The following is a 113347-nucleotide window of genomic DNA, read 5'->3' on the forward strand; positions in this document are numbered from 1 at the left end:
TCAAATCATCCCTACCTCTATTGCTCTTTGTGATTTTTGTTCTAGTTTGTGGGGTGGGGGGGGGGGGGGGGGGGCCCCACCCCCCCACCCCCCCCCCCCCCCCCCCACGTCGAGGGTCGATTTCGCGTGTGTTTTCAGGGGGTGGGTGCAACACCAAGCGGACCGCCTCGCGCCGACCGAGCAGCGCACGCCCGGCCTCCGGCAGCCCGATGTCGGCCGCGCGCAACGCCTTCAGCCGGATCGCCACCTCCAGCTGACCCGCCGAGTAGCGCCGGTAGTTCGACCACGCTCGACCGCGGCCGGCTTCAGCAGCCCCTGCTCGTCGTACAGCCGCAACGCCTTCGCGCTCAAGCCGGTCAACTGCGCGAAATCCCCGATACCGAGCATGCGTCCAGTCTGGACCTTGCCCCGGGGACAGAGTCCGACCTCGTCAGTTCGGCCAGGCGAGGGCCTCGTCGGTGCGGCGCCGCGCGCCCCGCGACCGGTCGAAGCCGGGCTTGCCCCACTGGCTCGACCCGGCGAGGAAGATCCGCCGGGTGCACAGCAGATCCCGCAGCGTCACCAGCACGCACATCTCGTAGACGGCGCGTTCGATGCGCCCTTCCTTGTCCACCACGGCGTCCCGCCACTCCTCCGGAACCGTGTCGCCCAGCGGGATGTCGCCGGGTGAGTCGTAGAAGCGGCCGTCGCCCCAGGACGCGGTGTAGTCGCCGACCAGCTCGCCGAGCGCCGCCATGACCGGCCAGCAGCCGACGTCCCGGCAGCGGAACTCCAGGCCCGCCAGCACCAGCCGGAGAACCTGTTGGTAGTGCGCGGAATACGCGCCCCGCAACACCGTGCGCTTGCGCCGGCCGCGCACGGCGTCGCGGGCCTCGCTGTCGCGCGTCAGCTGTCTGAGCATCTTCTCGCTGGCGATCGGGTACAGAACCGTTCGCACGGGTTCGTCGGGACGATCCAGGGCGGCCTGGGCGATCTCGACCAGGAGCAGCTCCCGCGCCTGCGTCTGCGACATGGCTTCGGCGGCGACGTCGAGCCGCTGCTCCACCCGCTCCCGGAGTTGTTGCAGCAGGCCGACCAGCACCCGCCCGAGCAGATCGGTGATCTCATTGCGGCGCACCGAACACAGCGCACCCAGCAACGTCACCCGCACCGCTCGCGGCTGCGACCGCAGCTCGTCGTGGTGCGCGCGGGCCGCCCGCACGCACCACGCCTCCACCAGTTCCGCCGGGACGTCGTCGAAGAGCTCGGCCGGAAGCCGGAGCGCCTGCACCACGGCCTGCTTGTCGACCTCCTTCAGGAGCGCGCCCAGCCAGACCTGGCCCGCGGTGTTCTCCTCCAGGTCGACCAGCAGCTCGGACGGCAACCCCAGCGCCTGCAACGACATCAGGCTGTCGATCTCCTGCAGGAGTTCCCGCAGGTCGATCCGGCCCACCTCGGACCGCAGCTCGGCCAGCGACCACTCGGGACACTCCGGGGGATCCGCCAGCAGCACCTCCAGCTGGTCCGCCGAGTCGCCCATCCGGACCGCGACGCGGTGGCAGAGCAGCCTTTCGAAGTCCTGCAGGACCCGGCTCGCCACTTCCCGGGCCTGGTCGGGCCCGGGAGGCTCGACCTCCGTCGCGCGGCAGTGCGCGATCAACGCGGTGGCGAGCTCGTCCCGGCCCCGCCCCGGCCGGACGGTCTCGTCCGTCAGCCACGCCAACCACTGCCACTCGTCGCCCAGGCCCACCGGGCATCTGAGCGCATCCACGATCTGCCCCGTCAGGAGCTCAACTGTGTCCCTCGTGAAACCCGAGGTCGAATGCACTTTCACCCACAACCCCGCCCCATGCCCCCAGCACGGATATTGCCCCTTGCGCGCAAAGGTAGCGCCAGCGCCGACGCCACGATCGAGCGATCTCGACACGCCGGGCGGGCGCGGGGTGGGAAGTGGTGCTACTCGGCCGCGGTCTCGTCGGCGGCTTCGTCGTAGCGGGCGATCTCGATCAGGTTGCCATCCGGGTCGCGCAGGTAGAGCGAGGTGATCGGGCCCTCCGCGCCGATCCGGCTGACCGGGCCCTCCTCGATGCGCACCTCGTTCGCGCGCAGGTGCTCCTGCACCTCGGCGAGCGGGTTGGACGTGACGAAGCACAGGTTGGCCGAGCCGGGCACCGGGTGCGTCGCGGTCGGCTCCACCAGTTCGCTCGCGGCGTGCAGCTTGATCGTCTGCCTGCCGAAGCTCACGGCGCGCCGCTCGCCGGGGAACTCCACCGGCGTCATGCCGAGGATCTGCTCGTAGAACTCCACTGCCCGATCGACATCGGCGACGGTGAGGACCAGGTGGTCCACTCTGTCGATGCTGATCATGCTCCTCCTCGGGGTTGGCGCGGATGGCCGCGCCCGACCGACGCCCGGTCCGCACGTGTCCGGCAACGCGCGTACGGCAGGCTATCCGCACCGATTCGTCGGGGGGTCGGGCGGGGCCACCGACGGTGACATCCGCCATTCAAAGGGGTTGCGCCGCACCGACTCCGGCGAGTGATCACTTCGTGACAGCGCCGAAACTCGAACTCAACGAGTGACGACCGTCACCCGGGGCATGCCTCAGTGCGCGGCGGCGTCCCAGGAGCGGCCAACGCCGACCGAGACCTCCAGCGGCACGTCCAGCTCGTAGGCCGAGCCCATCTGCTCGCGCACCAGCTTCTCCACCTCGTCCCGCTCGCCGTCGGCGACCTCGATGATCAGTTCGTCGTGCACCTGCAGCAGCATCCGCGACCGCATACCGCTGTCCCGCAACGCGCGGTGCACGCCCAGCATCGCGACCTTGATGATGTCGGCCGCGCTGCCCTGGATCGGCGCGTTGAGCGCCATCCGCTCGGCCATCTCCCGCCGCTGCCGGTTGTCGCTGGTCAGGTCCGGCAGGTAGCGGCGGCGACCCAGGATCGTCGACGTGTAACCGTCCTTGCGCGCCTGGTCGACGACCTCCCGCAGGTAGTCGCGGACCCGGCCGAACCGGGCGAAGTAGGCGTCCATCTGCGCCTTGGCGTCCTCGGCGGAGATCCGCAGCTGCTGCGCCAGCCCGTACGCCGACAGGCCGTAGGCCAGGCCGTAGGACATCGCCTTGACCCGGCGGCGCAGCTCCTGGTCGACCTCGTCGATCGGCACCCCGAACGCCTTGGACGCGACGTAGTTGTGCAGGTCCTCGCCGGTGCGGAACGCCTCGATGAGCCCCTCGTCGCCGGAGAGGTGCGCCATGATGCGCATCTCGATCTGGCTGTAGTCGGCGGTCATCAGCTCCGCGTACCCGCCGCCGACGACGAAGACCTCCCGGATCCGGCGGCCCTCCTCGGTGCGGATCGGGATGTTCTGCAGGTTCGGGTCCGTCGAGGACAGCCGGCCGGTGGCGGCGATGGTCTGGTTCAGCGTCGTGTGGATCCGCCCGTCGTCCGAAATGGACTTCACCAGGCCGTCCACAGTGGTCTTCAACCGGGTGGCGTCGCGGTGCTCCAGCAGGTGCTGCAGGAACGGGTGCTCGGTCTTCTCGTACAGCGACTGCAGCGCCTCGGCGTCGGTGGTGTAGCCGGTCTTGGTGCGCTTGGTCTTCGGCATGTTCAGCTCGTCGAAGAGCACCACCTGCAGCTGCTTCGGCGAGCCGAGGTTGATCTCCTTGCCGATCACGCCATAAGCGTCCTGCGCCGCCTGCTTGACGCGCGCGGCGAAGCGCGCGCCCAGCTCGGCGAGCTGCTCGGCGTCGACCGCGATGCCGGCACCCTCCAGCTCGCTGAGCACCACCAGCAGCGGCAGCTCAAGGTCGGTGAGCAGCGCGCGGCTGTCGATGCGGTCCAGCTCCGCGTCCAGCGCGTCGGCCAGCTCCGCCACCGCGCGCGCCTTCACCAGCTCGGTCGAGGCGGCCTTCTCCTTGGTCTCCGCCTCGTCCTCCAGCAGCGACAACTGCCCGTCGTCGTCGCCCTGCTCCGCGCGCAGCTCGCGCTGCAGGTAGCGGACCACCAGGTCCGGCAGCTCGAAGGACCGCTGCCCGGGCCGCACCAGGTACGCGGCCAGCGCGGTGTCGCTGGTCAGGCCCGCCACCGTCCAGCCGCGGTCGCGGATGGCGTGCAGCGGCCCCTTGACGTCGTGCGCCGCCTTCGTCGTCGCCGGGTCGGCCAGCCAGGCCGCCAGCGCCTGCTCGTCCTCCTGGGTCAGGGCGGCGACGTCGACGAACACGCCCGCGCCGTCGGCGGTGGCCAGCGCGACGCCGGTCAGGTCGCCGTGACCGCGGGCCCACTGGCCGGTGCACGCCAGCCCGACACGGTTGCCGTTGCGGGCGTGCTTGTCCAGCCATCCGGCCAGCTGACCGGGCTGCACGACGCCGCCGGAGATCTCGAAGCCCTCCTCGACCTCGGGCTCGGCGCTGGACAGCGTCGCGAACAGCCGGTCGCGCAGCACCCGGAACTCCAGGTCGTCGAACAGCCGGTGCACCGCGTCGCGGTCCCAGGCCCGCACCGCCAGGTCCGGCGGCGCCAGCTCCAGCTCGACGTCGCGGACCAGTTCGGTCAGCTGCCGGTTGAGCAGCACCGACGACAGGTGCTCGCGCAGCGAGTCGCCGACCTTGCCCTTCACCTCGTCGACCCGGTCCACCAGGTCGGCCAGCGAGCCGAACTGCTGGATCCACTTGGTGACGGTCTTCTCCCCCACGCCCGGGATCTTCGGCAGGTTGTCCGACGGGTCGCCGCGCAGCGCCGCGAAGTCCGGGTACTGCTGCGGCGTCAGGCCGTACTTGTCCTCGACGGCCTGCGGCGTGAAGCGGGTGAGCTCCGAGACGCCCTTCGTCGGGTACAGCACCGTCACGTCGTCGGTGACCAGCTGCAGCGCGTCCCGGTCGCCGGTGCAGATGGCGACCTTGAAGTCCGCCGCGGTGGCCTGGGTGGTCAGCGTCGCGATGACGTCGTCGGCCTCGAAGTTCTCCTTGCTCAGCACCGGGATGTTCAGCGCGCCGAGGACGTCCTGGATCAGGCTGACCTGGCCGCGGAACTCGTCCGGGGTGGCGCTGCGGTTGGCCTTGTACTCGGTGAAGGCCTCGCTGCGGAAGGTCTTGCGGGAGACGTCGAAGGCGACCGCGAGGTGCGTGGGCTGCTCGTCGCGGAGCAGGTTGATCAGCATCGAGGTGAAGCCGTAGACCGCGTTGGTGTGCTGGCCCGTGCCGGTCTGGAAGTTCTCCTTGGGCAGGGCGTAGAAGGCGCGGTAGGCCATCGAGTGGCCGTCGATGAGCAGCAGGCGTCGGTCCTCGGAATGCGTCACGGCGGCGAGTCTAGGCTGAAGCTCCGACAGCTTGTACCGGAGGCGACAGGAGGACCCAGGCGTGGCCGCACTCAACGACGGCAATGCTGTGACCAGCGAGAACGACCGGTTGAACCGGGTGCTGACGGCCGCCGAGGAGCAGCTCACCGCGCTGATGGGCATAGAAATCGTCGAATGGGCCCCCGATCGGGTGGTCGGCACCATGCCGGTCGCCGGCAACCGCCAGCCCTACGGGCTGCTGCACGGCGGCGCGAACGCGGTGCTGGCGGAGACCGTGGGCTCCATCGCCGCCGCGCTGCACGCGGGCGACGACCGGATCGCGGTGGGCCTGGAGCTGACCTGCACGCACCACCGCGCCGTCACCGAGGGCGTGGTCACCGGCATCGCCACGCCGGTGCACCTGGGCCGCGCGACGGCGACCTACGACATCGTGATCACCGACGAGAAGGACCGGCGGACCTGCTCGGCGCGCTTGACCTGCGTCCTGCGCGACCAGCCCCCGGGGCAGTGATCCGCCACCCGCGGAAGCTGTCCAGCAACATCCTCAACGCGGACCCCGGCGGCACCGCCAGCGACGTGGTGATCTCGACGCCCGCCAGCGGACGGATCGCGACGTGCCGGGCCGGCGGCAGATCACCGGCGCGGTAGAACGCGGTCCACGATGCGGTGGGATTCCGGCTGCTGTAGCGAATCAGTCGCGGAGAGGAGCCGGAGTCGGCGCTGGAGGACATCCAGGACCGGTACGACGTGCACTTCACCACCAGCCCGGTGTGGGACGCCGCCGGTCACCGCTGAGCTCCCCGGCGTCGGCCGCCGAACCGCGGCCGGCGCCGGGCCACCGGACTAGGAGAGGTTCTCCAGCACCGCCTGGGCGACGGCCTTCATCGTGGTGCGGCGGTCCATCGCGGTCCGCTGCAGCCAGCGGAACGACTCCGGCTCGGAGAGATTGTGCTTGTTCATCAGCAGACCCTTGGCCCGCTCGATGGTCTTGCGCGCCTCGAGGCGCTCGGTCAGGTCGGCGACCTCGGCCTCCAGCGCCTGCACCTCGGTGAACCGGGACACCGCGAGCTCGATGGCCGGCACCAGGTCGCGCTTGGCGAACGGCTTGACCAGGTAGGCCATCGCGCCCGCGTCCCGCGCCCGCTCGACGAGGTCGCGCTGGCTGAACGCGGTCAGGATCACCACCGGCGCGATCCGCTCGCCGGCGATGTTGGAAGCGGCCTCGATGCCGTCCATCTTCGGCATCTTGACGTCCAGGATCACCAGGTCGGGGCGCAGCTCCTCGGCGAGCCGGACGGCCTCCTGCCCGTCGCCCGCCTCGCCGACGACCTGGTAACCCTCTTCGCGGAGCATCTCCACCAGGTCGAGCCTGATCAACGCCTCGTCCTCGGCCACGAGTACGCGACGTTCGACGGGCTTGGCCTCGCGTGTGTCCTCGGCAGCCGGCGTCGTCACCGGGATCCTCCAAAAATCGGGTCCGCCGATGCGGTCTGCATCGGGAAACCGCAGCTTACCGGCTGTGACTTCACGCCGAGGTAAACACGCGACGTGACCATTGCGACATCGCGACGATCAAGCCCGCGCGACCCGCCGCCGCACGAACAGGACGTAGATCAGCAGGATCGCGGCGAGGCTGATCAAACTCAGCGTGAGCTGCGATCGGACCTCCTCGATGGTGCCCATGGTGACCACCACGGCGACGATCACGACCAGCGTGGCCCAGGTCAAGTAGGGGAAAAGCCACATCTTCAGCTTCAGCCGCTCCGGCGCCTCCCGCTCCAGCCTGCGGCGCATCCGCAGCTGCGAGGCCGCGATCATCCCGTAGATGAACAGCGCGACGGCACCGGCGGAGTTGATGATGAAGTAGAAGATCGTGTCCGGCGAGACGTAACTCGCGGCAACGGCGACGTAACCGACCAGTGTGGACAGCAGGATCGCCTTCCACGGCACGCCGCGGCGGTTGATGTCGCGCACCCAGCTCGGCGCGAAACTCCGCCGCTGCAAGGCGAAAAGCATCCGGGAGGCGGTGTAGAGCCCGGAGTTGAGCACCGAGATCACCGCGGTGAACACGACCACGTTCACCACGACTTCCGCGGCGGGCAACCCGAACCTGGCGAAGGCCGCGGCGTACGGGCTGCTCTCGCTGGGGATCTCCTGCCACGGCGTGATCATGACCAGCAGGGTCACCGAACCGACGTAGAACAGCAGCACCCGCCACACGACCGCCTTGGTGGCCTTGGCGACGGCCTTCTCCGGCTCCTTCGACTCGGCCGAAACGATGGTGACGATCTCGGTGCCGAAGTAGGAGAAGACCACGATGACGACGCCGTGCAGCACGGCGAAACCGCCCTTGGCGACGAACCCGTCCAGCGCGATGTTGCCGACCGAGAACTCCGCGCCCGGCCACAGCCCGAGCACGAAGATCGTCCCGCACACCAGGAAGATCACGATGGTGATGACCTTGATGGAGGCCAACCAGAACTCGGTCTCGCCGAAGGACCGCACCGAGACCAGGTTGGTGGCGGTGAGCAGCAGCATCAGCACCAGCGAGATGACCCACTGCGGCACGACCGGCACCAGCGGGTTCAGCAGTTCGGCGCCGACGACGGCCTCGAAGGCGACCACGCCGACCCAGTAGTACCAGTACAGCCAGCCGATGGTGAACCCCGCCCAGTCGCCCAGCGAGGTCCGCGCGTACTCCATGAACGACCCGAGCGTGGGAGCGGCGGTCGCCATCTCGCCGAGCATCCGCATCACGAGCACGACGATCAGCCCGCCCAGCGCGTAGGACAGCACGGCCGCCGGCCCGACGGTGGAGATCACCGCCCCGCTGCCGATGAACAGGCTGGCGCCGATGATGCCGCCGAGCGCGATCATCTGGAGGTGGCGGTTCTTCAGGCTCCGCCGCAATCCGATGTCGTCGCCACTGCCCGTCGCGGACTCGATCCTGGTTTCATCGACCATCACGGCCCCCCGTGTTCGACCGGCCACCCGGAGTAGAGGCTGTGAACCTAACGCGCGAAGATCACCACCACCAGGGTCCCGAACCAGGACAAACCGCCCGGAGAAGTGGCGCACACCCCTGAATCGAGTGGTTGATCAAGGGTCACGTATGCTGACGACGAAAGCCCCCGTAGCCCAATCGGCAGAGGCAGCGGACTCAAAATCCGTCCAGTGTGCGTTCGAGTCGCACCGGGGGCACTCATCAGTGCAGGTCAGCGCTTTGATCGGGACTTCTTCGAAGATCGTCCCCCCACGTTTCGCCGGGCTAATGACCTGGTGCAACGCCTTCGCGCTGGCTCGGCTGGTCACTCTCCGCCCCATGTACACGTCGAGGGTCATCGACGGCTTGGCGTGCCGGAGGACATCGGCGATCTCGCGGGCGGACAGCCCCGACTCGTCGAGAAGGGTCGCCACGGTCTTGCGGAAGGTACGGAAGGTCACCCACGGGTAGCCCGCTCGCGTGCGGAACGGCCCCCAATGCCGGTTGTAGATATTCGAGGGCTCCCGGATGGTCCCGGTGCTCGACGGGTAGATCAGCCCCTCCGGGTCGAACTTGCCCACGGCTTCAAGCTTCGCCCGGCGTTCGTTGAGCATCTGCACGCCCCAGTCCGGCAGCGCGATCGGCCACAGCGAGTTCGGGGTCTTGCCCTCGTTGACGATCAGCCCCCGGCTGGTGCGGACGGCGTTCCCCGAGACGGCGATCTCCTTGCGCTTGGGATCGAAGTCCGGCCACCGCGCGGCCAGCACCTCGCCCGTCCGCTCCCCCGTCGCCAGGAACTGGCGGACCAGGTCCGGCAGATCTCCGTTGAGCGCGGCCTCGTCGGCATCGAGCTTGCCTAGGAGGTCCAGAACCTCCGCCTTCTTCAACGACCGGTTGCGCTCGATCTGGCGCTGGTTGGCCGGGGTCTTCACGCGCCCGATCTGGCGAGCTGGGTTCGTCGACATGGCCCCGAGCCGGATCGCGTAGGCGCACAAGGCAGACACCACGGTCTTCACAGTGCGCGCGTTCGCGGCGCTGGTCTGCTTGCGCACATCCGTCACGAGTCGATCGAGCTTCCTGGGCGCGGCCTCGACCTCCCGAGCGGTCAACTCTCCGATCGCGGGCATTACCCACTGGGTCAGGCGTTGCTTGTACCTGTCATATGTGGACCACGAGAGATTTCCTTCTGTGGCTTCATTTTCGAGGTACCTGATCCACTCTTCCTCGATCATCCGAATCCGGGTATTCGGCCCGAAGTCGCCGTCTGCTTCGGCTCCGATCCAGTCCCGGAGCGCTTCCAGCAGGCGGCGTTCAGCCTCGCCCTTGGTCGAACCGTAGCGCTCGGGCCAGAAGACCCGCCCGGAGTGATCGCGGTATCGGCACCGAGCCATCCAGTTCGGGCCGTCCTCACGGACCTTGATCTTGCCGTGAGTGCCCGGCGGAAGCGGCTGCCTAGGCAATGTCGGTCCCGTTCCCTCGCTTCTTCCCGCGGGTGGGCGGCTGCTCGCCTGCGGGGGCCTGCCCGCCCATCTCGCGGACGACGGCCTTCAAGAGAGGCGAGTCGGGTCGTGTAAACGGCATCGCCGGGAACGTCGACCTCAACGAGAGTCTTCGGCCGCTGGCCGAGATCACCGGGAACAACGAAGGAGACGACTTGACGCCAGAACAAGACACGATGCTGCGGCAGGTTCTGCACGAACTGCTGGGTCCACGCGGACCGCAGGGCCAAATCCAGGGCTGGGGCACCGAAAACGGGCCGAGGACCGTCGTGGCCATGCTCGTCGACATCGTCAACGCGCTCGATGAGATCCGCGGGGCCCGCGCCGAAGCGGCATCGGCCAACGCCCGCGCAGGCGACCTTCAGGCCAAGGTCGCCGAGATCATCCAGAAGATCGAGGCTGGCCAGCACGCCGACACGGCTGCGATCAAGGCCGCACTGGTGGAGGCGTTGAAGGAAAACCTGGTGCGCGTGGACGTAACCGTGAACGGCCCGCCGGACACCGCAGACACTACTTTGAGGGCCTAGAGCTTGCGACCGTGTTCTCTCTCGATACCGGCGGCGCTGATTGTTAGCCAATCCGGGTCTTCGTCAGATTCCTGCAATTCTAGGTATTCGAGATCCGATAAAAATTCACGCGCGCTGTCGCCGTAGGAAGGTCTAGATAGATAGCAATCGTCAAGCACTAGCATTGAGGTCTCCACGTTGGCGAAACTTGGAAACTCTTGGAACGTGCATTGAATAAAGAAGACTGATTCTTTTAGTTGTGCGAAATCAAAGGCGAGCGCCGCTTCTGCGACTGCCTTCATGAATATCAATCCGGCCCGTTTTGTTGAGCATGCTTCTGCGAATGTGCAATTTCCGCGGAATACAGTGTGATCAAAGGTGGCGGCTCCATTGAAGGTCGCACTTTTAAAGTTGCCATTCTTTATGGATGCATTCTGGAACATAGCAACGGATCCGAATTTGGATCGTTCAAAGGATGTCGAGCCCTCCACGTCGAAACTCGCATCAGAAAAACTTACCCATCTGCGAAAGGAGGTTCCGGTGAAGGCGGCCAGCTTGCCTACGAAGGTCGCCTCAGAAAAATTGGCATGGCGAACCTCGCAACCTGTAAATTCGAAATTCTTGAGGGTTGCTCCTGTGAGGTCAAGGCCAACGTCTCTCCAGAAGTGCGGATCCGTCGACCTTCCCTTTTTGTCCCTTTTGGGGCGAAGGTGGTTCGTGAGTATTCGCTGCGCTGTATGGCGAACCTGTTCTTCTTGTCGGCGGTCGTCTGTAGTCTCCTGATTGCGGTCGACTTGAGTTAGCGGTCGAGCCCATAAGGGTTCTCGCCGTTGACGCATGCTACCGGCGATTATGTGCGCCCTTCGGGGCAAACGTTCCGGTGGCGGAGTGAACGGCATCCGAAGATAAGCGCAAATGATGTCGACGATGGTCTGCCTATGACTTGGGTGATCTTGAGCAAGGCGTTCGAGACTGTGTAGGCCGGCGAGGCGGACCGCGGCATTCTCGTGGCCGAGTTGGTCAGCGGCTTTGGTTTGCAGTTCGGTAATGCGGCGTTCGGTGCCGTCGAGTTCGGCGAAGCGTTGGCGGCGGGCGGCGAGGAGTAGCGCGGCGGCTCCGCCGGTGCCAACGACGACGGTACTGGCGATGCGGATGGATTCGAGCCGTGTGCTGCCTTGAGGGTCGTTGCCGAAGAAATAGAGCATTCCCCAGACCGAACCGATCGCAATGACGACGAGAGTAATACCCCAACCCCAAATGGTCACCTCGGAGAGTACGCGATGGTTCGGCGCGCCACTTCGATTCCTTCGCCACATGATCGACAGTTTGCCAGCGCGCAAGGTGGGCTGGTGCCTGAACGTGCGACTTGGTAAGGAACTGTGAGGAGAACCCCGCATGCTCAGCTTAAATCTGGCGCGGTCGCTCGCCGAGCGCGCCCTGAACGCCGCCCTCGTGGTGTTCGTCGGCGCACTCTCCGGCAACGCGTTGAACCTCTTCCACCTCGACTGGCCGCAGGTCGGCTCGGCCGTGCTCGGTGCTGCCGTGCTCGAAGTCGCCCGCGGCCTGCTCGCGGCGACCGGGCTGGTCGGCGACAAGGGGTCGCCTGCGCTACTCAAGGAGTCGCAGCAGAAGTAGACCCGAGCGGCGTGTAAGCGACACCGCCCTCATCCTGGATGAACCGGGGTGGGGGCGGTTTGTTGTTGGGTTCAGTCGCGCCGGGCGCCGTCGGGCCAGATCACGGTGACGTCCACGCCTCGCTTACGTGCTGAGTCGACGACGTCTGCGGTGCCGCCGAAGCCCCGAGCCGGTTGGCCGTCCCACACCGCCAGCACTTGATCCGCCTCGCCGCACGAGGCGAGTGGCGCGGGAGTGGCTGGGAATGACTTCAGCGGCATCTACTCGGCCAAGGCGCTCGACCGGTCATTGTGGGTTCAGCGCGCCTGCACGCTCCTAGTCGCCGCAGGCGCGGCTTATGCCTACTACCGGCATGGCCGGGAGTTCTCACTGCGGTTCGGCGCGGACAGTGCGACTGCCGCAATCTGGGTCGGGCAGGTCAGCGGTTCCCGTCGGTGCGGGGTTTGCCGCGTCGCAGGTTGAGGATTGCGGCGATTGGGATTGCTGCCGCCAACCCGGTGAGCAGGACCGCGGCGAGCGCACCGAGGAGCGCCGGCTCGTCTCCGAAGGCGATACCGGCGGCGGCCAGCGCGGGCCCTGCGTTACGCACTGATGCGACGCCTCCCATAGTGGTGCGGCGCATCACCGGCCCGGTGGCCAGCAGCGTGCCGACGGCGAAGGCAGCGGCGGCGAGGATGAACCCGGCGAGGAGTGTCCGTGAACCGAGCAGCGTGACGACATCGCGCCAGTTGCCCAGCAGCATGCCCGCCAGCACGATCAGGAAAGTCACGTTCGAGACCTTGACGGTGGTGGGGTGCCAGGACCGCGCGACGGGTTCCGCGCATCGACGTAGCAGCAGGCCGATGGCGAACGGAACGAGCTGCAGGATCGCCACGGTCAGCACCAGCGCGCCGACGTCGAGTGATACCCCTGGGCCGACCTTCGCGACGGCGAGGATGCCGTTGGCGGTCGGGCCGAAGGTCAGACTGCCGACAGAGGCGAGCAGGACCTGCATGGCCGCGCCCGCGACCACGTCCCCGCTCTGCACCATGGCCAGCTTCGCGCCGAACGGCCCGCCGGGTGACGAGGCGACCAGGATCAACGCGATGAACGCCGCGGTGGGCAGGGCGAGCAGCGCACCGATGCCCCAGCCCAGCAGCGGGAGGACCACCAGGTTGCCGAGCAGCGCCAGCAGGAGCAGCGGAAGGTCCGTGAAGATGTCCCGCAGCGCCGAGATAGTGGTCCCCAGGCCGGCGGCGAACATCGTGGCAGCTATGAAGATCACCGTGATGGCGTTGAACAGCAGATGCAAGGTGTCCATGGGGCATTCCGCCTCCGGTGGTGCCCATGCCGAAGCGCGTCGCGGGGCTCAGTCCTGGAGATCGCCCAGCCAGCGCAAGGCACTCAGTCCAGGAAGGAAGCAGTACTCGCCCCCTCGTGTGACCACGAACCGCGGCAGACGCCGGCGCATGGGCCGACGGGGGATGATGAAATCGGGGTGGCCCTCGTGGGCTCCGGCTATCGGGTCCTTGGTGTGGCCTGAGCCGAAGAAAATACCGTCGTTCAACCACTCGGACTGGACGAACTCGAACTGCCGTCCGAGGCGGGCGCCGATGAAGGAGAACATGAGTCCACGCTCCACACCGTCGTCCTCCATCACGCTGTCGGCGAGCGGTGGACCGTAGACGGCGCCGCGCCTGATCATGCGGTGCAGTCGCACTTCCCCTGCCACCGCCGCGTCGCGGGGATTGGCGCGGCGGATGTGGCAGCCTCCCGGGGTGGTGAACCCCGCCGGGTCGTCGCGCGCGTAGAGGAAGGTGTTGCGGCGATGCGGGTCTGCGCCGAGGGCTGGGTCATCATGCTGCGGGCTGAGCGCCAGCGGCGCGCCGCTGCGCCAGCGCCCCATGATCTTGGCTGCCAGCAGTTCCTCGTCCTCGCGGCTGGTGGAGTTGTCCTTGAGGTAGCGCCGGAACGCGGCAACCCGTTGGTGGAGTTTGCGGAAGACCGCGTAACTGCCGTTGCGCCCCAACACCTCTGGCCGCGGGGTCTGCACGCCACCTAACTCGTCGGGGTAACCGAGGATGAACTCACCGGCTTTCAGCGGCCTTTCCAGCAGGTTCGACCCGGCGATACCACTGCCCTCGACAGCAGGGTGACTGACGCCGTCCCGGTAGCCGAAATGCTCGGTCTCGGTAGGCAGCGCATAGCAGTCCTGCCTCCAGATCGCGGTGATGCCGGGCAGGCGGTGGTACGCCGTGCGGGCCCGATCGATGGCCGCCTCCAGCTTCTCGGTATCCGGTGCCACAGCCGTGAAAATCACGTGGACGTCGGCTGTTCCCAGGGGCGCCTCCCAGTTCTCGGGCCTGCTCTCTCCCACGTCGCCAAGCGCTTTGGCCCGGGCAGCCATCCCCTGCCGGAACTCCCAGGCGAAGGTACCCAACGATTCGTGCGGTACACCGAGTGCCTTGAGGCCGTGGTAGGTGACCGCGACGCTCACCCAGGTCTCTCCTAGCGGACTGGGCGGGCCCGCGGCAGAGGTGGCCACGGCGCTCGCACGCCGCATCAGCTCCCGCCCGTGCGCCCGGTCATCGATGCGGAAAACGAGGTAGCTAGCCGCGTAAGGAGTTGGCCTGGGGCTGAGAACCCCGCGCTGAATGTCGTCGAGTTCCAGCGCGACCTGCGCGTGCCCGCTCATGGTCCGCTCCCTTGCAACGCTACTTCGAGACGACGTTCTTCCAGAAATTCCGCAGGCTTTCGTCGCCGCCGAACAACGAGCTGAAGATCGTGGAGTCCGCCAGCAGCACATCACCGGCCCGATCATCGGTCGGGGGCATCCACAGGAAACTGTTGAACTCCGTGTTGCCGGCCTCGGTGAACGGGTGCGGCCTGGAAGTGTCGATCGGCTGCCGCGCCAACACATGGATGACATCCGGATCGTCCGTCGTCACAGCGTAGTGCGGCAGGTGCTGGTGGAAGTTGAAGGTGGTCACACCTTCCAGCCACCCCCTGGTGTCCAGATCCCTGGCCGCAGAAAGCGGGGCGATCTTGTTCGGTTCCCGCACTGCAGGACGCAACCCATAGCGATTCTCCACCGGCACGCCCAGCCCTCGCATCAGACCCCGGACGTACCTGGCGAACCGCTGCTGGCGCGGAACCAGAGGATCTCCGTGATGGCGATACTCCATTTCCCGTACGGTCAGGTCATCCGAGGCTCCCACGTCGTGGTGAGGCCCCAGGACCAGGCAGGTTCCCTCCCGCTGGAGAAACTGCCGCAGCGCATCGATCTCTTCTGGCTCGGCATCCTGTCCCGTGATCATGTGGTCCAAGCCGAAGACGAACAAGGTGTCGGTGTCCGCCAGCACCCGATCATCCAGCAAAGTCCGGAAACCAGCCTGATCGATGCGTTGATACACCGGCACAGCATGCCCAGTGATCTCCTCCACGAACGACTGGAATGGCACCCAGGCCCAGAAGAACAACTCCAGAGAACCCGCGATGCCCTGCTGGAACTGCAGCGGGTCGGACCACCTCGGTTCCTCGTAAGCGGGCCAGGCAACCCGCCGGACCTCGGTCATCGTGGAGAACCGGTTGTCCAGCTCAGCCGGGTTCCGGCCGGCCTCGGCCGGATAGCTCCACGCCACGTAGATGCTCACCCGTCGCCGACCCCGGGTGTAGGGGCGGGACACATGGTTCTGGTTGTAAGTGCGGGCCGTGGACTCGCTCATAGCTTCTCCGATCCGCAGCGGGACAGCCAGTCCGAATCCATTTCTCACTGCAACTGATCGAGCATCTCCGACAAAGCGCCCTTGATCCGCAGAGCCTTCTTAATCTCATCAGCCGTGACGTACGGATACTCCCCGTACTCGATGAAACTCGGGCAGTGATGCTCCCGCACGAATCTGACGAACGCCTCCGGATTGGTACGCCAGTCCTCCGGGAATCCCTCGAGGTTCTCAAAAGCCGTGCTCACCCCGGCCTTGCTGAACAGCGCGATGGCATCTTCGGTGTACTTGTCGAAATCGGTGTCGAAGATCCCCTGGTACATGAAACGCGTGTCGTCGTCGAACAGCACCCAGCGCAAGTAGTGCAACTTCAACGGCGCGAGAAGATAAGGATCCCCCTCCAAAGCCTTGGCCAGGGTGTATCCGTACTCGCGGATCGCCTCGGCCCGGCCCGGCTTCACGTTCGCGATGATGGTGAACCCGTAACACGCAGGAGTCCTCGGAAAAACAGGACCGTACTTCCCCTGCTCCAAATGATCGGTCTCCCTGGGGATGACAACCGCCTGAGGCTTGATCTCCATGCCGTCCCTCCGCCACCCAAGAAGAAAGGAACTACGGTCACCATCCTCCCACGCAGTGCCGCTCTCGCCCCGTCAAGCGAGCAGACAAGATTGGATTTGAATTCATCTAGGCTCGTATACGTATTTCACATCCATCTCTCCAGGTCCCGTGAGTCACACGTGTCCCTCGGGTCAGCCCACAAGCCCTGCACCCAGTGCGAGAAAAGCGGCGACATCGGCCCGGATCATTCCCACCTGACCTACGACCAAATCCAGCCCGACGAAATCCCGGCACACCACGGCCACGTCTGGCGTTTCGACTACGCAGAAGCCCTGCACCGCAACGGGTTCTGCGACGGCAGCGCCCCTTCCGCAACTGGCTTACCCGCGCCGACCTGCTCGCCGCTCTCGAACACTTCGGCTGGACAGTCACCAACATCGGCTTCGACACCCCCACGGTCCGGCACTCGCCCTTACCGCCACCCGAACCGGCTGAGCCACAGCGGTTCTGGGGTAGTCGCACCTCGAAACTACTGCTGTTCTTGTGGTTCTGACCTGCCGAGGTAGCAATGACGACGCATCGGCACACCCCGGCCGACGCGAACTGGCTGGCCGAGAACGGCATCCGGCTCCCGACCGCGTCGCGGCGCCCGCCAGTGCGCTCCCGCCTGGACCGGACCGAACACCGACCATCTCGGCCAGAGCGAGCGATGCCACCGGCGGTCGTTCCGGTGGGGTGCTCTTCCCCATTTCCCGGTGATTGCCCCGTCAGGGGGTTGGCGTTGCGGGTTCGCATCCCTAACGTATGAGCAAAACATGAGTCCAGCTCACATTTAAGGAGCTAGATGATCATCGTTCGACCTCCGCGCCACAGACTCAGATCCCTCACGGTGGTGCCACTGCTTCTCGCCATGATGACCCTGGTACTCGGTCCGATGCCCAGCTCCGCGGCGGAGCCCGGCTGGTGGACCCCGACCGCGCGGCCCACGCCCGACGCTCAGATCAACGTCACGGACGAGCCCTTCAAGGGCACCGACGCCCAGGGGCGCGTAAGGGGCTTCGTCGACGCCCACGACCACATCATGGCCAACGAGGGCTTCGGCGGCCGGCTTATCTGCGGCAAGCCGTTCTCGGAACAGGGCGTCGCTGACGCGCTCAAGGACTGCCCCGAGCACTACCCCGACGGCTCGCTCGCCGTCTTCGACTTCATCACCAAGGGCGGCGACGGCAGGCACGACCCCAACGGTTGGCCCACATTCAAGGACTGGCCCGCCCACGACTCACTGACCCACCAGCAGAACTACTACACCGGAATCGAGCGGGCATGGCGCGGTGGCCAGCGGGTGCTGGTCAACGACCTGGTCACCAACGGCGTGATCTGCTCGGTCTACTTCTTCAAGGACCGCAGCTGCGACGAGATGACCGCCATCCGTCTTGAGGCGAAGAAGTCGTACGACATGCAGGCCTTCATCGACGAGATGTACGGCGGCCCGGGCAAGGGCTGGTTCCGGATCGTCACCGACAGCGCGCAGGCCCGCGAGGTCATCAAGCAGGGCAAGCTGGCCGTCGTCCTGGGGGTTGAGACCTCCGAGCCGTTCGGCTGCAAGCAGATCCTGGACAACGCGCAGTGCAGCGAGGAAGACATCGACCGAGGACTGGACGAGCTGCACGAACTGGGCGTGCGCAGCATGTTCCTGTGCCACAAGTTCGACAACGCCCTGTGCGGAGTGCGCTACGACTCCGGCGCCCTCGGTACGGCCATCAACGTCGGCCAGTTCCTGTCGACCGGCACCTTCTGGAAGACGGAGACCTGCCGCGGCCCGCAGCACGACAACCCCATCGGCAACGCGGCGGCACCGGAGGCGGAGAAGCAGCTCCCGAAGGGGGTGGCCGTCCCCTCCTACGCCTCGGACGCGCAGTGCAACACCCGCGGGCTGACCGACCTGGGTGCGTACGCGGTGCGCGGCATGATGGAACGCAACATGATGCTGGAGATCGACCACATGAGCGTCAAGGCCGCGGACCAGGCCTTCGACATCTTCGAATCCGAGTCGTACCCGGGCATCATCTCCTCGCACAGCTGGATGGACTCGGGCTGGACCGAGCGGCTCTACAAGCTCGGCGGGTTCATCGGCCAGTACATGAGCGGCTCCGAGGCGTTCAGCGCGGAGGCCAAGCGCACGGACGCGCTGCGCGAGAAGTACGGGGTCGGCTACGGCTACGGCACCGACATGAACGGTGTCGGCGGCTGGCCGGCCCCACGGGGCGGGGACGTCCCGAACCCCGTGAAGTACCCCTTCCGCAGCACGGACGGCGGCTCGGTGATCGACAAGCAGACCACCGGCGAGCGCACGTGGGACTTCAACACCGACGGCGCCGCGCACTACGGCATGGTCCCGGACTGGATCGAGGACATCCGGATCGTCGGCGGCCAGGGGGTCGTGGACGACCTCTTCTCGGGCGCCGAGTCCTACCTCCGCACCTGGGGGAACACCGAGAAGCACAAGTCCGGGGAGAACCTGGCCTCGGGCGCGGCCGCCTCGGCGTCCTCATCGGAGTGGTGGAACCCGGCCGTCAGCTTCGCGCCCAGCAAGGCCGTGGACGGCGACACGGGCACCCGCTGGGCCAGCGAGTGGAACAACGACCAGTGGCTGCGGATCGACCTCGGATCCGATAAGCCGGTCAAGCGCGTCACCCTCGACTGGCAGGCGGCGTACGCGAAGTCGTACCGCGTCGAGCTGTCGGAAGACGGTGCGAACTGGAAGACGGTGTGGTCCACGGCCGCCGGTGACGGCGGCCTGGACACGGCACGTTTCGCCGGAACTCAAGCGCGCTACGTACGAATCAAGGGGCTGGAGCGCGGCACCCAGTGGGGCTACTCACTTCGCGAGGTCGGCGTCTACGCCAACTGACGCACCTGTGAGGCGGCGCCCAGGGCCGGCCGGATCGACTCTCCTGATCCGGCCGGCCCCGGCTGGCTTTCCGGGCGGTCGCCGACCGAGCCACGCAGAGCGCAGGGAACCACGCACCGCGAAATTCGATAGCCCCCGTCAGGGCTTGGCGTTGCGGGCTCGCTTGCCTAACGCATGAACAGAACATGAGCACGACTCACATTTGGGGATTTGTGTGATCACTCACCACTCCGAAGCCCGCCTCTGGCTTCTGAGCACTCCCGGCACCTCCTACGCCTTCCGGCTGGACGCCGACGACGTCCCCCGGCACGTGCACTGGGGCCGGCCGCTGACCCTGGAGCAAGCCGTCGTGATCGCGGCCGACCTGCCCACCGAGGACCCCGGCAGCGATGACCCCGGCGGTGAGGAGTACGTGGTCGAGGGCGGCCTGCGCTTCGGGGCGCCGTCGCTGACCGTCCGGTTCGACGACGCCGTCCGAGGCTTCGAGTGGCGGTTCATCTCGCACGCGGTCGAGGGCGACCGGCTCACACTCTCCTTCACCGACCGCGTCCGCCCCCTCGGCATCGACTTGAACTACCGGATCCGGGACGGCCATGACCAGATCGAGCGCTGGACCGTCCTCACCGCGGGCGAGCCGGTGGACGTCCTGCGGTTCGACTCCGCCGCCTGGACGCTACCCGCCCGCGACGACTACCGGGTCAGCCATGTGGTGGGGGAATGGGGCCGGGAGTTCCAACTCCAGCGAGACCGGGTGCCCGTCGGGGAGACCGTGTTCACCAGCCGCCTCGGCATCACGGGACAGCACGCCGGACCCTGGCTGATGCTCGACGCGCAGGACGCCGCCGAGGAGCACGGCGAGGTCTGGAGCGCGGCCCTGGCCTGGAGCGGCAGCCGCCGGATCACCCTGCGCCGCACCCCCTACGGCCGCGCCTCCTGGACGGGCGGGTTCGGACACGAGGGGCTGGTCTGGAAGCTGCGCGCCGGCGAGCGTCTGGAGACCCCCGTCTTCACCGGGCTGTACGCCCCCGACGGCTTCGGCGGCACCAGCCGCCGCTGGCATGCCTACGTCGAACGTCAGGTGCTTCCCGCCCGTCCTGCCGAACGCCCTTTGATCTTCAACTCGTGGGAGGCGACCGAGTTCGACATCACCGAGAAGCAGCAGACCGAACTGGCCGAACTGGCCGCGGGTCTCGGCGTCGAGGTCTTCGTCGTGGACGACGCCTGGTTCGGCGCCCGCACCAGCGACATGGCCGGGCTCGGCGACTGGTGGCCCAACCCCGACCGCTTCCCGAACGGCCTGGGCCCGCTCGCCGACCACGTCCGCACGCTGGGCATGGGCTTCGGCCTGTGGGTCGAGCCCGAGGCGGTCAACCCCGACAGCGACCTCTTCCGCGCGCACCCTGACTGGATCCTCTGCCAGGACGGCCGTGCCCGCACGCAGCGCCGCAACCAGCACGTGCTGAACTTCGCCCGCCGCGACGTCCGGGAATGGGCGGTCGATTGGCTGGCCAGGACCGTCGCCGAGCTGGACGTGGTCTTCCTCAAATGGGACATGAACCGGCCCTTCAGCGAGGCAGGGCAGCCCGGGGCGGCCGACCCTGACCGGGTCTGGATCGAGCACACGCGCGGGGTCTACGAGGTGATGGACCGGCTGCGCGCCACCCGTCCCGGCCTGTACCTGGAGTCGTGCGCGAGCGGCGGCGGCCGGGCCGACCTGGGCGTGCTGGCCCGCGCCGACCAGATCTGGACGTCGGACAACACCGACGCCGCCGACCGGGTCGCCATCCAGCACGGCCACTGCCAACTGCTGCCCGCCCGGACCATGGGCGCCTGGGTCACCGACAGCCCGCACAGCTTCACCGCCCGCCCGACCTCGGTCCGGTACCGCTTCCACGTCTCGATGGCGGGGGCGATGGGCATCGGCGGCAACCTGCGGAACTGGAGCGAGGAGGACCTGGCCTCGGCCCGGATGCTGGTCGAGCAGTACAAGCGGATCCGACCCGTGGTGCACGGTGGCGTCCAGTACCGCCTGGGGCACGACGCCGTGCAGTACCTCACCGAGGACGAGGTCGTCGTCTTCCAGTTCCAGCCGTCCGCGCTGGCCCGCTCGGTCGCCCGCACCCGGCTGAAGGGCCTCGACCCCGACGCCCGCTACCGGGACGAGGCCACCGGCGCCGTCCACGAGGGCGCCGTCCTGCTCAGCCACGGTCTCCCGCCGCTGCTGTCCTTCGACTGGACGAGCGAGCTCGTCCACCTCAAGAGAGTGCCTCGATGAGCCTCGCCCCCAACGGCCCGAGGCCCTCGCCGAGCCTGTCCGCAAGGTCGGTCCTGGCTGGGTCGCCCTGTACGTCCTGGCCAACGTCGGGCTGTTCATCCCGCTGCAGGCGCCGACCACGTTCCTGATGCCCGAGCAGATCGCCCAGATCGACCCGGTCGGCAGTTACGCCTGGGTCAGCATGATGGGCGCAATCTCGGGAATCGTCCTCGCGCCGCTGGCCGGCGCCCTCAGCGATCGCACCACCAGCCGGTTCGGCCGCCGTCGGCCGTGGCTGATCGTCGGCTCGCTGGTCTGCATGGCGACACTGGTCCGCATCGGCATCCAGACGACGGTCGCCGGGGTCGCGATCGGCTCTCTCGTGCTGTCCGCCGCGTTCATGATCATCGGTGCCGGACTCTCCCCGGTGGTGCCCGACCAGGTCCCGGTCGGGCAGCGCGGTGTGGTGCTGGGCTGGGCCAATAGGCGTCGTAGCCGATGGGTCGGCCGCCCCTGCGGCCTCTCGTTCTTTCGGTTGCCAGTCACCGAAGTCGATCGTTCAGATAGCTCTTGAGGACTCGTTTGCACTCAGCGATCAGCTGGGCGTCGCCCTGCGGATCGGTGCGGAAGGCGAGTTTCAGCACGCTGTCCGCGCACTCCAGGGCCACCCGCACCGCGATCTCCAGTTCGGCGTTGTCCTGGGCCCCGGCCAGGGAGTCGGTCAGCGAGCGCAGCCTTCCGGCGACCGCGGTGTTGTTGTCCAGGGTCGGCTCCAGGACGTGGTCCTGCCCCGCCGCGCCGAAGTCGACCACGCCGAAACCGGTGATCGTCTGGCGCATGGTGACGAACTCGTCGACGGTCACATCCACGATGCCCGAGATGCCGTCGGGCTCCTCGCGCTCCAGCCGTTCCGCGACCCGCGCCAAGAAGGACTCCAGATTGCGGGCGGCGAGCGCGCCGATCAGCCCCTCCCTGTCGGGGAAGAACTGGTAAAGGGTGCCGATGGGCACCTCGGCCCGGCGGGCCACCTCCTTGGTGGTCAGCGCGGCATAGCCGACCTCGTCCAGGAGTTCGGCGCAGGCGTCCAGCAGCCGTTCGAAGCGTTCGGCGCTGCGCTTCTGGACTGGCAGCCGGCGCAGCGTCCCAGCATTGCGACCTTGATTCACGCTTCCATCATCCCACCGAACAGGATAACGTGAGTCCTGCTCATGTTTCAGGAGGTTGGACGTGACACTGGACCATCTCCCCGCGAACTTCGTCTGGGGCGCCTCGACGGCGTCGTACCAGATCGAGGGCGCCACCAAGGAGGACGGCCGCGGACCGTCGGTATGGGACACCTTCACCGCCCGGCCCGGCACAGTCCGCGACGGGCACACCGGTGACGTGGCCTGCGACCACTACCATCGGTACGAGGAGGACATCGCGCTGATGGCCGAGGCGGGCCTCACCGGCTACCGCTTCTCCATCGCCTGGCCCCGGGTCCAGCCGACCGGCACGGGCGAGGTCAACCTTCGGGGCCTGGACTTCTACGACCGGCTGGTCGACGGCCTGCTCTCACGCGGCATCGAACCTGTCCCGACCCTCTTCCACTGGGACCTCCCGCAGGGCCTCGAGGACGACGACGGCTGGTTGAACCGCGACACCGCGCACCGCTTCGCCGAGTACGCCGCCATCATGGCCGACAGGCTGGGCGACCGCGTCCAGAAGTGGATCACACTCAACGAGCCGTTCATCCACATGGTCTGGGGCTACGGTCTCGGCACTCATGCGCCGGGCCGCGCCCTGTTCCTGGACTGCCTGCCGGTCGCCCACCATCAGCTGCTCGGCCATGGCCTGGCGCTGAGGGAGCTGCGGGCGCGCGGCCTCCAGGTGATGATCGCCAACAACTGCACCCCGGTCTGGCCTGCCTCGGACGACCCCGCCGACCGCACCGCCGCGCAAGCCTATGACAACCTGCACAACCGCCTGTTCAACGACCCGATCCTCACGGGCGCCTATCCCGACCTGTCGGTCTTCGGCGCGGACGCGACCCTCGGCGGCTCCGTCCGGGACGGCGATCTCGAACTGATCTCGGCCCCCTTGAACGCGCTCGGCATCAACTACTACAACCCGACCCGGATCCAGGCGCCGACGTCCGAGGGGCTGCCGTTCGAAGAGGCCCCCATCGAGGGCTACCGCCGCACCGCCTTCGACTGGCCCGTCGTCCCCGACGGCCTGCGGGAACTGCTCGTCGGCCTCAAGGAGCGTTACCCGGCACTCCCGCCGGTTTACATCACGGAGAACGGCTGCTCGGTCGAGGACGTCGTCAACGCGGACGGCACCGTCCTCGACCTCGACCGCATCGACTACTTGGACACCCATCTCCAGGCCGTTGACGCCTCCGTGGCCCAGGGCGTGGACGTGCGCGGCTACTTCACCTGGACCCTGATCGACAACTTCGAATGGGCCGAGGGCTTCCACCAGCGCTTCGGTCTCGTCCACGTTGACCACGACACCCAGGTCCGCACCCCGAAGGCGTCCTTCGCGTGGTACCGCGACCTCATCCGCGCTCAGCGCGGTTGAGCCGCCCGCCGAGCTCGCGCGGATTCCGGATGCCGAACTCGCACCCGATCCGGATCAGCAGGACCATCACGTCCATCTGCCGCAAGGCGACGGTCAGGTGGGAGTTGTCAGCCGGGACCGGGCTGCCGCATACCCGACCACCAGGCGTCGACGAGCCGTCGACCCACGCGAGGGGACGTCCTGGGATGACCGAGACATGGCGCAATTGGGCAGGCGACGAAGAGGTCCGGCTCGCCCGGGTCCGCCGGCCGGGGAGCACGGCCGAGGTGGCCGAAGCCGTCCGGGACGGACAGCGGGTCAAGGCGGTGGGCGCCGGTCTCTGACAACGATGTCAACTCAGTGAAGGGAAGTCCGCATGCGCAACGGCAGATCCCCGGCCCCAGGTTCCCTCCGCCTGCGGCGCCGGCGACCAGCCCCCTTAGCGTGGACCTTCGTCATCACGACGGCGTTGGTGGCGGCGTTCGCCCCGCCGTCCGCCGCCACCGGCCGGGCGGACACCGAGCAGTCCAACGTGGACCTTGTCAACCCGTTCATCGGGACGTCGGGCCAGAGCGCCACCGAGTACGGCGGGATGATCCCGAGCACCGCCCCGCCGTTCGCCATGACCCGCTGGTCGCCGATGACCCGGCAGAACTACGTGAGCCGGACCCCGTACCACTACAACGACACGAAGATCAGCGGCTTCATCGGCACCCACCAGCCGGCCATCTGGATGGGCGATTCCGGCTACGTGGCGGGGATGCCCGGCGTGGGGCCGGTGAAGACGAGCGCCGACGACCGGGCACTGCCGTTCAGCCACGCCGACGAGCACGCCGCTCCGGACCGCTACTCGGTTCAGATGCAGGCCGGTTCGGGCCGGACGCTGAAGACGGAGATGACCGGGACGTCCCGCGTGGGCCTGCTGCGTACGACGTATCCGGAGGGCGCGGACACCAACTTCGTGCTGCAGGCGACCCGTTCGGGCGTCACCGGCAACGTGCACGTCGATCCCGCCACCCGGGAGATCACCGGCTACAACCCCGACCGGCAGGACAGCAACCTCGGCCCGTTCAAGGCATCGAACTTCAAGGGGTACTTCGTCGCCCGGTTCGACACCGGCTTCGACAGCTACGGCACGGCCACCGGCGGAACGCTGCACGAGGGCCAGGGCGACCGCACCGACGGCGACCTGTCCGCGTACGTGCGCTTCCCCTCCGGCACCCGGACCGTACAGGTGCGGATCGCGACATCGTTCATCTCCTTGCAACAGGCGCGCGCCAACCTGGCCGCCGAGGCCCCGGACGACCGGTCCTTCGAGCAGATCGCCGAAAGTACCCGCGCGCAGTGGAACCAGAAGCTGAACCGGGTCCATCTGCAAGGCGCGACCGCCGACCAGCAGGCGATCTTCTACACGTCGATGTACCACGCCCTGCAGTACCCGTCGGAGAACTCCGAAGACGGCCGCTATTACAGCGCGTACGACGACAAGGTCCACTCCGGCGTCAGTTACACCGGCTACTCGCTGTGGGATACCTTCCGCGCCGAGAACGCGTTCCTGACGCTCTTCGCCCCCGAGCGGATCGACGGCATGGTCACCTCGATGCTCCACGATTACCAGGAGGGCGGCTGGCTGCCCATGTGGAAGAACATCACCGAGACCAACATCATGGTCGGCACCAACGCCGACTCGGTGATCGCGGAGGACATCGCCAAGGGCTTCACCGGCTTCGACCGCGAGCTCGCGTACGAGGCGGTGTACAAGAACGCGATGACCCCGCCGGACAAGGACACCGAACTCGCCTACTACGACCGCCAGCAAGGGACCCCCGTGGAAGCCCGGGCCGGCCTGACCTACTACAAGCAGAACGGCTGGGTCGCCGCGGACCGCACCGCGGAGTCCGCGTCCCGCACGCTGGACTACGCGTACGAGGACTGGGCGGTCGCCCAGGTGGCCAAGGCCGTCGGCAAGACCGACGACGCGGGGATGTTCCTCAAGCGCAGCGCGAACTACAAGAAGCTGTACAACCCCGCGACCGGCTTCATGCAGGCCCGCAACCTCGACGGCTCCTGGGCGCTCGGCGGCTGGACCGAAGGCGACCGGTGGGTCTACACGCTGGACGTCCTGCACGACGTCCCGGGGCTGATGGACCTGATGGGCGGCAAGGAGAAGTTCGCGGCGTGGCTGGACGATTACTTCGCCGGCGGCCACAACAACCACACCAATGAGCCGGGCCACCACGCCGCCTACCTCTACGACGACGCCGGCCAGCCGTGGAAGACGCAGGAGACGGTGCGCCGTATCGCCACGGAGAACTACGCGAACCGCACCGACGGTCTCAGCGGCAACGAGGACTGCGGACAGATGTCCGCCTGGTACGTGCTGTCCTCGCTGGGCATCTACCCGGTCAACCCCGCATCGGCGACGTACGCCGTGGGCAGCCCGTTCTTCGACCAGGCTCGGGTAGAACTGCCGAACGCGTCCCGCCCGTTGACCATCAGCGCCCCGGGGGCGGCGACGAACCAGTACGTCAAGTCGCTGTCCCTGAACGGCCGGAGCATCAACCATCCGGTCCTGAGCCATGCCGACCTGCTACGGGGCGGCGAGCTGCGCTTCGCGATGAGTGACACGCCGCAGAGCTGGGGCGCCTCGTCGACGCCCCCGCAGGAAGCAGACACGCACTGACACAGCCCGCCGACTCCAGGGCCGCGTCGGCACGCGACCCTGGAGTCGCTCACTCCAGTCAAGTACGCACAACGCGGACAACCAGTCCCCTGCGGTGCTCAGTCCTGTCGGAACCTCCATGCGTCGAGCAGCAGCGTCGCGGCCACGTACAGCACGAGATCCGCCAGGGCGCACAATTGGTCGGCGAAGGGCTGCTGTCCGCCAAACCGGCCTCGAATAGCGGCCGCACCCAAGCACGCCAATCGCCCGCGATCTCGGCCAGCCTGGTCGGCAGCCCGAGATCGCGGGCGAAATCGGTGAGCAGACCCTTCCCTGACGAAGCAGACGCAGCGGCGGACGAAGCAACGCAGAACCCGTCAGAGCGTCGCCGTCAGATCGGCGGTCCGTCGAGTCATACGAACGACTCATCAAGGAACACGAAGAGAAGCTGGACGCCTACAAGCGCGATCCGGAAGCCTACGACAACAAAGGTATTCTCAAGAACGCCCCGAACGACGAGGTCCGCCAGCGCACCGGATGCGTTGGGCACAAACGCCTGTACCGTGCCATAACCTATTTGCGGGCCGCGACCAGGGGTTTCGCCCCCGTTGTCTTTTTCGTGGCTCTGATCTTGGAGCCCTGGTCGCCAGGCCTGGCATGACTTTGTCCCCCAGTCGAACCCGCGCGACGGATCTGGACCCCAGCCGGGCAGTTTTGATCATGGAGCGAGATCATGTGATCAGTGACATCGATGCACTCGCCGGCTGATACTCAGCACGCCCCCGACAGAACCCCTGCTCCGCCCGATGGTCTCCGCCCGGTCTGTGGATCCAACCGCGGGTGGCACGTCTGATTCCTTGAGGACCTCGGCCAGCTCGACGTCCGCCTGGCCGGTTGATGCCCCGGAATTGTCGGGAAGGTCCGCTACGGTCGCGGTCATGACGGAGCAGGTGTGGTGTGGCGTGGTCGAACTGCGGCAGTACACGCTGAAACCGGGGCAGCGGGACGTGCTGATCGAGCTGTTCGAGCGTGAGCTCGTCGAGCCGCAGGAAGCGCTCGGCATGCGGATCATCGGCACATTCAGCGACCTCGACGACCCGAACCGGTTCGTGTGGCTGCGCGGGTTCGCCGACATGGCGGCCCGCCACGCCAGCCTGACCGGCTTCTACCACGGGCCGGTCTGGGCCGAGCACCGGGAAGCCGCGAACGCCACCATGGTCGACTCCGACGATGTGCTGTTGCTGCGGCCATGCGGGCCGTTCACGCGACCGAAAACGCCTGGGGAGCTGGTCACCGTCACCGTGTCCGACCGCCACGTCACGGGCAGCCAGGTCGTTGCGACCTTGCGCAGCGAGCATGCGCCCAACACGTTCCCGGCGTTGCCGGTCCGCGAGAACGAGGACGTGGCCGTCACCGTCGCCGTGCAGGACCACAGTCCCGAGCCGAGCCCGGAGACTCTCCGCCTGGAGCCGACCGCGCGGTCCTGGCTGCGTTAGCGCACCTACCGGAAGAACGATCGGACCTCGTCGACGTACAGCTGGGCAGCTCCAGCGTCTGGTACGACTCCGGCCTCGGCGCACCCGTCGACATCGCCCGCCTCCAACAGCAGATCACCACCCTCGAACAACACGTTGTCGAGCTGCAAGGCCAGTTCGAGGAGCGCACCGGCGAGCTCGATGCGGCGCGAGCGGCCAACCGGGAACTCGCCAGGGCGCTCAACCAGCCACAGCGATGACCTCTGCCCCTGCCTTCGTCGCTGGGCCTGGTGCTGGACTTCGAGCACGACACCTCGCGGCGAAGGAGGTGGACATCGCGCCAAGCTCGGGAGACCAGAACACCGCCACGGCGGAGATCTCGCTGATCTGCAGATGCGACAGGTGTTCCAGGAAACGGCATGCCGCGCCAGTATCCTGAACTGCTTCTATGCCACGGATCTGGTTTCGGCGACAGCCTGCACCCCGAGAGAAGCACCGTCGCAGCGGTAGACCTGGCGGAAGTTCATGCGTCTCGAAGGGGGCGGATCGCAGGCGAGCCGCGGGCCGTGCCGTCGCGGTGACCACGACGCGCGGGAGGCGACCAGCCGAGCAGATCGAACACCTAAGGGTCTTCGACCTCGCACTCCCACTCGATCACGCCGCAGAGGGCTACAAGGCGATGGACGAGCATGGCCGGGATCATCAAGGAACAGCCCATCGGCCGCCTGGGGAGAGCGGACGAGGTCGCAGCAGCCGTCCTGTGGCTGTGCAGCCCCGGCGCCAGCTTCGTCACCGGAACAGCTCTCCCCGTCGATGGTGGCTTCACCGTCCACTGATACGGCGTCGGACAGGCATTCCCCGTCGTCGACGGCGGATACACCGTGAAGTGACCGTTCCCGGAGCGGCCCACAAGCACGATCACGAGCTGCGGGCGGAACGCTGCCTGGTCCAGCCAGTGGCTGCCACCACCTCGCGCGCAATGTCCACGACAGGCCGTCCGTCCGTCACCACCCTCGCGGTTCCTTCGGGGGCCCGCTGGTCCAGGAGCCGTGCCTTGCGCGCGCTGCCTTTCAGCTCCTGTTCCAGTTCCGAGCCGAGTTCCCGGCTGACCAACCGCTCGCGGGCGGTGGCGTCGGAAGCCGTGAGCAAGACCCGTGTGATCCGTACGTCCGCCCCCATGGCGCGCTCGAACATGCCGGTCGTCTCTGGCAACACACTCGCAGTGTTCGTGTAGATCAGACGGCGGTAGCCGCACCGGGTGAAGTTCTCCCACACTGCCGTCAGATTCCTTTCGGTGATCTCCGAACGGTGGGGGTCCCCCTCTGGCGCCGGGTGCACCTGCCCCATGAAGTCACCCTCGATGACTGCATGGGAGACCGCCGCGGCGCGCAGCAACGCCGAAACCTCCCACCCCACCGTCGTCTTGCCGACACCGGCCCGCCCCCCGATAAGCAGTACTTCCGAGTGATCCATGGAGGAAGCGTGCCAGTTGGCGACCACCTCGCGCGATCCGATATCGGTCCGTCGCCATGACCACATCCCCCACCAGCAAGATCGCGATCTACAGCTGGAGCACTAGGAGGATTGGTTCTCGGTGCGGATCATCCGCCGGAGAATGTTCGGGCGGCGGCGAGGTCGTCCTCCGTGCGTGTCGACACCTGCGCGGCGGCCGTACGGAAAGCCTTCCAGCAAAGGGGATCCACCACTCCTGAGCACTGCCGCGCCACAGCGTCCGAAGGTGCCCGGCCGGTAGGAGCGCTCGGCCCGCAACGAGTCCCCACCACCCATTGATCGCCGTTCAGCTTCGCACGACACTCACGCGATTCGTGCCGACGTTCTCGGCCGTCGACCAAGGAGTCGCGTCGGTGACGAGATCGTTGAGGTTCCGCAGCAGGCGCTCGGGGATATCGCGCGCTCCGTATGGCTGGTGCAGTTGCAGCCCGTCCCACAACGCGATGATCCAGGGTGCTTCGTGTTTGGGGGCGATATCAGGATCGAGCACGCCTTGTTCCTGCAAAGCAGTGATCTCGGATTCCGCTCGGTCGAGGAGCCTGGAGTACCGCGTGGTGAAGTACTCGTGAGCGGGATGAGCGGGGTTGGTGGCCTCGCACACGAGTACCGAATAGAGCGCGACCAGTTCGGGGCGGGTTTCGTTGTACCGGGCTCGCCGGTAGACGTTGTAGAGCACGTCGTAGCCGGTTGGGGAGTCGACCAGCACGCTGTCGGCGACCCGGGCTCGATAGTCGAGAACAGCCTCGAGCAGGGCCTGCTTGGAATCGAAGTAGTACAGCAGCGTGCCGTGCGACAGCCCGAGCTCCGTGGAAATCGCGCGCAGGCTTGTGGCGTGGAAGCCGTTGTGCGCGAACATTTTCGCCGCAGCGGCGAGGATGGTGGTTTCGCGATCCGGTATCTCGTCGGCCTCAGCGATGCCGGGCGGAGAGTCGACTTCTTTGACGGTCACGGCGATCCACGCGCCTGAGTTGTCGCGCCGCCGGTTGGCGTGCGTGTCGAGCCCGGCGGCGAGGGTGTCGGCCGGCGAGATCCGCTCCGGCAAGTACAGAGACAGCAGCTGCAATCCGTCCCAAGCCGCGAGTACGTCTTCCCCTCGGTCGGGGTACATCGCTTCGAGCCATCCGCCGGCGGCCCGCAGCCGCTGCTCGATGAACGGCCGTCCGGGGTGCGCCTGTTCGGTTGCCTCACCGAGGAGCATGGTGTCCAGTTCGGTGCGGCGCCGGTTGGCGATGCGCGCGTCCGCCAGCTGCAGGAGCGCCGCTCGCGCGTCGGGAGTTGCAGCCGGGTCCGGCAGGTCAAGGGGGTCCCGTGCGGCCATCCGTTGGAGGACGGCGAAGAGCAGGTCGCCCTTCGAGGCGTAGTGGCGCAGCAGGCCGGCGTGGGTGATTCCCGCGCGCTTGGCCAGTTCCCGCAAAGAGGTCCCGGCGTAGCCGATCTCCCCGAACAGCTCTTCCGCGGTGTCGAGTAGCTGCTCGCGGCGCTGGTCCCCACGGCGGACTCGTCCGTCCTCGGCTCTCCTCACGGGCCTCCCCCTGCTCGATCTCGACCGTATCAGCAGTCCCCACAAATTTTGTTACCGAGTGGTCAGAACAATGTTACCGTTCGGTCAGTTGGCATCGTCGAGAGGACCAGAGATGGCAAAACCTCCGCCGGGCACGGTCACGACCGGGACAGTCGCGGATACCGGTGCCGCGAAACCTCGTCTGAACGTCAAGCTGTCGGTATCGCTCGCGATCAGCAATCTCGGCATGAACCTCGTGTGGGGTGGCGTCCCAGCCGTCCTGGTCCCGCTTCAGCTGCAGGCCATCGATCCGGCCAACAAGGAGATGAACCTGGCCTGGGTGATCACGTGCGGAGCGGTCGTGTCGACGTTCGCCCAGCCGGTGTGGGGCATGCTCTCGGATCGCACCCGCAGTCGATTCGGCCGGCGTTCGGGTCACCTGATCGTCGGGTCGCTGTTGGGGGCTGGAGCGCTCCTGGCGATCGCGATGTCGAGCACGGTGCTGATGATCGCCGTCGCCTGGTGCGTTGTTCAGGCCACGGTCACCGGCGCGAACGGTGTGCTGCTGGCCGTCATCCCCGACCGCGTTCCGCAGGCGGTACGCGGCTTGACCGCGAGCGTGCTCGCTTTCGGGACCATGACCGGGACGCTGGGGGGCCAGATCCTGGCATCGAAGCTGGCCGGAAACGGCGACTTGCTCCCCTACGCCGTCGTCGCGGCCGTTCTCGTGGTGACCGCCTGCGCGTTCGTGCTCCTCAACCCGGACTCGTCGAACATCGACGAACCGCGCCCCCCGCTCTCCCCCTCGGTGCTGATTCGCTCGATGTGGGTGAACCCGCTGAAGTACCCGGACTTCGGCTGGGCTTTCCTCGGTCGGCTGTTCTTGTTGCTCGGCTACCACATGGTCATCGGCTACCTCATCTTCATCCTGCAGGACTACGTGCACCTGGATAAGACCGAAGCCGTCCACTCCGTTCCGCTGATCAGCGGGGCCGGCCTGCTGACGATGCTGCTGTCCTTGACGACGTCGGGATACCTTTCCGACCGAACAGGTCGCCGGAAGCCGTTCGTCATCGCCTCCACCCTCATCATCGGGATCGGGTTGTCGATTCCGCTGGCCTTCCCGAGCCTGACGGGCATGATTCTGTTCGGCGCGATCGCCGGATTCGGTTTCGGCTGCTTCCTCGCCGTGGACGTGGCCATGGTGACCGAGGTCCTTCCCTCCAAGGACGACGCGGCCAAGGATTTCGGCATCGCGAACATCGCCTCCCACGCACCTCAAATCGCCGCCCCGGTTCTGGCCGGGCTCACCGTCGTCAATCTCGGTGGCTACCAGCCCTTGTTCCTCGTGGCACTCGTATTCGCCGTCCTCGGCGCCCTCTGCACGCTGCCGATCAAATCCGTTCGTTAGGAGAACGTGGATGAAACCTTGGAGCAGCCCAGAACTCACCGCCGTCGGCCGTGCCCCCATGCACGCGTTGCGGCACGACGACGGCGAGCACCTCGATCTGTGCGGGGAATGGGCCTTCGAGTTGCTCGCGTCGCCGGAGGAAGCACCGACCGGAGCATGGCGTTCGATTACCGTGCCCGGTACCTGGACGATGCAGCGAACAGGCGACCTCCCCCACTACAGCAACGTGACCATGCCCTTCACCAACCGCCCGCCGACTCCGCCGGCCGGGAATCCGACCGGCGTCTACCGGCGCACGATCACCATCCCGGGAGCATGGGCCGACAAGCGCGTGATCTTGCACGTCGGAGCGGCCACGAGCGTGCTGATGGTCCGCGTCAACGGTCGCGAAGTCGGGATCAGCAAGGACAGCCACCTCGCGGCCGAGTTCGACGTCAGCGATTTCGTCGAGGTCGGGGCGAACGAGCTGATCCTCACCGTGGTGAAGTGGTCGGACGCCAGCTTCATCGAGGACCAGGACCAGTGGTGGCACGGCGGCATCACCCGCGAGGTGTACCTGTTCGCCACCCCGCGGACCTACCTCGCGGATGTTGGCGTCATCGCCGACTACGACCCCGAGACCGGGGCGGGGAAGCTCTCCATCACCGCCGAGATCGGGACTCCTGACGCCACGGCTGAGGCATTGTCCGTTCGCGTTCGGGGCATCGGCCTGGACCTGCAATCCGACGTACCGCCCCAGCAGCTCCGCACAATTCCGAAGCTCCACGACTTACCCCCGGCACTCAAGGGTGTCGACCTGTTCGGGCTGCGCAGCGCACGCGCCGCAGGCGTCGAGTTCCCCCGGGAAGTTCTTGCCGCGGCCGGCGCCATCCTCGCCAAGATGTTCCCGCCCGCCGGCGGCCGCGTGCACCTCGAAGCCAAGATCCCCGCAGTGACTCCGTGGAACGCCGAATCCCCGGCACTGCACACCATCACGATCGAGCTGGTCGCGGAGGGAGGCCGAGTCGTCGATTCGACCACCCTTCGCGTAGGGTTCCGCCGCGTCGAGATCATCGGTCGCGATCTGCTGGTCAACGGCGCGAGGATCTGGGTCCAAGGCGTCAACCGGCACGACTTCGACCCGCGCACAGGGTGCACCGTCACTCGTGATCAGCTCAAGGCCGAACTGCAGCTGCTCAAGCGGTTCAACTTCAACGCGATCCGGGCCTCGCACTACCCGAACCACCCCGATCTGCTCGATCTCGCCGACGAGTACGGCTTCTACGTCTTCGACGAGGCCAACATCGAGGGCCACGCCTACGCGTCCGCACTCTGCGACGACCCGCGCTACCTCACCGCCTTCGTCGACCGGGTCTCCCGCATGGTCATCCGCGACAGGAACCACCCGAGCGTGATCGCCTGGTCCCTCGGCAACGAGACTGCCACCGGCGCAAATCAGGAAGCGTGCGCCTCCTGGGTCCGCCGCTACGACCCCACCCGGCCGCTGCACTACGAAGGCGCGATCAACACGAACTGGTTCACCGGGCACAACCAATCCGACATCGTCTGCCCGATGTACCCGACGATCGAAGCACTGGAAGCCTTCTCCGCCGATCCGCGTGCCGACCGCCCGCTGATCATGTGCGAGTACCACCACGCCATGGGCAACTCGAACGGATCCGCCGACGACTACTGGCGCACGATTCGTTCGAAGCCAGGCCTGCAGGGCGGCTTCGTGTGGGAGTTGTGGGATCACGGTCTCGACCCGGACCACGATGGCCGGTACCGCTACGGCGGCGACTTCGGCGACCAGCCGAACGACGGCAACTTCTGCATCGACGGTCTTCTGTTCCCCGACGGTACTCCGCACCCGGCCATGGTGGAGTTCCGCGAAATCTTCTCGCCGGTCGTTGTCACCTCGGATGCGGCAGCAGCGCGCCAGGGCTGGATCGAAGTCCGCAACTCCCGCACCTTCGAGAACATCGGGGACCTCAGCGTTTCGATCTCATCGGTGACAACGCGCGAAGTCGGACCTGGTTTCACCCTGCCGACACCGCGGGTCTTCCCCGGTGAGAGCGCCAAACTCGAACTGCCCCACGCGATCGTGAACGATCTGCAGACCCGCGACGACGTTCTGGCCCTGCGCATGACTGTCACCACCACTAGCCGGACGGCGTGGGCTGCGGCCGGGACCACGCTGTCGGAGCAGCAGGTCGTGATCACGCCGCCAGCCCACGATCTGCCCGGGATGACAACCCGCACGGCGAAAAGCCCGGTAGCGCTCGACCTGGACGACGAAGGCCTGCTGCGGCATCCGCTGCTGTCCTCGGCGCCGCGACTGAGCTTTTGGCGAGCGCTCACCGACAACGATCTCTCCCGCTTCGCACGGGACCGACTCCACTCCACCGGCCTGTCGAACGTCATCCGCACCATCGAGTCGGTCGAGAAGTCCGTCGACGGTACATGGGCAGCGGTGGCGTCCCATTATCGCGGCCAAAACGGGCACATGATCCGACACCGCCAGACGATCACCTTGGAGCCAACGGGTGCCATCCGGTTCGACGAGAAGGTGGTCATACCAGAGGGACTCGAAGACATACCCCGCGTCGGAGTTGTCCTGCATACCCGACCGGGCTTCAGCAAAGCGGAGTGGATCGGCGACGGACCGCACGAGACCTATCCGGACCGCCGGACGTCGGCCCTCGTCGGGCGGTGGCGGGCCGAGGTCTGCGATCTCGCGGTGCCGTACGTGCGTCCGCAGGAGAACGGCGGCAGGAGTCACTGCGTTCTCGCCCGGCTCATCGATGGTGACGGAGTGGAGCTCGCCTTGACCTTCTCCGCCCCCGTCCAACTCAACATCTCGCACAACACCGCGGACGACCTCAAATCGGCCAGCCACGTCTGGGCTCTCGAGGATCGCGACGAAACGATCGTGCACGCCGACATCGCACATCGTGGCATCGGAACCGCATCGGTCGGCCCCGACCTTCCGGCACGCTACCGGGTCGGATCCGGCGAATACTCCTGGAGCTGGTGGCTTCAAGCCACCCACGGGTAGCAAGCGGATCGGCCAAGCCCGCAAAACCGGCAGCTCGTACTTCACCAGCGCCGAACTCGCCGTCGACGGCGGGTGGAGCGTCAAAGACGGAGTCAAAGTGACAACAGCACCGAGAAAGCCGCACATCCTCATCTTCAACCCCGACCAGTGGCGGGGCGACGTACTCGGCCACACCGGCAACCCAGCCGCGGCGACCCCCGTGCTCGATGGACTCGTCGCGACCGACGCCGTGTCGTTCAGCAACACGTTCTGCCAGAACCCGGTGTGCACACCGAGCCGCAGCTCATTCATGACCGGCCAGTACCCACACGTGCGCGGCCACCGCACGATGACGCACATGCTGCAGCCCGACGAACCGATGCTGCTCAGAACGCTGAAGGAGAACGGTTACTTCGTCTGGTGGGGCGGGAAGAACGACGTAGTCCCCGCACAGCACGGCTTCGACGAGTACTGCGACATCAAGTACAACCCGCACGAAGCAGCAGCCCGCGCAGGACATCCGCTCCATCCAATGTGGGCGATCGATCGCCATGAAGAATGGCGCGGTAACCCGGGGTCGGACACGTTCTACTCCTTCCACGTCGGCAAACTGGACACCGCCGAAGGCGAGCACTACCACGATCAGGACTGGGCCAACATCCATGGCGCGATCGAACAGATCCGCGCGTGGGGCAGTGCTCAAGACGACGACCACCAGCCGCTGTGCATCTACCTCCCACTGCAATACCCACATCCCCCTTACGCGGTGGAGGATCCGTGGTTCAGCTCGATCGATCGGACCCTTCTGCCACGCCGGATCCCCGCGCCCGAAACATGGGACGGCAAGCCCAGCATGGTTCGAGGCATCTGGGAACGGCAGCGCATGCAGACGTGGAGCGAGCAACGATGGGATGAGCTGCGGGCGACGTACTACGGAATGTGCGCCCGCGTCGACCACCAATTCGGCCTCGTCCTGGATGCCTTGCGGGACGCGGGAATGTACGACGACACAGCCGTCTTCTTCTTCGCCGACCACGGTGACTTCACCGGCGACTACGGCCTCGTGGAAAAGACGCAGAACACCTTCGAGGACTGCCTGACGCGCGTACCGTTCGTGATCAAACCACCACGCGGAGTCCCGGTGCGGCCGCGCGTGAGCGATGCACTCGTCGAACTGATCGACTTCCCCGCAACCGTCGAGGCGCTGACCGGCATCGAACCCGCCCACACCCATTTCGGTCGATCACTGCTGCCGATACTCGCTGGAAACACCCCGGACACCGCCCACCGCGACGCGGTCTTCTGCGAGGGCGGACGTCGCCACGGCGAGGTCCAAGCAATGGAGCTCGACAGCCCCATGGGGCAGTCCGAGGACGGCATCTACTGGCCGCGCGTCGGACTCCAGCGAAGTGACGGCCCCGAGCACACGAAGGCTGCGATGTGCCGGACACTCACCCACAAATACGTCCGCCGTCTGTACGAACTGGACGAGCTGTACGACCTGGACGCCGATCCCGACGAGCTCCGAAACGTCGCCACCGATCCGGACCACGCGCAAACGCTTGCCGATCTCAAGGAACGGCTCTTGACCTGGTACCTCGACACCGCGGACGCGGTCCCTCGACATGCCGACCGGCGATAGAACGCGTGAAGCGCCTGTTCGGGCAGGAAGGTATGCGCGTAGGTGGACACTCGGCGCGCGGAATGGGTCGCCGCAGATCTCGCTTTGCGGGGAAGTCATCTCGAGTGATTTTAGGTAGCGCCGACCGGGTCTTCGTCGCAGCGTTGGTAGTGGCACCGGCGGTGGCCTGTTCACCGCCACCGCCGGCGGTGGCCCTGCCGCTGCGCGCCGTGGGCGAAGTGGAGCTACCTGGAAGCAGCTCGCGATTCGACTACGCCAGCCTGGATTCGGACCTCGGAGCCGGTGAGGCCGTCGAGGTCGACGTTCGCGCGCACCGCGTGGTGCGTGTGATCCCGAACGTGCCGCAAGTGCACGGTGTGCTCGTCGTTCCAGCGCTTCCTGCTGGAACGAGAACCCTCCGGTGACATCGCGATGTGGCACTGCGCAGCTTCGCCGCACCCGCGCAATGGTCATTCGCCTTCTGCTGCGGTATCGGCGTGGCGCCGCACTTCGGCCTCCACCTCAGCCTTCTTCCCCTGTTCACCAGGAGTCGGTTTCCTGATGTCTGATTGCTGCGGTCCCTCCGCCGGTTCGGAGGAGTGTTCCCGTGGTGTCTGTTTTCCCTGCGTCATGACATCCGCCTCCGGACACGGTGCAACGGTCGGATGCTGGAGCATCCGTCCACCTTTTTTCATTCCCCGTGGCCGGCACGGCAAACGTCGGCGATCGGGTGCGGCCGACGCGCCTCGTGCAACCGGTTGCTTGGCTGGCTGCACCTACCACCGGTGGATTGACTGAACGACCCGACGTGGGCGAAGGTGGTGATCGGTTCGGTCACCCGAAACCACCGGGGCAGCGGAACCGCCTGTACGTCGGCTGCGGGCTGAACTCCCGCGGCCTGGACACCCCTGCCTCGACGCTGCGGGCACACCCACGAGGAGATTCCGCGCGGAGTGGAGGCGGTCCGCCGATTCGGCGCCGACGCCGAATACCTGTCCCTGCTCGACCACAACGCCGAGCCGGTGACGATCGGACAGCTGTTCCCGGCCGGGGTGGACCTGCTGACCGGGCGGCCGTCAGGAACCGCGATCGAGCTGCCCGCGCGGACCCGCTCAACGGCACCCGGCTGAACTCCAGCAACTTCAGCTGGTCGGCGTCGGCGCTGCTGGTGCTGGCGAAGTCGACGCTGCGGTAGCCGCCCCGGCTCCACGACGACGAGTTCGAGGCGGTAGAGCGGTCGCGCAGTGTCCAGCTACAGGTCGATAGGATTACCGCGATGACCTCACAGACGACGCCTTCCATCGATGGCGATATCCCGATCGGCGATCTGCTTGCTCGCGCTGGGGATCTCAAGGGCGAGCTCGTGGCCTTCGCCCAAGGCCCTCGCTTTGCGCGGCGTTTGGAGGCAGTGCTGTCCGAGACGGCCGACCGATACGGCTATCTCGACGAGAGCAGGGCGATCCTCGCCATCGACAGCTTCGCGTTGCAGCACCGCTTGTCCGACGGACGTACTGTGCTTGAGCGGTTCGTCGCGCAGCGGCGGCCGCCGCTGGCGGATGCCGAGCGGGAGATGCTGCTCGGGTGGCGCGACGTCGTCGAGGCGTGTTTCGAGGTTCGCCGGTTCGACGGGGACGCCATCCTTCTGCACAACCTCATCGACGATGTGGTCTACCGCGTCTACTCGAACATGGGACCAAAGGCCTTCGCCGAGCTCCGTGCGGACATGTTCCTCGTCGGACGGATCGTGCCGCTGCACCCCGCGACCGACGCCTGGCTGGTGACTGGGAGCTTCTCCACCTTCCCCAAGTCGGCGCGGCGGCAGATCGCCCAGGCCGCCGCCGGACAGCTCACCGTCCATCCAGAACTGCTCCACCGCAACCCGGCCATGCTCCGGAAAGCCTGGGAGACCCAGGCCGAACACCGCGCGGACTTCATCGACCAGGTCGGCGCCGACATGATCGTGCTGCCACCGGACGAGGCTCAGGAGGCATTGCGCGAGCATTACCGCCGCCAACGGCAGCGGGCGATGACCAACCTCGACGCCAGAACCCTCAAGCGGACGGCGAAAACCGGTCCAGCACCCGAGCAGCTGGCGCAATTGCCCGAGGAACTGCTCGCGGCCGACAGCATCGCACTGATCTACGACGAGGTCGAAGGACTCAACTACTACCGCGACTTCGGCCGCCTGGACGCGTTGTTCGCCAACCCCGGACTGGCCCGCGACCGCACCTACCTCACCCAGCTACGTGAGTACCTGAACGACGACTCGGTCTCACCACTGGCGATCCGCCGGCTCGTACACCGCCATCCCGACGGCGCTGACCCGGTCTTCCGCACCCTGCTGCGCAAACCCGGCTTCTCCTGGGAGCGTGACGGGGAGGAACTGCTCCGCCGCCGCAAGAAAGCCTTCTTCGATCGCGAACCGACCCCCAGCATCTCCACCGTCGGCGAACGTCTCGCCGAACTCCTCCGCGCCTGATGGTGGTGCTTCGGCAGCGCGTGCGCCTGCGACTGCCCAGCGGTCCACTGCGGGCGCGCGGCCTGCTGGAGTGGGCGGTCACGGACGATGAGCCTGCAATCGATCTGTGACCTGACACCCGCGGCGGCACATCCCGACTGTTCGCCGAGGCCGCCGGCGAACCCGGCCGGAGTCGAGCGCCCGGTGAGCGGTTGTCCGGCGCACGCGCGACGGATCATCGCCGGTGCCCCGGCGATGATGGTGCCGTCCCGACCCCTCACCGGGTACGTATCTGCGCAGATCAGAGGCATGTGAGAGGTCAACGCAGTGCCTGCTGCCCTCAGTACAGCTCGATCACGAGCTTGTCGCTCAGGGCTCGGGAGACGCACAACGCGATCTCCGTGCCTGCGGCCTTGTCGGACGCCGAGAGGCACTGGTCGCGGTGATCAGGCGCACCCTCCAGGACTCCGGAGACGCAAGAGCCGCAAATTCCCTCCTCGCACGATTTCGCGACGTCGATCCCGTTTTCGGTGAGGACGGAGAGGATCGACTTTCCCGCGGGAACCCCGAAGACCTCGCCGGTGTCGAGTTCGACCGTGAAGGGCAGGTCGTCGCTGGTGTCGATCTCGTTGGCCGTGAAGTGCTCGGCGTGAACGTTGTGCTCGCCGACGGCCGGGGCGAAGATCGCCGTGACCTGGTCCATGAAGCCTTGCGGTCCGCAGGTGTAGACGTGGCTGGCGGGTGTCAGTCCGGGGACCACCGCGGCGAGCAGGGCGGGGTGGTCGGCGCGAGGTAGTCCGAAGTGGAGGCGCACCCGCTCGCGGAACTCCGCCTGGTTCTCCAGGAGTTCGACGAAGGCCGCCTCGTCCGGGGAACGGGCGAAGTAGTGCAGCTCGAAGTCGGCGGACCGGCCCGCCAGTTCGTAGGCCATGCTCAGCAGCGGCGTGATGCCGATGCCGCCGGCGACGAGGACGTGCCTGTCCGCGTCGCCGGCCACGGTCAGGAGGTTCCGCGGTTCACCGATCTTGAGGTGGTCCCCCGCGGACACGGTGTGCAGCGCCTCCGAACCGCCCCGGGACTCCGGCTCGCGTTTGACCGCGATGAGCAGCGACGACACTTCGCTGGGCGGGCCGCAGAGCGAATACTGCCGGACCAATCCGGTCGGGCCCGCGACGTCGATGTGCGCGCCGGCCTCGTACGGCCCCAGCGGCTCGCCGTCGTCTCGGACCAGTCGCAGCGTGCGGACCTCGGCGGTCTCCTCGGTGATCGCCGCGACCCGGACCAGGATGTTCGTCATCGTCGCTCCCGTCGTCAGCGCAGGTAGAGGCCGCCGTTGGCGTCCCAGCAGGCGCCTGTGACGGTGGCGGCGCCCGGGGAGGCGAGCAGGGCAACCATCTCGGCGATGAAGGCCGGGTCGCCGAGCCGGCCGACCGGAATGTTCGTGAGGTAGTCCTCGAGGTCGTCCTCGCCGACGATCGAGTGCACCATCGGCGTGTCCTGCGGCCCGGGCGAGACCGCGTTGACCGTGACTCCGCGCGGGGCGAGCTCGCGGGCGAATGCCTTTGTCGCGGACAGGATCGCGCCCTTGGACGAGGCGTAGTGGCCGCCGGTCGCGGTGCCGCCGTTCTGCGCTGCCAGCGAGGCCATGTTCACGATTCGGCCGTAGCCCCGTTCCGCCAAGTGGGAGCCGAAGACCTGGCAGGCGTGGAACGTGCCCGAGAAGTTCACCGCCATGACGGAGTCGAGGTCGGCGGGCGTGATCTCCAGCAGCGGTTTGGCCTGGGTCCGGGCCGCGTTGTTGACCAGGACGTGCACCGCGCCGAAATCGGCCAGCACGTCCGCGAGCAGCCGTTCCAGGGCCGCTCGTTCGCTCACGTCGACCGCGTACCCCCTCGCCGTGGTGCCCGAGCCGTCGAGTTCTTCCGCGAGGATCGCCGCGGCGGAGCCGTCGAGGTCGGCGATCGCGATGCGGTAGCCGTTCGCGTGCAGCCGGCGCACGATGGCCGCGCCGAGCCCGTTGCCACCACCGGTGACGACCGCGACCTGCCCGGCGGTCACAGCAGGAATCCCGTAGCGGGAACGGCAGCTTCGCTGTCCACGAGCCGCACCACCTTCAGCGCGATCCGGTCGGCCGCCGGGCCGTCGGTCGAGAGGCGGATCCGGTGCTCCAGGTCGGCGGCCCAGATGTCGTGATCACCGCGCTTGTAGGCGACGAGCACTTGCGCCGAGCGCAGCACGACTTCCTCGTCGGAGACCGATTCCGGCACGAACCGCGACACCGTGCGCACCGTGCGAGCGGCGTCCACGGCCGCGATCGCGTAGCCCTCGGTCATCCGGGTCACGCGCATCTGCCGCATCCGGGCGTCGTCGTAGACCATGTTGAGCGTGTTGGCGAAGTCCTCGGTGTCCGGCTCGATCGGGATGACGTAAATCCCGTCCTCGGCGAACAGTTCGTTCCAGTCCTGGTACTCCTTGCGGTCGAGCAGGTCGGCCTCGCGCCAAACCAGGTCGATCGCCCGGGCCACCCGCGGATCGGTCGTCGGGATCAGGGCGAGCGTGGGCGTCGCGTCAGTCATCGCTCATCATCTGCTTCCACTGGTCGTAGGCCGCGCGCATGCCGGTCTCATCGGTGACGTGGGAGGTGGGCCAGCCTTCCGGGCTCGGTTTCTCCCGGGAGAGGCCGCGATTGACCATGATCGGCATCTCGGGGGCGCCCTGCGCGCCGCGCTGGACGCGGTCCCAGCCCTCGGCGTCGTCCGGGGTGCCGAAGCCGAACGGGCCCTGGAAGTGCTCGTGGATGCGCAGTCTTTCCCGGTTGACGATGTCCACTTCGGACGGTCCGTCCGGGCCGATGGCGATGTGCTCGATCACCGTCTCGTCCACCGCGACCGGGCGCAGCACGCGGAAGAACGCCGCCGACATCGACACGTTCGGGAAGAGGTTCAGGTTGAAGCCGGTGCCGTGCATGGCGCGGATCAGCTTGCGCACCTGGGCCGCGTCGAGGGTCTTCGACAGCTCCTCGACGAGGTGGCCGAACCGGGCCTGCAGCGGCTCGCTGCCGTCGTCCGCGTCGAGATCGGAGTGCCCGGGCACCATCTGCATCACGCTGTGGCCCTGGCCGAGGTCGTGGGTGATGGCCTCGGGGTCGGTCATGAACGACATCATGTCGGCGGTCTCGGCATCCACCGACGCCATCCACGACCGGTGCACGATCGGGAAGTGGTAGCCGTCGGTGGTGTTCTCCAGCTGGATCTTCCAGTTGCCCTTGAACCTGAACTGGTGCTTGCCGAGCACCTTGATCGGGTAACCGCCGCCCTGCTTCATGAACCGGTCGATCCACAGCCTGGCGTCGCCGAGGAACTCATCGAGCGGCTCGATGCCGTCGTCGAAGGTCGCGAACACCATGCCGCCGTAGGACTCGGTGCGCAGCTTCTTCAGCGACAGCTCGGTCTTGTCGACGACGCCTTCGTAGCCGTCGGGGTAGGGAATGCCGCGCAACTTCCCGTCCAGTCCGTAGGACCAGGCGTGGTACGGGCAGGTGAAGCCGTTGGCCTGCCCCTTCGGCTTCTCGCACAGGCTCGCGCCGCGATGGCGGCACCGGTTGAGCAACGTGTGGATGTCGCCCTTGCGGTCGCGGGTCACGATCACCGGCTGGCGGCCGACGTAGGTCGACTTGAAGCTGCCCGGCTTCGGCACCTCGCTTTCGTGCGCGACCCAGACCCAGGTGCGCTCGAAGATCCGGGCCATCTCCTGCTCGAAGATCTGGGGGTCGGTGTAGAGGCGGCCGGCGACGCGATCGCCGGAGACCAGGTCGGCGGGCGCGACGTCGAAGACGTTCTCGGTCATGGGTCTGAAACCTTTCCGGGGATCAGTCGGGAAGCTCGACGTCGTCGCGGATGGTGAGGGCACGGCCGATGCGGGCCTCGATCTTGGCGAACCGCCAGAGCTTGAACTCGCTGCTGCCCACCGGGGTGGTGCGGAAGAGGTTGCAGGCGGCCTTGACCGTGTCCTGGGTGTCGACGTCGGCGAGGATGTAGCAGGTCCACGGCCAGCCGTCGGACGGGCCGACCAGGTGCGAGTCGTCGTCGATGTCGCCGATGAAGCTCACCCCGGGCAGCGCCTTGAGCTGGTCCATCATGGACACGAACGCCTGCCAGACATCACCGGAGGTGATGCCGCCGGAGGGCAGGTCGAAGAAGTTCTGGTTGATGCCGATGCAGAACAGCACGCGAAGCGGCTGCGCGGTCATGCTCGTCTCCTGTCGTCGGTGGTCGGCTCAGCGGAAACCGGGCGTCGTGGGCGGTAGTCCCATGAGGACGGCACCGGCCGCGTCGTACATCGCGGGCCCGAGGAAGGCGTGCTGCTTGGGCACCAGGGCGTCGCCGAGCAACAGCTGCAGCGGATGGTCGCGGTAGATCGGTGCCGTGCCGGAGATCTCGACGAGCCTGCCGACCACCTCCGACGCGGTCCTGGCCAGATGCGCCGAGGTGAGGCGGAGATGCGCGTTCTGCTCGTCGGTGGCGGGATCGCCGGCGACCACGGTCTCCCAGACCTCGTTGCTGAGCTCGTAGAACCACGCCCGGGCCGAACGTAGCGCGGCCTCGGCGGCGGCGACCTCCGCGCGGTAGTAGGGCCGGTCGGCCAGCTTCGGCGCGCCGGTCACGCCGGCGTATCCGCTGCCGACCTCCTTGGCGTGGTCGAGAGCCGCCCGCGCCACACCGGCGCCGACCACGGCCAGAACCTGCGCGGCGTAGGCGATCGCCGGATAGCGGTAGAGCGGTTCGTCCACTGTGGGCTCTCCGCCGCGGATGAACGTCCATTCCCTGGGGACCTCGACGTCGCGGACGACCAGGTCGAACGAGCCGGTGCCGCGCATGCCGGCCACGTCCCAGTTCTGGACGATCTCGACCTGGTCCGGACGCAGCAGCGCGGTCCGCGGCTTGCCGGCGGTGGACTCGTCGCCGGGGATGCCGACGCCGAGGATGTCGGCGCCCATGCAGCCGCTGGCGAACTTCCAGTGTCCGTCGACCCGGAACCCGCGGTCGGTGGGCTCGGCCGCCTGGATCGGGAACAGCCCGCCGGCGAAGGCGACGTCCGGGCCGTCCCGGTAGATCTTCGCCTGCGTTTCCACCGGAAGTGCGGCGAAGTAGATCAGCGCGGAGCCGAAGCTGGCGACCCAGCCGGTGGAACCGTCGACCACGGAGATCCGCTCGATCCGGTCCAGGAACTCCGCCGGCGGCAGCGGCTCGCCGCCGAACTTGGCCGGGGTGGCGGCGCGGTAGAGCCCGGTCTGCTTGAGCCGATCGACGAAGTCCTTCGGCACGTAGCGCTGCTCGCGGAACTCCACCCGCCGCCGCGCGAGCTCTGCGAGAACGTCGTCGAAGGTGACGGCGGCATCCGCGAAACGGGGTGTCGCCCCGGGGGCCGCCTCCTGGGTGTGCACCATTGGTCCTCCTCGTCGTTCCGGCCTGCATCCGACGGTAGGAAGCGGGATTTGCTCGCGGTATTGGTAGTGCCCGGCGTCGGTCTAGGGGATTTCTTCAGCAGTCCACGGCCTCGGACCGAACTACGCTGGCCTCATGCAGGTCGACCCGCGCGCCCCCGAGCTCGCCGCGAACGACTTCGTGGCGATGCTGAACGCCAGCCGGATGTGCGTGCTCATCCACGACGCGGCCACCAAGAACATCTTGTGGGCCAACCCCGCCGCGTGCGAGATGCTCGGCTGGAGCGTCACAGAGCTGCGCCCGCTCAAGGCCAACGACATGAGCAGCTCGGCGCAGCAGTACGACCGGGTGCTCGGACGCGCCTGGCTGCAGGAAGCGGTCGACAAGGGTGCCAGCCGCATCGAATGGCACTACCGCGCCAAGTCGGGCCGGGTGATTCCCAGCGAAGCGGTCGCCGTGCGGGTCGAACTGGCCCAAGGACCCGCGGTGATGGTGCAGTTCCGCGACATCGAACGGGAACAGGAGATCGAGCGCGAACTGCGGCTGACGACGTCCTACATCGACGCGCTGGCGCACCACACCTCGACGATCGCGCTGATGCTCGACGCCACCGGCGCCCTCCGGTTCGCCACCGACACCGCGGTCGCGCTCATCGGCGCACGCCCGACCGAGCCGCTCGGCCCGCTCACGCAGTACGGCCGGCTGTGGTCGGACGGCCGCGCGTCCACTTGGGACGAGGTGGCCGCGCGGGCGGAGCCGGTGACCGCGATCAGGCTCGAAATCCCCCGCGACGCCGGTGAGCCGGTGTGGCTGGAAGGAAGCCTGGAACGCCTGAAGGACACCGACGACGAAGCCCTGCTGATGATCCTGCACGACGTCTCCGACCGCGTGCAGGAGGAGGCTCGCCGGGAACGCGAACTGCACCGGGAGAACTACCTGGCGCGCTACAACGCGATGGGCGACATGGCGATGGCGATCGCCCACGAACTCGGTCAGCCGCTCGCCGCGGCGGGCAACTACCTCGCCGGGGTGCGGGCCCGCAGCCAGACGCTGGGGAACTCGGGCGAGTTGCCGTCCGAGGCCGCTGCGCGGCTGGCTTTCGGGATCGACAGCGCGGAGAAGCAGATCGAACGGGCCAGCACGATCGTCAATGCCGTCCGCGCCTTCGTCGGTCACCTCGAACACGTCAAGCAGGTCGTCGACCTCAACGACGTGGTCGAGCAGTGCCTGCACTTCGTCCGGCTCCGCGCGGCCCCGCTGGGCGTGCAGGTGGCGGTGCGCCGCCATCCGGAACCGGTGGCCGTCCGGTGCGAACGCGTGCTCACCGGGCAGGTCGTGCTCAACCTCTGCTTCAACGCCATCGACGAGATGGCCGCCTGCGACCCCGACCGGCGGCGGATCACCATCACGACGCGCATCGACGACGACGCCGGGGTCCTCACCGTCGACGATCAGGGCCGCGGCCTGCCGCACGACCCTTTCGAGGAATCCTTCACGTCCAAGGAACACGGCAGCGGCGTCGGACTTGCGCTCAGCTACCGGATCATCACGCGCCAGCACGGGACCATTTGGGCGCAGCGCCGCGACGAGGGCGGCTCCCGTTTCGGCTTCACGTTGCCGCTCGCCCGGGAGCACCACCCGCCGGCGTAGGGGAAATCCTCAGGCCGGCCGGTGGAAGTCTCGATATTCCGCCCGTGATCGCGGACGTACCGTCGGAGCGGAGCAAGCCTCCCGCCCGCGTCCGTCACAGGAGGAATCGTGTCAGAGCCGACCCGCACCCAGCGCGAGTTCCGCGCCGCGATGGCGAATCTGTCCGCTGCGGTGAACGTGATCACGACCGACGGCCCGCGCGGCCGGGCCGGGATGACCGTCAGCGCCGCCTGTTCCGTCACCGACTCGCCGCCGACCGTGCTGGTCTGCGTCAACCGGTCCAGCCGTTCGCACGACATCCTCGTGGCCAACGGCCGGATCTGCGTCAACGTGCTCGGCGCCGACCAGGACGACTTGGCGATGCACTTCGCGGGCGCGACCAAGGTCCCCACCGCAGAGCGGTTCGCCGACGGCCCGTGGGACCTCGACGTCGATGGCGTTCCGGTGCTCCGCAACGCGATCGCCTCCGTCATCGGCCGGATCGTGTCCGAACGCACCCTGGGCTCTCATTCGGTGCTGTTCGTCGAGGTCGAGAAGGTCCGCACCAAGCAGGACAGCGGCGCGTTGGTCTACTTCCAGCGCCGGTTCCACAGCCTGGACGCCGCGCCGCTGAGCGCATGAGGAGGAGACCACCCGTGAACCGACCGTCAACCGCCGGCGACACCATGACGCTGACCTGCTACAACGACACCCACGGCTATGGTTGGCGCCACGTCGACCTGTTCGTCCACGACGCCGAGGGACGCGAACTGAACTGGGTCCACTGGCAGGTGCACGCGGACGGCCCGGAAGCGGCCGACACCGTCACCGCAGCGGTCGAGCCGTTGTTGCGGCGGACCTCGGAATGGCGCCACGGCGTCAGCGCGAGCGGCATGGACTACTGGGTGGCCGACGCGGCCTGGGCCGAGGCGTGAGCGCGCCGGTGTGGCGGCCGTGGTCCCTGCGCGAGCTCGCCGGTCAACTCGCCGCCGGAACGACCACCCCCGCCGAAGCGCTCGCTCGCAGCCGTGCCCGCATCGCCGGCACCGAGTCCGATCTGCGCGCGTGGGTGACGCCGGACCCCGTCCCCGATCTCGCCTCCGCCGCAGGTGCGCTCGGCGGCGTGCCGCTCGGCGTGAAGGACATCATCGACGTCGCCGGACTACCGACCCGGTGCGGCTCGGAGTTGCGGGCGCAAGCCCCACCCGCCGAGGCCGACGCGGCGATCGTCGCCGAATGGCGCCGGGCCGGCGCGGTGCCGATCGGCAAGACCGTCACCACCGAATTCGCCTTCTTCGCGCCCGGCCCCACCCGGAACCCGGCCACGCCCGGTCACACCCCTGGCGGCTCGTCGAGCGGGTCCGCCGCCGCGGTCGCGTCCGGCCAGGTGCCGTTGGCGCTCGGATCCCAGACCGCGGGCTCGGTGACCCGGCCGGCGTCCTACTGCGGTGTCGCCTCCCTGGTGATGACCCGCGGCCGGTTCCCCGTGGAAGGGGTCACCGGGCTGAGCCCGAGTCTGGACAGCCACGGCGCGTACGCCGCGACCGCGTCCGATCTGGCGCTGGCCTGGTCGGCGCTCACCGGTGAGCCGGACGGCGGGCTGCTCCCCGGCCGCCCGCCGCGCCTGCTGCTGTGGACCGCCGAGCCACTCGGCGTGGTCGGTCCCGAGATGGCGTCCGCGTTGTCCGGTGCCGCGCGGCGGCTTCGCGCCCGGGGTGCGGTGGTCGACGCCTTCCCGGCGGAAGCGCTGGTTGCCGAGGCGACCGCCGCGCACCCGGTGGTGATGGCTTACGAGGCGGCCCGGGAACGCGCCGCAGAACTGGCTCAGGCATCCCAGCTGAGCCGGCCGCTGGCGCAACTCCTCCAGACCGGAGTGGCCACCCGGGACGACGACTACCAGGCCGCTCTCCAGACGGTGGCCGACGCGGGCGCCCGGGTGTCGGCCGTGCTCGGTCCGTACGACGCGGTGCTGGGTCCGGCCGCCCCGGGGATGGCACCCGCTGGTCTCGCGGCCACCGGTGACCCGGTGCTCAGCAGGGCCTGGCAGGCATTCGGACTGCCCGTGGTGGCGGTGCCGGGGCTGCGCAGCACGACCCGGCTCCCCCTAGGCCTCCAGCTCGTCGGGCCCGCGCGGAACGAGTCCGCGCTCCTCGCGACCGGCTGCTGGGTCGAAGCCGCCCTGCGCCCGTGAATCGACCGCGATGCGCGCCTCCGCGCATCGCGGGTCCGCGGCTCCGCGCATCGCGGGTCCGCGGCTCCGCGCATCGCGGGTCCGCGGCTCCGCGCATCGCGGGTCCGCGGCTCCGCGCATCGCGGGTCCGCAATTTCCATTGAAATCGAACCTTCGATTTCAATGGAAATTGCGGAGGACGGAGTCCAGGCGGCGGCCGTGACTTCCGCGGGGGCCGCCGCCCGCACCGCCACGCGAAACGAGCCTGGGAGCAGGCTTCAGACGGTGATCTGGTGCAGCAGGATGTCCCGCACCAGGGCGCCGAGCGTGTCCGCTTCGGTCTTGGCCTTGATCCGGGCGCGGTGGACGTCCACGGTCTTGACGCTGGTGCCCAGCCGGCGGGCGATGAGCTGGCTGGGCAACCCGTCGATGACCAGCCGAAGCACCTCTCGTTCGCGTTGCGTCAGCACGTCCAGCCGTCGGAGGACGTCACGACGGCAGGTGTGATCGGCGAACCGCCGCTTCGCCTCCAGCAGCTGTTTCTGCACGATCTCCAGCATCTTCTGCGGCTGGTAGGGCTTCTCCAGGAAGTCGACCGCGCCCTGCGACATCGCCCGCACCGACATCGGGATGTCGCCGTGCGCCGAGCAGAAGATGACGGGCGCCGGATAACCCAGCTGCAGCAGTCGCTCCTGCAGCTCGAAGCCGCTGACCCCGGGCATCCGGATGTCGACGATGACCACCGCCGACTCGTCCGGGTCGAACTCGGCCAGGAACGAGCTCGCGTCCGGGTAGCTCAGCGCCTGGATTCCCACGCTTTCGAGCAGGAAGATCAGCGACTGCCGCAGGTCCTCGTCGTCGTCGACGATGTGGACCACGGGGTCCGAGGCTGTCATGACCGCCACCGCCTCCCTTACGGTTTCATCAGCACCGATGTCGACGGGTGGTCGCTCGCCCAGCCGGGTGCCAGCGGCGCGACGAACACGTTCTCGGTGCGCGTACGGGTGATCTTCCAGGTCCCGGAGACCTTTCGGAAGGAGTTGTTCAGGCGGCTCGACCGCAGCAGGGCCTTCCCGTCGGAGAACAGCCACGGCTGCACGTGGATCCACTGGCCGGTCGCCTCGTGCCCGTCGACGTGGATCTGCTCCGAAGTCAGGTAGTGGGCGTTCAGCACCAACGCGGAGGCCCGCTCCTCGCTCCAGAAGCGCTCGAAGTGCGCACGGATCGCCGAGGCGCCCTCGGCCCGCCCGAACTGGCCATCGTAGTACTCGCCCACGCCTTCCCAGACCGCATCGTCGCTGTAGAGCTCCATGATCAGATCGATGCGGTGCGCGTCGTCGCGCACCCCGAACTCCGGGTTCGGCGTGTCGCACAGGAACATGTAGCGGGCCTGGAGGCGGCGAATCTCCGACTCGGCCTCCAGTTCCTCGATCCGCCGCGTCAAGGCGGCGACAGTGGCATCGCTGGTCATGAAACTCCCCACTCCCCGCGGTTCACATGATGATGACGGTATCGGCGAGAACTCCCTGGCAACCGAGTTGCCGCCGCTGGACTCCCACCCCGCCGCAGCAAGCTGCGTGGCCCCGCTATCCCTTCGGCCGTGCGCGCCTCAGGTCGGTTGCCCGGTGGCCGCAGGAAGGTCCGCAGTGCTGCGACCGGTCAGGGCCTTCGTGCGCAGCGCGCCGAACGTGGCCCGGTCGCGGGCCGCCGTTTCACCCCGGGCAGGCGCGGCCAGGGCCACGACGACCGAGACGAGCAGGCTCAGCGGAACCGTTACCAGTGCGGGATTGCTGAACCCGAGGGGCGCGGACGGCCCGTGCACGGCCGGGCTGAGCAAGATGATCGCGACCGACGCCACGAGCCCGACGACCATGCCGGACAGCACCGCGCGGGCGGTCATCCGTCGCCAGTAGATGGTCAGCAACAACGCCGGCAGGTTCGCGCTGGCGGCGACGGCGAACGCCAGCGACGCGAGGAACGCCACGTTCTGCTTCTCCGCCGCCAGAGCGAGGACCACACCGGTCGCGGAGGTCGCGAGCGTCGCGATGCGCGCCGAGGTCAGCTGGCCGCGCGGGCTCACCGCACCCCGCTTGATCACCTGGGTGTAGAGGTCGTGCGCGATCGCCCCGGACATGGCGATCACCAGACCGGACAGCACGGCGAGGATGGTCACGAAGGAGACGGCGGCGACCAGTGCCAGCAGGAGGCCACCGCCCAACGTTTCGGCCAGCTGCGCCACCGCCAGGTTGCCCGCGGGGCTCTGCGCCGTGATCTCGTCGCGCCCGACGAGCTTGGCGGCGCCGTAGCCGATCATCGGGATCATCAGGTAGAAGGCGGTGAACACCCAGATCGCCGTGATCGCCGACGACCGCGCGGCGCGGGCATCCGGCACGGTGAGGAACCGGATCATCACGTGCGGCAGCCCGAGCACCCCGAAAACCAGGCCGAACACCTGGGACAGCTGGTCGAAACCGGCGAGGGCGGAACTGCGGTCCGGCGCGACCGCCGCGGTGCCGAAGGTGTCCAGCGCGTCCTGGAAGACCCCCAGCGGGTTGCCGCCGTAGCGGACCAGGACGAGCACGAACAGCGCGACGGCACAGCCCATCATGAGGGTGGTCTTCACGATCTGGATCCAGCTGGTGGCGAGCATGCCGCCGAGCATCGTGTACACGGTGGTGAGGCCACCGATGAGAAGCACGGCGACGGTGTAGTCCAGGCCGAACAGCAACCGCACGAGCAGGGCTGCTCCGACGAACTGCGACACGAGGTAGAGGGTGCTCACCACCACCGTGCTGGTGGCCATGACGGCCCGGACGTCCCTGCCGCCGAAGCGAGCGGCCAACACGTCGGCCAAGGTGAAACGTCCCAGGTTGCGCAGCGGTTCGGCGACCAGGAGCAGTGCGAGCACGTAAGCGACCGGGACGAACACCGCGAGGTAGAAGCCGTTGAACCCGGTGAGCGCGATCGCCCCGGTGACCCCGAGGAACGACGCCGCCGAGATGTAGTCGCCCGCGATGGCCACACCGTTCTGCCTGCCCGTGAGCTGGCCGCCGGCGACGAAGTGGTCGGCGGCCGACTTGCTTCGCCGCGCCGCGACGTAGGTGATGACCAGGGTGAGCACGACCAGGGCCGTGAAGATCGTGGCGGTGTGGATGTTCACGACCGGCCCTCCCGGACGAGCTCCACGGCCTGGTCGAGCCGCTGTGCCCGCGCGGAGTACCACGCGGCGACGGCGAGTGCGGCGGGGAACTGCGCGAAGGCGTAGATCCAGGCCCAGGTCAGTCCCCCACCGGTCAAGCCGTCGAGCGCGCCGGTGAACTGACCGAGCACCGGCAGCGGGAAGAACACCACGCAGATCAACACGGACAACACGGCCACCAGGCGCATCCGGCGCCGGGCGAGTGCGTCCACCATGGACGGTTCCGGGACGGGCGCACTTGGTGCGGGGGAATGCGAGTGCTCCAACGGCATGGCCGCTCTCCTTCTGGTCGACCGCGGTCGCGCAGCTCCTTCGCGGATCCGCTGCGGATGCGCGGGTGACCGCGCACACAGCCAGCTCGATATCGGAACGCTACGGACCTGGTCGAAGGCGAACAATGCGCGTTTGCCCCCTGGCAGGTGAAGGAATCACACCGGTCCCTGAAGAAATCCCCTACTCGGAGTGTCCATTTAGGACCTAGAGCCCGCCGAACGCGCACACCTGGCGCACTTCGCCGAAGGACGCGTGCCGTTCCGGCATCCGCTGGTGCGAGCCACCGCGTGCCAGAGCGCTCCGTTGACCGTACGAGCCGCACCGGGGGACCCATCGGCGAGAGCCGGGGTCAGGTGATCTCCGGTTGAGGGTTTCCGGCGCATGTGCGTGGAGGATTCGTCGCAGAGTTTCCACTGGGCTTTCAAGGATATGATTCAGGGACATGGCACAGAGCACGCACACCGTGTCCGGGGACTTCGACCTGACGATGGATGAGCTGCGCGTCGTGGCGCGTTACGTGGTCCGGCATGCAGAGGACGTCCTGCCGGTCTTTGAGCAAGCCGTTCCCGACGACCCGCGCCCCCGGGCGGCGATCGACGCGGCCTGGGCGTTCATCAACGGTGCGAACAGGACGAAATTGCAGCGCGTCGCTTCCCTCGACGCTCATCGAGCCGCCCGGTCCGCACCGTCCGAAGCCGCGCGACTGGCCGCGCGATCCGCCGGCGACGCCGCATCGGCCGCATACCTGCACCCCATCGCCCAGGCCAGTCAGATCGGCCACATCCTGCGAGCCTCCGCGAGCGCTGCGCGCATCGGGGAGCTGGAGGCGGGCGGTGACCCCGCGATCGGAGATGCCCTGCTGGAACAGTCGCGGCAGCGTGCGACACCGGCGCTCATCGACGTGCTCCGCCGCTACCCGCCCGCGGCGATCGGCAGAAATCGCGTCGCCCAGCTGATGAGCGCTCTGGATCGTTCCCTGCGCCAGGCGGCTGACCGGCCGCCAGGCCACACCGCTGGGAGTCGCGCCGATGCGCGCAGGAAGGAGCGCGAGGCATGATCCTCCCGAAGGTCCGGGACCCTCGCTTCGTGACGATCCGCCGGGGCGGGACTCTCACCGATGCGGATCACCATCTCCTCGCCCTATGGGCTGCCTCGTGCGCAGAGCACGTCCTCGACCTCTTCGAGTCGGCCCGGCGTGGGGACCCGCGACCGCGCCAGGCGATCGAGCACGCCCGGGCCTGGGTGCGCGGCGAGGTCAAGATGATGCAGGCTCGCGCGGCGGGCGGCCATGCGATGGGGGCAGCCAGAGACCTGCGCGGGGCCGCACGGCATGCCGCGTACGCCGCCGGTCAGGCCGGGGTCGTCGCCCACGTCGCCGCGCACGAGCTCGGCGCGGCCGCCTACGCGATCAAAGCTGCCCGGGCAGCGGCGCCAGAAGGCCTGAGCGAGGCCGCAGGGCGGCTCGAGTGCCAGTGGCAGCGCGATCAGCTCCCGGAGGCGATCCGCGAGCTCGTACTCGATGACCAGAGGTTGCGCAACGATATCTGCTGGTCGGTGTTCGACTGTTGAAGCAAGACCTCGCACGGCCTCGATTGCCGGCCCGGTCGGAGTTCCCGCGCGACAGTTGCGGCGGCCAGGCGAACCGATGGTGAGCGTGGTGCCGAGTTCCTTCGCCGACACCTTCGGCGTCGAGCAGGCGTCGCAGCTCGCGGAGAGCACCGCCCGGTCAAGATGGGCGAGGATGGATTCTGCGTGCTGACGGACTTGGCGGAAGCTCGAAGCCGGCCTCAATACCACCACCGTCGTGGGTAACGCAAATGTGCAATTTACCCCCGACAGGTCTAGCTTCCCCCAAGCGAGGATCTAAGTGACGTTCCATCCTCGCGGTACGTCCTGGACTCCTCCCCCGTCCAGGACGTCAACAGGGCTCGACATGGTGAGTCCTGCGATTGTTCCGCTTGCGCTCCGTCGAGGGCGTAGGGGCGGTGGAACAACGCAACGAGCCGCCCGCGCACCACAGCTGCGCGGGCGGCTCGCCGCGGGGTGAACTCCGCTGATCGTGGTTTCACCTCGGTTGCGGCTCCTGCCTTCGAGAACGCGCTATGGGCAAGCGCCAGAACCGAAATCTCATCAATGCGGTTTCGACGGCTTGCGAGCCGGTCGGTGCGGCTTGTCCCCGCGGGAGCTACGCGCAGGTTTCCACCGCACGGTGGCGATTCCGGGTTGCCGGATCTGCAGCGTCCGGCTCAGCCGCTGAGCGCGGGTTGCGCGCCCACCGCGCTACTTCGTGATTCGCCTTTCTCCGCACCAATTCTCCCAGCAGGAGGTCATCGCCGCGATCAACGAATGGCTACCCGCTCATCGAACGCGCTCTAGGCGTCCGCGCCGAGGTTCACCTCGCTCCGCTGCTCGATGCCCAGGGCTGCGCAGGCGCCGTCCACGGCCACCCGGCGGAGCTCGTCCTGCGGCACGTCGGCGAACTGGATCGTGCAGTCCTGGAGGCCGCCGAACGCGATCACGGCACGGGTGGCCTGCTCCAGCGTGGGTTCGGGGCCGTGCAGCAGCTTCACCATCCGCCCGCGCCAGGCGAGCACGAGGTCGATCAGGCCCAGATCGGCGAGCGTGGTCAGCTCGCGGAGCATGAGCACCATCTCTTCCCGGTGGCGGTAGTGGAAGTCGAAGTAGCCCTCCAACAGGGCGCGGGGCTCGACCTCGTCCAGTGCCTCCTGGCCCGCCAGGAACGCCTCTTCCTCGTCGATGATCGGCTGCACGATGCTGCGGACCAGGTCTTCACGCGAGGAGAAGTGGTAGTAGAGCGCCGGCTTGGTGATGCCCAGCCGGTCGGCGATCTCCTGCAGGCTGGTCCGCTGCACGCCCTGCCGCGCGAAGAGTTCGCGGGCGAGTTCCTGGATCCGCTGCTTGGTGGCCGAGGGACGACGAGGCACGACTCCACCTTATCTGACTTAACGGTAGGTAGAAATCGATGTACGCTTACTTACCGTTAAGTCAGGAGGGGTCACCATGCGGATTCTGATCTCCGGCGCCAGCGTCGCCGGTCCGGTGCTGGCGTACTGGCTCACCAGGCACGGGTTCTCCGTCACCGTCGTCGAGCGCGCGCCGGCTCTGCGCAAGACCGGCGGTCACGCGGTCGACCTGTTCCGGCCCGCGATGGACATCTCGGAGAGGATGGGCGTGCTTTCGCGCATCGAGGAGCGGGCCACCGGCACCAGCCGGATGACCCTCCACCCGGAGGGCGCCCGGCGTGCCGTCGGGGTGGATCTCGCCAAGATCTTCAGCGCGACCTCCGAGCGGCATGTCGAGATCATGCGCGACGACCTGAGCGAGATCTACAACGACGCCGCGCGAGACGACGTCGAGTACCTGCTCGGCGAGTCGATCACCGCGATCTCGCCCGACGGCGAGGTGCGGTTCGAGAATGCCGCACCGCGCCGCTTCGACCTCGTCGTCGGCGCGGACGGTCTGCATTCCAACGTGCGCAGGCTCGCCTTCGGCGACGAGTCCCGCTTCAGCGCCTCCGCCGGGGCCTACTTCGGTGTGCTGACCCTGCCCAATGCGCCCGGTCTCGACGGCGAGCTCCGCATCCACGTCGGCGTCGGCCGCACCGCCGGCACGTACGGCGCACGACACCTCGGTGACGCACGGGCGTTGTTGTTGTTCCGGAGCGAGCGCGAGCTCGATTACCACCACCACGACGTGCCCCGGCAGAAGGAGCTGCTGCGCGGTGCGTTCGACGGCTTCCACCCCCAGGTGGACCGCTGGCTGGACGAACTCGACCGCACCCCGGCGTTCTACTTCGACTCGATCACCCAGATCCGCATGGACACCTGGTCGCGGGGAAGGGTGACGCTCGTCGGCGACGCGGGCTACTGCCCCGGCCCGGTCGTCGGCGGCAGCACCAGCCTGGCCGTCGTCGGCGCCTACGTCCTCGCCGGGGAGCTGGCGCGGGCGGGCGGCGATCACGAACGCGCCTTCCCCGCCTACGAGCGCGCGATGGCGGAGCACGTGCGCGGCAGCCGCGCGGCAGCGCTGAGCGCGGCGAAGACCCTGGTCCCCACGTCCCGCCTCGGCGTGCGGGGACTGGTCCAGGGCGCCCGCCTGGTCTCCGCCCTGCCCGCGGGTCCCAGCCGCGCCCTCCTCCGCCTCACCACCAAGAACGCACGCGTCCACAACTCCATGACCGTCGACGACTACCCGATGTCGCCCACCGTGCCGGGACGCGGCTAGCGCGCTTCTGGCCCATTGGGCGATCGCTCGCATCCCAAGTGCAGCAAGGAGAAACGTGCACTTCGCCGACTATTCGGCGAAGTGCCACCGGCCCCGTCACGCGGGCCGGCGCACTGCCGCGGTGGCCTGCGACTCGGGCAGCCAGGCGCGGTAGCGGCGCAGTGCCCTTCGCTGCTGGAGTTGCTCGCAGGCCAGGGCGTACGCCGGGTGGGTGCCGGGCGTGGGTTTGGTTCCGCGGGCGATTCGGCGCATCGCCATGCCGGCCGTCGAGGCGAGGGCCTTGTCCGACCAGGTCACCGGCCGCAGCTGCCGGTCGGCCTCGCGGCCGTCCCGCCAGCGGCCGGGCAGATCCGGCGTGACGGCGAGGGCGGTGCCCATCCCGACGAGCGCCACGCCGCTGGCGAGGACCTTTTCGGCGGTCAGCCGAGTTGAACACCGCCGCGCAGCGCACGGCGACGTCCTCCGAATCGCCGCGCAGCGGGCTGCGGCTCGCGGTCGGCATGCATCGGCGGAGCGGTCTCTAGGGCACGTCGAAGGCCAGTAGCACGTTGCCGTGGTCGCTGGGGTACATCGGGTAATACCCGGCCTGGACGTAGAGCGTTCCGTTGGCGACGACCGCGCCACCATTGCCGGAGACCGAGCCTCCGCGTCCGATCAACCCGTTGGCGCCGACGAAATCCCGGACGGTGTCGTACTCCCACAGCACTTCGCCCGTGCCTGCCGCGTACACCCGCATCTTGCCGTCGGTGCTGCCTTCGTAGACGAGTCCCGGGCTGGACGTGACCGCTGGCGTGTGCGCCAGCACGCACTGGTCGGGATACGCCGCCGCGCCGCCCCAATCGCAGCCGTTGGCCGGGTTGGGCGTTGTCCACACGACCTCTCCGGTGGCCGGGTCCAGGGCGTTCAGGGTGCCGGGTTCGGCGAAATAGGTTGCCACGTAGAGGTTTTGGCCATCGTAGCTGCTTCCCCACTGGATGCCGGTGGCCCCGCCGAGCGGCGAGGGGACCGACAACTGCCGCCGCCAGCGCACCTCACCGGTCTGCGCGTCGAAGGCGTGGTAGACGCCGCTCTTCTGGCCGACTCCCACCAGCATCCGCCCCTGCACCGGGAAGAGGTTCGGCGCCGCGCCCAGGTCGAAGTCCAGTGCCGTGTTGTCCTTCAGGCCGGGGCAGTAGCCCTCCGAATCGGGGACGTTGCACAGATCCCGCCAACTGTCCGCGTCGGTGACCTGCTGCTTCCACCGCAGTTCGCCGTCGAAGGCGTCCAATGCGAGCAGCGTGTCGAAGTCGCCGCCGTTCCCCGAGTAGTTCTGCCCGGTGCCCACGTACAGCGTGCCGGTCGTCTCGTCGATCACCGGCGAACCCCACACACCCGCCCCGGAGGGCTCGTAACGAGTCGCGCCGCTGGGCCAGGTTCCGACGGCCTTCGGTTCGGGAACGGTGTGGTAGCGCCACATCAGCGCCCCGGTCGCGGCGTCGAGCGAGTCGATGTGCCCGCGGAAGGTGCAGCACGGGTAATCCGGGCCGACGCCGTGCTCGGCGCTGGCGGCACCGAGGTAGATCCGGCCCTGGTAGTACAGCGGCGAACCGGTGTGCCAACCGCGCGGGTGGTCTTCGGTGTCCACCGCCCAGATCAGCTTCCCGGTGTGCTGGTCCAGCGCGTACACGTAGCCCCGGCTGTCGCCGAAGAAGACCTTGCCCTCGGCGACGGCCGGTCCGGTCGCCCCGTTGAACGCGACCCCGTCCACCGGACCCGGGGCCACCGAGGTCAGGTCGAACCGCCACCTCAGCTTTCCGCTGCGGGCGTCGACCGCGTAGAACTGCTGGTCCGGCCCGCCGAAGAACACATCATCGCCGACCACGGCGGGCTGGCTCTTCACCCACGCCTCGGTTTTCGGATACGCGAACGCCCACTTGAGCTTCAGCCCACCGACGGTGTCCGGCGTGATCCGGTGCTCCGCGCGGCTGAACCGCGACCCGGCGAGATCGCCCTGCCAGCTCGGCCAGTCTCCTCGACCGCTACCCGAATCCTCGCTCGCCGTGGCGCTCGCCGTGCTGCCGACAACCACGGCAGCGCACAACACGACCAGCCATCCGGGCGCCCGGCGCATAGGAACCACTCCCCTGGATCGCGACGTCCCGCCAAGCCTGGCAGCAGCGCCGGATCCCGTCGATCCGCCGCAGGAACCTGATCACCGGGCCGACGCCCCCGCCAAGTGGCCGCAACCGTTGCGGGGAAACGGTGGCACGCTTGGGCACCGACACTGTCGATCAGCCCTCGGTCAACTCCCGTCCGGTTCGCCTTTCCCTCGACGGAACTCCTGGATGTCACTCAGCAGTCCCAGAGCACGCCCTGATCCCCCGCGCGCGGCTGCGGTTGCTGATGCGGACGCGCAACGTGGCCGTCCCCGGCCGCAACGCGACGGTCGCGGAGAACGAGCGGCTGGACATCGCTGCTACTCGTAGTCCTCGGTGAGCAGGAAGTCTGGTTTGCCTTCTCGCCATCCTGGGACGTTCATCGAGTTCAGGACGGAGATCAGCTTCTTCTCCTCGTAGATGAAGTGCGTTTCCATGATTGCCGACAGGCCCTCCAGCTCCGCGCGCACGTTCGCCGCGGTCGCCGGGTCCGGGGTCTCCGGGAGGTTTCCGAGCAGCTTCTCCAGGTTGCCCAGGATCCAGTCGATCCGGTTGTGGTCCGTCTTCAGCTCCGAGATCACCTTGCGGAGTTCGGGGTGCTCGTCGGCGATCACCGGGAACGCGCCGCGGTCCTCGCCGGTGTGGTGGCGGGTGAGGGCCGAGCAGAAGGAGAGGCAGTGGGCCCGCAGGTCGCGGGACGGCAGGCCCTTGCCGTCGAAGTAGTCGTCGACGTCGTCCCGGAGGTCCTCCAGTTGCTCGCGCAGCCAGATGTGCACCTCGATCAACTGGTAGCCGAAGGCGGTGAGGCGGCTGTGCGCCTCGGAACTCCCAGCCATGCTCCTCCTCGGATCGGACGTCTCCCCGTTGCCCCAGCGGGCGGCCCCTGGACGAACGATAGCGATCTTGCTCGTGCCGGTCTGGAGCCGAGCGCAGTCAGCCGGTGGGGTCGAGCGGCGTCGCCGTGTCCGCATCCTGGTACCTCCGGATCGTCGGGTCGATCACCTGCTGGAAAATCGCCTCATGTTGTACGGGCGCGCGGTGGAGCAGGCCGCTATCGACGAGCTGACCAGCGCGGCTCGGGGCGGCACCGGCCGGGCTCTGGTCCTGCGCGGCGAGGCCGGCGCCGGGAAGTCGGCCTTGCTGGACTACGCGGCCGCTGCGCCGATGCGCGTGCTCCGGGCCACCGGGGCCGAGCCGGAGGCCGATCTGGCCTTCGCCGCCCTGCACCAGCTGCTGCTTCCGGTGACCGATCTGCTGGATGCCTTGCCCGAGCCGCAGCGCGATGCCGTCCGGGGCGCGCTGGGACTGGCGGCTCCGCCCGCGGAGGACGCGCGGTTCCTCGTCTCCGCCGGAGTTCTCTCGCTGCTGGCCGAGGCCGCCGCCGACAGTGGCCTGCTCTGCCTCATCGACGACTTCCAGTGGTTCGACCGGGCGTCGGCCGACGCGATCCTCTTCGCGGTCCGGCGGCTGCGCACCCACGGCGTGGCGGTGCTGATCGCCGTCCGCGACAGCGCTGGACCGGTCGTGCGCGACATCCCCGAACTGCGCGTCGGCGGCCTCGACGCGAAGAGCTCCGGCGAGCTGCTCGCCGGGTGTTCCGCCGCTGTTCCCCCGGCGGCCGTGGAAGAGCGCCTGGTCGCGTTGACCGGCGGCAATCCGCTGGCGCTTCGGGAGGTGGCCGGGGCGCTGACGCCCGACCAGCTCGCCGGGCGGGTGCCGCTCCCCGATCCGCTGCCGGTCGGCGCCGGGGTCGAGCTGTTCGGCAGCCAGGTGGCGGAACTGCCCGAGTCGACGCGGCTCGTGCTCCTGGTCGCGGCCGCCGAAGGTTCCGGCGAGCTCGGCTGGGTGCTCGGTGCGGCGGCCCGGCTCGGCAACGACTCGACGGCCGCGCTGGAGGCGGCCGAGACCGCCGGGCTGATCACCGTCGAGGGCTCATCGGTCCGGTTCCGGCATCCGCTCGTCCGGTCCGCCGTGTACGCGGCGGCGACCTTCGCGCAGCGGCAGGCCGTGCACGCGGCGCTTGCGGAGGCGCTGGCGGAGGCCGGGGAGCTCGATCGGCAGGCTTGGCACCGGGCCACCGCGACGGCCGGGCGGGACGCGCAGGTCGCCGACCGGCTCGCCGAGGCAGGCGAAAGGGCGAGGGCGCGTGGCGGTTTCGCCGACGCGGCGGCCGCGCTGGCGCGGTCGGCGGAGCTCACGCCCGAACCTCCGGTGCGGGCCCGGCGGCTCACCGATGCGGCGACGGCGGCCTGGCTGGGCGGGCTGCCGGGGCGGGCGGAGAGCTGCCTGGCCGAAGCTCGCGAGCTGACCGACGACCCGCGCCTGCTCGCCGAACTCGCGCAGCTGCACGGCCGTTTCGAGCTCAGCTCGGGCGATGCCGCCGCGGCGCAGCGCGTGTTCACCGACGGCGCGCAGCGTGCCAAGGACGCCGATCCCGCCCGCGCTCTTCAGATGCTCGGCGATGCCGCCGAGGCCGCTGCCAACGTCGGTGACGTCGCCGCGACCGTGCAGATCGGCCGGTTCGCGGAGTCCTATCAGGACACCGATCCGTTCTTGCGGGCCATCCTCGTCGGCGTGGCGGCGATGCACACCGGCGACGCCGAGCGGGGCGTGCCGCTGCTGCGCGGCGCGCTCGCGGGCGCCGACGGGCTCGGCCGCGCGGACCGGCTGTTGTGGGCCTCCGTCGCGGCCGGTGAGCTGGGCGAGATCGACAGCGCGGCCGAGTACATCATCCGCGCCGGGCAGGTGGCCCGCGTCTCCGGCATGACCGGGCAGCTGCCGGTGGTCCTGGAGTTCGTGGCCCGGGCCGAGCGCATCAGCGGCCGCTTCGCCCTCGGCGCCGCGATCTCCGAGGAAGGGCTCGCGCTCGCGCGCGACGCCGGGTACACCAACTCCACCGCCGGTCACCTGGCCAACCTCGCGGTGGTCGCGGCCGTCCGGGGCCGGGAAGCCGACTGCGAGCGCTACGCCCGGGAGGCCCTGGCCATCGCGATCCCGCACCGGGCCGGGCTGCACGCGAGCGTCGCGGCCTACGCCCTGGGACTCCTCGACCTCGGTCTGGGGCGTTTCGCGGCGGCGCACGGCCGTTTCGAGTCGATGGCGGGCGCCGGGCCTGGGGCGGGGCATCCGGTCACGACCCTGCGCTCGACTCCTGACCGCGTCGAGGCCGCGATCGGTTGCGGCGAGCCGGCTGCCGCGCGCACCGCGCTGGAGGCGTACGAGCGCTGGATGGCGAACGCGCGCACTTCGGAGTCGCAGGCGCTGCTCGCCCGCTGCCGTGCGCTCGTCACCGAGGGCGCTGACGAGGGACTTCCGCTGTACGAGGAGGCGCTGCGCCTGCACGCGGGGGACGGCGGTTCGCCGTTCGAGGAGGCCCGGACCTCGCTCCTCTACGGGGAACGCCTGCGCCGCGCGCATCGGGGAGGCGATGCGCGCTTGCCGCTGCGCACCGCGCTGGAGACCTTCCAGCGGCTCGGCGCCGAACCGTGGGCAGTTCGCGCGCACGGTGAGCTGCGCGCCGCCGGCGAGTCCGCTGCCCGGCACGAGTCCGACGCTCTGAGCACGCTCACACCGCAGGAGCTGCGCATCGCGCGGTTGGTCGCGGACGGCGTGTCCAACAAGGAGGTGGCGGCCCGCCTCTTCCTGAGCCCGCGGACCGTCGAGTACCACCTCTACAAGGTCTACCCGAAGCTCGGCGTCGCCTCTCGCACGGAGCTATCTCGCCTGGTCAACGCCGCCCGGTGAGCCGATCCCGGTACTGGCCGGCACGTGCCCAGTGGTCCTACGGATGGCACCGGTGGCGCGCTGGACCAAGCTTCTCCTCACCGAGAACGCGAAGGAGCTGCGCATGACCGAACGCATGATCACCAACGGGAGCGTCGAGCTGTGGACCGAGGAGTTCGGCGATCCGGGCCACCCGCCGGTGCTGCTGGTGATGGGCTCGATGTCGCAGGGCGTGCTCTGGCCGGACGGGCTCGTCGGCCGGCTCACCGCGGCGGGGCGCCGGGTCATCCGCTACGACCACCGCGACACCGGGAAGTCCAGCGCCATCGACTTCGAGGCCGATCCCTACACCTGGGCCGACATCAAGGACGACGTCCTGGCGGTGCTCGACGCGTATGGGATCGACCGGGCGCACATCGTCGGTCATTCCGCCGGTGGGCTGCTCGGCCAGTGGATCGCGGCCGAGCAGCCGGAGCGGGTGCTGTCCCTCACCGTGATCGGGTCCTCGCCGCTCGGCCGCGGGGAAGGCGTCACGCTGGTGCGCGCCCTGATGGGCGAGGACCCGCAACCGGGCGAGCTCCCCCGCCCCACCCGGGAGTTCGTCGAGCACTTCGGCAAGGCCGCGGTGAACCCGCCCGCGCCCGACCGGCGGTCGCAGATCGACTTCGCGATCGAGACCGCGCGGGTGCTGCACGGCCCGGCGATCCCGTTCGACGAGGACGAGCAGCGGCGGTTGGAGGAGCGCATCTTCGACCGGGACCGCGATCCCGCGACGGTCGCCAACCACCGGCTAGCCGCGATGACCGATTCCGCCTTCGAACCTGTCGGCGCGCTCGCCCGGATCGAGGCCCCGACGCTGGTCATCGAGGGCACCCACGAACCGGTGAAGCCGGGCCACGGCGCGCTGATCGCCGAGGAGATCCTGGGCGCCGAGCTGCTGCTGGTCGAGGGCATGGGCCACACGTTGCCGTCGCAGGTGCACGAATTCCTCGCCCGGGCGATCCTCTCGCACACCTCCTGATCGCGACGCGTGGCGGCTCGAATCCGCCAGCTGGGAACGATTTTCATGCTCTCGGATGATTGAAGCGGGCCGGGTGGTGCTCAAGGATGAGTACCACCCGACCTCTCCTGCCCGATCCGGGCAAGAACGCAAAAAACAATCGCAATCGCCGTCGTGCGTTAGGAGAATTCCCAGATGTCCACGGGAGAATTGCCCCGGGTGCCCGGGGTCGTTCAGCAATCGTCGTTCGACGTGGGCATGCGGCTGGTGCAGCGGCACGGCGAACTCGAAGGCCGGCCGGCGGAGTTCGACCTGATCGGGCTCCGATGGGATCTGCTGCCGGGGGTCTTCGCGCCGATCCACACCGCGTCCACCGAGCTGTTCGCCCGATGGCTGCCTTACCCGAACGGCGGCAGTTTCCTCGAAGTCGGTTGCGGCACAGGGGTGATCGCGGTGAACGCGGCCTTGCGCGGCTGCGTCTCGGTGTCCGCAGTGGACATCGTCCCGGCGGCGGTGCGCAACACCGAGCTGAACGCCGCCCGCCACGGAGTGGCGGACCGGGTCCGGGTGCTCGGCGGCGACATCTTCGACGCCTTGAACCCCGACGAGCGCTTCGACGTGGTGTTCTGGAACTCCAATGTGGTCCCGGCCCCGGCGGACTTCGACTACACCATTCCCACGCAGCGGGCGATCTTCGACGCCGGCTACGCCGCGCACGACCGCTACCTCCGGGAAGGACTGGCGCGGCTGACCGAGAAAGGGCGGCTGTTCCTGGGCTTCAACAGCCTCGGTGACATCGCCCGGCTGCGAGCCCTCGCGTCGCTGATGGGCCTGCGCGCCACCGAGATGCAGCGGGCGACGAACCGGGCCGGGAACGCCCCGGTCACCTTCCAGCTCCTGGAGATCACCGCCGCGAACGGGCTATGACCGCGCCGCCGCGGCTTCGCGCAGCGCGGCGCGGTCGAGCTTGCCCATCCCGATCAGCGGCATCGCGTCGACGAGCTCCAGCCGCTCCGGCATCTTGTACCGGGCCACTCCGCGGGATTCCAGGTGCAGGCGCACCTCCCGCAGTTCCGGGACCACGTCGCCGACCGGCACCACGTAGAGGCACACGATCTCGCCGTGCATCGGGTGCGGGCCGGCGACGGCCGCGACCTCGGCGACGTTGTCCAGCTCCCGGACGAGCTGTTCCAGCTCCTCGGCGCAGATCTTCTCGCCGCCGCGGTTGATCACGTTCTTGATCCGCCCGACGACCTGGAGATCACCGCCCGGAAGCTGCCGGACGAGGTCGCCGGTCCGGTAGAAACCGTCTGCGGTGAAAGCGTTTTCGGTGGCCGTCGGGTCCCGGTAGTAGCCGCCGATCGTCGCCGGGCCTCGTGTCAGCAGCTGCCCGGGCTGCCCGGGCGGAACGGGTGCGCCCCCGTCGTCGACGACCAGCACCTCCTCTGCGACCGAGACCGGCCGACCCTGCGTGGAGGACACCACGTCCGCCGGATCGTCGAGCCTGGTCGCGTTGATCAAGCCTTCCGTCATGCCGTAGACCTGCTGCACGACGGGCCCCAGCACCGAACGCGCCCGCTCCGCCGCATCGGGTTCCAGCTTGGCGCCCCCGATCTGGGCCGCGACGAGACTTGAGGTGTCGAAGCGCTCCCCGTCGAGCACCGCCAACCACTGACCGAGCAAACCCGGCACCGCAGCGAAATGGGTCACCCGCTCCTGCTCGATCAGGCGCAGCGCACGGCGCGGGTGCTCCGCGCTGTCGAGCACGACCGTCCCGCCGGCGGTGAGGACGCCCAGAATTCCCGGGCAGGACAAGGCGAATCCGTGCGCGACGGGCATGACCGCGAGGTACACGGTGCTCGCGTCGATCCGGGTCACCGCCGAGGTGGTCCGGATGATGTGGCCGAGGGACTCGTGCGTGCGGGCGATCACCTTGGGCGGCCCGGAAGTCCCGCTGGAGAGCAGCAGCACAGCAGCGTCCTGCGGCCGTGGCCGGTCGATGGGTGCCGCGTCGCAGCCGGAAGTGCTTGGCCTGCACAGTTCGGACAGGTCGACGATGTCGCTTCCGGACGGCGGTTCTTCGCCCGTGAGCAGCAGCATCTCCAGGTTCGGGTGCCTGGGGCGGAGTTCTCGGACCATCGCGAGGTGGTCGAAGCGCCGCGTCCGGTGTGGCAGGGCCATTGCGCGGCTGCCGGTCAACTTCAGGATGCGCTCGACCTCGTACGACCGCAGCGTCGGGAGGAGGAGCATCGGCAGCGCGCCGATCCGCAGCAGGGCGAGCAGGAGTACGACGAACTCGATGCCGTTGGGCAGTTGCACCGCAACCGTGTCGCCGCGCCGCAAAGCTCGCGCCGAGAGCCCTCCGGCCGCGCGATCGACGGCGGCGGCCAGCTCCCCGTACGTCATCCGCCGGTCGCCGGACACCAACGCGCACTTGTGCGGAAGGCCTTTCCCGTGGCGCAGAACGAGTTCGTGCACGGTCTCGGGCCGCCACCACCCGGACTCGCGGTAGCTTCGTGCGCGTTCTTCCGGGATGCCGGGCACTTCAACGCCCTTCGATGAGGACGTCGAGGTCGGCCACGGAGAAGTCCGTCGCGCTCCACAGGTCGATCCGCACGCCGAACCGGCGCTCCAGCTCCAGTTCGAGCGCGGTGATCTCGGTGGAGTCGAGGCCCAGATCGGCTTGCAGCCGCGTGTCCGCCTGGATCTCCTCGTCCACCACGCCGAGTCCCTGCAGGATCTCGTGCAGGGCAGCCTCGTTCCGCATGTCCAACTCCTGTTCCGAAGGGTTTCCGGTCACCTGTCCGGTCCGACCCGCGCCGCGATGCCGGCCAGCAGCGCGATCTCCCGCTCGACGGCGTCCGCCAGCGACCGGGCGTCGCCGGGGCGGGTGTTGCTGAGCACGCTGAGGCTCAGGGAGTCGGCGAAGCCCACGAGGGAAACGCTGATCGTCCCAGGCGCGGGAATGTCCGGCATCGCGACCACGCGCCGCAGGCGCGCGCCGCCGAGGGCCCAAGCGCCAGGTGTCCACCGGAGCGTGGTGCATTGCACCGACGCGAAGTGGGCCGAGGTGAGGAGCGCGGTGGCGGCGCGGAGCGCCCAGGGCCCGAGGGTCAGCGCGGCGTCGAGCAGCCGCGCGGCCCCGTCCACGGAGTCCGCGCGACCGAGCACTCCCCGGCACGCTGCCAGGCGCTCTTCCGGGCGGTCCTCGGCGACGGGCAGCGGAACGCGCACGCCCGTGAGGATGTTGCCGAGTTCCTGCGCGTTCTGCCCGGTTCGGCGGTTCTTGGGCACCACGGCGTAAAGCTCGCCCGGCTTCCCCGGCCAGTTGTACGGCCGGCCGAACACGCTGCGGACGGCGCCGGTCGCGGCGGCGAGCAGGGCTTCCGTCGGGGTCACGCCTTCGCCTGGCAGCGCACTGCGAACGGCTCGCAGTTGTCCCGCATCGACCGACGCGCAGGCCAGTTCCGGTTCGGGATCGGCGGCGGGCAGGCTTCGCCCGCCGACCAGCACGTTGCGCAAGGTGCTCATCGCGGTTCGCCGGAAGGACGGCGATTCGGGCGCGGCGCCGGTTCTGGCCCGAGCGCGGGGCGCGGGGCCGTCCAGCAGGTGGCAGAAGAGGATCTTGCAGGATTCCATGTCGAGCACCGCGTGGTGCGCGATCAGGACCAGGGCGAATCCGTCGCCCGACGGCCGGCGCACCAGGTGCAGCCGCCAGGGCGGGATGTCCCGCGGCAGCGGCTGGACCACGAGGGAGCTGAGGAGGGCTTCGAGTTCCAGGTCGTCACCTTCGACGACCTGCTGCCGCGGGTCGAACCTGTCGAGCGCGGTCCAGCGCCGGCGCCGCAGGCGGCTCTCCTGTGCCGGAAGCACCCGGCGCAGCCGGGAGAACGGGCCCCAGCGCTCGGCCACTCGCTCTCGCAGCTCGGTCATGTCCGGGGGTTCGCCGGAGAAGAGCGCGGCCACTCCGGCGGGTTCGACGCCGCCGGCCAGGAGTTCTTCGGTAGCTGACAAGAAGTCGTCCATGCTGCCCTTTTCTCGATTTCCGCCGGATCCATGTGTATCCAGGCGGTAATCGAGCAGCAACCTGATTCGCCGAACAAGCCTCCATCGAGTAACACCCGGCAGGTCACGAACAATCGAAAACCGACTCATATTTGCCGATCCCCGGCGATGCGACCTCCGCCTCGCGGCGGAATTGCGGGCCGGCGCACCGATTTCCGGCACGCGGCCCGGCAATCCTCGATCACGCCCCGGCCGAGAACCGGTTCGTCACGGACGGTTCGAACGGTGCTCCGCGACGGCCTGTTCGACGTCCTCCGCCAGCAGGTAGTGGTTCAGCGCGATGGCGGCGCTCGTGCCCGCGCCGGCGGCGTTGAGCAGTTGGGCAGGGTTGTCGATGACGTTGCCCGCCGCCCACACCCCCGGCACGCTCGTGCGCCCGGAGGGGTCGACGGAGACCCAGCCGTTCTCCCCCAGCTCGCAGCCCAAGCCCTTCAGCAACCCGTCCTGCGGCACGAACCGGGGACCGACGAACACCACCGCCCGCGGCACGACCTCGCCATCGGCCAGCTCCACGCCCCACACGCCGTTGTCGTCGGCGAGAACACCTGCCACGTCGCCCTCCACGACCCGCACGCCACGGGCCGCCAACCGCTCGCGCTCCTCGTCCGCCAGGACGATCCGGTTCGGGAAGAACACCACGTCGGACGACCACTGCCGCACCAATTGCGCCTGGTGCACGGTGAACGGCCGGTTCTCGCCGCCGACGACTCCCAGCGGCAGATCCCGCACCTCGTAACCGTGGCAGTACGGACAATGCAGCACGTCGTGGCCCCACCGCTCGCGAAGCCCCGGGATGTCGGGCAGTTCGTCCCGCAGGCCGGTGGCCATCAGGACCGCCCGGGTCGTCAGTTCCCGCCCGTCGGAGGTGCGCACCACGAATCCGCGCTCCGCACCGCGTTCGACGCCCTGCACCCGGTCGCCGATGACTTCTCCCCCGTAGCGCGTCACCTCGTCCCGGCCGACCGAGTACAGCTCCGCCGCGGGCATGCCGTCCCGTGACAGGAACCCGTGCAGGTGATCGGCCGGTGCATTGCGGGGCTCACCGCCATCGACGACGGCCACCCGCCGACGGGACCGCGCGAGCACCATCCCGCCGGTCAAACCGGCCGCACCGCCCCCGATCACCACAACGTCGTAATCCATCGCGTCCATCGAACCCACCTCCGCAGCCGCGCCTGCGCCGTCGCCCGGCCAGGCCGGCAGCTCCATCTCTTCGATTCCGGAATTCCGCGTCGTGGCAGGGCTTGGAGATCTCGTCTCCGCCGCATCGCGCGCGAGCGCCTTCCGCCCCTGTTCTCCGGGCAGGACAAGGACGTTCCGCACGACCGGTGGTGACGATGATTCCGCTGGTCAGTTCCGCGAACGGCGCTCGTCGCTCTCCCCAGCACTTTCCAGGCCATGTCGCCGCAACCCCACACCGACACGGTTGAGCACCGTTGACGACAGCAGTCGGATTCGGCCGGGACCCGGACTAGCGGGCTCAAGAATCCCCAGGTGCGCTTTCCGGCCTATCCCGCCCTCACCGGCGGTTCGCACCCTAACAAATCGCGATCACGCTCCGCGTTCGCCCCACCACCGAACGTCTCATGGTCGGCGCCGGACCGGAAACCTACACTCCGAAGGATCGAAGCGAACCGCGCGGGCGGTGCCGATTTGAGGTGTCCGATGCGAAATCCGGGAAAGATCTGGCTCGTCGGGGTGCTGGCGTCGACCGCGGTCTCCTGCTCGCAACCCGCGCCGGTCGACGAGCGGTCCGCCATCGACTTCCACCGGTGGCGTTCCGCGGCGGACTTCCAGTCCGGCAACGCCGAAGGCATCCGCGGCGACGGGGCGGGCATCCGCATCGATCAGCCGATCGGCAGCATCGGGCATCCCGCCGCCGAAGGGGGCACGACGCGCGAGTACGAGTACGCGCGGTGGACGTCCCCGCCGCACCGCATCGGCTTCGCGGCGACCCAACTGGTCGCGTCCTGGAACGCGGCCACCCCGCCCGGGACCTGGCTGCAGGTGGAGATGCGGGGCCGGACCGGCACGGGCGCGCAAACCGGCTGGTACGTGCTGGGCCGGTGGGCGTCCGGCGATGCCGACATCCACCGCACGAGCGTCGACGGCCAGTCCGACGCCGACGGCACCGTCAACGTCGACACCTTCACCGCCGGCCCTGGGACGACGCTGTCCGAGTACCAGCTCCGCGCCACGCTCTACCGCGCCACCGGCACTCCGGCCTCGCCGGAGCTGTCGATGGTCGGCGCGATGGCGTCGGCGGTCCCGGACCGGTTCGAGGTGCCCACCTCCGGGCCCGGCGGCGCCTGGGGCGTCGAACTCCCGGTGCCGCGCTATTCCCAGAACATCCACAGTGGACACTATCCGCAGTACGGCGGTGGCGGCGAGGCGTGGTGCAGCCCCACGTCGACGGAGATGGTCATCGAATACTGGGGCAGGGGACCGTCCGCGCAGGAGCTGGCCTGGGTCGATCCGCAGCACCCCGATCCCGCCGTCGAGCACGCCGCGCGCCAGACCTACGACTACGCCTACGACGGCACCGGGAACTGGCCGTTCAACACCGCGTACGCGGCCACCTACGGGCTGGAGGCGCACATCACCCGGCTGCCCTCGCTGGCCGACGCGGAACGATACATCCGCAACGGCATTCCCGTGATCACGTCGCAATCCTTCCGCGCCGACGAGCTCGACGGCGCGGGCTACGACACCGACGGCCACATCATGGTCATCGTCGGGTTCACCGCCGACGGGGACGTCATCGCCAACGATCCCGCCTCCTCCGACAACTCGGCGGTCCGCACGATCTACCCCCGCGCCCAATTCGAGAACGTCTGGCAGCGCACGAAACGCCGCGACGCCGCCGGCAAGGTCGCCGACGCCCCCGGCGGCATCGCCTACATCATCGCCCCGCCCGGCCACGCCCCCGCGGGATGACGTGCAGGCTCAGGAAGATCCGGAGGTTCACCAGTCGCCTTCGCGCGCGTACGGGCGGCTCCACAACGCGACCTGCAGCGTCACTGCCTTGAACCAGGCCTGGTACATGCGTTCGACGTCTTCTTCGCCGTGTCCCTTCGCGCTCAAGAACGGCCGGATCGTTGCCGTGATCGGGTAGATGAAGGCGATGATGTAGTGAAGCGGCACCCGGTCGACCGCATCGACGTGGTCGGTCTGGTCCTTCTTCGCCGGGGTGTGGCGCAGCGCGATCTCTTGCTGGTAGTCGAGCCAGACGCCGTCGTACGGGCGCCTGCAGGTGTCGAGGATCCACTGCTCGAACCGCGCGCGGACCCGCTCCAGGTACTCCGAGTCCGGCGCGCCGCCGGGAGGCCCGAAGTAGGCGACCAGGTGCGGATGCGCGGCGACGTAGTCGTACCAGGTGGCCACGACGTCGCCGACCTGGTCGGCGAGGACGTCACCGGCCATGCGCAGCGCCTCGTCGTCCGAGTCGGTCCACAGCAGCGTCTCCTTCAGCGCGTCCAGCTCGGCGATCGTGACCGGCGAGTGCTCGACCTGCGGCTCGCCGTACGTGTAGCCGGGAATGCGGTGCGCGGTGCCCATCGGATGCTCCCTGTCGTCGACAACCCATCGCCCTGGGAATACCCGGATCCCAGCGCCCCATGTCCTCACCGCAGCCGGAGACCTGCGCGGCACCGGGTCGGTGCACTTCGTACTCCACAGTGGACAATGTTGCCGGCCGAGAGCCGCACGCACGGGCGAAGATCGTCCACTTCGGATCTTGTGACGGCCTTCCAACGCGCTCACGGCCTTCTGCCTGCGGAAACGTCGCACTCCTCGACCGGCAGTTCGAGTCCGCTCGACTTTCCAGGCGCAGGCGGACGTGTTGGACTGGATTCGGCGGGTGACGCGGCAGCTCCGGTGGGGTGAGGAGGCGCTTTCCGTCATGGCCTCGACATTCCTCTTCGTCGCCGGGGCGGTGCTGTTGATCTGCAGCGCCGAGAAGCTCATCGGGTACCTCGCCGGCGCCGCTTCCCGGCTCAGCATCTCGGTGTTCTTCCTCGCCGTCGTCTTCACCGGCATCGAGTTCGACGACATCGTGCTCGGCGTCGCGCTGAACCTCGAAGACCTCGAGGACGTTTCGCTCGGGCTCGTGCTCGGGACCGCGATCTCGTTCACCGGAATCGTGCTCGCGCTCGCCGCGATCATCACTCCCGCCGCGGTGCGCGTCCCGCGCGATTACCTCGCCATCTTCGCGGCCGCGCCGCTGGTGCTGGCCGCGTTCGCGCTGACCGCGCCGCTCACGGCCGTCCAGGGAGTGCTGCTGCTCGGGCTCTTCGCGCTGTTCCTCGGCTACATCCTCGTGCAGGAATTCCGGCGGGAAACGCCGACGTTCCGCAACACCGAGGTGTGCGGCGAACCGGCGGAGGGAAACGCCCGGCCGAGCGGGGAATCCTTCTCCGCCGAGATCCCGTTCGCCGCGGCCCGCAAACGGCCCGGCTGGGCCAACCTCGGGCTGGCGGTGCTCGCTCTCGCCGGGCTCGTCGTCGGCGCCGCGGCGATGAGCACCGGCACCAAGGACATCCTCCAGGACTACGGGATCGCGGGCACCGTGTTCGGCGCGACCATCGTCACCGTCGTGCTGACCATCGAGGACCTCTTCCTCACCGTGGAGCCGATCCGCAAGGGCGTGCCGGCGATCGGGATCGGGAACGTCATCGGGAGCCTCGTCTTCTCGGTCACGGCGAAGCTCGGCATCATCGTGCTCTCGGGCGGCAGCATCACGGTCGGCCCGGACGTGCTCCGGTGGCACCTGCCGGTGCTCGTCGCCATGACCGTCCTCGCCGCGTACTTCCTGCACACCGGCCGGTTGAAGCGGTGGCACGGTTTCGCGCTGCTCGGTTGCTACGCCGCGTACTGGGCCGTCAGCTTCGCCGTGTTCGGTGGCGTTCCGGTCGAGTCGTGACGGTCAGTCCGGGTAGGCGTGGTCGATGGCGTCGAGGATGCTCCAGAGCACGTCGCACTTGAACGAAAGCGCCGCCACGGCGCGCGCCTGCTCGTCGGCGGACCGGCAGCGTTCGACCACCACCCGCAGGGCGTGTTCGGCGTCGCGCGGGGCCTGGGTCAGGCGGTCGCGGAAGTAGCCGAGGCCGTCGCGGTCGATCCAGGGGTAGCAGCGCTCGAACGCGGCGAGGCGCTCGGACATCAGATCGGGCGCGAAGAGCTCGGTCAGCGAGGACGCCACCGCCTCGGTCCACGGCCGCGTGCGGGCGAAGGTGACGTACGCGTCCACCGCGAACCGCACCCCGGGGACGAGATGGCGCTCGGACCGCACCTCCTCGCGGCTCAGCCCCACCGCCTCGGCCAGGCGCAGCCACGCCTCGATGCCGCCTTCCCCGCCCGCCGTGCCGTCGTGGTCGAGGATGCGCCGGACCCAGCGGCGCCGGACCTCGCGGTCAGGGCAGTTGGCGAGGATGGCGGCGTCCTTGCGGGGGATGTTCTCCTGGTAGTAGAAGCGGTTCGCCACCCATCCCCGGATCTGCTGCCGCCCCAGCAGACCCGCGTTCATCCTGATGTGGAACGGGTGCTGGTCGTGGTAGCGCTGCGCCTGGGCGCGCAGCGCGGCGGTGAAGCCGTCGACGTCCGTAGTCACGGCCACTACCACTCCGGGCCGCTTGGTCGTGTCTTATAAGCGGCGATAGCCGCTTGCGGTGCGGGACTCAACTCGCACCGCCGCGGGTTCTCAGATGGCTCCTCGCGAGGACAGCCCCGAAGTGGTGAATTGGCATTCATGATATCGGGGATCCCACAGCGAGGGGGCATCTGAGGTTCCGCCACCCGCACCGCCACGCAAACCAATTTCGAAACACTCTCTTTTTAGTCCTGCGGTAGTGCGAAGGCGAAGAGGGCGTCGCCGTGCGGGGCTCCCAGCATCCCCGGCAGGAATCCCTCGACCCACGCGCCCCAGCCGACCGGCACCGCGACGAACTGCCTGCCGTCGACGCTGTAGGTCGTCGGGTTGCTGTGGTGGCCGCTGCCCGTCTGGAACTGCCACAGCAGCTCGCCACTGCGCGCGTCGAACGCGTTGAACTCCCCGGTCGGTTCCCCGGCGAAGACCACGTCGCCGCCGGTGGCGAGCACGGATCCGCACATGGGCACGTCGTTGCGCCAGCGCCACGCCTCCCGGCCGGTGGCCGGGTCGAAGGCCGACACCGAGCCCGCCATGTCACCGGAATCCACCGTCACGCTCGCACCCCAGTAGGGGATGCTCTCCTTGAACTCCCTGCGCCGCCGCGTGACCAGGGCTCCGACGTCCTGCACCGGCACGTAGAACAGCTCCGTCCGCGGGCTGTAGGCCGCGTGCGTCCATTCCTTGCCGCCGGCCGGTCCCGGCCAGAAGCGGACCTCCACCCCCTCCGCGTCCGGGTAGATCTTCGGGGTCACCTTGCCATCGGGGTCGATCTCGCCCCAGGTGATCCGGTCCACGAACGGTGCCACCCGGACCAGTTCGCCGTTCGTGCGGTCGAGGACGAAGAAGTACCCGTTCTTGTCGAAGTGGGCCAGCAGCTTCCGGCCTTCCAGCTCGAACAGGATGTGCTCCATCGTGCTGTCGTAGTCCCACAGGTCGTGCGGGTTGTACTGGTAGTGCCAGCGGATTTCACCGTTGTCCGGGTTCACCGCGATGACGCTGTCGGTGTAGAGGTTGTCGCCCTCGCGGACGGCGCCGTCGAAGTCCGGCGCCGGGTTGCCGGTCCCCCAGTACATGAGGTTCAGCTCCGGGTCGTAGCTGCCGGTGACCCAGCAGTTCCCGCCGCCGCGCGTCCAGGCCGGGCCGTCCGGCCAGGTCTCGGAGCCCGGCTCGCCCGGCTTCGGCACCGTGTAGGTCCGCCAGACGTGCCGCCCGGTCTCCAGCTCGAAGGCGTCGATGTGGCCGCGCACGCCGAACTCGCCGCCGGAGCTGCCGACGACGACCAGGTCCTTCACCACCAGCGGGGCGAGCGTCGCGCTCTCCCCCGCCCGCACGTCGCCGTAGGTCGCGTCCCAGACGCACCTGCCGTTGGTGGCGTCGAGCGCGAGCAGGTGGGCGTTCGGGGTCACCAAGAAGACCTTCCCCTTCGCGACCGCGACCCCGCGGTTCACGTTGCCGCAGCAAAGCGACGTGTCGTACGGGACCTCGTGCTTGTACCGCCACAGCTCCTCCCCGGTCCGGGCGTCCAGCGCCCAGGCCCAGCCGTCCCAGCCGGAGACGAACATGACACCGTCCACGACGATCGGGGCGGCCTCGAAGGAGTAGGTCGACGCGCCCGCGTGCATCCCCGCCGAGCCGGACTGGAAGACCCAGGCCGGGACGAGGCGCCGGACGTTCTCCGCGTTGATCTGGTCCAGCGGGCTGTACCGCTGGCCGTCGTAGGCGCCGTAGTAGGTGAGCCAGTTCTGCGGCTCCGAGCGGGCCTCGAGAATGCGCTCGTACGTGACGTTCTGGACCACCGGCGGCGCAGTCCCGGCCAGGCCGCTCAGCGACGCCTGGCTCACGGCATGCCCTGCCTGCACGTATTCCGCCATCACCCGCTCCTTCCTAGGGTCGTGGCTGGGCCGGGCGGTCGAGGCGGGCGTGCTCCGGAACGTCGCCGAGGACGGCGATCACGCCGACCAGGCCGCGGCCCTCGTCGTTGCCGATGGGGGACGTGTACCAGTAGTAGCCCGGGCCGTCGAGGTTGAGGCTCGCCGTGCCGCGCGACTGGACCGGCAACCAGATGAACTGCCGGTCGCCGTTGCTCGGCAGCAGCGCGCAGTGCGTGTTCTGGTCGTCGTTGATGATCTCCAGTTCGAGGTCACCGCCGTGCGGCAGGACGAGGATCGACGGATCCCAGATCAGTTCGTCGGGCGGGATCCGGACCCGCGCGTGCATGCGGCCGTCGGCGTCCTCCTCCGCGTGCCCGAGGCCACCGTGGGCGACCAGCCGCCCCAGCGACGCGCCGTTCTGCTTGTCCAACCCGAGTTCGCTCACCAGTGCCGACAGCTCCCCTGAGGCGGTCGCCATCGCATTCACCTCCTAGCCCCGAGGCAACGCCCGTGCACCCGGTTCACGGTGGCGGACCCCCAGCGCAGGATCGACCGCCGTCGATAAGTTCCCGGAAGGCGCGAAGGCGCGCCGGACGAACGGGGCGGCCGGGAAATGCCGCAGGGCCTTCGACGCCGGTTGCCTCGCGCAACCGGCATGCGCCGGCCTCGCCTGGGCCACCCGACACCTCCCCGTCGCGTGGATCCCATTGCAGGTGCAGGATAGCTCTGCCGCAGCGACTTTCGTAAGCCGATCCGACGAGCGGAAACGCATTGCCGCGCAAGGGAAAACGATCAGCCGCACGACCGTGACGGGTGCGGCGGGCGAGGCGAACGCGGGTGCGACCGGAGCATTTGCGATGTTCGCCGAGCGCGCAGATGATGAAAGCGCCGTTCCGCGGAGCTTCGACGAGCTGTGGGGACGATGACCGCGAAGGCCCGGAACCGGTGGCGTCGACCGCTGGACGACCTGGGCACCGACGGCGGGCGCCATCGTCCACAGTGCACTATCGCGCCGCCGCAAGGAGAATCACGATGACCACCACCGCGATCCCCGGCCTGGACCAGGCACCGACCACCCACCGGGCCCTCGTGGCGTGGGTGCGGGAAGTGGCCGAACTGACGACCCCGCAGCAGGTGGTGTGGTGCGACGGCAGCGACGAGGAGTGGCGCCGGCTGACCACCGAGCTCGTCGCGGCGGGCACCCTGGTGCGGTTGGCGGCGAAGCCGAATTCGTTCTGGGCCGCCTCCGACCCCGGCGATGTCGCGCGCGTGGAGGACCGCACCTTCATCTGCTCGCGGCGCGAGGAGGACGCCGGGCCGACCAACAACTGGATGGACCCGGCGGCGATGAAGTCGACCATGGCGGAGCTCTACCGGGGCTGCATGCGCGGTCGCACCCTGTACGTGATCCCGTTCTGCATGGGCCCGCTGGACGCCGAGGCCCCCAAGCTGGGCGTGGAGATCACCGACTCCGCCTACGTGGTGCTCTCGATGCGCGTGATGACCCGGATGGGCACCGGGGCGCTGGAGAAGTTCATCGGTCGCGACGGCGGCGAACGCGAGTTCGTCAAGGCCCTGCACTCCGTAGGGGCGCCGCTGGACCCGGGCCGGGCCGACGTGCCGTGGCCCTGCAACCCGACGAAGTACATCAGCCACTTCCCCGAGGAGCGGACGATCTGGAGCTTCGGCTCCGGCTACGGCGGCAACTCGCTGCTGGGCAAGAAGTGCTACTCGCTGCGCATCGCCTCGGCGATGGCCCGCGACGAGGGCTGGCTGGCCGAGCACATGCTCATCCTCAAGCTGACGTCGCCGCACGGCACCGTCCACTACATCGCCGCGGCGTTCCCCAGCGCGTGCGGCAAGACGAACCTGGCGATGCTGCAGCCCACCGTGCCCGGCTGGACGGCCGAAACGCTCGGCGACGACATCGCCTGGATGCGCTTCGGCGACGACGGCCGGCTCCGCGCGGTCAACCCCGAGTTCGGGTTCTTCGGCGTCGCCCCGGGCACCGGCTACCACACCAATCCGGTGGCCATGCGGACCATCGAGCAGGGCAACACCATCTTCACCAACGTCGCGCTCACCGACGACGGCGACGTCTGGTGGGAGGGCATGACCAAGCAGCCCCCGGCGCACCTGACCGACTGGCGACGCCGCGACTGGACGCCGGGCGGCGGCGAGCCGGCCGCCCACCCCAACTCCCGGTTCTGCACCCCCATCGAGCAGTGCCCGATCGTCGCCCCGGAGTGGAACGACCCCGCGGGCGTGCCGATCTCGGCGATCCTCTTCGGCGGCCGCCGGGCCACCACGATTCCGCTGGTCACCGAGTCGCGCGACTGGACGCACGGGGTGTTCATGGGCGCCACCCTGTCCTCGGAGACCACCGCCGCCGCCACCGGCGAGGTCGGCGTCGTCCGCCGCGACCCGATGGCGATGCTGCCCTTCATGGGCTACCACGCCGGCGACTACTTCGGGCACTGGCTGACCACCGGCGCGCGGGCCGAGCCGGCGAAGCTGCCCAAGATCTTCCACGTCAACTGGTTCCGCCGCGGCGCGGACCGCCGCTTCCTGTGGCCGGGGTTCCGGGAGAACTCGCGGGTCCTGGCGTGGATCGTCGGCCGCGTCGAGGGCACCGCGAACGCCGCGGAGACCCCGATCGGCCTGGTCCCGGCGGCGGCCGACCTCGACCTGACCGGGCTCTCCACCGACCCGGCCGACGTGGCGGCGGCGCTCGCGGTCGACGCGGCGGAGTGGCGGGCCGAACTCCCGCTGATCGAAGAGTGGTTCGCCACCATCGGCGAAAGGCTCCCCCGCACCCTCCAGGAGCAGCTGGCCGGGCTCCGCGACCGCCTGGCCGGGAGCTGACGCGCCACTGATCCACTGAGGACACTCGCGCACCTCCGCGCCGCCGGCGCGGGGGTCCCCGATCGCAACGAGTCGGATACGGGTCTTCGGCGTACTTGACAGTCCGGGTGCGGGATTGCAGGCTTTCGATCCAAAGTTGGTTGAGTGGCTCGGCCAATGGAGGCTCGCCATGTCGAAGGGCACCGATTCCCATCGGACGCACCGCCGCCGCGCCGTCATCGCCAGCACGGTCGGCACGACGATCGAGTGGTACGACTTCTTCCTCTACGGGACCGTCGCCGCCCTGGTGTTCCCCAAGATCTTCTTCCCGGGCAGTTCCCCCAGCGCCGGCGTGCTCGAATCGTTCAGCACCTTGTTCGTGGGCTTCGCCGCGCGCCCGGTCGGCGCCGCGATCTTCGGGCACTACGGCGACCGGATCGGCCGCAAGGCCACCCTGGTCACCACGCTGCTGGTCATGGGCATCGCCACGGTGCTCATCGGCGTGCTGCCCGGGTACGCCCCGCTGGGCTTCGTCGCACCCGTGCTGCTGGTCGTGCTGCGCATCGCGCAGGGCATCGGCGTCGGCGGCGAGTGGGGCGGTTCGGTGCTGATGTCCATGGAATGGGGCTCCGCGTCCCGCCGCGGCCTGATGGCGAGCCTGCCGCACGTCGGCGTGCCGCTCGGGCTGCTGCTGTCCACCGCCGCGGTGGGGGTGTCCAGCGCGGCGACCGGCGACGCGTTCGAGACCTGGGGCTGGCGGGTGCCGTTCCTGCTCAGCGTCGTCCTGATCGCGGTCGGTCTGTGGGTGCGGATGCGGGTGCTGGAGAGCCCCGACTTCGCCGAGGTCAAGCGGCAGCAGGCGGTCGAGCGGCAGCCGGTGTGGGCCGCGATCCGGAAGCACCCGAGGGAGATCCTCACCTCCGCGTTCGTGCGGCTGGCCGAGCAGGCGCCGTTCTACCTGTTCATCACGTTCGTGCTGACCTACGGCACGAAGCACCTGGAAATGCCGCGCAGCGAGCTGCTCAACGCCACGCTGGTCGCGGCCGCGGTCGGCCTGATCAGCGTTCCGCTGTTCGGCCACCTGTCGGACCTCTTCGGCCGCCGGCTCGTCTACGGCATCGGCATCGTGTGCGCCGGCCTGTACGCCTTCCCGTACTTCGCCCTGCTGGACACCAGGTCCTCGGGCCTGGTGCTGCTGGCGATCGTCGTGTCCCTGATCGTCCACGCCGTCATGTACGGCCCGCAGGCGGCGCTGATCGCGGAGAGCTTCGGCACCAACATCCGCTACAGCGGCGCCGGCCTCGGCTACCAGCTCGCCTCGGTCATCGCCGGCGGCCCCGCACCGCTGATCGCCGCGGCGCTCCTGCAGTCCACCGGCTCCAGCACCGGGATCAGCTGGTACATCGTGCTCTGCTCGGTCATCTCGCTGATCGCGCTGCTGCTGATGCCCCGCCGGTCGACGCCTCCCGCCGCGGCCGCGCAACCCGACCCGCACCACATGGAGGCATGACCGGTCGGATGTCCGCGCAGGACTCGCGATCCTGAAGCGCGAACTCGGCGGCGAGCGGTGGCCCGCAGAATTCTCGTGGAGCCAGAACGTTGCGGTGCCCGGAAGGAATCAGTCCGATGTAGACGCCGGGTCACTTGATCTCGATGCGGCGCGAGGTGCTCTCCTTGCTCTTGGGCACCTTCACCGAGAGCACGCCGTCCACGAGGTTGGCCTCGATCTCGTCCGCGTCGACCTCGCTGGGCAGGCTGCCGCGGAACGAGAAGCTCCCGGTGCGCCGCATCTTGCGCCGCAGCACCCCGGTACGCTCCTTCTCCTTCAGCTCGCCCGTGATCCACAACTCCTGGCCGCGGACCTCGACCGTGATGTCGTCCCGCGCCACGCCGGGCAGGTCCACATCGAACAGGTAGGCGTTCTCGGTCTCCTCCACGTCGACCATCGGCTGCCATGCGACGCCGGTCCGCGTCATGGCCCACCCGGGGTCGAAGAGCTGCCCCATGCGGTCCCAGAGCTCCTCCAGCTCGCGGAACGGCTCCTGCCACGCATCCGGCGCCCCACCCCACTCCCGGCGTTCGCCGCGCCGGGCGGGCATCCGCTCAGCCATGCCGATCCCTCCCCACCACACGTGCGTTCCGACCTCGGCCTACCCGCCGGCGCGGCGGCACCAAACCGCCCGCGGACGGCCGTCAGCGCTCGATCGCCGTCGTCTCCTCGGCATCGGTGCCGGCGTCGGTGTCGGGCTGCGGAGTGCGTGCGCGCTTGTGCGGCAGGGCGAGGTTGCTGACCCCGGAGAACCGCTCGTGCAGGCCGTGGTGCTCGGGGTGGCGCCACAGGGCGACGAAGAACACGACGGGCAGCAGGCAGACCAGCCCGAACATCGCGGCGACCACCAGCAGTTCCACGACGTGGTCCCCTCTGATCAGGTCCAGCGCCAACGACGGCGCCTCGGACAAGCGGTCCAGGCCGGCCCCCATCACGCGGAACAGCGCCGCGACGGTGACCAGCACCGCCATGCCCATGACCACCGGGATCGGCAGCAGCGGGATGGCCAGCACCACGGCCCGCAGCAGCAGCCGCCACAGCTCGGGCTGCTTGCCGTCCGGGCCGACCATCTTGAGCAGCAGCAGCCTCTTGCCCGGCGTGCCGCCCAGCCACCAGGGCAGCAGCACGAACCAGAGCGCCACGGCCAGCGCCATGCCGAGCAGCCAGCTGGACGAGTCGAAGACCACCATGCAGAACAGGGTCGTGAACAGCATGACGAACGGCAGCGCGCACAGGTCGATCAGCAGCGCCAGGAACCGCCTGCCCAGCGGCACCGGACGTCGTGCCAGCGCCGCGTCGTCCAGGTTGTCCAGGGTCGGCAGCCAGCGGGTCAGCGGCCCCGCGACGACCCAGCCGATCACGGCCCCGCCGGTGTTGGCGATGAGATCGTCCACATCGAACAGCCGGTACGGGCACTCGTAGACGCCCCACAGGCCGGAAAGCTGGGTGAACTCGAAGAACAGCGAGGCGCCGAGGCCGATCGCCGAGGCTGCGACGACGTTCAGCCTGAAGTGGAAGCGCAGGTAGACGCCCAGCGGGAGCAGCAGGAGCAGGTTCAGCAGGGTCTCCAGCACCGCCGGGTTGTGGATCACCAGCGCGCTCAGGGTGACCTGCCCCTCCGCCTCCTTCCAGATGTCGGCGAAGGTGTTGCCGGGCACCAGCTGCGGATGCGCGACCCTGGGGTACTTCGCGCACACGTCGACCGACGGGCCGGGCAGCGGCACGACGGTCATGAAGAACGCGGTGAGCGAGTAGAACAGGAAGCTGTAGAAGGACAGCGACCGCCAACTGGTCATGACACCGTGCCGGCGGTAGGTCACCACCGCCGCGGGCACGAACAACACCAGGGCGAGCAGTGGGAAGACGATCAACGCAGTTTTGATCGGCAGCAGATAAGCGCTGGGCACGACGCACATCATTTCCGGAAGCGGAATGACGGGTCAAATCGTGATATTCGGCCCGGAAGTCCCGGTGACCGAGGTCACCGGCCGGTCGAAACGTTTCCGGCGTCACACCGCGGCCAGTTGCCGGACCACCGCCTCGCCGACGGCTTTGGCGCTGCCCGGGTTCTGGCCGGTGATCAGCCGGCCGTCCTCGACGACGTAGGACTCGAACGGTTCGTCCGCGGTGCGGTAATCGGCGCCGAGCTTCGCGAGTTCTTCCTGGAGGTTGTACGGCACGGCGTCGGCGCGATTCGCCAATTCCTCTTCCGGCCACGAGAAGCCGGTGACGCGCTTGCCCTTGATCAGCGGTTCGCCGCTGGAGAGCTGGACGTTGAGCAGGCCCGTCGCGCCGTGGCAGACGGTGGAGACCACCTTGCCCGCCTCGTAGAACCGGGCCATCAGGCCCTCCAGGTCGGCGCTCTGCGGGAAGTCGAACATGACGCCGTGCCCGCCGGTCAGGTAGATCGCGTCGTAGTCGTCGAAGTCGACCTCGGAAATCCGCTTCGTGTCCTCCAGGAGATCCATGAACTCCCGGTCCCGGTAGTGCCGCTCGGTACCGAGTTCGGACAGGACTTCGTGCGACAGGCTTTCCGGATCCAGCGGGACCATCCCGCCCGCCGGACTCGCTATGTCCATCTCGAAACCGGCCCGTTCGGCGACGTCCCAGAAATGCGTCAGCTCCCCGAGCCACAAACCGGTCCGCATCCCGACCTTCCGGTACTCCGGAACATTCGTGACGACGATGAGGATCCTGTTCTTCCTGGCCATTTCCGAATCATCCCCCCGAATTTCCGACGCGCCCCGGCGAAAACCCGATCACCGGCAGTCGAACGAAGACGAGAACCAGGCTAGCCCCGGAAAAGCCCGGTCGCGAACCGCGATCCCCGTCCCGGTTTCCCGCTCCGGATCGGAGGGGTCAGGGGAGCAGGAACGCACCCGGCAGCGCGGAGCCGCTCTGCACCGTGTCGAGGATGAACATCGTGTCGTACCGCCGAATGTTGTCGTCGCTCTTGAACAGGTCGTCGCTCAAGTCCCTGAGGTCTCGGATCGATGCGGCCGTGAGCAGCACGGCGTAGTCCCATCGGCCCGAGAGGGCGTAGCACTGCTGGACCTCCGGCTGCGCCCGGAGCCGGTCCGCGATGCGCCGGTGGTGGTCGAGGGATTCCTCGACCAGGGTCAGCATGACGAGTGCCTGCGCCAAGGACGGGGCGTGCTCGGTGTTGACGACGGCGACGGTGCGCAGGAGCCCGGCGGACTTGTAGCGCGTGATGCGGCGCTGGACCGCGCTGGGCGATAGCCCGACCTGGTCCCCGAGCTCGCGGAGGGTTTGGTCCGCGTCGTGCTGCAGCAGGTCCAGCAGCCGCGTGTCGATTTCGTCCAGCGGTCTCTTCCGGGGGCCCATGCGCAAAAATATTGCGCGGGAGCGCAAACAAAGCAAGCGCATGCCGGATTCGGTTGCGTAGCGTCCACGCGGTGATCCAGTCCAACCGCCGACGACTCACCGGCGTGCCCGCCGGTGACACCGTCGTCTGCGCTTCATCGAGCAACTTCGGCCGAGCCGATCCCCGACCCGCGGTCGCGGCGGCCGTGCACGACCACCTGCATCTGGAGCGTCCATGACCAGCCCCATCGGCATCATCGGCACGGGAGCCATCGCGAAGGACATCGTGGACGGGCTGAGCGCCACGGCCGAGGAGGGCCCGGCGATCCACCTCTCCCCGCGCAACGCCCGGACGGCGAACGCCTTGGCAAGTCGCCACCCCAACGTTCGCGTGTGCGCGGACAACCAGTCGGTCATCGATGCGGCGCCGCTGATCCTCCTCACCGTCCGCCCCGATGATGTGGGCGAGGCCCTCGCCGGACTCCACGTACCTGGTGATCGAGTTCTCATCAGCGCCGTCGCGGGATGGTCCGTCGAGGCGCTGAGGGCGCAGCTCGACGCCGACGTGGCGGTAGTCCGCTCGATCCCGCTACCGGCTGTGCGGCAACAACAGGGCATCACCGCCCTGCATCCGGCACATCCGGTCGCGGAAGAACTGTTCAGCCGCCTCGGCGGCACCCTCGTGACCCAGGACCCCGCCGTCTTCGACGCGCTTTCCGCCGCAACTGCGTCGATCTCCAGCTACCTGCACTACCTGGACACCATCGCCGGCTGGATCACGCGGCAAGGCATGGATTCCCGCGCGGCGGAGGGCTACGTGCGCAGCATGTTCTCGGGCGTCAACGCAGCCCTCGCCGATGAACGCACCGACCTCCCCGAGCTCGGTCGAGCACACGAAACCCCCGGAGGCAACAACGAGGCCCTACGAGCGAGGTGGTTCAACCCGCAGAACCGGGCCGCGCTCGGGCAGGCGCTCGAACACATCCGCCAACGCGTTGCCACCGCACGAGCGGACTAGCCCGGTGGCACGCGCGACCGCCCCTTGAGGGCCGTCGACTGGGGCGTGTCCCCTAAATAGTTGTTGGGGTGCGCGGCATTGGTCGGGGCTTGACCGGATGTGTTGTGGCCCCACGGGCGTGATCGGGGAATTGGTTCTGGGAAGTTCTGGCCCCAGCAAGATCATCGGAGGATGACGCGTGTGCTGTGGCAGTTGAAGGGAGGAGCTCGCGCCGTAGCAAGGTGGAGCTGTTCGTTGTGATCCGCGGGGATTCGAGTGCGTACGCCACTCCGCGTCCGGAACATGAGGACTACCCGTGCGAGCCGGGAGCTCGCACCGATGAGTTCCCCGCGTCGCGCCTGTCTATACGCCTCAGACCGGCTGACGGGAGGATGGCGCCATGCGGAAACTGATCTACGGTATGAACCTGAGCCTGGACGGCTACATCGCCGCGGCCGGCGGCGACCTCGGCTGGAGCCGGCCGAGTGACGAGCTGTTCCAGTGGTGGCTCGAGCAGGAGCAGGCGATCGACCTGTTCCTGTACGGGCGCAGGCTGTGGGAGACGATGAGTTCCTACTGGCCGACAGGTGACCAGCAGCCGGGCGCCAGTCCGGCGGAGATCGAGTTCGCGCGGAACTGGCGGGACACGCCGAAGGTGCTGTTCTCCTCCACGACGATCGACAAGGTCGACTGGAACACCCGCATGGTGACTGGCGACGCGATCGCCGAGATCACCCGGCTCAAGGCCGAGGACGGCGGGCCGATGAGGGTCGGTGGTGCAATGCTCGCCGGGGCGGCCATGCGGGCTGGGCTGGTCGATGAGTACGAGATCGTCACCCATCCGGTCCTGGTGGGCGGCGGCACGCCGTTCTTCACCACGCTTGACAGCTGGGTGAACCTGAACCTGGTGGAGACGCGGGCGTTTCCCGGTGGGACGGTCCTGACCAGGTACGAGAGGCATTGAGCGCGATTCCGCTGCGCGACCACCAGCACTGGACGCCGCGACCTACAAGCGCCGCAACGTCGTCGAACGTTCCTTCTCCCTGATCGAACAATGGCGCGGACTCGCGACCCGCTACGACAAACTCGCCATCACCTACCGAGCCGCCGACACGCATTTAGGAGACACGCCCTAGGCGTCGGTGCTCCGGGCGATGTCGGCCTCGATCAGCTCCGCGATCTGGTCGGGCGTGTAACCCAGGGAAGCGAGGATCCGGCGGGTGTCCGCACCCTTCTCGCGCGGCGCCGTGCGGACCTCGCCGGGCGTTCGGCCGAGTTTGATCGGGATTCCGGTGCCCCGGTAGCCGTCCCGCTCCACCACCATGTTCCGGTGCAGCACCTGCGGATCGGTCAGCGCTTCGCCCACGTCGTGCACCGGCGTCGCAGGCACGCCGCGGTCCAGCAGCTTGCGGGCCAGCTCGTGACGGCGGTGGGCGGCGATCCGCTCGATGATCAGCGGGTGCAGCTCCGCGACGTTGCGGACCCGGTCGGCGTTCGTCGCGAACCGCGCTTCGTCGGCGATGTCCGGGATGCCGAGCAGCTCCGCGAAGTGGCGGAACTGGCGGTCGTTGCCGACCCCGATGAAGATCTGGCCGTCCTCGGCCTCGAAGGTGTCGTACGGGGCGATGGAGGGGTGCGCCGATCCGGTGCGCTGCGGGAGCTTCCCGGAGACCAGCCAGCCCGGGGAATGCGGGTGCAGCAACGAAATCGCGGTGTCGAGCAGCGTGCAGTCCACCAGCTGGCCGCGCCCGGTGGCGTGCCGGTCGTGGAGCGCGAGCAGCACGCCGGAGAACGCGTAGATCCCGGTCACCATGTCCACAATGGGCACTCCGACGCGCAGCGGCGGCCCGGACGGCTCGCCGTTGATGCTCATCAGCCCGCCGTAGGCCTGCAGGATCGCGTCGTAGCCGGGCATGCCGCCCATCGGCCCGTCGACGCCGAAACCGGTGATGCGGCAGTGGATCAGGCGGGGGTAGCGCTCCGCGATCGCCTCGTCGGAGAAACCCCACTTGGCCAGCGTGCCCGCCTTGAAGTTCTCCACCACGACGTCCGCGTCCCGCAGCAGCTCGTCGAGCACCCGCTGCCCGCCCGGCGAGGCGAAGTCCAGGCAGATGTTGTTCTTGTTGCGGTTGATCCCCGTGTGGTAGGCGCTCATGGTCTCGCTGACGAACGGCGGCCCCCAGGTGCGCGTGTCGTCGCCCGCGGGCGGCTCGACCTTGATCACCTCGGCGCCGTGGTCGGCCAGCATCTGGGTGCACAGCGGACCGGCGAGGATGCGCGACAGGTCGAGGACGCGAACGCCGCGGAGGCTGCCGTTCGGAGCGGTCATGAGCGGAGATCCCCGTTTCGATCAGTGGTTGCGGAACTTCCTGCGCGCAAGGCGACCCCGGCGCGTTCTCGGTGAGCGTTTTCATCCTGGTCGGCTCGCAGCCGCGGGTCGCGGAGCTGCACGTCCGCCACCCGCACCGCCACGCAAGACGAGGCTGGAAAACCTCAATACGACTTGGGCAGGCCGAGGACGTGGTTGGACACGTAGTTCAAGACCATTTCCTGGCTGACCGGGGCGAGGCGGAGGATGCGCGACTCCCGGAAGTACCGCTCCACGTGGTACTCGCGGGCGTAGCCCATGCCGCCGTGGGTCTGGATCGCCTGGTCGGCCGCCTGGAAGCCGGCGTCGGCGCACAGCCACTTGGCCATGTTCGCCTCCCGCCCGCAGGACAGGCCCTGGTCGTAGCGCCACGCCGCGTTGCGGGCCATCAGCTCGGCCGCGTCGAGCCGGGTCGCCGCCTCGGCGAGCGGGAACGCGATGCCCTGGTTCTGGCCGATGGGCCGGTCGAAGACGACGCGTTCCTTCGCGTAGCGCACCGCGCGGTCGAGCGCGGCCCGGCCGATGCCCAGCGCCTCGTGGGCCAGCAGGATCCGCTCCGGGTTGAGGCCGTCGAGCAGGTATTTGAAGCCCTGCCCCTCGGCGCCGACGCGGGCGCTCTCGGGCACGAACAGGTCGTCGATGACGACCTCGTAGGAGGCGACCGCATTACGGCCCAGCTTGGGGATCGGGCTCAGGTGCACGTGCTCGGGGTCGATGTCGATGAGGAACAGCGACATACCGTCGGTCGCGCGGTCGACCTCCTCGCGCCGGGTGGTGCGGGCGATCAGCACCATCTTCTGCGAGTCGCCCGCCTTGGTGATCCACACCTTGCGGCCGTTGATGACGTAGCCACCGGGCACGGGCTTGGCGAACGTGGAGATCCGGGTCGTGTCGGTGCCCGCGTCGGGCTCGGTGACGCCGAAGCAGACGTGCAGCGAACCCTCGGCCGCCGCCGGGAGGACCTCCTTGCGCAGTTCCTCGCTGCCGTGCTTGACGATCGTGTTGAGGCCGAAGATCGTCAGGTGCATGGTGCTGCAGCCGTTCATCCCGGCGCCCGAGGCGGCCACCTCTTCCAGCAGCAGCGCCGCTTCGAGGATGCCGAGCCCGCCGCCGCCGTACTCCTCGGGGATGGCGATGCCCAGCCAGCCGCCCTCGGCGAAGGCGTTGTAGAAGTCCCACGGGAACTCGTTGTTCGCGTCGCGCTCGGCCCAGTACTCGTCGGGGAAGCTGCGCGCCAGTTCGCGCGCGCCCGCCCGCAGGGACTGCTGGTCCGGGGTCAGTTCGAAGTGCATGGCGCTTTCCTTTCCGGCGTGCCTGGTGCCCGTACCAGCGGCGACACGTCGACCAACCCGGGCCGCGGACCGACCACGCGATGATCTGTTCCTAAATACGAACAACTAATCCAGCTACCGGGACACGATGATCGACCGGCACCCGGTCTGTCAACCGTCGGATCGCGGCCCCGAAGCGCATGAAGATCGACGAAAACCAGCACAAATCAGGAGCCGGGCGACTACCCGCGGCGAACCGCTTGACAGTGACCCGGTTCACTTCCTAGATTCGCCGCAGTTCCTATATCCGAACAACCACATCGTGATCGACCACGCATCGACGACCACCCGTCAAGAGGGACCCAAGCAATGACGCTGCACAATGGCGCGACGGCTCGCCCCGAGCCGTCCTCCCGCAAGGCCGTCGGACCCGCCGTAGTGATCGGATCCGCCCTCGAGTGGTTCGACTTCTACCTCTACGCCTCGATGGCCGCCCTGGTGTTCGGGCGCCTGTTCTTCCCGGCGAGCAACCCCACCACCGCCACCCTGGCGGCGATGGCGACCTTCGCGGTCGGCTTCCTCGCCCGCCCGTTCGGCGGCATCGTCTTCGGGATCCTCGGCGACAAGTACGGGCGCAAGATCGTGCTGTCGGCGACGTTCCTGCTGATGGGCATCTCCTCCGGGCTGATCGGCCTGCTGCCGACCTACTCCTCGGCCGGCATCGTCGCGCCGATCCTGCTGGTGGTCCTGCGCCTGCTGCAGGGCCTCGGCGCGGGCGCCGAGCTGGGCAGCGCGATCGCGGTGGCCTACGAGCACGCCGACGCGAAGTCGCGCGGCCGGCTGGGCTCGTGGCCGGCGCTGGGCGTCAACATCGGGCTGTTCGTCTCGTCGCTCACCGTGACGGTGCTGACGAGCTTCGGCAACGAGTTCCTCTACGACTGGGGCTGGCGCATCCCGTTCATCGCCAGCTTCCTCCTCGTCGCGCTCGGCTTCTGGGTGCGCCGCCAGATGCCCGAGACGCCGGAGTTCGAGAAGATCGCGCGTGACACCTCGGCCCGCAAGAAGGCCAAGCCGCTGCGCTCGCTGATCAAGTCGGACTGGCGCGGCCTGGCCGTGGTCATGGCGATCACCATCGGCTACAACGGCGTCAGCTACATCTTCAAGACGTTCTCGCTGTCCTACCTCAGCGAATTCCGCGACGTCGCGGCCAACGTCGGCGCGTTCGGCATCTCGCTGGCCAGCGCGTGCGCGATCCTCACCGTGCCCATCGCGGGCCGCATCTGCGACTCGGTGGGCGCCAAGAAGGTGATCGTCACCGGCGCGATCGCCACGGCGGCACTGGCGTTCCCGTTCTTCTGGCTGCTCGACTCAGGCCAGAGCCTCTACATCTGGATCGCGCTGATCCTCGCCACCGGCGTGGTAGTGCCCGCGATGCTGGCCGCGCAGGGCGCGTTCCTCTCCCAGCAGTTCCCCACCAAGGTGCGGGTGTCCGGCCTCGGCACCGGCCGGGAGGTCGGCGGGGCCTTCTCCGGCGGCCTCGCCCCGCTCGCGGCGCTGGCGCTGGTGACGGCGTCGCCCACGCACGCCACCTGGGGCGTCTCGCTGCTGTTCGTCGCCGGGGCGCTGTTCATCGGCGTGGGCGCGCTGTTCGACCAGACGAAGAGGGCAGAGGCTGCCGAACCCGCGCCCGCAGAGGAAGCCGTCCGATCCTGACCGTCCCGGGACTGCCCGATCCGCGGCCCCAAGCCCCATCCGCCGCCCGGCACCTCGCCGGGCGGCGTTTTCGCGCGAAATCGCCATCCTCCGGCCGCGCCGTCTCGTGAACGCAGGTGACAATTTTTTCTGATCGCGCATTTTTGCGTGCTCCGCAAAATTCCAGTAGCGTGGTCGTCATGGATGCCGAGGATCGCGAGCGGCCGGGCTTGCGGGAGCGCAAGAAGCAGGAGACCCGCCTCGCCCTGAGCTGGGCGGCCATCCGCCTCGCCGTGGAGCGGGGATTCGACAACGTGCGCGTCGAGGACATCGCCGCCGAGGTCGGCGTATCCCCGCGCACCTTCAACAACTACTTCGCCGGCAAGGGCGAGGCCATCGCCGCGCGACACCTGGAACGAGCCCGCCAGATCTCGGTGGAACTGCGCGCGCGGCCGGAATCCGAGCCGCTGTGGGAGGCCATCACCAACGCCGCGATGGCCCGCTTCTCCCTGGGGCAGGGCACCGGCGAGGACCAACCGGACCGGCAGTGGGTCGACGGCGTTCGGCTGATGGTTTCCGAACCGGCACTGCAGGGCGAGTTCATCAGGGCCAACGCCACGGCCGAGGCCGAGCTCGCCGCCGCCATCGCCGAGCGCACCGGCACCGACCCGGCGCGCGACATCTACCCGCGGTTGGTGGCCGGAGCGGTCGGAGTCGCGATCGCCGCATCCATCGAGCACTGGCTGAGCGCCGAAGAGCCCACCCCGATGGCTCCGGTGCTGCGCGACGCGTTCCAGCAGCTCGCCAACGGACTGCCCATCCCCTGACGACCCCACAACCGGACGACCCGGCGCCGCCGGGTCGATCGACCATGCCTTTTTCCGCCAGAACAAGGAGAAAACTCGTGATCGCCGATGTCGTGATCGCGGGCGCCGGCCCGAACGGGCTGATGCTGGCCTGCGAGCTGAGCCTGGCCGGAACGAAGCCGCTGGTGCTCGAACGCCTCCCGGAGCGCGCGACCGCACAGCGGGCCAACGGCCTGGTCGGGCAGGTGGTGCGGATGCTCGACCGCCGAGGCCTGCACCAGCGCTTCAGCGGGAGCCCCGAGCCGCCGCAGCCCGCTCCGGTGTTCGTGTTCGGCGCGATGCCGCTGGACCTGAGCGCCATCGAGGACAACCCGATGTACCTGATGCAGATGCCGCAACGCCGCATCGAGCAGGTCCTGGAAGAACGCGCCGTCGAGCTCGGCGTGGAAATCCGCTGGGGGCACGAACTCGTCGGACTGGCCCAGGACGACGACGCGGTCGCCATCGACGTCGCCGGGCCGGACGGCCACTACCGGCTGCGCGCCCACTACCTGGTCGGCGCGGACGGCGGGCACAGCCCGACGCGCAAGCTCTCCGGCATCGGTTTCTCCGGCGTCACCAAGGAGAACGTCGTTTCGCGCCTCGCGCACGTCAGCATTCCGAGCTCGCTGGTCGATCCGGCGACGGGCGGCCTGGACGTCCCCGGCTACGGCGTCATCCCGCCGTTCATGCACCACCGCACCGAGCGAGGAGTGCTGGCGTACGCACCGTTCCTCGACGGCCGAACGGCCGTGTCCACAATGGAGTGGGGCTCGGCAGGGGCGGACGAAACCGCGCTGACGCTGGACGAACTGCGCGCGAGCGCACGCCGGGTGCTCGGGGTTGACCTGCCGCTGGAGCCGCCGGAAGGCGACGGCCCGCACCTCACGCGCCGGTTGACGGGCGGCAACACCCGGCTGGCGGACCGGTACCGGGACCGGCGGGTGCTGCTGGTCGGCGATGCCGCCCACGTGCATTCGGCGATCGGCGGCCCCGGCCTGAACCTGGGCCTGCAGGACACCGCGAACCTGGGCTGGAAGCTCGCGGCCGAGCTGCAGGGCTGGGCGCCGCCCGGCTTGCTGGACAGCTACGAAGCCGAGCGGCGGCCGGTGGCCCGGCGAGTGGTCATGCACACCCAGGCCCAGTCGGCGCTGCTCGCGCCCGGTGGCGAGACCACCGCGCTGCGGGAGCTCTTCGGCGAGCTCCTCCACGAGCCGCGCAACATCAAGCACATCGCGGACATGATGGCGGGCGCGGACATCCGCTACGAGATGGGCACCAGCGCAACGCACCCGCTGATCGGCCGGTGGGCGCCCGACCTGGTGCTCGACACCGGGACCGGCAGCGTCCGGCTCGCCGAGCTGACCGCGAACGCCCGGCCGCTCCTGCTGGACATGACCGAGGGCGCCGGGCTGTCCGAAGACCTCGCCGGCTGGACCGACCGGGTGGAGGCGGTCAGCGGCCGCGCCGGGACTTCGCCGACCGCGATGCTGCTGCGGCCGGACGGCTACGTCGCCTGGGCGTCGAGTTCGGCACAACCGGACGCCCAGGAGCGACGCAGCCTCCGCGAGGCCCTGACCACGTGGTTCGGCCCCGGTTCGCCCTAGGGGTTCAGAATGCGGCGTCAGCCGCATGCGGTGTGGGACTCAGCTCGCACCGCCGCGGGTTCTCAGATGTCGTCTGGCGAGGACAGCCCCGATGCCGCGTGGTCATACGCAAGTCGGGGCTCCCACAGTCCAGGGCGGCGTCTGAGATTCCGCCACCCGCACCGCCACGCAAGCCCATTCTGAAAAACCTCCTTTCAGCGGCGAATCTTGATGTTCTCGATCTCCACCGGCAGGACCGGCTCGCCGTCCTGGTCGCCGCCTTCGCCCGGGATGATGCCGCCCGCGACGATCTCGTCGAGCACGTCCATGCCCTCCACGACCCGGCCCAGCACCGTGTACCCGGGCTTGATGTTGGCATGCGAGTGCACGATGAAGAACTGGCTGCCGTTGGTGTCCGGCCCCTGGTTGCCCATCGCGATGGTGCCGCGCGGGTAGGTCTCGGCGCCGGTGACCTCGTCGGCGAACCGGTAGCCCGGGCCGCCCTTCTCCACCGAGTAGATGTCGCCGCACTGCAGCACGCCGAGCCGCGCCGAGTTGGTCAGCCGCCAGCAGCGGGAGTCGTCGTAGAAGTCCTTGCGGGCCAGGTGCACGAGGTTGTGCACCGCGCACGGCGCGTTCGCGCGGTCGAGCTCGACGACCACGTCGCCGTGGTTGGTCCGGATCGTGGCGTGGACCGTGCCCTCGTTCTTGGCCGCGGGATGCGGCGGCCGGACCGGTCGCGCGGCCGGGTTCTCCGGCGTCGGGATGTACTCGCACATCGTGCGCGGACTCGACCACTGCTGCGGCTGGGCCTCCGCAGCGCCCATCGTGACCGTGGTGAGCATGATGCCGAGCACCCCGGCTAACCAACGCATTTTCATGCGAAGAACCTAGCCAGCCGCGCGACCGGTAGATACCGACGAAAGCAGCAGTCAGGGCGCGACGTCGGCGTAGTCGGTGCCGACCTTGAGCGCATCGATCTCGTTGACCACGTCGTCGCCCTCGGCCCCGTAGACGCCCCACTTCGGGTGGTTCTCGCTGTCGAAGGTGCGGCACGCCCAGCGCTTCGAGCCGTCGCTGAAGGTCTGCTGCTCGCCGTTGAACCAGAACTCGACCCAGCCGCCGGTGGTCTCGTCGGACAGGTGCAGGCCGAGGACGATGCTGTGCCACTCCCCCGCCGCGATCGGGTGCTCCCAGATGATGCGCGTGGCGTCCGGTTGGCGTTGCAGCAGCGAGAGCTTGCCGTCGATCACCTTGAGGACGACCGGGTAGTTCTGGATGTGGCTGCCGTAGGACTTCCACTGGAAGGTGGCGTTGTTGTCGACGGTGCTGGAGAGCTTGCTGCGCCAGCCGAGGTAGTAGGTGGAGCCGTTCTCGAAGTCGTGCTCCTTGCCGTCGATGGCGATGCCGCGGCTCTCGCACCGCCGGCTCTCGGCGGGCTTGTCGTAGCGCCACACCGCGCCGTGCTCCGGATCGTCGACGGCCGTGACGCTGCCCGGCGCGGCGCATTCCGAGCCGATGTGGGCGAACACGCCCTTGCCGTGCGCGGCGTCGCCGTCCCAGATGGCCGCGGCTGCTGCTGGGGGCGCGGACGCCACGACGAGCGCCGCCGCCAACAGGGCCACGGCGGGAAATCTCCCGGCCATGATCGTTCCCTTCCGGCGGCGGAAGGCCAGATCTACCGGATGCCGGCGGCCGGCGTCCAGGGGCGTCACCCGAACCGCCGGACGCCCACTCCACACCCATGTAACCCACATGAGTGAATGTCAGATTGAACATCACTAACTGTAGTCAGTAGATATTTCGTCATTCACCAGCACGAACGCCAGATCATCAGGATCTTGTGGCGCTTCCCGCTGCGGCGATCGCGGGATTTCAGAGTTGGCCCGCCAGTGTCGACTACGTAGCGTGTCCGCCAGTCGGATCCCCGAACCGACGCGGAAGCTCGCAGCGCCGAACCCTGCCCCGCGCGGCTTCCCACCCCCCGAACGAACGACTGGGCAGGGGCGAGCACCCCGAACCGGGTTCCGGCGGCGTCCCCGCACGCCCACCCGCGGCACGAACGTGCCCGCTCGCAGGCGCCAGCAGGAGACCGCCCATGACGCGTACCCCGAAGCGCACGGCCGCCCGCATCGCCGCCCGAGTGGCGTTCGCCGGCCTGATCGCCGCCGCTCCCCTGGCCACGGCCATCCCCGCCAACGCCGCCTCGGCGTCCACTTGGGACGCCGTGGCGAAGTGCGAGAGCTCCGGCAACTGGAAGGCCAACACCGGCAACGGCTACTACGGCGGCCTGCAGTTCACCCAGTCCACCTGGGCCGCGTTCGGCGGCAAGGACTACGCCCCCAAGGCCTCCCAGGCAACGCGCGAACAGCAGATCGCGGTCGCCGAGAAGGTCCTCGAGAAGCAGGGCCCGAAGGCCTGGCCGGTGTGCTCGAAGAAGGCTGGCCTGACCCGCTGACCTCCGGTGTGGATGGAGCAGGTCCGCTGCTCAGGACCCGTGAGTGCTTTGGGGCGTCATAGCACCCCAAAACACTCACGGGCGAGCACCTGGACCAACGCTCGCCCCGCGGCGACGTGACGAGCCCCACTGCCCGGCGATCGCGGAATAACCGGGGCGACTGTTCCGTTATCCCTGCCGCGCGGGGCGGCTGCCTCGCGCCTGTCGCACGCGATGAAAGGCTGATGCCGCCGTGGCCGTTGCCCTCTCCATTCTCGATCTGGCACACATCGGCCCTGGCGAGACGGCCGCCGATAGCTTCACCGCGAGCGTTGACCTGGCGCAACGCGCCGAATCGCTGGGCTACCGGCGGATCTGGTACGCCGAGCACCACAACATGTCGTCGATCGCGTCGTCGGCCACCAGCGTGCTGATCGGCCACGTCGCCGCGCACACCAAGACCATCCGGCTCGGCGCCGGCGGCGTGATGCTGCCCAACCACGCGCCGCTGACCATCGCCGAGCAGTTCGGCACCCTCGAAACGCTGTTCCCGGGGCGGATCGACCTCGGCCTCGGCCGGGCCCCGGGCAGCGACCAGAAGACGATGCGGGCGCTGCGCCGCGACCCGTCCTCGGCCGAGACGTTCCCGCAGGACGTGCTGGAACTGCAGGGATACCTGTCGGGCGAGACCCGGGTCCCCGGGATCAACGCGACGCCGGGCGCGGGGACCAACGTGCCGCTGTACATCCTCGGTTCCTCCCTGTTCGGCGCCAGGCTCGCGGCGCTGCTCGGCCTGCCCTACTCGTTCGCTTCGCACTTCGCTCCCGACGCGCTGGAGGCCGCCGTTTCGCTGTACCGGCAGGAGTTCCAGCCGTCCGCGCAGCTCGCCGAGCCGTACGTGATCGCCGGGGTCAACGTGATCGCGGCGGACACCACCGACGAGGCCGAGGAGCACTTCCAGGCGGCGAAGCGCTACCGGGTGGCCCGAATGCTCGGCCAGGGCAGGGAATTCACCCCGGACGAGGCGGACGCGATCCTCGCTTCCCCGGCCGGGCAGCAGGTCCTGCAGATGGCCAAGTACTCGGCGGTCGGCACGCCCGCCGAGGTCGACGACTACCTGGACCGGTTCGCCGAGCGGTCCCAGGCCGACGAGCTGATCGTCGTGTCCGCGGCGCCCGACCGCGGGGCATGGCGCCGCTCGCTCGAACTCCTCGCCGACGTCCGCGGCCTGGTCCCGGCCTGATCGACGGTCACCGCCTGGCTGCGGGATCCCCGACTCTTGCGTATGACCAATGCGCGGCGTCGGGGACCGGCCTCGCCAGTGGCCCGATAAGGGCGGGCACAGCCTGAGAACCCGCGGCGATGCGAGTTGCGCAGGTACTGCGCCGCTCCAAGGACGTAGATCAAAAACCCTGATCAGCGGGTGGGCTCGCGCCGGAACGCCGCCCGCGCCCACAGGTAGCCGGCGAGCGCGATCGCGACCGGCCAGGCGACGGCGAGCACCGCGTTCGCGCCGACCGGGGTGCCCATCAGCAGTCCGCGCACCGTCTCGATGATCGGGGTGAAGGGCTGGTGCTCGGCGAACCAGCGCAACCCGGCCGGCATCGAGTCGGTGGGCACGAACGCGCTGCCGAGGAACGGCAGGAACATCAACGGCAGGCCGACGTTGCTCGCCGTCTCGGCGCTCCTGGCGACCAGGCCCATCGCGACCGACACCCAGGTGAGCGCGAGCGCCAGCAGCGCGAGCAGGCCGAGGGCGCCGAGCCACGCCAGCGGTCCGCCGGTGGGCCGGAAACCCAGCAGCAACGCGACGAGCACGACCAGCACGACGCTGATCATCGTCTGGATCACGCTGCCGACCACGTGCCCGGTCAGCACCGACGCCCGGGAGATCGCCATGGTGCGGAACCGGTTGATGATGCCCTCGGTCATGTCCACGCAGACCGACACCGACGCCGCCACGGACCCGGACGTCGCGGCCATCAGGATGATCCCGGGCGCGACGTAGTCGATGTACCCGGCGCCCCCTGCCGCGACCCCGAGCCCGGCGCCCAGCACGCCGCCGAGGACGTAGACGAACAGCAGCATCATCACGATCGGCATGCCGATCACCGACAACGACATGCCCGGATAGCGCAGCGCGTGCAGCAGGTTCCGGCGCAGCATCGTCATCGAATCGCTCGCGGCGTGGGAAAGGGTGCTCATCGGAGCGGCTCCTTCTCGTTGTCGGGGCGGCCGGTGAGGGCGAGGAAGACGTCGTCGAGGTCGGGGGTGTGCACGGACAGCGCGTCGGGCTTGATCGACTCGGCGTCGAGGCGGTCCAGCAGGCCGCGCAGCGCCGGAACGCTGCCGTCGTTGGGGATCTGCAGGGTGAGCGCCTCGTCGTCGCGGGCGACGTCGCGGAAGTTCCGGGCCGCCGCGGCGAGCTCGGCGGCACCGGCGAACCGCAGGCTGACGTGGCCGCCCGGGATCCGGCGCTTGAGCTCGGCCGCGGTGCCTTCGGCGACCAGCCGCCCGTGGTCGAGCACGGCGATCCGGTCGGCGAGCTGATCCGCCTCCTCCAGGTACTGCGTGGTCAGGAAGATCGTGACGCCACCGGCCACCAGGTCGCGGATGATCTGCCACATGGTCCGGCGGCTGCGCGGGTCCAGCCCGGTGGTCGGTTCGTCGAGGAAGATGACGCGCGGATCACCGACCAGCGTCATCGCGAGGTCGAGCCGCCGCCGCATGCCGCCGGAGCAGGTCGCTGCCGGCTTCCGGCCCACCTCGACCAGGTCGAACCGCTCCAGCAGCTCCGCGGCCCGCTGCCGGCCGACGGGGCGGCGCAGGTGGTGCAGGTCGGCCATCAGGAGCAGGTTCTCCTCGGCGGTGAGCAGGTTGTCGACCGCCGAGAACTGGCCGGTGACGCCGATCGCGGCGCGCACCGCGTCGGGACCGTCGGCCAGGTCGTGCCCGGCGACGCGGATGTGCCCGGCGTCGGCGCGGATGAGCGTGGACAGGATCTGCACGGTGGTGGTCTTGCCCGCGCCGTTGGGGCCCAGCAGCGAGTAGATGCTGCCCTGCGGGATGTCCAGGTCGATGCCGTCGAGCACGACCTTGTCCCCGAACGACTTCCGCAGCCCGCGGGCCGCGATGGCGGATCGTCCAGCCATGCCCCCTCCTTCCGTCGTAGCAACGCGTTGATCGCGATCACCGGGCCGACCGCCGGTTCCGCGACCCCACGAGATCGATGGCATCACTATGGCACCATACTGGCACTCAATCAAGCCACTTTGGCTCACCTAGACGCCAAGGACCAACAACCGCGACACGAAAGGCCAGGTGGACGCGCGGCCAGACCGGTTTCAGCCGCAATTTCCATTGAAATCGAAGGTTCGATTTCAATGGAAATTGCGGACGGACAGCACGAACATGACCGCGTCGACGACGATCAGCGCAGGGGGGCGCTCCAGCGCACGCTGGTTCCGCCCGTCGGCAGCGGCCGAACCGCGCACTGCCCGCCCAGCTGATCCGCGCGCTCCGCGAGGTTGCGCAGGCCGCTGGGCGTGACGTCGGCCGGGATGCCGATGCCGTTGTCGGTCACCTCGATCGACAGGGTGTCGTCCAGGGCGATCGCGACCGACAGCTCCGATGCCCGCGCATGCCGGATCGTGTTGCTCACCGCCTCCAGCACGACCGCCTCGGCGTTCTCGGCCAGCTTCGGCGGCAGCACGTCGAGCGGGCCCGCCATCCGCACGGTGATGCGGATCGGGCTGTCGCCGACCACGTCGGTGACGACGCGCTGCACCCGCGCCCGGAACCGCACCGCGCTCTCCGCGGTGGCCTGCAGGTCGAAGATGCTGGCGCGGAGGTCCTGGATCACCTCGTGCAGCTGGTCGATGTGCTCGGTCAGCCGGGCGGCCACGATCGGCACCTTCGCGCGGCGCTGCGTGCCCTGCATCGCCATGCCGATGGCGAACAACCGCTGGATGACGTGGTCGTGCAGGTCGCGCGCGATGCGGTCGCGGTCGGCCAGCACGTCGAGCTCCCGGCGGGCGGCCTGCGCTTCGGCGCGCTGCAGGGCCAGCGCCGCCTGGTCGGCGAACGAGGACACCACCTGCAGCTGGTTCTCGTCGAATCCCGGCGCCCCGGCATCGCGCGCGGTGAGCAGCACGCCGGACGTGGTCTCGTCGGCCCGCATCGGAACCGCGAGCGCGGCGCCGAACTGCACGACATTGCCCTCGGTGATGTCGAAGGCGAGGTTCGAGACGTTGCGCGGCAACCGCTCCCGGAACACCTGCCCGGTGGTGGAACCGCTGACCGGGATAGTCCGGTGCGCCAGGTCTTCGATGTCCAGCCCGACGGACACGGTGATGACGAGGTCGGTCACCTCCGCCGCGTCCTCGCCGGCCGCGGGCACCGCGACCAGGGCGTAGTCGGCGGCGGTGAGCTCCGCCGCCCGCTCGGCGATCATCTGCAGCGCGTCGATGGGATCGGTGCCCGCCAGCAGTTCCGCGGTGATCTCGCCGGTGGCGTCCAGCCAGCGCTCCCGGCGGCGGACCTCCTCGAACAACCGGGCGTTGTCCACCGCGATGCCCGCCGCGCCGGCCAGCGCCTGCATGACGACCTCGTCGTCCTCGGTGAACTCCCCACCGCCGCGCTTCTCCGTCAGGTACAGCCGCCCGAACGTCTCCTGCCGGGCGCGGATCGGCACGCCGAGGAAGCCGCGCATCGGGGGGTGGTGCGCCGGGAACCCGATCGAAGCCGGGTGGTCGGAGATTTCGGTCAGCCGCAGCGGCTTGTCCGCCTCGATGACCACGCCGAGCACGCCGTGCCCCGTGGGCAGCGAGCCGATGCGCTCCCTCGTCGGCTCGTCGATGCCCTCGTACACGAACTGCGACAGCTCGCCGCCGGGGCCCAGCACGCCGATGGCGCCGTAGCGGGCGTCGACGAGCTCCATGGCGGTGTGCACGATGCGCCGCAGCGCCGCGTCGAGTTCGAGCTCCGACGAGATCGCGAGTACGGCCGACAGCACGCCGTCCATCCGCTCGCGCAGCCCGATGATCTCCTCGATGCGCACCTGGACCTGGTTCAACAGCTCCCTCAGCCGCAACCGGGAGAACGTGTCCGCGACCGACCTCGACGGGTCCTGCGGCTCGCCGGGCCTCGGCGCGTCCGCCCTGCTCACGCGTCTACTGTGGCACGTCCGACCGATTCGCACCGGGTGCCGAGTGGTGACGATCGACTCTGGTTCGCCGCGCCCGCCACCGGCACGCTGGCAGCAGGCGACCGGAGGGAGGCCCGATGAACACGCCGATCGGCGCAGTGGGGTGCCTGACGGCCGACCAGGTCCGGGATGTTCTGCTCAAGGCCACTTCCGCGCCGTCGCTGTACAACAGCCAGCCCTGGCGATTCCGCTGCACGGCCGACACCATCGCGCTGCACGCGGACCGGTCCCGCGCCGTGCCGGTGGCCGACCCGGAGCACCGCGAACTGGTGCTCGCCTGCGGCGCGGCGCTGTTGAACCTGCGGCTGGCGTTGCGGGCGGCCGGGGTGCAGCCGGACGTGAACGTGCTGCCGCACCGCTGCACACCGGACCTGCTCGCGATGGTGCGCCCCGCCAGGCGGCGCCCGGCGACGCCCACGGATGTCGAACTCGCGGCCGCGATCCCGCGACGCCGCACCAATCGCAAGCCGTTCCTGCCCACCGCGGTCCCGGGGTCGCTGCACAGCCAGCTGCGGCAGGCGGCGGAGGCCGAGCGCGCGTGGCTGGCGATCCCGGAGCGCGAACAGCTGCCGAAGCTGCAGGCGCTGGCCCAGCAGGCGCATGACGCACAGCTCTCGGATGCGGAGTTCATGGCGGAGCTGCGGTTCTGGACGGGCCGCAACTCGGGCTCGCCCGACGGGGTGCTCGTGAGCAGCAGCGGGCCGCTGCCGGAGCCGCAGGACGAATGGGTGCTGCGCGACTACAGCCGCGGGCAGGCGAACACCCGGGTGGCGGGCAAGGACTTCGAGCCGGAGCCGCTGATCTGCGTGCTCGGCTCGTTCCAGGACGGGGTGTCCGCGCAGCTGCACGCCGGGATGGCGATGCAGCGCGTGCTGCTGGCCGCCACCGCCGCCGGGCTGTCGAGCTCGTTCATCTCCCAGATCGTCGAGGTGCCCACCACCCGCAAGGAGCTGCGCGAACTCATCGGCGGCGGCCTGTGGCCGCAGGCCGTGCTGCGCATCGGCTACGGATCGCCGGTGCCCGCGACGCCGCGACGCTCCCTGGACGACGTGGTCGCCCGCAACTGACGGGCCTCAGGCCCGCTTCGGCCGGTGGTGCAGCTGGGTGGCCAGGACCGCCGCCTGGGTCCGGCGCTGCAGGCCCAGCTTGGACAGCAGCCGGGACACGTAGTTCTTGACCGTCTTCTCCGCCAGGTACATCCGGTCGGCGATCTGCCGGTTGGTCAGGCCCTGGCGGATGAGGTCGAGCAGGATGCGCTCCTGGGGCGTCAGGTCGGGCAGCGCCGCGGCGCTGTCCAGCTTGGCGCGCAGCTTGTTCACCAGCTCCGCGGTGCCCTGCTCGCCGAGCAGCGACCGGCCCGATCCGACCGTGCGCACCGCCGATGCCAGCTCCATCCCCTTGATGTTCTTGACCACGTAGCCCGCGGCGCCGGCCAGCATCGCGTCCAGCATGGCCTGCTCGTCCGAGAACGAGGTCAACATCAGGCAGTTCAGGCCGGGCAGCCGGGACCGCAGCTCCCGGCAGAGCTCGATGCCGTTGCCGTCCGGGAGCCGCACGTCGAGCACGGCCACGTCCGGCCGCAGGGCGGGGATGCGGGCCTCCGCCTCGCCGGCCGTGGCGGCCTGGCCCACGACTTCGAGGTCTGGCTCGGCGCTGAGCAGGTCGGCCAGTCCGACCCGCACCACCTCGTGGTCGTCGACCAGGAACACCGTCGTCTTGCCGGACCGGGTGTCATCCACCCGTCCAGGCTACGAGCGCACCCGGGTCGCTGCCCGATGCTCTTCGCCGGTCTCAGGAGTCGGTGCGGAAGGTGAAGCGGACCTTGCCGACCCAGATCTCGTCGCCGTCGGCCAGCACGGCGGCGTCCACCGGCAGCCGGTTGAGGTAGGTGCCGTTGAGCGAGCCGCCGTCGACGAGCACCCACCGGCCGCCCTCCTCGCGCAGTTCGGCGTGCACGTGCGAGACGGTGACGTCCTCGACCACGATGTCGCAGTCGCGGCCGCGCCCGATGGTGGTGCGCGGCATGCCGATCGTGAACCCCGTCCCCGCGTCGGGCCCGCGGCTGATCACGAGCCGGGCGCGCCCGCTGTGCGCCTCGGGCGCGCGTGGCGCCGGCACCTGCTGCCCCGCCGTGGCGGGGACCGGCCAAAACCGGGTCGGCTCGTCGATCCGAATGTCGTTCATCATCAACCTCCTCGCGAGCAAGCGAAAACGCCGCGGCGGGCGACGTTGTCCGGGTGCGGCGACCAAAGCCAGCATGCCCGGATCCGGCCGCCGCTCGCCAGGACCTTCGTCCTCACTTTCGAAGCCCGGCACCCGAGCCGCCGACGGCCCGGTCACATGGTTCGCGCCAAGATCACCCGGTAGGCGAGTATCGAAGCCCTCCGCAAGCTCCTCTGACGCCTCGCGAAAAGGGAACTCCCCCTGCCGCGAGGGGGTGGGCGGCAGGGGGAGCGTTCTGGGGGGGCTTACTTCACCGCTCCCATGGAGAGGCCTCGGACCAGGTGGTTCTGGGCCACCCAGCCGATGATCATCACCGGTAGCGACGCCAGGAGGGCCGCCGCCGACAGCTGGGCCCAGTACAGGCCCTCGCTGGTGATGAAGCCGACCAGGAACACCGGCACCGTGCCCGCCTGGGCCGCCGTCAGGTTCACCGCGAAGAAGAACTCCGTCCAGGAGAAGATCACGCAGATCAGCGCCGTCGCCGCGATGCCTGGTGCCACCACCGGCAGGATGACCTTGAACAGCAGGGTCGGCAGCTTCGCGCCGTCCACGCGGCCCGCCTCCACCATCTCCTTCGGCACTTCCAGGAAGAACGAGCGCATCATCCAGATCGCCAGCGGCAGGTTCATCGCCGTGTAGAGGATGACCAGCACCCAGACGTTGTCCAGCAGCTTCAGGTTCTGCGAGATCACGTACAGCGGGATGATCGCCGCGACGACCGGCAGCATCTTGGTGGACAGGAAAAACCCGAGCGCGTCCCGGGTGCCCGGCACCGCCGAGATCGACAGCGCGTAAGCCGCCGGGACCGCCATCAGCAGCACCAGCAGCGTCGACACCACCGTGACGAACGCCGAATTGCCCAGGTACGGCAGGAAACCGCGTTCCAGGACGCCGGCGAACTGGTCCAGCGTCGGGGCGAACACCAGCCGCGGCGGCTCGGTGTAGGCGTCGGCCTCCTGCTTGAACGCCGTGAGCACCATCCACAGCAGCGGGAAGACGAACAGGATGGCGACCAGCCAGGTGAACGCGGTCAGCGCCCACCTGCCGGCCGGGTTTCCGGCACGCATCATCGCACCTCGCTCACGCCGAAGGTCCGGAACATCAAGCGCAGCGCGAACGTCGCCACGATCAGGGTCAGCACGACGACGATGACGCCCATCGCCGAGGACTGCCCGATGTCGAAGCCCTCGAAGGCGCGCTGGTAGATGTAGTAGGGCAGGTTCGTGCTGGCGGTACCCGGGCCGCCCTGGGTCATCAGGAAGATCGCGTCGAAGCTGTTCACGATGTAGATCGCGCCGAGCAGGATCGCCAGCTGCAGGTAGCGGGCCAGCTGCGGCAGGGTGATCGACGCGAAGATGCGCCACCGGCCCGCGCCGTCCACCGCCGCGGCTTCGAGCACCTCCTTGGACTGCCCCTGCAGGCCCGCGAGGATCAGCAGCATCATGAACGGCGTCCACTGCCAGACGATCTGCGCCATGACCGACGCCAGCGGGAACTCCGACAGCCAGTCGGTGTCGCCGCCGAAGACGAAGTTCAGCAGGCCGAAGGTCGGGTCGAACATCGTCGTCTTCCACAGCAGCGCGCCGGCCGCCGGGAGGATCAGGAACGGCGTGATGAGCAGCGTGCGGACCACCCCGCGGCCGGTGAACTGCCGGTCCAGCAGCAGCGCCAGCCCGAGGCCGAGCAGCATCGCCACCAGCACGCAGACCACGGTCAGCAGCACCGTGGTCAGCATCGCGCCGCGGAACTGGCTGTCGGTGAACACGTCGACGTAGTTGCGCAGCCCGACGAAGTGGCGGGAGCCCGGCCGCACCAGGTTCCAGGACTGGAACGAGTAGATCACCGTGAGCACGAACGGGATCTGCGTGACCAGGATCGTGAACAGCAGGGCGGGCAGCAGCGGGGCCCGGCGCAGCCAGGCGGTGCCGGACCACTTGCCGACCGGCTTGCGCACCTGGGCGGGCATCGTGACAGGTGTCGTGGCGGTCTGGGTCATCTGGTCTCCCGGTATGCCGCGCCGACCGATTCGGCGTACTCCTGGGACTGCTGGAGCGCCTCGTCGACCGTGATCTGCCCCGCGATGGCGGCGGACAGCTGCTGGCTGACCCGCGTGCCGAGGTCCTGGAACTCCGGGATGCCGACGAACTGGATTCCCGGGTACGGCACCGGGTGCAGCATCGAGTTGCTCTGCTGGGCGCGATCGATTCCGTCCAAAGTGGCCGGTGCGTAGGCCTGGGCGGCCTGCTGGTACTCGGGGATCTGGTACGTCGACAGGCGGCAGCCGGGCGGAACCCGGTTCCAGCCGAAGGTGGTGCCGACGTTGCGCACGAACTCCTTGTCGGTCATCCAGCGCATGAACCGCCAGGCGGCGTCCTTGTCCTCGGCGACCTTCGGCATGGCCAGCGACCAGGTGTAGAGCCAGCCGCTGCTGGCGGTGCGCTCGACCGGGGCCGCGACGTAGCCGGACTTGCCGACGACGTTGCTGCTCTCCGGGTCCTCGTTGGTGCCGGCCATGACCGTGGCGTCGTACCACATCGCCGCCTGGCCCTGCCCGTAGCGCGTGCCGCATTCGGAGAAGCCCGCGCTCGACGCGCCGACCTCGCCGTGCTCGCGCACCAGGTTCACGTAGAACTCGGTGGCGGAGCGGAATTCCGGCGACGTCAGCTGCGCGTTCCAGTTCTCGTCGAACCAGCGCGCCCCGAAGGTGTTCGCGACCGTGGTGAACGGCGCGAGGCTCTCGCCCCAGCCCGGCTTGCCGCGCAGGCAGATGCCGGACACGCCCGCGGCCTTGTTGTCGAGCCTCGCCGCGAAGTCGGCGATCTGCTGCCAGGTGGGGCGTTCCGGCATGGTCAGCCCGGCCTGCTCGAACAGGTCCTTGCGGTAGGCCAGGAACGACGACTCGCCGTAGAACGGCACCGCGTACATCGAGCCCTGGTGGGACAGCGAGTCCCGGATGCTCGGGATGAAGTCGCCCGGGTCGTAGCCCTCGCTGCCGTCGATGTAGGGCTGCAGGTTCTCCAGCCAGCCGTTGGCCGCCCACTGCGGCGTCTCGTAGTTGCTGATCATCACCACGTCGAACTCGCCGCCCTCGGTGGCGGTCGACGCGGTGATCTTGGCGCGCGCCTGGTTCTCGGGCAGCTGCACGAACTTCAGCTTGATGCCGGGGTTGTCCCGCTCGAACTGGTCCGACAGCGCGATCGCGTCCTCCATCTGCGGGTTCGACACGATCGCGACGACCAACGTCCGCCCGCCGGAGCCCAGCGCCCCGGCGCCGGCACAGCCGGTGAGCGTGAGCAGCGCGGCGCACGCGAGCAGCGCGAGCTTCCTCATTCGCCTATGCATCAACGCCTCCCGGCAGCACCTGGACCTTCAGCCCGGCACCGCTGCGCATCAGGTCGAGCGCCGCGGGGAACTCCTCCAGCGGCAGGGTGTCGGTGAGCAGCGCGGCGGTGTCGATCGCACCAGAGGCCACCAGGTTCAGCGCGGCGCCGAAGCTGTTGAGCACCGCCATGGAACCGACGATCTTGATCTCGTCGTTGTAGATCCGGAACGGCGAGAGCGACACGCGGGCCTCTTCCGGGGCCACGCCGAACACCAGCAGCCGGCCGCCGCGGCGCAGCGAGTCGAAGGCCGCCTCGATCGCGGGCGCGGCACCGGTGCAGTCGACCGCGGCGTCGAACCGCTCGTCGAGCTCGGCGACGTCGGTGCCGACCGCCACCGCGCCGAGCTTGCTCGCCCGGCCCAGCCGCGCCTCGTTGCGGTCGACCACCGTGACGTGCGCGCCGCCGCGCTGGAGCAGCTGCTGCATGAGCAGCCCCATCGTGCCCGCGCCCACCACGAGGAACCGCTCGCCCGCTTCGACGCCGATCTGCCGGACGCCGTGCACCGCGCACGACACCGGTTCGACCAGCGCGCCCTGCTGCCAGGTCATCTCGTCCGGCATCCGGTAGCAGGTGGCCGCCGGAACGGCGACGTACTCGGCGAACGCACCGTCCACGGTGTCGCCGGTGGCGTTCCAGTTCGCGCACAGGTTGCCGTGGCCGGAGCGGCAGGGCGTGCAGTACCCGCAGAACAGCGAGGGATCCACCGCGACCCGGTCGCCGGCCTTCCAGGCCCCCGGCACCTCCGCGCCGATCTCGACGACCTCGCCGGCGAACTCGTGGCCCGGGACGATCGGGTAAGGCGTGGGTGGGAAGTGGCCGTCGGCGATGTGCAGGTCCGTGCCGCAGATCCCGCACGCACCGACCTTGATCACCAGTTGCCCGTCCCCCGGCTTCGGATCCGGCACGTCGCCAACCCTGATCGAACCGGGCTGGTCGATGATCGCGGCGCGCATGACACTCCATTCCGGTCTGCTCATATGAGCGCACTTGATCGCGGGCGTCCCGCAATACGCGGAGCATTCAAGGACTTCATGCCGAGATACGTCAACCTTTGGGCCAGATTTCGAGCTATCGTGCTCATATGAGCACCAAGAGGATCCGGATGACCGACACGATCACTGCGGCGTCGATCGCGCACCGGTTCTACGTCCAGGGCCGGTCCAAGCTGGAGATCGCCGAGGAATTCGGGATCAGCCGCTTCAAAGCGGCGCGCATCCTGGCCGCGGCACAGGAAACCGGCCTGGTCCGGATCGAGTTCGACCTGCCGGTGCCGGTGGACCTGCCGATGTCCGACGAGGTCCGCGCCGCCTACGGGCTCCGCCGGGTCATGGTGCTCAATCGAGCGGAATCGAAGGCGGACCGGCCGGAGCTGCGCCGCCGGATCGGCTCGCTGGCGGCGCGGCTGCTGACCGAGCTCGCCACGCCGGACGACGTGATCGGCCTGGCCTGGGCGCGTTCGGTGAACGCGATGGCCGAAGCCGTCGATTCCCTCCCGAAGTGCCCGATCGTGCAGCTGTGCGGGGTACAGGCGGGCATGGACATGCGCGACCGGTCGGTGGAGACGGTGGGCCGGGTCGCGGCGGTCGGCGGCGGCGACTCCTACCCGATCTACGGCCCGCTGGTGCTGCCGGACCGCCGGACCACCGACATCCTGCGCAAGCAGCCGGGCATCGCGGAGACCTTCGACCAGTTCCAGCACCTGACCAAGGCCGTGGTGAGCATCGGCGCCTGGCAGCCTGGCGAATCGACGGTGTACGACGCGCTGACCCCGAGCGAACGGGACTCGATCGGCCGGCGCGGCGCGACGGCGGAGATCGCGGCCCGCCTGTTCGACGAGAACGGCAACGCCCTGTCGACGGGCCTGGCCCACCACGTCCTGGCGATCACCCACGAACAGCTGCGCCAGGTCCCGGAAGTGATCGCCCTCGGCTACACCGAACCGAAGGCGGAAGCGATCGACGCGGTCCTGCGCTCCGGCATCGTCACGACCCTCATCACCGACGCGGTGGCGGCCGAGCGGATCCTGGAACTGGCCGCCGAGCGCCCGCCCGGATGACCGGCCGATCCCCCGCACAAGGCGCAGTTCGTTGCGCGAATTATCAAGGCCTCCGATGTTAATCTGGCGGCGTGGGCAATCAAGAAGATGGCCAGATGGGAATGGCGGCCGCGCTGGTGCGGTCCGCATTCCTGGTGGATGCCGTGTACGCCAAGTCGGGCCGGGAATACGGGCTGACGCCGCAGCAGGGGCAGTTGCTGTGCGTGCTGATGTCGCGCTCGCGCGGCATGAGCGAACTGGGGTCGATGCTGGGGCTGGCCAAGTCGAGCCTCACCGGCCTGGTGGACCGCACCGAGCGCAACGGCCTGGTCCGCCGCGAGCCGGATCCGCAGGACACGCGCGCGGTGCGGGTCGCGCTCACCGCGCAGGGCAGCAAGCTCGCGGACGAGTTCTACGCCGAGACCTGCAGGCGGATCGAGGAGCTGCCGGCGAGCCTCGGCCCCGCGGAGCGCAACACGCTCGCCGACCTGCTGGGCCGCGTCGTGCTGAGCAACGAGGTTCCGGTGGTCTTCATGGAACCGGACGAGGGCGCCCGCGACAGCTGATCCGCACATGACGTGTCCCGCGACACAATCCTTTGAGTTCGTGGTACGAACTATTACAGTTCGTACCACGAACTCGATCTTTTTGTGGAGCGTGGAATCATGAGTCGTACCGTCGCGGTAATCGGCGGAGGCTACGGGGGCGCCGCGGTCGCCAAGGCGCTGCAGTCCGAGGCCGACGTCGTCCTCATCGACCCCCGGGACGCGTTCGTCAACGCGGCCGCATCGTTGCGCGCGCTGACCCGGCCCGACTGGGCGGGCAACATGTTCTTCCCCTTCGAAACGCTGCTCACGCAGGGCGAGGTGATCCGCGACCGCGCGGTCTCGGTGGACCCCGGCGGCGTCACCCTGGCCTCGGGCGAGCACGTCCCGGCGGACTACGTGGTCCTGGCCACCGGCTCCAGCTACGCCTACCCGGCCAAGCCCGGCTCCGACTCGGTCGGCGACGCGCTGGACGACCTCCGCCGGACGAACGAGGAACTCCGCCGAGCCGGCAAGGTGCTGATCCTCGGCGCCGGCCCGGTCGGCCTGGAACTGGCCGGCGAGATCGAGGACGCCTGGCCGGACAAGCACGTGACCATCGTCGACCCGGCCCGGGAGCTGCTCCCCGGCTTCGAGCCGGAGGTGGTCGAGGACCTGCGCGGCCAGCTCGACGCGCTCGGTGTCGACGTGCGCCTCGGCACCGGCCTGGCGGCGCCGCCGAGCACCGAGGCGGGCCGGGCCGGCGCGTTCACCGCCACCACCACCGGCGGCGACGAGATCACCGCCGACATCTGGTTCCGCGCCTACGGGACGAGCACCAACAGCGACTACCTCGCCGACGGCAAGCTCACGACCCGAACGCCGCAGGGCCAAGTTCCCGTCACCGAATTCCTCAACGTCGTGGGGCACGACCACGTCTACGCGGTCGGCGACATCACCGACGTCGCCGAGGCCAAGATGGCAGCTCACGCGATGCAGCACGCCGAGGTGGTCGTCAAGAACATCTCCGCTCAGCTGAGCGGAGAACGCCCCGCGGCGACCTACGCTCCCCAGCCGTCCCTCTCGATCCTGCTCCCACTCGGTCGCAGCGGCGGTGTCGGACAGCTGCCCTCCCCCGAGGGCCCGACCGCGGCGTCGGCCGCGATGGTCGCCGAGTACAAGGGCGCGGACCTGTTCACCGGCCGCTTCATCGAGCAGTTCGGCCCCACCGCCTGAACCGCAGCGTTCCCGCTCGCAGCCGGCGTCCTCAAGACCATCCCAAGAGGACATCCACACCACGACTCCGCCGACGCGGCCGAACGTCACCGATGCGATCACGGACCGGAGCGAGCCACGCCAACAACGCAATCGTCCTCATCGCGAAACCGCCCGTCCCCGCCGCGTGAGGCTCGTGGGCGTTTTGGACCGCTATATCGATCCAAAACGCTCACGAGCCGAGCCGGCGGGATGGCGCGCATAGCCGAAACCGTCCGGTGGCGCACCGTTTCCCGTTGACTCCTCCAACGGGAAACGGGAAACGGCTCTATTTCCCGGCTCCGGAATCCGAATCTCCGCCACAATCCTCCGACGAACGGCGCGCGGCCGCGCCGAACCGGATTTCCCTCCAGGCGTCGAGGACTGCGATGAATGCGGCGGAGAGCACCAGCACCAAGGCGAACAGCTCAACACCGGAAAGGGCGATGCCGGCGAGGACGATCGCCGCCCACACCAGCACCGCTGTGAACACGGATGCGAGCATCACCCGTCCGAGCGACCTCGCCAGGGGCGGATTGGGCTGTTCGGGTATCGATTCCCGGACGAGCTCGTCCTTGATCATCTCTTCTCCTAAGGTCTGCCGGTGGCCCGGCCTCCCAGTCGCCGGACCGGCACGTTTCACCGTGCGCGAAAACCGGTCGGGACCAACAGCCGTTTCCCGTCGCCCGCTGAACCGGGCAACGGGAAACCCGGAGGACGATGTGACTGAACAGCCCACACTGTTCGGGGCAGAGCTTCGAAGACTGCGCACCGCGGCCGGTCTTTCGCTCACTCGAATGGCCGCGCTGCTCCATTACAGCAAGGGCTACGTCAGCAAGATCGAAACCGGCGGGAAAAGGCCGACACCGGATTTCGCCCGGCGTTGCGATTCGATCCTCGAAGCCGGTGGAGAACTCGCGGGCCTGGTTCCCGCGCGGTCTTCCGAAGCGCCGCTGCCCGAGGTGAACGGCGACGGTGAGGTGTGGTTGATGAGTCTCGATTCAGGCGGGAAGAGCTGGTTCCGGCCGATGGACCGGCGGCAGGTGCTGGCGGCGGGCGCGGCCTCGGTGCTCGCATTCGGCATGGGCGGCGGTCACGCGATCGCCGAGGACAGCACGGTCCCGACGTTCCGCACCATGTTCGACCAGTTCCGCACGCTGGGGCAGACGGCGAGCCCTTCGGTGGTGCTGCCCGCGCTCATCGCGCAGACCCACACCCTCCGCGAACTCGCTTCCCGCGCCAAACCCGCAGTGAGCGCGGAACTTCTGGTGCTCGGCGCGCGATATGCCGAGTTCGCAGGCTGGATGGCTCAGGAGTCGGGTGACAACGCGGCTGCCCTGTGGTGGACCGACCGCGCCGTGGAGCTCGCGGACGCGGGACAGGACCGGTCACTGGCCGCATACTCCCTGGTCCGCAGGGCACTGGTCACGCTGTACCAAGAGGATGCACGGGAGACGATCGGCCTCGCTCAGCAAGCCCAGCGGACCGCGACGTCAGCCCGAATTCGCGGACTCGCCGCGCAGCGCGAGGCACAGGGCCACGCGCTGGCCGGAGACTACGACGCCTGCATGCGGAGCCTCGACCGAGCTCGCGACCTGCTCAGCACGGCCCAACCCGATGCCGGGCCGGTACTCGGCACGTCGAACCTGACCGACCCCGTCGCGATGGTCTCGGGGTGGTGTCTTCACGACCTGGGGCGTCCACGAGATGCGGTGCTGATCCTCGACCGGGAAGTCGAACGAGTTCCGTCTCACGCCCTTCGTTCCCAAGCGCGCTACGGCGTCCGCCGCGCCCTCGCGCACGCCACGGCGGGCGACATCGACCACGCCTGCGCCTTGCTCGGGCAGGTCCTCGGGATGGTCGACACCGTCAGTTCCGCCACCATCGGCACCGATCTCCGGCGCGTGGCCCGCGTGCTCTCGCGGTTCCACACCGCGCCCTCGGTTCGTGAGCTCCAACCCCGGCTGGTCGCCGCGCTGCACACCCAGACCGCCTGAGAATCCGCCATTTCCACAAAAGCGAGGTACCCCTATGCCTGAAATCTTCATCAACTACCGCACCGGGGACTGCGAGCATGCCGCGGTCGCGATCGAGCAGTACCTGTCGGCGCGGTTCGGCCGCGAGCGGGTATTCCGCGCCAGCAAGTCCATCCGCCCCGGCCAGAACTTCCGCACCGAGCTGTCGACGGCGTCCTCCAGCGCACGCGTGCTGCTTGCGCTGATCGGACCGAAGTGGCTCGATGCTCGTGATCGGGACGGAAACCCCGCACTGGAGAACAAGGATGACTGGACCCGCAAGGAAATCCTGAACGCCATGCGCAGCGGCGCCCGGATCATCCCGATCCTGTGTGGACGGAAGCTGCCTCGACTGGTGCCCGCCGACCTGCCACGTGCTCTGACATCGCTCGCCGACCTCCAGTCCCTCACCTACGACACCGGAAGCGCCGGGGACGACCTCGATCGGATCGCCGCCGAGCTCCTCGACCTGGTGCCGGATCTCCCGGACCGGTGGGCGAAAGCGCCTTCGAGCAACGGCGTGCACAACGCCATCACCGGCAATGTTAGCGGGAACGCCATCCAGCTTCGCGACCTGCACGGTGGATCGATCAACACCACGACGTTCAACGGCCCGACGGGACCGGTGAGCAGCGGCGAAGGTGACCAGAACATCTTCTACGGCGACGGCACGAACTACATCGCGGGCAAGAACACTGGCGGAATCCACCAGAAGTTCGGCTCGAAGCGGGAACGGGGTGAAGACCGGTGACCGAAACGAACAACGAATTCCACGACACTCAGGGAAGCCCGATCCACGCCGGATCCGGCGACCTGAACGTCAACCCCATCTACTACACGATCCATGAGAGCGTCCAACAGCAGGCTCGCGGGCCGCGGTTGACGCTGAAGGACGACCTGCTCTGGCTCAAGCGCCGGTTCGAACCGCCGCAGAACTTGGGTGCCGCGCGGGACATGTTGCGGCAGTCCCGCACCGTCGTGCTCACCGGGCCGCCGGGAAGTGGTCGGCGCACGGCGGCGAAGATGCTCCTGAACGAGCTCGCCGACGACCACACCCCCTTCACCGTGCTCGACGACGAGGCGCGCACGCAGGACCCGAGCCTGGACAAGCTGAAGGTCCAGCCAGGGCATCTGTTCGTGCTCGACCTCTCGGAAAGCGGCGAGGACGTATTCCACGCCCGGCAACGAGATCTCCTCTCGTTCCGCACGATCCTCCAGCAGCGCAACGGTTTTCTCGCCGTCGTCGTGCCCGATTCCCGCAAGCACCATCTCGACGCGGATCTGCGGCAGTTCGAAGCCAGGATCGGCCGGCCACGCGGCTCCTTGGTGTTGCAACGGCACCTGCAACCGGAGGGGATCGTCCTCACCGACCAGCTCCTGGCTTCGAAGGAGCTCGCACGCAGCCTGTCCGCGCCGATGTCGGAGATAGCCAACCTCGCGCAGATGGTGGTGCTCGCCCGGGACGCGAACCTCAGCGGGGACGTGTCAACCTGGCTCGGTGAAGCGGTTTCCGCCCGGATCGACCGAAGCAACGAGGTTGCCGAACAACTGAGCAAGGTGCCGGGCGGTCGTCGGCGTACGGTGCTGCTCGCCGCGGCGATGTGCCGTGGAGCGTCGAGCGACGCGGTCTTCTTCGCCTCCCACCGCCTGGTGAGCGCGCTGAGCCTCGACGGACGCGAGGAACCACGGATGGAACAGGAGGGCTACCGCACCCAACTCGTCGACCTGAGCATCGATGTCGCACCGAACAACCGGATCGAGTTCAGCCTGCTCAGCTACGACCGGGCGGTGCGCGAGCACTTCTGGGACAACTACCCGGATCTCCGGGAACCGTTCTGCCGGTGGGTGGACGACATCATCCGCATCGAGCAGTTCACCACGCAGGACCGGATGAACCTGGTCGACCGGTTCGCGGAGCAGGCACTGCGCACCAACTGCCCGGGGCACGTGCGGTGGCTGATCGACCGGTGGGTCTTTCCGAGGCAGAACGGAGCACCGAACGCGCTGCGCGACTACGGGGTCCGGGCTCTCCTGACGGGTCTCAGGAGCGAGCGCCACGGTCACTTCTTCCGGCGCTTGGTGTACGAGTGGTCGCGGCGCAACGATCTTCCTGGGGACGTCGGGCAGATCGTTGTGGACGTGTGCACCGCGATGATCGCGCCGACCTACCCGGAACAAGCCCTGGTGCGGCTGCACCACCGGGCCCGCAACGAGGACGGCACCGGTGCCCCGACGGCGTACCAGGCGCTCGTCGAGCTGACCTCGCGCGATCCGATGCTCCTGCGGCTGCTGCTCGACAGGCTCACGACGGGCTTGGCGAAGCAGCAGCCGTGGCCCGCCGATCACTTCCTGTTCCTCGCCGTCGCGGATCCGGTGCGGCTGGCCGACTCCAGCACCCGTTCGCAGCCGCTCGCGGCAGACCACACGATCCGTTCCCAGCTGGGTTTCTGCTGGCGTGCGACCATGCTCGCCCGCCCGGACCTCGTCGTGCAGCGCGTCTGCCACTGGCTCGACGCCGCCGGCCGGACCGCGCCGCACGATCTGCTGCTCGGCATCCTGGTGGATGCGGCGAGCCAGCACCTCCACCTGCTCGGTTCGCTGCACGTCCTCGCGCGCGATTGGAGCCGGACCACGAGCGGGCGCGCCGATGTCTTCGTCCGGTTGTCCCAGCTGATCGACATGGCGCAGGGCCTGCACTCGACCGACTACACGTTCGACCACGTGCCTGAGGAGGCCGTTCGATGAGCAAGGAAAACCGGATCCTGTACGGCGGCCTGACGCTGGCGGCCGCCGTCCCGCTCCTGCTGGGTCTGCTGCTGGAATGGCCGGCCTGGGTCACCGTGCCGCTGTTCGGCGCGATTCTGTACGG

The 113347-nt window shown here is 68.8% G+C and carries 103 protein-coding genes, 1 tRNA gene and 4 pseudogenes (1 of these 108 cut by a window edge); 50 read left to right on the plus strand and 58 right to left on the minus strand.

What is annotated here, in order from left to right:
• Positions 1 to 231 precede the first annotated feature (231 nt).
• The 4 genes from ACWEV3_RS27930 to polA all read right to left on the minus strand — a co-directional run bounded on the left by ACWEV3_RS27930 (position 232) and on the right by polA (position 5229).
• Positions 232 to 387 carry a MerR family DNA-binding transcriptional regulator gene (locus ACWEV3_RS27930; protein WP_452616731.1) on the minus strand — a complete coding sequence of 52 codons (156 nt, stop codon included), beginning with the start codon at positions 385 to 387 and terminating at the stop codon, positions 232 to 234.
• Between the two features lie 43 nt (positions 388 to 430).
• Positions 431 to 1750, minus strand: coding sequence for a hypothetical protein (locus ACWEV3_RS27935; protein ID WP_452616732.1), 1320 nt, complete (start codon positions 1748 to 1750; stop codon positions 431 to 433).
• A 185-nt stretch (positions 1751 to 1935) separates the two neighbouring features.
• Positions 1936 to 2346: a VOC family protein gene (locus ACWEV3_RS27940; RefSeq protein WP_452616733.1), complete on the minus strand. Its 411-nt coding sequence runs from the start codon at positions 2344 to 2346 to the stop codon at positions 1936 to 1938.
• 237 nt (positions 2347 to 2583) lie between these two features.
• Positions 2584 to 5229 (minus strand): DNA polymerase I, encoded by a 2646-nt coding sequence (gene polA / locus ACWEV3_RS27945; RefSeq protein WP_452616834.1) that lies wholly within the window; start codon positions 5227 to 5229, stop codon positions 2584 to 2586.
• Positions 5230 to 5365: 136 nt separating this feature from the next.
• Here polA and ACWEV3_RS27950 point away from each other — a divergent pair, with 136 nt between their 5' ends.
• A complete protein-coding gene (locus tag ACWEV3_RS27950; protein ID WP_452616835.1) occupies positions 5366 to 5788 on the plus strand; it encodes a PaaI family thioesterase in 423 nt (140 codons plus the stop codon).
• Between the two features lie 332 nt (positions 5789 to 6120).
• On the opposite strand, the gene ACWEV3_RS27955 is transcribed toward ACWEV3_RS27950, so the two are convergent.
• Together ACWEV3_RS27955 and ACWEV3_RS27960 are read right to left on the minus strand one after the other, a co-directional pair.
• Positions 6121 to 6732 carry an ANTAR domain-containing response regulator gene (locus tag ACWEV3_RS27955; protein ID WP_093273187.1) on the minus strand — a complete coding sequence of 204 codons (612 nt, stop codon included), beginning with the start codon at positions 6730 to 6732 and terminating at the stop codon, positions 6121 to 6123.
• 117 nt (positions 6733 to 6849) lie between these two features.
• Positions 6850 to 8241 (minus strand): amino acid permease, encoded by a 1392-nt coding sequence (locus tag ACWEV3_RS27960; protein ID WP_452616734.1) that lies wholly within the window; start codon positions 8239 to 8241, stop codon positions 6850 to 6852.
• 163 nt (positions 8242 to 8404) lie between these two features.
• On the opposite strand from ACWEV3_RS27960, the gene ACWEV3_RS27965 reads away from it, so the two are divergent.
• Positions 8405 to 8478 (plus strand) — tRNA-Leu (locus ACWEV3_RS27965).
• A 132-nt stretch (positions 8479 to 8610) separates the two neighbouring features.
• Here ACWEV3_RS27965 and ACWEV3_RS27970 read toward each other — a convergent pair.
• Positions 8611 to 9651, minus strand: a pseudogene (locus tag ACWEV3_RS27970) (site-specific integrase); the annotation flags it as partial.
• A gap of 263 nt (positions 9652 to 9914) precedes the next feature.
• Here ACWEV3_RS27970 and ACWEV3_RS27975 point away from each other — a divergent pair.
• Positions 9915 to 10286: a hypothetical protein gene (locus ACWEV3_RS27975; RefSeq protein ID WP_452616735.1), complete on the plus strand. Its 372-nt coding sequence runs from the start codon at positions 9915 to 9917 to the stop codon at positions 10284 to 10286.
• Here the strand turns inward: ACWEV3_RS27975 and ACWEV3_RS27980 are convergent.
• Positions 10283 to 11530: a pentapeptide repeat-containing protein gene (locus tag ACWEV3_RS27980; RefSeq protein ID WP_452616736.1), complete on the minus strand. Its 1248-nt coding sequence runs from the start codon at positions 11528 to 11530 to the stop codon at positions 10283 to 10285. The genes ACWEV3_RS27975 and ACWEV3_RS27980 overlap by 4 nt on opposite strands.
• A 130-nt stretch (positions 11531 to 11660) precedes the next feature.
• Between ACWEV3_RS27980 and ACWEV3_RS27985 the strand changes: the two genes are divergently transcribed.
• Positions 11661 to 11900, plus strand: a complete 240-nt coding sequence (locus ACWEV3_RS27985; protein WP_452616737.1) for a holin — start codon at positions 11661 to 11663, stop codon at positions 11898 to 11900.
• A gap of 71 nt (positions 11901 to 11971) precedes the next feature.
• Here ACWEV3_RS27985 and ACWEV3_RS27990 read toward each other — a convergent pair whose 3' ends face one another.
• Positions 11972 to 12097, minus strand: a complete 126-nt coding sequence (locus ACWEV3_RS27990) for a hypothetical protein (RefSeq protein WP_452616841.1) — start codon at positions 12095 to 12097, stop codon at positions 11972 to 11974.
• 61 nt (positions 12098 to 12158) lie between these two features.
• Here ACWEV3_RS27990 and ACWEV3_RS27995 point away from each other — a divergent pair.
• Positions 12159 to 12326, plus strand: a pseudogene (locus tag ACWEV3_RS27995) (DUF2637 domain-containing protein); the annotation flags it as partial.
• Here ACWEV3_RS27995 and ACWEV3_RS28000 read toward each other — a convergent pair.
• The 4 genes from ACWEV3_RS28000 to ACWEV3_RS28015 form a co-directional block, all read right to left on the minus strand.
• A complete protein-coding gene (locus ACWEV3_RS28000) occupies positions 12319 to 13200 on the minus strand; it encodes a bile acid:sodium symporter family protein (protein WP_452616738.1) in 882 nt (293 codons plus the stop codon). The pseudogene ACWEV3_RS27995 and the gene ACWEV3_RS28000 sit on opposite strands and share 8 nt — an antisense overlap.
• Before the next feature lie 48 nt (positions 13201 to 13248).
• Complete coding sequence (locus tag ACWEV3_RS28005; RefSeq protein WP_452616739.1) at positions 13249 to 14574, minus strand: Dyp-type peroxidase; 1326 nt, start codon at positions 14572 to 14574, stop codon at positions 13249 to 13251.
• A gap of 19 nt (positions 14575 to 14593) precedes the next feature.
• Positions 14594 to 15532 carry a hypothetical protein gene (locus ACWEV3_RS28010; RefSeq protein WP_452616740.1) on the minus strand — a complete coding sequence of 313 codons (939 nt, stop codon included), beginning with the start codon at positions 15530 to 15532 and terminating at the stop codon, positions 14594 to 14596.
• Between the two features lie 116 nt (positions 15533 to 15648).
• Positions 15649 to 16182 (minus strand): hypothetical protein, encoded by a 534-nt coding sequence (locus ACWEV3_RS28015; RefSeq protein WP_452616741.1) that lies wholly within the window; start codon positions 16180 to 16182, stop codon positions 15649 to 15651.
• Positions 16183 to 17096: 914 nt separating this feature from the next.
• Between ACWEV3_RS28015 and ACWEV3_RS28020 the strand changes: the two genes are divergently transcribed.
• The 3 genes and pseudogenes from ACWEV3_RS28020 to ACWEV3_RS28030 all read left to right on the plus strand — a co-directional run.
• A complete protein-coding gene (locus ACWEV3_RS28020; RefSeq protein WP_452616742.1) occupies positions 17097 to 19073 on the plus strand; it encodes a discoidin domain-containing protein in 1977 nt (658 codons plus the stop codon).
• Between the two features lie 208 nt (positions 19074 to 19281).
• Positions 19282 to 21348: an alpha-galactosidase gene (locus ACWEV3_RS28025; RefSeq protein WP_452616836.1), complete on the plus strand. Its 2067-nt coding sequence runs from the start codon at positions 19282 to 19284 to the stop codon at positions 21346 to 21348.
• Between the two features lie 40 nt (positions 21349 to 21388).
• A pseudogene (locus ACWEV3_RS28030) lies at positions 21389 to 21901 on the plus strand (MFS transporter); the annotation flags it as partial.
• On the opposite strand, the gene ACWEV3_RS28035 reads toward ACWEV3_RS28030, so the two are convergent.
• Positions 21870 to 22493: a TetR family transcriptional regulator gene (locus ACWEV3_RS28035; RefSeq protein WP_452616743.1), complete on the minus strand. Its 624-nt coding sequence runs from the start codon at positions 22491 to 22493 to the stop codon at positions 21870 to 21872. The pseudogene ACWEV3_RS28030 and the gene ACWEV3_RS28035 overlap by 32 nt on opposite strands.
• Before the next feature lie 61 nt (positions 22494 to 22554).
• Here ACWEV3_RS28035 and ACWEV3_RS28040 point away from each other — a divergent pair, with 61 nt between their 5' ends.
• The 4 genes from ACWEV3_RS28040 (at position 22555) to ACWEV3_RS28055 (ending at position 28026) form a co-directional block, all read left to right on the plus strand.
• On the plus strand, positions 22555 to 23889 hold the full coding sequence (locus tag ACWEV3_RS28040; RefSeq protein WP_452616744.1) for a GH1 family beta-glucosidase: 1335 nt from the start codon (positions 22555 to 22557) through the stop codon (positions 23887 to 23889).
• 185 nt (positions 23890 to 24074) lie between these two features.
• Positions 24075 to 24212: a hypothetical protein gene (locus ACWEV3_RS28045; protein WP_452616745.1), complete on the plus strand. Its 138-nt coding sequence runs from the start codon at positions 24075 to 24077 to the stop codon at positions 24210 to 24212.
• A 32-nt stretch (positions 24213 to 24244) separates the two neighbouring features.
• Complete coding sequence (locus tag ACWEV3_RS28050; RefSeq protein WP_452616746.1) at positions 24245 to 26551, plus strand: GH92 family glycosyl hydrolase; 2307 nt, start codon at positions 24245 to 24247, stop codon at positions 26549 to 26551.
• Between the two features lie 917 nt (positions 26552 to 27468).
• Positions 27469 to 28026 carry an NIPSNAP family protein gene (locus tag ACWEV3_RS28055; protein ID WP_452616747.1) on the plus strand — a complete coding sequence of 186 codons (558 nt, stop codon included), beginning with the start codon at positions 27469 to 27471 and terminating at the stop codon, positions 28024 to 28026.
• Positions 28027 to 28031: 5 nt separating this feature from the next.
• On the opposite strand, the gene ACWEV3_RS28060 is transcribed toward ACWEV3_RS28055, so the two are convergent.
• Entirely contained in the window at positions 28032 to 28313 is a 282-nt protein-coding gene (locus tag ACWEV3_RS28060) for a hypothetical protein (RefSeq protein WP_452616748.1), read from the minus strand.
• A gap of 381 nt (positions 28314 to 28694) precedes the next feature.
• Between ACWEV3_RS28060 and ACWEV3_RS28065 the strand changes: the two genes are divergently transcribed.
• Complete coding sequence (locus ACWEV3_RS28065; RefSeq protein ID WP_452616749.1) at positions 28695 to 28841, plus strand: SDR family oxidoreductase; 147 nt, start codon at positions 28695 to 28697, stop codon at positions 28839 to 28841.
• An 82-nt stretch (positions 28842 to 28923) separates the two neighbouring features.
• Here the strand turns inward: ACWEV3_RS28065 and ACWEV3_RS28070 are convergent, their stop codons facing one another.
• Positions 28924 to 29478 (minus strand): AAA family ATPase, encoded by a 555-nt coding sequence (locus tag ACWEV3_RS28070; RefSeq protein WP_452616750.1) that lies wholly within the window; start codon positions 29476 to 29478, stop codon positions 28924 to 28926.
• Between the two features lie 325 nt (positions 29479 to 29803).
• The gene (locus ACWEV3_RS28075) at positions 29804 to 31039 is read right to left on the minus strand and encodes a TetR/AcrR family transcriptional regulator (RefSeq protein WP_452616751.1); all 1236 of its coding nucleotides are present in this window, start codon (positions 31037 to 31039) and stop codon (positions 29804 to 29806) included.
• On the opposite strand from ACWEV3_RS28075, the gene ACWEV3_RS28080 reads away from it, so the two are divergent.
• The 3 genes from ACWEV3_RS28080 to ACWEV3_RS28090 all read left to right on the plus strand — a co-directional run bounded on the left by ACWEV3_RS28080 (position 30975) and on the right by ACWEV3_RS28090 (position 37087).
• Positions 30975 to 32429, plus strand: a complete 1455-nt coding sequence (locus ACWEV3_RS28080; RefSeq protein WP_452616752.1) for an MFS transporter — start codon at positions 30975 to 30977, stop codon at positions 32427 to 32429. The genes ACWEV3_RS28075 and ACWEV3_RS28080 overlap by 65 nt on opposite strands.
• Entirely contained in the window at positions 32344 to 35466 is a 3123-nt protein-coding gene (locus ACWEV3_RS28085) for a glycoside hydrolase family 2 TIM barrel-domain containing protein (RefSeq protein ID WP_452616753.1), read from the plus strand. Before ACWEV3_RS28080 ends, ACWEV3_RS28085 begins: the two co-directional genes overlap by 86 nt.
• 97 nt (positions 35467 to 35563) lie before the next feature.
• Positions 35564 to 37087, plus strand: a complete 1524-nt coding sequence (locus ACWEV3_RS28090; protein ID WP_452616754.1) for a sulfatase-like hydrolase/transferase — start codon at positions 35564 to 35566, stop codon at positions 37085 to 37087.
• A gap of 449 nt (positions 37088 to 37536) precedes the next feature.
• Here ACWEV3_RS28090 and ACWEV3_RS28095 read toward each other — a convergent pair whose 3' ends face one another.
• Complete coding sequence (locus tag ACWEV3_RS28095) at positions 37537 to 37743, minus strand: hypothetical protein (RefSeq protein WP_452616755.1); 207 nt, start codon at positions 37741 to 37743, stop codon at positions 37537 to 37539.
• Between the two features lie 276 nt (positions 37744 to 38019).
• Here ACWEV3_RS28095 and ACWEV3_RS28100 point away from each other — a divergent pair, with 276 nt between their 5' ends.
• Together ACWEV3_RS28100 and ACWEV3_RS28105 are read left to right on the plus strand one after the other, a co-directional pair.
• Positions 38020 to 38196 (plus strand): hypothetical protein, encoded by a 177-nt coding sequence (locus ACWEV3_RS28100; protein ID WP_452616756.1) that lies wholly within the window; start codon positions 38020 to 38022, stop codon positions 38194 to 38196.
• Positions 38197 to 38342: 146 nt separating this feature from the next.
• A complete protein-coding gene (locus ACWEV3_RS28105) occupies positions 38343 to 39545 on the plus strand; it encodes a hypothetical protein (RefSeq protein WP_452616757.1) in 1203 nt (400 codons plus the stop codon).
• 319 nt (positions 39546 to 39864) lie between these two features.
• Here the strand turns inward: ACWEV3_RS28105 and ACWEV3_RS28110 are convergent, their stop codons facing one another.
• Genes ACWEV3_RS28110 through ACWEV3_RS28135 form a run of 6 tightly spaced genes read right to left on the minus strand, consistent with a single transcriptional unit; the run spans position 39865 to position 44970 of the window.
• The gene (locus ACWEV3_RS28110) at positions 39865 to 40821 is read right to left on the minus strand and encodes a PDR/VanB family oxidoreductase (RefSeq protein WP_452616758.1); all 957 of its coding nucleotides are present in this window, start codon (positions 40819 to 40821) and stop codon (positions 39865 to 39867) included.
• A 14-nt stretch (positions 40822 to 40835) separates the two neighbouring features.
• Entirely contained in the window at positions 40836 to 41582 is a 747-nt protein-coding gene (locus ACWEV3_RS28115; protein ID WP_452616759.1) for an SDR family NAD(P)-dependent oxidoreductase, read from the minus strand.
• Entirely contained in the window at positions 41579 to 42100 is a 522-nt protein-coding gene (locus tag ACWEV3_RS28120; protein ID WP_452616760.1) for an aromatic-ring-hydroxylating dioxygenase subunit beta, read from the minus strand. Before ACWEV3_RS28120 ends, ACWEV3_RS28115 begins: the two co-directional genes overlap by 4 nt.
• The gene (locus ACWEV3_RS28125; RefSeq protein WP_452616761.1) at positions 42093 to 43370 is read right to left on the minus strand and encodes an aromatic ring-hydroxylating oxygenase subunit alpha; all 1278 of its coding nucleotides are present in this window, start codon (positions 43368 to 43370) and stop codon (positions 42093 to 42095) included. The genes ACWEV3_RS28120 and ACWEV3_RS28125 overlap by 8 nt, the downstream gene beginning before the upstream one ends.
• Positions 43371 to 43392: 22 nt before the next feature.
• Entirely contained in the window at positions 43393 to 43773 is a 381-nt protein-coding gene (locus ACWEV3_RS28130; protein ID WP_397529456.1) for a hypothetical protein, read from the minus strand.
• 27 nt (positions 43774 to 43800) lie between these two features.
• Positions 43801 to 44970 (minus strand): acyl-CoA dehydrogenase family protein, encoded by a 1170-nt coding sequence (locus ACWEV3_RS28135; RefSeq protein ID WP_452616762.1) that lies wholly within the window; start codon positions 44968 to 44970, stop codon positions 43801 to 43803.
• 133 nt (positions 44971 to 45103) lie between these two features.
• On the opposite strand from ACWEV3_RS28135, the gene ACWEV3_RS28140 reads away from it, so the two are divergent.
• The 4 genes from ACWEV3_RS28140 (at position 45104) to ACWEV3_RS28155 (ending at position 48788) form a co-directional block, all read left to right on the plus strand.
• Positions 45104 to 46618 (plus strand): ATP-binding protein, encoded by a 1515-nt coding sequence (locus ACWEV3_RS28140; RefSeq protein ID WP_452616763.1) that lies wholly within the window; start codon positions 45104 to 45106, stop codon positions 46616 to 46618.
• A gap of 108 nt (positions 46619 to 46726) precedes the next feature.
• Positions 46727 to 47239 carry a flavin reductase gene (locus ACWEV3_RS28145; RefSeq protein WP_452616764.1) on the plus strand — a complete coding sequence of 171 codons (513 nt, stop codon included), beginning with the start codon at positions 46727 to 46729 and terminating at the stop codon, positions 47237 to 47239.
• A gap of 14 nt (positions 47240 to 47253) precedes the next feature.
• Positions 47254 to 47532 carry a hypothetical protein gene (locus ACWEV3_RS28150; RefSeq protein WP_452616765.1) on the plus strand — a complete coding sequence of 93 codons (279 nt, stop codon included), beginning with the start codon at positions 47254 to 47256 and terminating at the stop codon, positions 47530 to 47532.
• Complete coding sequence (locus ACWEV3_RS28155) at positions 47529 to 48788, plus strand: amidase (RefSeq protein ID WP_452616766.1); 1260 nt, start codon at positions 47529 to 47531, stop codon at positions 48786 to 48788. The genes ACWEV3_RS28150 and ACWEV3_RS28155 overlap by 4 nt, the downstream gene beginning before the upstream one ends.
• 257 nt (positions 48789 to 49045) lie before the next feature.
• On the opposite strand, the gene ACWEV3_RS28160 is transcribed toward ACWEV3_RS28155, so the two are convergent.
• The 4 genes from ACWEV3_RS28160 to ACWEV3_RS28175 all read right to left on the minus strand — a co-directional run bounded on the left by ACWEV3_RS28160 (position 49046) and on the right by ACWEV3_RS28175 (position 52181).
• The gene (locus ACWEV3_RS28160; RefSeq protein WP_452616767.1) at positions 49046 to 49663 is read right to left on the minus strand and encodes a response regulator transcription factor; all 618 of its coding nucleotides are present in this window, start codon (positions 49661 to 49663) and stop codon (positions 49046 to 49048) included.
• 17 nt (positions 49664 to 49680) lie between these two features.
• Positions 49681 to 50238: a nuclear transport factor 2 family protein gene (locus ACWEV3_RS28165; protein WP_452616768.1), complete on the minus strand. Its 558-nt coding sequence runs from the start codon at positions 50236 to 50238 to the stop codon at positions 49681 to 49683.
• 138 nt (positions 50239 to 50376) lie between these two features.
• On the minus strand, positions 50377 to 51927 hold the full coding sequence (locus tag ACWEV3_RS28170) for a solute symporter family protein (RefSeq protein WP_452616769.1): 1551 nt from the start codon (positions 51925 to 51927) through the stop codon (positions 50377 to 50379).
• A complete protein-coding gene (locus tag ACWEV3_RS28175; RefSeq protein WP_452616770.1) occupies positions 51924 to 52181 on the minus strand; it encodes a DUF485 domain-containing protein in 258 nt (85 codons plus the stop codon). The genes ACWEV3_RS28170 and ACWEV3_RS28175 overlap by 4 nt, the downstream gene beginning before the upstream one ends.
• A 500-nt stretch (positions 52182 to 52681) precedes the next feature.
• Between ACWEV3_RS28175 and ACWEV3_RS28180 the strand changes: the two genes are divergently transcribed.
• Together ACWEV3_RS28180 and ACWEV3_RS28185 are read left to right on the plus strand one after the other, a co-directional pair.
• Positions 52682 to 53296: a putative immunity protein gene (locus ACWEV3_RS28180; RefSeq protein WP_452616771.1), complete on the plus strand. Its 615-nt coding sequence runs from the start codon at positions 52682 to 52684 to the stop codon at positions 53294 to 53296.
• On the plus strand, positions 53293 to 53808 hold the full coding sequence (locus tag ACWEV3_RS28185; RefSeq protein WP_452616772.1) for a putative immunity protein: 516 nt from the start codon (positions 53293 to 53295) through the stop codon (positions 53806 to 53808). The genes ACWEV3_RS28180 and ACWEV3_RS28185 overlap by 4 nt, the downstream gene beginning before the upstream one ends.
• Before the next feature lie 803 nt (positions 53809 to 54611).
• Here the strand turns inward: ACWEV3_RS28185 and ACWEV3_RS28190 are convergent.
• Positions 54612 to 55184, minus strand: a complete 573-nt coding sequence (locus ACWEV3_RS28190) for a TetR/AcrR family transcriptional regulator (RefSeq protein WP_452616773.1) — start codon at positions 55182 to 55184, stop codon at positions 54612 to 54614.
• Positions 55185 to 55260: 76 nt separating this feature from the next.
• Between ACWEV3_RS28190 and ACWEV3_RS28195 the strand changes: the two genes are divergently transcribed.
• Entirely contained in the window at positions 55261 to 56484 is a 1224-nt protein-coding gene (locus ACWEV3_RS28195; RefSeq protein WP_452616774.1) for an FAD-dependent monooxygenase, read from the plus strand.
• Positions 56485 to 56580: 96 nt separating this feature from the next.
• Here the strand turns inward: ACWEV3_RS28195 and ACWEV3_RS28200 are convergent, their stop codons facing one another.
• The 3 genes from ACWEV3_RS28200 to ACWEV3_RS28210 all read right to left on the minus strand — a co-directional run bounded on the left by ACWEV3_RS28200 (position 56581) and on the right by ACWEV3_RS28210 (position 59455).
• Positions 56581 to 56877, minus strand: coding sequence for a hypothetical protein (locus ACWEV3_RS28200; protein WP_452616775.1), 297 nt, complete (start codon positions 56875 to 56877; stop codon positions 56581 to 56583).
• A 127-nt stretch (positions 56878 to 57004) separates the two neighbouring features.
• Positions 57005 to 58594: an outer membrane protein assembly factor BamB family protein gene (locus ACWEV3_RS28205; protein ID WP_452616776.1), complete on the minus strand. Its 1590-nt coding sequence runs from the start codon at positions 58592 to 58594 to the stop codon at positions 57005 to 57007.
• Between the two features lie 345 nt (positions 58595 to 58939).
• Positions 58940 to 59455 carry a hemerythrin domain-containing protein gene (locus ACWEV3_RS28210; RefSeq protein WP_452616777.1) on the minus strand — a complete coding sequence of 172 codons (516 nt, stop codon included), beginning with the start codon at positions 59453 to 59455 and terminating at the stop codon, positions 58940 to 58942.
• A gap of 184 nt (positions 59456 to 59639) precedes the next feature.
• Between ACWEV3_RS28210 and ACWEV3_RS28215 the strand changes: the two genes are divergently transcribed.
• The 3 genes from ACWEV3_RS28215 (at position 59640) to ACWEV3_RS28225 (ending at position 64269) form a co-directional block, all read left to right on the plus strand.
• Entirely contained in the window at positions 59640 to 62363 is a 2724-nt protein-coding gene (locus tag ACWEV3_RS28215) for an ATP-binding protein (RefSeq protein ID WP_452616778.1), read from the plus strand.
• Between the two features lie 103 nt (positions 62364 to 62466).
• Positions 62467 to 63363, plus strand: a complete 897-nt coding sequence (locus tag ACWEV3_RS28220; protein ID WP_452616779.1) for an alpha/beta fold hydrolase — start codon at positions 62467 to 62469, stop codon at positions 63361 to 63363.
• A gap of 174 nt (positions 63364 to 63537) precedes the next feature.
• Positions 63538 to 64269, plus strand: coding sequence for a methyltransferase domain-containing protein (locus ACWEV3_RS28225; protein ID WP_452616780.1), 732 nt, complete (start codon positions 63538 to 63540; stop codon positions 64267 to 64269).
• Here ACWEV3_RS28225 and ACWEV3_RS28230 read toward each other — a convergent pair.
• The 4 genes from ACWEV3_RS28230 to ACWEV3_RS28245 all read right to left on the minus strand — a co-directional run bounded on the left by ACWEV3_RS28230 (position 64264) and on the right by ACWEV3_RS28245 (position 68559).
• Positions 64264 to 65886, minus strand: a complete 1623-nt coding sequence (locus tag ACWEV3_RS28230) for a (2,3-dihydroxybenzoyl)adenylate synthase (RefSeq protein ID WP_452616781.1) — start codon at positions 65884 to 65886, stop codon at positions 64264 to 64266. The two genes, ACWEV3_RS28225 and ACWEV3_RS28230, sit on opposite strands and share 6 nt — an antisense overlap.
• 1 nt (position 65887) lies before the next feature.
• Positions 65888 to 66109 carry an acyl carrier protein gene (locus ACWEV3_RS28235; RefSeq protein ID WP_452616782.1) on the minus strand — a complete coding sequence of 74 codons (222 nt, stop codon included), beginning with the start codon at positions 66107 to 66109 and terminating at the stop codon, positions 65888 to 65890.
• A gap of 29 nt (positions 66110 to 66138) precedes the next feature.
• Positions 66139 to 67368 carry a wax ester/triacylglycerol synthase domain-containing protein gene (locus ACWEV3_RS28240; RefSeq protein ID WP_452616783.1) on the minus strand — a complete coding sequence of 410 codons (1230 nt, stop codon included), beginning with the start codon at positions 67366 to 67368 and terminating at the stop codon, positions 66139 to 66141.
• Between the two features lie 246 nt (positions 67369 to 67614).
• Positions 67615 to 68559, minus strand: coding sequence for an NAD(P)/FAD-dependent oxidoreductase (locus tag ACWEV3_RS28245; RefSeq protein WP_452616784.1), 945 nt, complete (start codon positions 68557 to 68559; stop codon positions 67615 to 67617).
• 513 nt (positions 68560 to 69072) lie between these two features.
• Between ACWEV3_RS28245 and ACWEV3_RS28250 the strand changes: the two genes are divergently transcribed.
• A complete protein-coding gene (locus tag ACWEV3_RS28250) occupies positions 69073 to 70344 on the plus strand; it encodes a C39 family peptidase (RefSeq protein ID WP_452616785.1) in 1272 nt (423 codons plus the stop codon).
• A 27-nt stretch (positions 70345 to 70371) separates the two neighbouring features.
• Here ACWEV3_RS28250 and ACWEV3_RS28255 read toward each other — a convergent pair whose 3' ends face one another.
• Positions 70372 to 70965 (minus strand): protoglobin domain-containing protein, encoded by a 594-nt coding sequence (locus ACWEV3_RS28255; RefSeq protein ID WP_452616786.1) that lies wholly within the window; start codon positions 70963 to 70965, stop codon positions 70372 to 70374.
• Positions 70966 to 71308: 343 nt separating this feature from the next.
• On the opposite strand from ACWEV3_RS28255, the gene ACWEV3_RS28260 reads away from it, so the two are divergent.
• Positions 71309 to 72328 (plus strand): sodium:calcium antiporter, encoded by a 1020-nt coding sequence (locus ACWEV3_RS28260; RefSeq protein WP_452616787.1) that lies wholly within the window; start codon positions 71309 to 71311, stop codon positions 72326 to 72328.
• A 3-nt stretch (positions 72329 to 72331) separates the two neighbouring features.
• On the opposite strand, the gene pqqC is transcribed toward ACWEV3_RS28260, so the two are convergent.
• The 3 genes from pqqC to ACWEV3_RS28275 form a co-directional block, all read right to left on the minus strand.
• Positions 72332 to 73021, minus strand: a complete 690-nt coding sequence (gene pqqC / locus ACWEV3_RS28265; RefSeq protein ID WP_452616788.1) for a pyrroloquinoline-quinone synthase PqqC — start codon at positions 73019 to 73021, stop codon at positions 72332 to 72334.
• A gap of 218 nt (positions 73022 to 73239) precedes the next feature.
• On the minus strand, positions 73240 to 74925 hold the full coding sequence (locus ACWEV3_RS28270) for a PQQ-dependent dehydrogenase, methanol/ethanol family (protein ID WP_452616789.1): 1686 nt from the start codon (positions 74923 to 74925) through the stop codon (positions 73240 to 73242).
• A gap of 13 nt (positions 74926 to 74938) precedes the next feature.
• Positions 74939 to 75403 carry an MSMEG_3727 family PQQ-associated protein gene (locus tag ACWEV3_RS28275; protein ID WP_452616790.1) on the minus strand — a complete coding sequence of 155 codons (465 nt, stop codon included), beginning with the start codon at positions 75401 to 75403 and terminating at the stop codon, positions 74939 to 74941.
• A gap of 229 nt (positions 75404 to 75632) precedes the next feature.
• Between ACWEV3_RS28275 and ACWEV3_RS28280 the strand changes: the two genes are divergently transcribed.
• The 3 genes from ACWEV3_RS28280 (at position 75633) to ACWEV3_RS28290 (ending at position 79279) form a co-directional block, all read left to right on the plus strand.
• Positions 75633 to 75851, plus strand: coding sequence for a hypothetical protein (locus ACWEV3_RS28280; RefSeq protein ID WP_452616791.1), 219 nt, complete (start codon positions 75633 to 75635; stop codon positions 75849 to 75851).
• Between the two features lie 106 nt (positions 75852 to 75957).
• Entirely contained in the window at positions 75958 to 77790 is a 1833-nt protein-coding gene (locus ACWEV3_RS28285) for a phosphoenolpyruvate carboxykinase (GTP) (RefSeq protein ID WP_452616792.1), read from the plus strand.
• Between the two features lie 169 nt (positions 77791 to 77959).
• Positions 77960 to 79279 (plus strand): MFS transporter, encoded by a 1320-nt coding sequence (locus ACWEV3_RS28290; protein ID WP_452616793.1) that lies wholly within the window; start codon positions 77960 to 77962, stop codon positions 79277 to 79279.
• Between the two features lie 130 nt (positions 79280 to 79409).
• Here the strand turns inward: ACWEV3_RS28290 and ACWEV3_RS28295 are convergent, their stop codons facing one another.
• From ACWEV3_RS28295 to ACWEV3_RS28310, 4 genes are all read right to left on the minus strand, one after another.
• Positions 79410 to 79880, minus strand: coding sequence for an Hsp20/alpha crystallin family protein (locus tag ACWEV3_RS28295; RefSeq protein ID WP_452616794.1), 471 nt, complete (start codon positions 79878 to 79880; stop codon positions 79410 to 79412).
• Between the two features lie 82 nt (positions 79881 to 79962).
• Positions 79963 to 81225: a VanZ family protein gene (locus ACWEV3_RS28300; RefSeq protein WP_452616795.1), complete on the minus strand. Its 1263-nt coding sequence runs from the start codon at positions 81223 to 81225 to the stop codon at positions 79963 to 79965.
• Between the two features lie 102 nt (positions 81226 to 81327).
• Positions 81328 to 82029, minus strand: a complete 702-nt coding sequence (locus ACWEV3_RS28305) for a type 1 glutamine amidotransferase domain-containing protein (protein ID WP_452616796.1) — start codon at positions 82027 to 82029, stop codon at positions 81328 to 81330.
• 148 nt (positions 82030 to 82177) lie between these two features.
• Positions 82178 to 82663: an Lrp/AsnC family transcriptional regulator gene (locus ACWEV3_RS28310; RefSeq protein ID WP_452616797.1), complete on the minus strand. Its 486-nt coding sequence runs from the start codon at positions 82661 to 82663 to the stop codon at positions 82178 to 82180.
• Between the two features lie 71 nt (positions 82664 to 82734).
• On the opposite strand from ACWEV3_RS28310, the gene ACWEV3_RS28315 reads away from it, so the two are divergent.
• The 4 genes from ACWEV3_RS28315 (at position 82735) to ACWEV3_RS28330 (ending at position 84775) form a co-directional block, all read left to right on the plus strand.
• The gene (locus tag ACWEV3_RS28315) at positions 82735 to 82881 is read left to right on the plus strand and encodes a hypothetical protein (protein ID WP_452616798.1); all 147 of its coding nucleotides are present in this window, start codon (positions 82735 to 82737) and stop codon (positions 82879 to 82881) included.
• Positions 82878 to 83660, plus strand: coding sequence for an NAD(P)-binding domain-containing protein (locus ACWEV3_RS28320; RefSeq protein WP_452616799.1), 783 nt, complete (start codon positions 82878 to 82880; stop codon positions 83658 to 83660). The genes ACWEV3_RS28315 and ACWEV3_RS28320 overlap by 4 nt, the downstream gene beginning before the upstream one ends.
• Positions 83661 to 84039: 379 nt before the next feature.
• Positions 84040 to 84603, plus strand: coding sequence for a dihydrofolate reductase family protein (locus tag ACWEV3_RS28325; RefSeq protein WP_452616800.1), 564 nt, complete (start codon positions 84040 to 84042; stop codon positions 84601 to 84603).
• A complete protein-coding gene (locus ACWEV3_RS28330; protein WP_452616837.1) occupies positions 84599 to 84775 on the plus strand; it encodes a transposase in 177 nt (58 codons plus the stop codon). Before ACWEV3_RS28325 ends, ACWEV3_RS28330 begins: the two co-directional genes overlap by 5 nt.
• Here ACWEV3_RS28330 and ACWEV3_RS28335 read toward each other — a convergent pair.
• Positions 84772 to 85968, minus strand: coding sequence for a CaiB/BaiF CoA transferase family protein (locus ACWEV3_RS28335; RefSeq protein ID WP_452616801.1), 1197 nt, complete (start codon positions 85966 to 85968; stop codon positions 84772 to 84774). The genes ACWEV3_RS28330 and ACWEV3_RS28335 overlap by 4 nt on opposite strands.
• Before the next feature lie 164 nt (positions 85969 to 86132).
• Complete coding sequence (locus ACWEV3_RS28340; protein ID WP_452616802.1) at positions 86133 to 87299, minus strand: acyl-CoA dehydrogenase family protein; 1167 nt, start codon at positions 87297 to 87299, stop codon at positions 86133 to 86135.
• 348 nt (positions 87300 to 87647) lie between these two features.
• On the opposite strand from ACWEV3_RS28340, the gene ACWEV3_RS28345 reads away from it, so the two are divergent.
• The 3 genes from ACWEV3_RS28345 to ACWEV3_RS28355 all read left to right on the plus strand — a co-directional run bounded on the left by ACWEV3_RS28345 (position 87648) and on the right by ACWEV3_RS28355 (position 91422).
• Positions 87648 to 88991 carry an MFS transporter gene (locus ACWEV3_RS28345; RefSeq protein WP_452616803.1) on the plus strand — a complete coding sequence of 448 codons (1344 nt, stop codon included), beginning with the start codon at positions 87648 to 87650 and terminating at the stop codon, positions 88989 to 88991.
• A 179-nt stretch (positions 88992 to 89170) separates the two neighbouring features.
• Positions 89171 to 89797: an acyl-CoA-like ligand-binding transcription factor gene (locus ACWEV3_RS28350; protein ID WP_452616804.1), complete on the plus strand. Its 627-nt coding sequence runs from the start codon at positions 89171 to 89173 to the stop codon at positions 89795 to 89797.
• An 80-nt stretch (positions 89798 to 89877) separates the two neighbouring features.
• Positions 89878 to 91422: an FAD-dependent monooxygenase gene (locus ACWEV3_RS28355; RefSeq protein ID WP_452616838.1), complete on the plus strand. Its 1545-nt coding sequence runs from the start codon at positions 89878 to 89880 to the stop codon at positions 91420 to 91422.
• Between the two features lie 194 nt (positions 91423 to 91616).
• Here ACWEV3_RS28355 and ACWEV3_RS28360 read toward each other — a convergent pair whose 3' ends face one another.
• A complete protein-coding gene (locus tag ACWEV3_RS28360; RefSeq protein ID WP_452616805.1) occupies positions 91617 to 92282 on the minus strand; it encodes a peptidylprolyl isomerase in 666 nt (221 codons plus the stop codon).
• 51 nt (positions 92283 to 92333) lie between these two features.
• On the minus strand, positions 92334 to 93026 hold the full coding sequence (locus ACWEV3_RS28365) for a heparin lyase I family protein (protein WP_452616806.1): 693 nt from the start codon (positions 93024 to 93026) through the stop codon (positions 92334 to 92336).
• 473 nt (positions 93027 to 93499) lie between these two features.
• Between ACWEV3_RS28365 and ACWEV3_RS28370 the strand changes: the two are divergent.
• Together ACWEV3_RS28370 and ACWEV3_RS28375 are read left to right on the plus strand one after the other, a co-directional pair.
• Positions 93500 to 93847, plus strand: a pseudogene (locus tag ACWEV3_RS28370) (transglycosylase family protein); the annotation flags it as partial.
• A gap of 244 nt (positions 93848 to 94091) precedes the next feature.
• Positions 94092 to 95081 (plus strand): LLM class flavin-dependent oxidoreductase, encoded by a 990-nt coding sequence (locus tag ACWEV3_RS28375; RefSeq protein WP_452616807.1) that lies wholly within the window; start codon positions 94092 to 94094, stop codon positions 95079 to 95081.
• 173 nt (positions 95082 to 95254) lie between these two features.
• On the opposite strand, the gene ACWEV3_RS28380 is transcribed toward ACWEV3_RS28375, so the two are convergent.
• The 3 genes from ACWEV3_RS28380 to ACWEV3_RS28390 form a co-directional block, all read right to left on the minus strand.
• Positions 95255 to 96043, minus strand: a complete 789-nt coding sequence (locus ACWEV3_RS28380; protein WP_452616808.1) for an ABC transporter permease — start codon at positions 96041 to 96043, stop codon at positions 95255 to 95257.
• On the minus strand, positions 96040 to 96990 hold the full coding sequence (locus ACWEV3_RS28385) for an ATP-binding cassette domain-containing protein (RefSeq protein ID WP_452616809.1): 951 nt from the start codon (positions 96988 to 96990) through the stop codon (positions 96040 to 96042). The genes ACWEV3_RS28380 and ACWEV3_RS28385 overlap by 4 nt, the downstream gene beginning before the upstream one ends.
• A 278-nt stretch (positions 96991 to 97268) precedes the next feature.
• Positions 97269 to 99005, minus strand: a complete 1737-nt coding sequence (locus tag ACWEV3_RS28390; protein ID WP_452616810.1) for a GAF domain-containing protein — start codon at positions 99003 to 99005, stop codon at positions 97269 to 97271.
• 116 nt (positions 99006 to 99121) lie between these two features.
• Here ACWEV3_RS28390 and ACWEV3_RS28395 point away from each other — a divergent pair, with 116 nt between their 5' ends.
• Positions 99122 to 100111: an Acg family FMN-binding oxidoreductase gene (locus ACWEV3_RS28395; RefSeq protein ID WP_452616811.1), complete on the plus strand. Its 990-nt coding sequence runs from the start codon at positions 99122 to 99124 to the stop codon at positions 100109 to 100111.
• 6 nt (positions 100112 to 100117) lie between these two features.
• Here the strand turns inward: ACWEV3_RS28395 and ACWEV3_RS28400 are convergent, their stop codons facing one another.
• The 6 genes from ACWEV3_RS28400 to ACWEV3_RS28425 all read right to left on the minus strand — a co-directional run bounded on the left by ACWEV3_RS28400 (position 100118) and on the right by ACWEV3_RS28425 (position 105603).
• Positions 100118 to 100783 carry a response regulator transcription factor gene (locus ACWEV3_RS28400; RefSeq protein WP_132491916.1) on the minus strand — a complete coding sequence of 222 codons (666 nt, stop codon included), beginning with the start codon at positions 100781 to 100783 and terminating at the stop codon, positions 100118 to 100120.
• Positions 100784 to 100835: 52 nt separating this feature from the next.
• Positions 100836 to 101228 carry an FHA domain-containing protein gene (locus tag ACWEV3_RS28405; RefSeq protein WP_452616812.1) on the minus strand — a complete coding sequence of 131 codons (393 nt, stop codon included), beginning with the start codon at positions 101226 to 101228 and terminating at the stop codon, positions 100836 to 100838.
• Between the two features lie 284 nt (positions 101229 to 101512).
• Complete coding sequence (locus ACWEV3_RS28410; protein WP_452616813.1) at positions 101513 to 102337, minus strand: carbohydrate ABC transporter permease; 825 nt, start codon at positions 102335 to 102337, stop codon at positions 101513 to 101515.
• Positions 102334 to 103233, minus strand: coding sequence for a carbohydrate ABC transporter permease (locus tag ACWEV3_RS28415; protein WP_452616839.1), 900 nt, complete (start codon positions 103231 to 103233; stop codon positions 102334 to 102336). Before ACWEV3_RS28415 ends, ACWEV3_RS28410 begins: the two co-directional genes overlap by 4 nt.
• Before the next feature lie 26 nt (positions 103234 to 103259).
• Positions 103260 to 104597 carry an ABC transporter substrate-binding protein gene (locus tag ACWEV3_RS28420; protein WP_452616814.1) on the minus strand — a complete coding sequence of 446 codons (1338 nt, stop codon included), beginning with the start codon at positions 104595 to 104597 and terminating at the stop codon, positions 103260 to 103262.
• Positions 104598 to 104601: 4 nt separating this feature from the next.
• A complete protein-coding gene (locus ACWEV3_RS28425) occupies positions 104602 to 105603 on the minus strand; it encodes a zinc-dependent alcohol dehydrogenase family protein (RefSeq protein ID WP_452616815.1) in 1002 nt (333 codons plus the stop codon).
• Positions 105604 to 105731: 128 nt separating this feature from the next.
• Between ACWEV3_RS28425 and ACWEV3_RS28430 the strand changes: the two genes are divergently transcribed.
• The 3 genes from ACWEV3_RS28430 (at position 105732) to ACWEV3_RS28440 (ending at position 108445) form a co-directional block, all read left to right on the plus strand.
• Positions 105732 to 106706: a sugar-binding transcriptional regulator gene (locus ACWEV3_RS28430; protein WP_452616816.1), complete on the plus strand. Its 975-nt coding sequence runs from the start codon at positions 105732 to 105734 to the stop codon at positions 106704 to 106706.
• Between the two features lie 95 nt (positions 106707 to 106801).
• Entirely contained in the window at positions 106802 to 107251 is a 450-nt protein-coding gene (locus ACWEV3_RS28435; RefSeq protein ID WP_452616840.1) for a MarR family winged helix-turn-helix transcriptional regulator, read from the plus strand.
• A gap of 99 nt (positions 107252 to 107350) precedes the next feature.
• Complete coding sequence (locus ACWEV3_RS28440) at positions 107351 to 108445, plus strand: NAD(P)/FAD-dependent oxidoreductase (protein WP_452616817.1); 1095 nt, start codon at positions 107351 to 107353, stop codon at positions 108443 to 108445.
• A gap of 307 nt (positions 108446 to 108752) precedes the next feature.
• Here ACWEV3_RS28440 and ACWEV3_RS28445 read toward each other — a convergent pair whose 3' ends face one another.
• Positions 108753 to 109046: a hypothetical protein gene (locus ACWEV3_RS28445; RefSeq protein ID WP_452616818.1), complete on the minus strand. Its 294-nt coding sequence runs from the start codon at positions 109044 to 109046 to the stop codon at positions 108753 to 108755.
• Between the two features lie 214 nt (positions 109047 to 109260).
• Between ACWEV3_RS28445 and ACWEV3_RS28450 the strand changes: the two genes are divergently transcribed.
• The 4 genes in view from ACWEV3_RS28450 to ACWEV3_RS28465 are tightly spaced (at most 34 nt apart) and all read left to right on the plus strand, a layout consistent with a single transcriptional unit that may run on beyond the window.
• Positions 109261 to 110460, plus strand: coding sequence for a helix-turn-helix domain-containing protein (locus ACWEV3_RS28450; RefSeq protein ID WP_452616819.1), 1200 nt, complete (start codon positions 109261 to 109263; stop codon positions 110458 to 110460).
• A gap of 34 nt (positions 110461 to 110494) precedes the next feature.
• Positions 110495 to 111229 (plus strand): toll/interleukin-1 receptor domain-containing protein, encoded by a 735-nt coding sequence (locus tag ACWEV3_RS28455; RefSeq protein ID WP_452616820.1) that lies wholly within the window; start codon positions 110495 to 110497, stop codon positions 111227 to 111229.
• Positions 111226 to 113223 (plus strand): nSTAND3 domain-containing NTPase, encoded by a 1998-nt coding sequence (locus tag ACWEV3_RS28460; protein WP_452616821.1) that lies wholly within the window; start codon positions 111226 to 111228, stop codon positions 113221 to 113223. The genes ACWEV3_RS28455 and ACWEV3_RS28460 overlap by 4 nt, the downstream gene beginning before the upstream one ends.
• On the plus strand, positions 113220 to 113347 hold the 5' portion of the coding sequence (locus ACWEV3_RS28465; RefSeq protein WP_452616822.1) for a hypothetical protein. Its footprint extends 199 nt past the window's final position; 128 of the gene's 327 nt are visible here — the first part of the coding sequence; the start codon lies at positions 113220 to 113222; its stop codon lies off the right edge, out of view. The genes ACWEV3_RS28460 and ACWEV3_RS28465 overlap by 4 nt, the downstream gene beginning before the upstream one ends.

This window comes from Saccharopolyspora sp. NPDC003752, assembly GCF_053605825.1.

What these genes read in the sequence shown, in the direction of transcription:
- ACWEV3_RS28380 (WP_452616808.1), bottom strand. Translation starts at nt 96,043, where the DNA reads ATGAGCACCCTTTCCCACGCCGCGAGCGATTCGATGACGATGCTGCGC.
- ACWEV3_RS28045 (WP_452616745.1), top strand. Translation starts at nt 24,075, where the DNA reads ATGACCGAGACATGGCGCAATTGGGCAGGCGACGAAGAGGTCCGGCTC.
- ACWEV3_RS28320 (WP_452616799.1), top strand. Translation starts at nt 82,878, where the DNA reads ATGACCAGCCCCATCGGCATCATCGGCACGGGAGCCATCGCGAAGGAC.
- ACWEV3_RS28120 (WP_452616760.1), bottom strand. Translation starts at nt 42,100, where the DNA reads ATGACTGACGCGACGCCCACGCTCGCCCTGATCCCGACGACCGATCCG.
- ACWEV3_RS28215 (WP_452616778.1), top strand. Translation starts at nt 59,640, where the DNA reads ATGTTGTACGGGCGCGCGGTGGAGCAGGCCGCTATCGACGAGCTGACC.
- ACWEV3_RS28415 (WP_452616839.1), bottom strand. Translation starts at nt 103,233, where the DNA reads ATGCCCGCCCAGGTGCGCAAGCCGGTCGGCAAGTGGTCCGGCACCGCC.
- ACWEV3_RS28360 (WP_452616805.1), bottom strand. Translation starts at nt 92,282, where the DNA reads ATGAAAATGCGTTGGTTAGCCGGGGTGCTCGGCATCATGCTCACCACG.
- ACWEV3_RS28385 (WP_452616809.1), bottom strand. Translation starts at nt 96,990, where the DNA reads ATGGCTGGACGATCCGCCATCGCGGCCCGCGGGCTGCGGAAGTCGTTC.
- ACWEV3_RS28175 (WP_452616770.1), bottom strand. Translation starts at nt 52,181, where the DNA reads ATGGTGGACGCACTCGCCCGGCGCCGGATGCGCCTGGTGGCCGTGTTG.
- ACWEV3_RS28440 (WP_452616817.1), top strand. Translation starts at nt 107,351, where the DNA reads ATGAGTCGTACCGTCGCGGTAATCGGCGGAGGCTACGGGGGCGCCGCG.
- ACWEV3_RS28220 (WP_452616779.1), top strand. Translation starts at nt 62,467, where the DNA reads ATGACCGAACGCATGATCACCAACGGGAGCGTCGAGCTGTGGACCGAG.
- ACWEV3_RS28130 (WP_397529456.1), bottom strand. Translation starts at nt 43,773, where the DNA reads ATGACCGCGCAGCCGCTTCGCGTGCTGTTCTGCATCGGCATCAACCAG.
- ACWEV3_RS28420 (WP_452616814.1), bottom strand. Translation starts at nt 104,597, where the DNA reads ATGAGGAAGCTCGCGCTGCTCGCGTGCGCCGCGCTGCTCACGCTCACC.
- ACWEV3_RS28345 (WP_452616803.1), top strand. Translation starts at nt 87,648, where the DNA reads ATGACGCTGCACAATGGCGCGACGGCTCGCCCCGAGCCGTCCTCCCGC.
- ACWEV3_RS28050 (WP_452616746.1), top strand. Translation starts at nt 24,245, where the DNA reads ATGCGCAACGGCAGATCCCCGGCCCCAGGTTCCCTCCGCCTGCGGCGC.
- ACWEV3_RS28020 (WP_452616742.1), top strand. Translation starts at nt 17,097, where the DNA reads ATGCCCAGCTCCGCGGCGGAGCCCGGCTGGTGGACCCCGACCGCGCGG.
- ACWEV3_RS28135 (WP_452616762.1), bottom strand. Translation starts at nt 44,970, where the DNA reads ATGGTGCACACCCAGGAGGCGGCCCCCGGGGCGACACCCCGTTTCGCG.
- ACWEV3_RS28285 (WP_452616792.1), top strand. Translation starts at nt 75,958, where the DNA reads ATGACCACCACCGCGATCCCCGGCCTGGACCAGGCACCGACCACCCAC.
- ACWEV3_RS28250 (WP_452616785.1), top strand. Translation starts at nt 69,073, where the DNA reads ATGCGAAATCCGGGAAAGATCTGGCTCGTCGGGGTGCTGGCGTCGACC.
- ACWEV3_RS28070 (WP_452616750.1), bottom strand. Translation starts at nt 29,478, where the DNA reads ATGGATCACTCGGAAGTACTGCTTATCGGGGGGCGGGCCGGTGTCGGC.
- ACWEV3_RS28410 (WP_452616813.1), bottom strand. Translation starts at nt 102,337, where the DNA reads ATGATGCGTGCCGGAAACCCGGCCGGCAGGTGGGCGCTGACCGCGTTC.
- ACWEV3_RS28195 (WP_452616774.1), top strand. Translation starts at nt 55,261, where the DNA reads ATGCGGATTCTGATCTCCGGCGCCAGCGTCGCCGGTCCGGTGCTGGCG.
- ACWEV3_RS28140 (WP_452616763.1), top strand. Translation starts at nt 45,104, where the DNA reads ATGCAGGTCGACCCGCGCGCCCCCGAGCTCGCCGCGAACGACTTCGTG.
- ACWEV3_RS28435 (WP_452616840.1), top strand. Translation starts at nt 106,802, where the DNA reads ATGGGAATGGCGGCCGCGCTGGTGCGGTCCGCATTCCTGGTGGATGCC.
- ACWEV3_RS28005 (WP_452616739.1), bottom strand. Translation starts at nt 14,574, where the DNA reads ATGAGCGGGCACGCGCAGGTCGCGCTGGAACTCGACGACATTCAGCGC.
- ACWEV3_RS28160 (WP_452616767.1), bottom strand. Translation starts at nt 49,663, where the DNA reads ATGACAGCCTCGGACCCCGTGGTCCACATCGTCGACGACGACGAGGAC.
- ACWEV3_RS28260 (WP_452616787.1), top strand. Translation starts at nt 71,309, where the DNA reads ATGGCCTCGACATTCCTCTTCGTCGCCGGGGCGGTGCTGTTGATCTGC.
- ACWEV3_RS28450 (WP_452616819.1), top strand. Translation starts at nt 109,261, where the DNA reads ATGGCCGCGCTGCTCCATTACAGCAAGGGCTACGTCAGCAAGATCGAA.
- ACWEV3_RS28405 (WP_452616812.1), bottom strand. Translation starts at nt 101,228, where the DNA reads ATGAACGACATTCGGATCGACGAGCCGACCCGGTTTTGGCCGGTCCCC.
- ACWEV3_RS28105 (WP_452616757.1), top strand. Translation starts at nt 38,343, where the DNA reads ATGACCTCACAGACGACGCCTTCCATCGATGGCGATATCCCGATCGGC.
- ACWEV3_RS27940 (WP_452616733.1), bottom strand. Translation starts at nt 2,346, where the DNA reads ATGATCAGCATCGACAGAGTGGACCACCTGGTCCTCACCGTCGCCGAT.
- ACWEV3_RS28205 (WP_452616776.1), bottom strand. Translation starts at nt 58,594, where the DNA reads ATGCGCCGGGCGCCCGGATGGCTGGTCGTGTTGTGCGCTGCCGTGGTT.
- ACWEV3_RS28185 (WP_452616772.1), top strand. Translation starts at nt 53,293, where the DNA reads ATGATCCTCCCGAAGGTCCGGGACCCTCGCTTCGTGACGATCCGCCGG.
- ACWEV3_RS28325 (WP_452616800.1), top strand. Translation starts at nt 84,040, where the DNA reads ATGCGGAAACTGATCTACGGTATGAACCTGAGCCTGGACGGCTACATC.
- ACWEV3_RS28110 (WP_452616758.1), bottom strand. Translation starts at nt 40,821, where the DNA reads ATGACGAACATCCTGGTCCGGGTCGCGGCGATCACCGAGGAGACCGCC.
- ACWEV3_RS28445 (WP_452616818.1), bottom strand. Translation starts at nt 109,046, where the DNA reads ATGATCAAGGACGAGCTCGTCCGGGAATCGATACCCGAACAGCCCAAT.
- ACWEV3_RS28255 (WP_452616786.1), bottom strand. Translation starts at nt 70,965, where the DNA reads ATGGGCACCGCGCACCGCATTCCCGGCTACACGTACGGCGAGCCGCAG.
- ACWEV3_RS28275 (WP_452616790.1), bottom strand. Translation starts at nt 75,403, where the DNA reads ATGGCGACCGCCTCAGGGGAGCTGTCGGCACTGGTGAGCGAACTCGGG.
- ACWEV3_RS28055 (WP_452616747.1), top strand. Translation starts at nt 27,469, where the DNA reads ATGACGGAGCAGGTGTGGTGTGGCGTGGTCGAACTGCGGCAGTACACG.
- ACWEV3_RS28235 (WP_452616782.1), bottom strand. Translation starts at nt 66,109, where the DNA reads ATGCGGAACGAGGCTGCCCTGCACGAGATCCTGCAGGGACTCGGCGTG.
- ACWEV3_RS28065 (WP_452616749.1), top strand. Translation starts at nt 28,695, where the DNA reads ATGGCCGGGATCATCAAGGAACAGCCCATCGGCCGCCTGGGGAGAGCG.
- ACWEV3_RS28240 (WP_452616783.1), bottom strand. Translation starts at nt 67,368, where the DNA reads ATGGACGACTTCTTGTCAGCTACCGAAGAACTCCTGGCCGGCGGCGTC.
- ACWEV3_RS28455 (WP_452616820.1), top strand. Translation starts at nt 110,495, where the DNA reads ATGCCTGAAATCTTCATCAACTACCGCACCGGGGACTGCGAGCATGCC.
- ACWEV3_RS28295 (WP_452616794.1), bottom strand. Translation starts at nt 79,880, where the DNA reads ATGGCTGAGCGGATGCCCGCCCGGCGCGGCGAACGCCGGGAGTGGGGT.
- ACWEV3_RS28335 (WP_452616801.1), bottom strand. Translation starts at nt 85,968, where the DNA reads ATGACCGCTCCGAACGGCAGCCTCCGCGGCGTTCGCGTCCTCGACCTG.
- ACWEV3_RS28270 (WP_452616789.1), bottom strand. Translation starts at nt 74,925, where the DNA reads ATGGCGGAATACGTGCAGGCAGGGCATGCCGTGAGCCAGGCGTCGCTG.
- ACWEV3_RS28000 (WP_452616738.1), bottom strand. Translation starts at nt 13,200, where the DNA reads ATGGACACCTTGCATCTGCTGTTCAACGCCATCACGGTGATCTTCATA.
- ACWEV3_RS28305 (WP_452616796.1), bottom strand. Translation starts at nt 82,029, where the DNA reads ATGGCCAGGAAGAACAGGATCCTCATCGTCGTCACGAATGTTCCGGAG.
- ACWEV3_RS28180 (WP_452616771.1), top strand. Translation starts at nt 52,682, where the DNA reads ATGGCACAGAGCACGCACACCGTGTCCGGGGACTTCGACCTGACGATG.
- ACWEV3_RS28225 (WP_452616780.1), top strand. Translation starts at nt 63,538, where the DNA reads ATGTCCACGGGAGAATTGCCCCGGGTGCCCGGGGTCGTTCAGCAATCG.
- ACWEV3_RS28350 (WP_452616804.1), top strand. Translation starts at nt 89,171, where the DNA reads ATGGATGCCGAGGATCGCGAGCGGCCGGGCTTGCGGGAGCGCAAGAAG.
- ACWEV3_RS27960 (WP_452616734.1), bottom strand. Translation starts at nt 8,241, where the DNA reads ATGGTCGATGAAACCAGGATCGAGTCCGCGACGGGCAGTGGCGACGAC.
- ACWEV3_RS28290 (WP_452616793.1), top strand. Translation starts at nt 77,960, where the DNA reads ATGTCGAAGGGCACCGATTCCCATCGGACGCACCGCCGCCGCGCCGTC.
- ACWEV3_RS28395 (WP_452616811.1), top strand. Translation starts at nt 99,122, where the DNA reads ATGAACACGCCGATCGGCGCAGTGGGGTGCCTGACGGCCGACCAGGTC.
- ACWEV3_RS28310 (WP_452616797.1), bottom strand. Translation starts at nt 82,663, where the DNA reads ATGGGCCCCCGGAAGAGACCGCTGGACGAAATCGACACGCGGCTGCTG.
- ACWEV3_RS28430 (WP_452616816.1), top strand. Translation starts at nt 105,732, where the DNA reads ATGAGCACCAAGAGGATCCGGATGACCGACACGATCACTGCGGCGTCG.
- ACWEV3_RS28210 (WP_452616777.1), bottom strand. Translation starts at nt 59,455, where the DNA reads ATGGCTGGGAGTTCCGAGGCGCACAGCCGCCTCACCGCCTTCGGCTAC.
- ACWEV3_RS27930 (WP_452616731.1), bottom strand. Translation starts at nt 387, where the DNA reads ATGCTCGGTATCGGGGATTTCGCGCAGTTGACCGGCTTGAGCGCGAAG.
- ACWEV3_RS28245 (WP_452616784.1), bottom strand. Translation starts at nt 68,559, where the DNA reads ATGGACGCGATGGATTACGACGTTGTGGTGATCGGGGGCGGTGCGGCC.
- ACWEV3_RS28165 (WP_452616768.1), bottom strand. Translation starts at nt 50,238, where the DNA reads ATGACCAGCGATGCCACTGTCGCCGCCTTGACGCGGCGGATCGAGGAA.
- polA (WP_452616834.1), bottom strand. Translation starts at nt 5,229, where the DNA reads ATGGCCTACCGCGCCTTCTACGCCCTGCCCAAGGAGAACTTCCAGACC.
- ACWEV3_RS28015 (WP_452616741.1), bottom strand. Translation starts at nt 16,182, where the DNA reads ATGGAGATCAAGCCTCAGGCGGTTGTCATCCCCAGGGAGACCGATCAT.
- ACWEV3_RS28095 (WP_452616755.1), bottom strand. Translation starts at nt 37,743, where the DNA reads ATGCTCCAGCATCCGACCGTTGCACCGTGTCCGGAGGCGGATGTCATG.
- ACWEV3_RS28125 (WP_452616761.1), bottom strand. Translation starts at nt 43,370, where the DNA reads ATGACCGAGAACGTCTTCGACGTCGCGCCCGCCGACCTGGTCTCCGGC.
- ACWEV3_RS27985 (WP_452616737.1), top strand. Translation starts at nt 11,661, where the DNA reads ATGCTCAGCTTAAATCTGGCGCGGTCGCTCGCCGAGCGCGCCCTGAAC.
- ACWEV3_RS28340 (WP_452616802.1), bottom strand. Translation starts at nt 87,299, where the DNA reads ATGCACTTCGAACTGACCCCGGACCAGCAGTCCCTGCGGGCGGGCGCG.
- ACWEV3_RS28425 (WP_452616815.1), bottom strand. Translation starts at nt 105,603, where the DNA reads ATGCGCGCCGCGATCATCGACCAGCCCGGTTCGATCAGGGTTGGCGAC.